Raw genomic sequence first — 115,343 nt, forward strand, 5'->3', positions numbered from 1 at the left:
TGAGCAGGTCGAACAGCCCTCGGATGGTATGCAGCAACACCGCGTTGTGGCTGGCCTCGGCAATTGCCAGGTGGAAGCTTGCATCGGCAGCGCCCTCTTCCGCACGGGTCACTTCATCAACCCGGGCATAGCAGTCCTGCAGTGCATCGAAGGCCGCCTTCAACCGCGCCCGGTCCAGCTCGGTGGCACGCTGGGCAGCGTAATAGGCGCAGGACGCCTCCAGCGTGTGGCGGAACTCAAGCAAATCACGCTGGGCCTCGGCGCTGTGCTCTAGCAACTGCAGCAACGGGTCGCTGAAGGTGGACCCCAACGACTCGGCAACAAAATTGCCCCCGCCCTGACGGCTGACCAGCAGCCCCTTGGCCACCAGTTTCTGGATTGCCTCACGCAGTGACGGGCGGGACACGCCGAACTGTTCGGCAAGGGCACGCTCGGCCGGCAGCCGCTGCCCCGAGGTCAGCGTACCTTCCAGAATCATCCCTTCCAGACGATCGACAATGTCGTCGGACAGGCGCCGTTGGCGGACCTGATCAAAAACCATCACATGCTCTCCACAAACCCCCGGCAAATTTCAGGGGGCGCCTATTCTCGCCGATCCAGTCCGCGCAAACACCCATCAAGCCGCGATTTTCCCAGCACATCAGGTGCCCGCTCATCGGCACGCGACCAAAGTTTTGCACGGGACAAATTGACACACCCACGACAGCGCTTTTAACCTAGCGTCCAGCCATTGTAAATTGGTCTTACCAATTATCCAATGCCAGTGCTGACCAACAACAATTAGGGGCCACCCCATATGCAAACCTGGCAACAACTCTATAGCCCGCTTGGTAGTCTTGGCCTGTCCGCACTGGCGGCGGTCATTCCCATCGTGTTCTTCTTCCTTGCCCTCGCCGTGTTCCGCCTTAAAGGCCACGTAGCCGGCAGCATCACCCTCGCGTTGTCGATCCTGGTGGCCATCTTCGCCTTCCAGATGCCTGTCGACATGGCTTTCGCCGCCGCGGGTTATGGTTTCCTCTATGGCCTCTGGCCAATTGCCTGGATCATCGTTGCCGCGGTGTTCCTGTACAAACTCACGGTCAAGAGCGGCCAGTTCGAAGTGATCCGCAGCTCGGTGCTGTCGATTACCGACGACCAGCGCCTGCAAGTGCTGCTGATCGGCTTCTGCTTCGGCGCCTTCCTGGAAGGTGCGGCGGGCTTTGGCGCACCGGTGGCAATCACTGCCGCGCTGCTGGTGGGCCTGGGCTTCAATCCGCTGTACGCCGCCGGCCTGTGTCTGATCGCCAACACCGCACCGGTAGCCTTTGGTGCCTTGGGTATCCCGATCATCGTGGCCGGCCAGGTCACCGGCATCGACGCCTTCCACATCGGCGCCATGACCGGCCGCCAGCTGCCGCTGCTGTCGCTGTTCGTGCCGTTCTGGCTGGTGTTCATGATGGACGGCCTGCGTGGCGTGAAAGAAACCTGGCCTGCCGCCCTGGTCGCCGGCCTGAGCTTCGCCGTCACCCAGTACTTCACATCGAACTTCATCGGCCCGGAACTGCCCGACATCACCTCGGCCCTGGCCAGCCTGATCGCCCTGACTCTGTTCCTGAAAGTCTGGCAGCCCAAGCGTTCGTTCAGCGAAGCCAAGGGCAGCGTCGGCGCAGCGGTTGTGGAGCCAAGCGGCAGCCAGCCTAGCCCGTACAGCTTTGGCGAGATCTTCAAGGCCTGGTCGCCATTCCTGATCCTCACCGTGCTGGTCACCCTCTGGACCCTGAAGCCGTTCAAGGCAGCGTTCGCCCCGGGCGGCGCGATGTACAACTTCGTGTTCAACTTCGCCATCCCGCACCTCGACCAGCTGGTGATCAAGACCGCACCGATCGTTGCCGCGCCAACCGCCATGCCAGCGGTATTCAAGCTCGACCCGATCTCCGCCACCGGCACCGCGATCTTCCTCTCGGCGCTGATTTCCATGGCGGTGCTGAAGATCAACTTCAAAACTGGTCTGACCACTTTCAAAGAGACCTTCTGGGAGCTGCGCTGGCCTATCCTGTCGATCGGCATGGTGCTGGCCTTCGCCTTCGTCACCAACTACTCGGGCATGTCTTCGACCATGGCCTTGGTACTGGCCGGCACCGGCGCCGCGTTCCCGTTCTTCTCGCCGTTCCTCGGCTGGCTGGGCGTGTTCCTGACCGGTTCCGACACGTCGTCCAACGCCCTGTTCAGCTCGCTGCAGGCCACCACCGCGCACCAGATCGGGGTCAACGACACCCTGCTGGTAGCCGCCAACACCAGCGGCGGCGTGACCGGCAAGATGATCTCGCCCCAATCGATCGCCGTGGCCTGCGCCGCCACCGGCCTGGTGGGCAAGGAGTCCGACCTGTTCCGCTTCACCGTCAAGCACAGCCTGTTCTTCGCCACCATCGTCGGCCTGATCACCCTGATCCAGGCTTACTGGCTGACCGGCATGCTGGTTCATCACTAAAGTGAAAGGGGCCGGGCGCCATCGCGCGCCCGGCACTCCCCACAAGCAACGCTGCGAGAATCCATGATCATTTCTGCCTCTACCGACTATCGCGCCGCGGCCCAACGCAAGCTGCCTCCTTTCCTGTTCCACTATGCCGACGGCGGCGCCTACGCCGAGCACACCCTGCGCCACAACGTGTCGGACCTGGCCAGCATTGCCCTGCGCCAGCGCGTGCTGAATAACATGTCCGAGCTCAGCCTTGAGACCAAGCTGTTCGACGAAACGCTGAGCATGCCCGTGGCCCTGGCCCCGGTCGGCCTCACTGGCATGTACGCCCGCCGTGGCGAGGTGCAGGCAGCCCGTGCGGCTGCGGCCCACGGCATCCCGTTTACCATGTCTACGGTGTCGGTGTGCCCGATCGAAGAAGTGGCCCCGGCCATCGACCGGCCGATGTGGTTCCAGCTGTACGTGCTGAAAGACCGCGGCTTCATGCGCAACGCGCTGGAGCGAGCCAAGGCCGCCGGGGTCAAGACCTTGGTGTTCACCGTCGACATGCCCGTACCCGGCGCCCGCTACCGCGACGCCCATTCCGGCATGAGCGGCAAGAACGGCCCGCTGCGCCGCGTGCTGCAGGCCATGACCCACCCTGAGTGGGCGTGGGACGTGGGCGTGATGGGCCGCCCGCATGACCTGGGCAACATCTCCAAGTACCGTGGCAACCCCACCGGCCTTGCCGACTACATCGGCTGGCTGGGCAACAACTTCGACCCGTCCATCTCCTGGAAAGACCTGGAGTGGATCCGCGAGTACTGGGACGGCCCGATGATCATCAAAGGCATCCTCGACGCCGATGACGCCCGCGATGCGGTCAAGTTCGGCGCCGACGGTATCGTGGTGTCCAACCACGGCGGCCGCCAGCTCGATGGCGTGCTGTCCAGTGCCCGCGCCCTGCCGGCGATTGCCGACGCGGTCAAAGGCGACCTGAAGATTCTCGCTGACTCCGGCATCCGCAGCGGCCTCGACGTGGTGCGCATGATCGCCCTGGGCGCCGACACCGTGCTGATCGGCCGCGCCTTCCTCTACGCCTTGGCCGTGCATGGCCAGGCCGGCGTGAAAAACCTGCTGGAGCTGTTCGAGAAAGAAATGCGCGTGGCCATGGTGCTGACCGGCGCCAAGTCGATCAGCGAGATCACCCGCGACTCGCTGGTACGCGAACTGGGCGCCTGACCGCCTGCAAGAACGACCGCCTGATTGACCCGGGGCATGTGGCGCACAGACGCCACGGCCCCGCGAGGAGATTGCATGAGCCTGCCCGCCGCGTTCCTGCGTGATGCCGAGCGCCTGATACCCGCCGAACGCCGCTTCGACGACCCCACTTCCACCCTGGCCTTTGGCACCGACGCCAGCTTCTACCGGCTGATCCCCAAGCTGGTGGTGCGTGTCGAGTCCGAAGACGAAGTGGTCGGCCTGATCAAACTGGCCCAGCGCGAGCGGGTGCCGGTCACCTTCCGCGCCGCCGGCACCAGCCTGTCTGGCCAGGCCATCACCGACTCGGTGCTGATCGTGCTTGGCGATAGCTGGGGGGGTAAAGAAATTCGCGGCCAGGGCGAGCAGATCCGCCTGCAACCCGGCGTCATCGGCGCCCAGGCCAACGCCTGGCTGGCCCCCTTCGGGCGCAAGATCGGCCCGGACCCTGCCTCGATCAACGCCTGCAAGATCGGCGGCATCGTCGCCAACAACGCCAGCGGCATGTGCTGCGGCACCGCGCAAAACACCTACCACACCCTGGCCGGCCTGCGCCTGGTGCTTGCCGACGGCACCCGCCTGGACAGCGAAGACCCGGCCAGCGTGGCCGCCTTTGAACGCAGCCATGCCGACCTGCTGGAGGCGCTGGCCCGCCTGGGCCGCGAAACCCGCGCCAACACGGTACTGGCTGAGCGCATTCGGCACAAATACCGGCTGAAGAACACCACCGGCCTGTCGCTGAACGCACTGGTGGACTTCGACCAGCCGCTGGACATCCTGCAACATCTGTTGGTGGGTTCCGAAGGCACGCTGGGCTTTATCAGCGCCGTCACCTACGACACCGTGCCCGACCACCCGCACAAGGCCAGTGCCCTGCTGGTGTTCCCCAGTGTCGAAAGCTGCTGCCGCGCGGTCACCGTGCTCAAGCGCCAGCCGGTTTCGGCCGTGGAGCTGCTCGACCGCCGCAGCCTGCGCTCGGTGCAGAACATGCCCGGCATGCCACTGTGGGTAAAAGGCCTGTCGGACAACGCCTGCGCCCTGCTGATCGAGTCCCGCGCCGCCAGCCAGAGCCTGCTGCACGAGCAACTGCAACAGGTGATGGCCTCCATCGCCGATTTCCCGCTGGAACAACAGGTGGACTTCAGCGAAGACCCGGCCGTGTACAACCAGCTGTGGAAAATCCGAAAGGACACCTTCCCCGCTGTCGGCGCCGTGCGCCAGACCGGCACCACGGTCATCATCGAAGACGTGACCTTCCCCATCGAGCAGCTGGCCGAAGGCGTCAACCGCCTGATCCAGCTGTTCGACAAGCACCGCTATGACGAGGCGATCATTTTCGGCCACGCGCTGGAAGGCAACCTGCACTTCGTCTTTACCCAGGGCTTCAACAGTGCCGAAGAAATCGCCCGTTACCAGGCGTTCATGGACGACGTGGCGCAACTGGTGGCCGTGGAGTTCGGCGGCTCGCTGAAGGCCGAACACGGCACAGGGCGCAACATGGCGCCGTTCGTGGAGCTGGAGTGGGGCCATGACGCCTACCAGCTGATGTGGACGCTCAAGCGCCTGCTCGACCCCAACGGCATCCTCAACCCCGACGTGGTGCTGAGCGAAGACCCCGATATCCACCTGAAGAACCTCAAACCGCTGCCTGCCGCCGACGAAATCGTCGACAAGTGCATCGAGTGCGGCTTCTGCGAACCGGTGTGCCCGTCCAAGGGACTGACCCTCAGCCCGCGCCAGCGCATCGTCATGTGGCGTGACATCAAGGCCAAGCAGCGCGCCGGCATCGACACCCGCGAACTGATGCAAACCTACCAGTACCAAGGCATCGACACCTGCGCCGCCACCGGCCTGTGCGCCCAGCGCTGCCCGGTGGGCATCAACACCGGCGAACTGGTGAAAAAACTGCGTAGCCAAGCTGCCGACCACGGCAAGACCGCCGACTGGCTGGCCGAGCACTTCCACACCGCACTGGGCGGCGCCCGCCTGACCCTGACCGCCGCCAACACCGCACGCAAGCTACTCGGCGCCCCCCGCCTGGGCCGCCTGACCGCCTCGCTAAGTAAAGCCAGCAAAGGCCGCCTGCCCCAGTGGACGCCCGCGATGCCACAGCCGCTGCGCCCGCTGGACTTCGGCCCGGCCAGCAACGACGCCCGTCCCCGCGTGGTGTACCTGGCCGCCTGTGTTTCACGGGTGATGGGCCCGGCCTATGCCGACCGCGAGCAAAGTTCACTGCTGGACAAAACCCGTGCCCTGCTGGAAAAGGCCGGCTACCAGGTGGTGTTCCCCGACAACGCCGACAGCCTGTGCTGCGGCCAGCCGTTCGCCTCCAAGGGCTACCCCGAACAGGCTGAGCACAAGCGCCAGGAACTGATCAACGCCCTGCTGCACGCCAGCCGCGGCGGCCTTGACCCGATCTACTGCGACACCAGCCCCTGCACCCTGCGCCTGGTGCAAGACCTGGGCGAAACACGGCTGGACCTATACGACCCCGTGCGCTTCATCCGCACCCACCTGCTCGACCGCCTGGAGTTCACCCCCCAGGACGAGCCAGTGGCTGTACACGTGACGTGCAGCACGCAGCACCTGGGCGAAAGCCAGGCTTTGATCGACCTGGCGCGGCGCTGCAGCAAACAGGTGGTGATCCCGGAAGGCATTCACTGCTGCGGCTTTGCCGGCGACAAAGGCTTCACCACCCCCGAACTCAATGCCCACTCCCTGCGCAGCCTGAAGGATGCGGTGCAGTATTGCAGCGAAGGCATCTCCACCAGCCGCACTTGCGAGATCGGCCTGTCGAGCCACAGCGGCATCGACTACCACGGCCTTGTCTACCTGGTAGACCGCGTCACCCGGCCGCGCAGCATTTAGGCAGGAGGGGTTCGCCGTTAGGTTGGCGGCGCCTGTTAGACCGAGCGCCGCCCGCGCGGCGCATCGCGAGCTGCGCTCGCTCCTACGTTTGTTTCGGGCCAGCAACGCCTGTGACAGGCGCGCGCGACCGCCTTGTTTGTACGACACGATATCGAGCCAAGCGCCAAGGCGTTCGGGCGCAAATGGCACAGGAATTATTGGCCCGAAACAAACGTAGGAGCGAGCACAGCTCGCGATGCGCCGCGCGGGCGGCGCTCGATCGACCAGGCGCTAAAAAACCAAAGACAAACACCCAAAACCCACCACCATCCCGATTGAACCCTCGCCAATCCCCCACAGTCCACCTTACAGGCCCACCTTCCAGAGGCCCCAGAGGAGACACCCATGAAAGGTACCGCGCTTTCGGCCCTGTTCGCGGCCGCCACCCTGCTGGCTTCGCCAGTGTTTGCCGCCGATGACCTCTGCACCGCCAACCTGCAAAAGATCGACGACAGCATGGCCACCGCCGGCGCCACCTCCGAAGGCCTGGACAAGGCCATCACCGAGCACGTCGACAAAGCCAAGGCCGCCCAGGCCTCGGGCGACACCAAGGAATGCATCGCCATCACCAGCAAAGTGCTGGAGCGCCTGGAGAAAACCGAGAAAGGCGGCGGCACCGGCAGCGGTGGTGCGTAACCCTGAAAGCGGGCGACCAGACCGGCTGTCGACGTCGCCCGCACAATGGCGTATACTCCGCCTCACGTGCCGTAAGGTGCGTTAGCGTAACGCTAGTGTGGGGCCGATTAGGATTCGACGCCGGTAGCGAAACTCTAGGTGCATGCCGAGTTGGTAACAGAACTCGTAAATCCACTGTTGCAACTTTTATAGTTGCCAATGACGATAACTACGGCATGGAGTTCGATGGCCGCATCGCGGCTTAATTGACCCATTGCTTCTGGTAGCTTCGGCTCCAGCAATCACTAGGGGATGCCTGTAAACCCGAACTGATTGTCATACAGAACAGGATCGTCGCGTAGCACGTTGTGGGCGAAGTGACTAAAACTTACACAACTCATCCAAAGCACCCTGCCCGTCGGGCGGCTGCGGATTAAATCAGTAGACACGGCTAAGCATGTAGTACCGACAGCGGAGTACTGGCGGACGGGGGTTCAAATCCCCCCGGCTCCACCAAATGATCAATCAAAGACGTCCACGGACGTCTTTTTTTGTGTCTGGAAGCCAGTAAATACGCGGCCTCCAGCGCTTTTGCGGTCTTTCGAGAGTTTTTGAGTTCCAGCCATTTGGGTATTCCAGACGGTATTCCAGCTCATCCGCTGCTAATCTTTGGAATACCGAATCAGTGCTTGAGGACAATCTCATGCCTGCTCAAAACCTCCGCCTCTCCGATCGACAGCTCAAGGGAGTCAAACCCGCGTCCAAGGATTACGTCCTCACGGACGGTGACGGTTTGCAGCTCCGCGTACGCAGCAACGGCTCGTTGCTGTGGAATTTCAACTACCGCGAACCGGTGACCAAGAAGCGCATCAACATCGGCTTCGGGACCTACCCCGAACTGTCACTGGCGAACGCACGAAAGAAGGCAGTCGAAGCCCGCGAGCTGCTCGCTCAAGGCATCGATCCGAAGGTGCAGCGCAATACGTTGAATGAAGCCAAACGCGCGGAAACCGAACACACCTTCGAGAACGTGGCCACCGCGTGGTTCGAGCTTAAGAAGGACTCGGTCACCCCGGCCTACGCCGAGGACATCTGGCGGTCTCTCACACTGCACGTATTCCCCGATTTGAAGACGACACCACTCGCGAAAATCACTGCGCCGATGGTGATCGCACTGCTTCGCCCAATCGAAGCGAAAGGCAGCCTGGAGACGGTCAAGCGTCTTAGCCAGCGGCTAAACGAGATCATGACCTACGGCGTAAACTCCGGCCTGATCTTCGCCAACCCGCTCACCGGCATTCGGGCAGTATTCAAGAAGCCCAAGAAAGAAAACATGGCTGCGCTTCCGCCCGAAGAACTCCCCGAGCTCATGCTGGAGATCGCGAACGCCAGCATCAAACGCACCACTCGCTGCCTGATCGAATGGCAGTTGCACACGATGACTCGCCCCGCCGAGGCAGCGACTACTCGCTGGGCAGACATCGACTTTGAAAGGCGCGTTTGGACTATCCCTGCGGAGCGGATGAAGAAGCGCCGCCCACATAGCATCCCGTTGAGTGATCACGCTGTCGCACTGCTGGAGTCACTGAAGACTCACAGCGGTCATCGCGAGTACGTCTTCCCGGCCGATAGAAATCCACGCACTCACGCCAATAGCCAGACCGCCAACATGGCGTTGAAACGCATGGGTTTTCAGGATCGGTTGGTTAGCCACGGCATGCGCTCGATGGCCAGCACCATCTTGAATGAACATGGGTGGGACCCCGAACTCATTGAGGTCGCACTGGCGCATGTCGACAAGGATGAGGTGCGCAGCGCCTACAACCGAGCCGACTACATTGAGCGAAGGCGCCCGATGATGGCCTGGTGGAGTGAGTACATCCAGAAAGCCGCCACCGGCAGCCTGCTCGTCTCTGCATACGGCCAAGTCAGAGACAAGAACGTGGTGCCGATCCGCTAGCGCTATGCAGGCGCAATAACGGCAGCGACAACAACTGAGCGTTCAAGATTCAGGGAAAGCAGCCTCGTTTATCCGCTTGTCAGCACGGGTCCATCCAAACAGGGCTGCAAAGCCGCCCTGTTTGGATAGACCTCACTTTGAAGAGCTAAAAGCCACAACGTTGTCCGGGATTTACCACAGAATTCCACCGATGGATAACCGCTTTTCACGTCCCCAAGAGCGCTGAATTTCGGCCCTTGACCGGGTTTATCCACAGGCGTAGAACTGGCCGTGCAAACGCTGTCGATGACAGCACCCCAGGTGACCCGAACCTTAAAGGTCACGCCGCTCCCGCGGTGGTTCTCCCCAAGTACGATTCGCATCCGGCAGCTCGTGCGGTCACTACCCCATGTGATGGATGCTCTTACACATATGGCCCTCGTGCGCCAGTTACACCGTACCTCGCTGCTCTGCAGCAACCTATCCGCTTGGCCGAATCTTGCGCCAACCTGAGCCCGTCTCTTTCTTCTGGAAAGAGACGGGCACTTCTACCACTGCTGCAGCCCTGATCGCACATGGCTTTGCGGCAATCCCCCTCGTGACAATCGGCGTGACAAACGCCGATGTCACCAGCAACAGCGCTGTAGATGATGGTGCCGCAGACCAGGGACTGGACTGCACCTGACTGACAGTCAGGCATGCCCCGGTCATCTCATTGCTGCTTGCACATGGCTCAGGATCTCGCGGCACTGGTCTCGTCAGCCAATGCAGCCTCCGCCCGCGCACCGGTAACGGCGTTCAGGAGGCCAGATCATGAGATGCCCTTGCTCCCGGACGTAAGGAGCCGCCAGTCCCGCGTTAGAGGACATCCCCACAGGCCGCAGGGGCCTTGATCCCTGATAACACTCAACATTCTTGGCGGGATGACGTGGGGCGAGGATTAGAGAGCGGAAAGTGAGGTGACCGACATGGCATTGGTAGGTAGACGCGATGGTCGTAATTTCGGTTACGGCAGGCAATTGAGCTATGCAGGACCGCAAGCGCTGAAAGACATGTTCGCCGGTGGCCACTACGGCACGGTGAAGGCACACTGTGATCGGTGGCAGGCATTCGTAAAGTGGTGTCGTTCCGAACAGGGGCCCGGTATCAATGATGCGCGGCAGATTGATCGGAAAGTGTTGGGCGATTATGCGGCGTATCTGCGCGACGTGGTTCGGCGCGGTGACCTCGCCGTCAGCACCGCACAAAACCGGCTTTCCAGCGTTAACAGGACCATGGCGGCGCTTCGCGGTGATCAGTATGTGAAATTGCCCAGTCCGAGCAAGGCATTGGGTATGCAGCGCACCGGGGTTCGACAGTCGGTACCGCAAGGCCAAGACCGCGAACAGGTTAAGCAGATCGTCGATGCACTTTGCAGCCAATATCAGCTACGGGCCGCCGCGATTGTTCTGTTGGCGCGAGCCACCGGCATGCGCTTGCGTGAGGCTATCTTGGCTGACCTGCCACGACTAAGCCGTGAGGCTAACGACCTAGGCAGGATTAACATTCAGGAGGGCACCAAAGGCGGCCGCGCGGGTGCCTCGGCACCCCGCTGGATTTCGGTCGATGAGCATGTTCGAGGCGCACTCGGGTTTGCACGACAGGTATCACCTGCGAGTAGCCGCAACCTGATTGCTCCAGACGAAAGTTACCTGACCTTTCTGCAGGAAATCGTACGCCCTGCGCGGGACACCCTCCATGCACACAACCTCAATGGCTTCCATGAGCTAAGAGCGGCGTATGCCTGTGAGCGCTATGAGCAGATCACCCAACACCCCGCGCCAATCAATGGCGTCAAATGTTGCCAGGTAGATAGTAACCTTGATCGCGAGGCCCGGAGGCGAATTAGTTACGAGCTTGGGCACGGTCGGATCGACGTGGTCGCGGCCTACATTGGAGGACGGACATGAGCAAGCCATTCGATATGGAATTGTTCTTGGCTGGCGTGCTGACCGGCTCGCACGCAACCCGACAACGACATGTGCGACAGGCAAGGATCATCCAAGCCGAAATCGCAAAACGCTGGAAGCGAGCCACACCCTGGACTTGGCAAAGCAAGCACTTGACCTGGTTTCTCGATCAGCACCTTACACCGAACAGTCAGGCAACGCGCTATTACTACGTGCTGACAGCACGATTGCTCACTCGTCGCCTAGAAAAGCCATGGATATTCAATGGCTAAAAAGAGTATTCGTGAACCTAGAAGGACTTTCTTTCTGGAATCGAGCCCAGGCCTGCCACCTTCAGAGTCTGAAGGTTCCAAAATCCCAGCGCCCCATAAACACCCCATGCCCCCATAAAACGACACGTCAACGTATGGCTCAGAGCAGGATTTCATAGGTCAAGACCTGTTTCAGGTGTCGATTAGGCAGCGAGGTGGGTAGCTCTCATCACTAGCGGCAGGGGGTGATAATTTTTCACTCCTCCTTGCTCACTGTGCCAGCTGCGTCACATGCTGAGTTACATTGCCGTCATTCGTACCGTAACTGCCGCCTCCTCAGGACACGGCCCCTAATTCAGGGCCTAGCCCCTCCTGACCTTGGAATCACCTCACGACAGAACAATAGACTCTGCGTTAGCCAGGCCATCGTCAGATTCCAGATAGCGACTTCTCAGCTCAGCCACTCTGCGTTCATCCAAGCAGACAACATCGGTCAAGTGCTCGCGCTGCTCATGATCCGGGGGCTCAACAAAACCACGATCAAAGCGCAAACCGGCACGCGGGCTGAATATATAACGTGCATGAAAGTCCTGATCCAAAGTAGCATCAGACAATAGATGAATACGTATACAAAGCCCTTGCCCAAGTAGAGCCTCAAGCATCCTTCCATAATCGGCAGCAATAAGGTCAAGGCGACGGTCATCCGTGCTTTTTGCGGTAAAGATACTCAGCTCAACTAGTCGATGCTCCTGCTGGCGACAAAGATCAACCATTGCCTTCAACACCTTGCAGCACTTGGGCATGGCCTGAAAATATGGATCGACTAGAACAATACGATCAGAACTCAGCAACACATACCGCGCAGCGTCGGCCAAAGCTTGAGCATTGCGCTTAACCTGCACATCACGACGATTTTCAAACAGCGCCTCTTCAACCTCGGCTAAACAATGAAATCTCTCTGCATCGTGGTTATCCCGCACCAAGATTGCTGACAGACGCTCGCGCACACCATCTTGTTTGGCATTGGCGATCCAATCGTCACCATCAAACGGCAGCCCCAAGCGCACCAGCCGGTCATTCTGGGCTTGGCGCAGCTTCTCGACGATACGCGCCCGCTCCACATCCCCCATGCCGCGACGCTCACAGGCCTCAATCACCAAACGGGGCCAAGGCTTAGGAAAGCGTGCAATCAACAAGCCCTTGCTGTAGCTGAACTTCTCCAGTGCGTATTTCAAGTCTTGCCAGTTATTGATAGCGTCTGGCTCAATGGCAAATATAGCGTGCATCAGAACAACTCCTCACCACGCTCAGCAAAGAAGCCATTGGGCCAACGGCTGGTGAACTCTCCATAGCGATCAATTTCTATACGCGTGGCCTTTACCCCGCCTGTTGCCGTGTCGAGGTAGATAATCGACACATCCTCAGGTTTCAGCTGCTTAAGACCATTGGGCAAATCGCCCTCACTGCTTTCGCGAATACGGCGCAAGATCCGCAGAATCAGATGTTCGCTATGGGTCTCAATCAGGAAGTTGCATTGGCGATTGGCCTGGGTGAGCAAATCACCTATGCCCACCTGAATTCGTGGATGCACATGCAGCTCTGGCTGCTCGCAGGTCACAAGCCCCTGGCGCGCCACCACAGCCGCCACAATCAGCGGAAACAACTGTGAAATCCCTACACCAACCTCGGAAAAGGCTACCTCGCAATGCCGCGCGTCATCCCACAGCGCCCATTGATTGCGCACCTGCTCAATAACGGCACCCTTAGGGGCAACGCTATCAGGCGCTAGATCATGCAGAAGCGCTTTCAGCTTCTCCATGTCTAAAGGCGCTTTCTGCTCTGACGGATTGCCTTCCTCATTAGCACTGCTGAAGCTGATTTCGAGCTTATCGCCATGTGCATCGAGCATGGCGCGCAACTCGCCCAGACTGTCGTCACCACCGGAATACACGAACTTGCTCACCACCGACTTTGCACGCAGTGAATAGCCCAGGCCGAGATGCCCCATCCACTGGTTAATCTCGGCCAGCAAGGCGGGCGCTTTGTGCTGGCGGCTGAGCGAGCTGACCACATCCCAGGCAGCCGCGCCGCTGTACCAGTCTTTCTGCTCAGGGTAAGGATTAGGCTGGCGCAAGGCATCGGCCACCATGCGCAGCGGGCCGATGCACAGACTCTGATTAAGCAGTGTCAGCAGGTTATCTAACGGAGCTACCAACACATCCGAGAGAACTTCATGCAGCCGTGTGGTGATACGCGGGTCGTCGTGTTCGACTGTGGTTTCCAATCGTTTGCCCAGCAGCGGTAAGGCGCCAGAAAAGCCTTTAAAACCCAGCTCGGCATGGGTAAAGGTCATTTCAGGCATATGCCAGGAGTCGCGGCGACTGACCAGCTGGGTGGGGCGCTGAGCGTTTAATAGCTCATGCAAGACGCTTACAAAGCCTTCGGCTTCGCGCTCCGGAGCTTCGTCCAAATCCAGTTCGGCCAGCAAAGCGGGATGCTGGTAATTGAGCCAGGCCAGCACCGGTTGCTTCATCCCCGCATCGCTGGTCAGTTCAGCGATCAGCGTATCGTCCAGCCACAGCTTGTAGCAGGCCACATAGGCGGTTTCGGCCGATTTAGACCAGCCAATATGCAGCTCCACAGCAAAGCGAGCGGCATCGGCGGTTGGGCTATCGACTGTTAGGCCAAAGTCCTCGTTGATCAGCTCATACAGCTGGTTGTAGCTGGCCCCGATGCTGCCGCACTTATCGATCTGCAGCTTGATGACAATGCGCTTATTCAGATCACCGCCATTCACCAAGCTGGCAAAGCCGCCGATGTGTTTTTCGCCCAACACATCAATGCGCTGCGGGTCGCAGTGGCCTTTGGCGAGGATTTGCTGCAGATAGAACAGCGCCTGTAGCACCGAGCTTTTGCCGACGCTATTAGGCCCAAACATCAAGGTTACAGGCGCCAGCGCGATGGCTTGGGTGGCCTGAAAGGAACGAAAGTTGGTGAGGGCGATTTCTGTAATTCGCATTTTTTATGCCCTAGCTCAGCCTAAGGCCGGCAATGTCTTATTTGTAATTTTTAGGTGGCAATAGCTCTGCCGTTGCATGCGCTCACGCAGCCTCTGCATGGCTCGGACGCAAACCAAACCGCTTTCGGCTGGTTGTCATACCGAGCAGAGATCAAGGGACCAAAGTCAGCAGGTTCTCGACTAGCTCCTTAAGCTCCGAGCGCTGCTCAGCGCCCTCTTGGTACATCGAGCGCTGGAGAATCTGTTCTGCCGTCATGTGCGGCCAGAACTTGTCGATCACATCATCCGCTTTGACACGCACCGCCTGGCCGATGATTTTCTTAGCGTCACAGGTATCGGTGAAGGTCACTCTGACACCCGTTCGAGCATCAATCATGTCAGGGCACAGGTAGTTCTCGATTTCTCGTTTGCGAGTCGAGTAGAAGGAGCGCCCGCGTGCTTCGACTTCCTGTTTGCGCTTTGCGATTGAAGCGACCTGCTCCGGGCTGCCGCCGATGTCGGAGTCCAGGAACACACACCAAGGTAGCCCGAGGTCATCGGCGAGATTGAGGGTGACCCAGTGCTTCACGCTGCCACAGCCACCAATCAGAATCGGAACAATGCCGGCATCCTCAAGACTGGACTGGAGATGTCCGCCAGCCTTCAGGGTATTGGCCGCATGGCGGAGGAAGGTGACGTCTGATTTACCTTCTACCAGCACGACGCCTTTCGCCCGCTCCATCCCTGTTTCGGGGAGCACACCCAGACTCTCGGCGGCCTCCTTGAGCACATCGTCATCGGGCATCTTGACGACAGGGATACAGTTCTCATCCTTGGTGACATAGCGGACGCCATCGATGGGCATCAGGCCGGCCAGGGCGGGGACGTGGGTGGTGACGATGATCTGCCGGTTGGGCTGGTTGGAAAGTTCCAGCAGCGCCTTCATCAGCATCATCTGGTAGTTCGGGTGCTGGGAGGTTTCCGGTTCTTCGATGGCATAGATCACGTTGCGCGGGCTACCAACAGCAGCCTTCTCGGCCTCGGCGCGGAAGAAATTCAGCAGGATCAGGCGGCGCACGCCGCTGCCGCGCTTGTTGATGGGGATGCCGTTCTCACCGTCCAGGGTGAAGCTGAAACTCCACTTGGGCTTTTCCTTGAAGCGCGGGGTTAGCTCGTTGGCCAGCTCGGGGGCCATTTCCCGCAGTTTGTCGAGGGTGCGGGTGGCGACATCCAGCACACTGGCTTCGATCTGCTGTTCCAGCGCGCTGATCTGATCCTGCAGGGCGGCCTGAGCCTCCTTGACCGCCTGCTGCAGCGGGTTCTTGGCCTCAGCGTCGCCATCACTGCTTTCACGATCCGCCTTGAACAGGGCGAAGGTGGGCAGCTGAGCCTCAATTTTTTCCCAGATGGATTTGCTGTCAGTCGAAAGCCCTTTGCTGACGTCGAGCAGCATCTCCTGACAGGCGATGGGCTGTGCTGCCGCACGGATCGCCTGCCGCCACTGCGAAGCCACGCGCTTGTCGGCCACCTGGTCGGCAATACCTTGCTGCTCGCCGAGCTTTTTCAAATCGGCCATCTTGAGGCTAAGCAGGGTTGCCAGCTCGGCATCCGCTGGGTGCTGACAGCGGATGGCGGTGCGCTCCAGCTTGCCGGTGCTCGCCTTAAAGGTTTTGACGATCTCCAGCGCCCCCCCGGCGTTGAGCAGGTACTCCTGGGCCAAGGACGTCTCGGCATCTTCATCCAGCACCAGCGCCTCAGGCAGGCCGTTGAACTCACAGGCAATCTCGAACTGCTCGGCACCCTCGGCCAGGCTAAAGCAGTTCATATCGCTTTTATCGGCCTTGACGTCGCCGCTCTCGAAGAAGATGGCCAGGGCTTCGAGGATGGTCGACTTACCATAGTCATTGCGACCGACGATGCCGGTCATGGCTTCGTCGAAGGGAATAACCGTGGTGGCGCGGTAGCCGCGAAAATGGATAAGCTTGACGGACTTGAGGCGCATGTGGATTTCCTTATCTACAGCTGACCGGTAAAGGCTTTTTGGGTAATCGCTTTAAATAAGCTTTCCTCAGATTCCGACTGCATCTTTTTGATACTCGCCAAAACGGAACCTCTAATATTTTCGTACCTCTTTTGCTCCTGAATCGGAGGAATTGGGAGCATAAGCTCCTTCAATTGCTTTGCAGTGAGCTGAGGAACAGCTGCGCCTTGCCCAATGCCTTGAAGATGATTTTTTATCGCCTTCGAGACAAGCAAATCATGCAGGAATATATTTCCGATACCTGCGCCAGGTCTAATTATCATCATCTGAGCATTGATAAAGGCTTTTTCATGCTCACAGTCAAAAACACAACAAGACCCCAATGTTCCGCGAAGCGTGATAATCAGATCGCCCTTTCTGGCCTTACCCCGAGACAAAGCTGTGTATTTGTCTTCCGTGATGTACTGGCAAGATTCAAGCCTTAAGGTATCTGAGACTATATTTTTCGTACTTAAGAACAACACTCCTTCTGAAACAAGATCGTCACCACTTGGATATGCAGATGAACGATCACCATTTTCAAAAGTTGAAATTTGCCCTAGTGGCTTAACCTCCCACCCCTTAGGGTTGGTCACCGGGTCGCCGAACATGTCCAGAAATACGGTGCGGAGGAAGTCGTCGGCGAGCTGGATGGCTTGATGGCGTTTGCGGCGGATGGCGTCGGCCTTGTCGAGGATGGCGGCGATGCGCTTTTGTTCGGGTAGGGGTGGGAGGGGGATTTCCAATCCAGCCAAGTTTCCGCGAGAAATTCTTTGTCTCGTTGTACCAGTAACATGCCGATCTATCTGGTTTCTGAAGCGCTCTGAATTTATCAGATGCATCAGCCATCTGTTATCAACCCTTTCCGAGTCAGGGCGCACGATACAAATATCAACGACCGTAACACATCTACCCATATCCTCAGGAAAGATACACGCACGGCCAATTGGGTCTGGCATTCGCGCGACTAAAATATCTCCAGCCTGGAGGTACGAGCACTTCAGCTCATCCGCCCTCTTAGAGGTCATAAATCGATTCGATTTATTAACAAACTCACCAACTCCGATGTCCGCCAGTTGGATTAGCCTTACATCACCTTCAGGGTCTTGATCTTTGCTTTCTACCCAATCGCCATCAGAAAACAAGCCCGAGCGACTGATAGCCTCACTAAACTTAATTACCGGCCAAATCACAGCATCCCCTCCAACGCATCCAGATCCGCCAGGATCTCCTGCTCCAGCCCTTTGAGCCGTTGCAGAATCACCTTCGGGTCCTCAAAGGCTTCCTGCTGGTACTCCACTTCCTTGTAACGGTTGATGGAGAGGTCGTACTTGTTGGCGGCGATATCTTCGGCGGCTACGACAAAAGCCTTTTTGCGCTTGTCGCCGAACAGAGTGTTGATGGTGCTGGCGCTGAAATTGCCTTCGACCATCTGCCGGTATTTGTGCCACTGGGCGATGGCGTCGGGCAGGTCGTTGCTGCCCTCGCCTTTCAGCTCGGTGCGCTTATCATCCAATGAGTAGCCGTCGGCCTGCAGGTCGTAGAACCACACACGCTCAGTCGTGCCACCTTTGGTGAAAATCAGGATGGCAGTACTAACGCCGGCATAAGGCTTAAATACACCACTGGGCAGGCTGACAATGCCTTCCAGCTGGTTGTTGTCGAGCAGCTCCTGGCGCAGTTGCTGATGCGCCTTGGAGGAGCCGAACAGCACGCCGTCCGGCACGATGACGGCGGCGCGGCCACCGAGCTTGAGTAAGCGGAGGATATGAGCGACGAACAGCAGCTCGGTCTTTTTGGTTTTCACCAAGCCGAGCACGTCGGGGTTGGTGTTGGTTTCATCCAGGCTGCCTTTAAACGGCGGGTTGGCCAGCACGACGTCGAAGAAGTCCTGCTCCTGACGCGGGTAGTGCTCCTTGATAGATTTGCTCAGGGAGTCCTGGTAGCGGATGTTCGCGCCGTTCACGCCATGAAGCATCATGTTCATGCTGGAGACACGCAGCATCGTGGTGTCGAAATCGAAGCCCCAGAACATCTCGCTGTTGATGTGCTGACGGCAGGGTTCGAGCAGGTCACCAGAATAGTGCAGGTTGCCGTCTTCGTCGGTGAAGGTACCTTCCGGGCTGGAATGGACGCGGTTGAGGTATTCCATGGTTCGGGCGAGGAAGCCAGCGGTGCCGCAGGACGGGTCGCAGATAACCTCAATGGGCTGCGGGGCGATAAGCTCGATCATCGCATCGATGATATGGCGCGGCGTACGGAATTGGCCGTTGATGCCGGCAGTGGTAAGTTTGCTCAGCAAGTATTCGTAGATATCGCCCTTCACGTCGCTCTGAGTCAGCGGCAGGTCGTTCACCATCTCCACGGCCGAGGTGAGTACAGACTCGTTCTTGATCTCCAGATCGGCGTCCTGCATATATTCGCTGATATGACCAAGACCTTCGCGCTCACCGCCCTCGCCCTCGGCGCTGCCAAGTTGGGCGAAGAACGGATAGACCTTTTTCTTGAGGTGGCTGTGCAGTTCCTTGCCGCTCATGTTGCGAAAGTTCTTCCAGCGCAGCAGTTGGCCTTCTGGTGTATCGGGAAACAGACGGTCGAAGGCCTTGCCGGTGCGGTTAGCCTTGCGCTCGGCCACGTCTTCCTGCATGTCGAGCATGCGGGCGAACATCAGGTAGCTGATCTGTTCGATCACTGTCAGCGGGTTGGTGATACCGCCAGTCCAGAATTTTTCCCAGAGCTTGTCGATATCGTTGCGGATTTTGCCGGTAAGCATTTCAAATACTTCTCTTGGTCATAATTCGGGGTTGTTGCTGTGCAGTCGCCTACCCTGGCGCAACGCCGCAGCGGTGTAACCCAGCAGCGCCGAGCCTAGTGCGAGCACTGCTCTGATAGCAATCATATTCTTCGTCCAATGGCTGGCTTGCATGGTCACTCCTGATTGCCAGGCGGAGAATTTGTCTCGCGAAGAAATGGTTTAAGCACCGCGACCAACTGATCAACATCTGTCGGCTTGAACACACCGTCGATTCCGTCATGGGAAATGCTGTTGAACGGTGCGTCGTACAGTGTTTCGATCACAATGCTGCCGTGTTGGGCGATGTAATTCTTCAACAGGTTCATGAAGCGCACCTGCTGAGCTGTGAGGGTTGGATGGGCGTGCAGGAAGCTTTTGAAGTGCTCTTCGATAGCTTGAGAATCCAGACCTATGATCTCGCGCACAGTCACGTGCAGTTGTGCTGCAGTGCGGCCGTAGAACTCATTCAATAAATCCAGACTTACACCCGGATGACTGGTCAGAATGGTCGAGGTCAGGGTCTTCAGGTCCGCCTCGGCAATCGGCTCACCTTTATGAATTTTCTGCAAAATGGGGTTAGCTGCGAGCATGCCGTCAAGAATGCCCTTGAGTCGGCGACGATAAAGCATGGCCTCATTGGCGCCAGTGATGTAAACCCGACGCTCTTCAGCCAGTACGTTGTCGTCCTTGGCCTTGGTAATCGCAGTTCCGTAGCTTGCAGAGCTGCCCGTCTGCCGATATTTCATAATGCCGCGCAGCTCCTTACGGGCGTGCTCCAGCTTGTCGATACTCGGCTGTTGCCAAAAATCGGCACTGCGCACCTCCGCAAGAATCGCATCCTTCTGGCGCACAGCTTGGATGTTCACAGCCAGCTTATCCAGCTCAGCCAGCAGCACAATTTTTCCGTCTTCGAAGCAACTGGCCTGCTCCACCAGACAACGCTGAATACCGGCAACAAGCTTGTCCAGCGCAGTGGCGTGCTTGTCACTCAACACCCGAGCGGCCATCAGCGGCGCAATGGTGTCACTGAGCAGGTGCTGGGTCTTAGCGTCGAAGCGCTTCAGAAGATCGGTCTGCTGCAATTGGTGAACGTTGCGCAACTCACGCCTTACCGCCACACTGGTCTCTGGCAAATCGTTGATATCCGCACGCAGCAACTCAATAGCGGTATCGAAAGCCGCAGCATGATTGAGCCTAAGCGCAACCTGAGCCAATCCAAGGCGAGCCTCGAAGGTGGTCTGCAGAAGGGACTTTCCGCCTGTGTCTTCCGGCTCCTGGTACTCCTGCTCGAAGAAGTCGAAGTTTCCGTAGTGATCGAAGATCAGGAACTCTTCCTTGTCCTTGCCACGGCCGAATAGGTTGGGTCGCAGTCGTGTGCCTCGGCCAATCATCTGCCAAAATTTCACCCAAGACTTTACCGGCTTGGCGAAAACGAGATTGACCACTTCTGGCACGTCGATACCTGTGTCCAGCATGTCTACCGAAATGGCAATGCGAAAGTCGTTGTCCGGTTTCTTGAATTCCTTGATTAGAGTGTCCACATGCGCAATTCCGTTGTGGATCACCTTGCAGACCTTAGCGCCATATTGCGGGTAGAGCTTACAGAAGAGCTTCTCCAGGTGCTCGGCGTGGTCCTGCCGCTGGGCGAAGACGATGGTCTTGCCGACCAAAGAGCCAGTTTCATCCTTGATGCCGTTGTTGATCAGGTTTTCCAGAATGATTCGATCAGTATCCGCACTGAAAATCTTGCGACCAATATCCTTACCAGCAACGGTAGTGCGCTTAGCTTCCTCTTCGCCAAGGTCCTCTTCTAGCTGGCGCTTCTGCTCGTCACTCAGATCCCTGTAATGGATGCCATCACGTAGAAAATCAGTGGTTAGATCCTTGACGCGGAACGGCACCAGATAAGGTGGATCGTTGTTGATGGCTGCGTCCAGCCCGAATTCGAAGGTAGGGTCGGTGATCTCGCAGTCGAAGATGTCAAAGGTATTACGGCTTATGAACTTCACTGGCGTAGCGGTGAGGCCAACCTGTAGAGCATCAAAGTAATCGAATAGATCACGGTACTTGTTGTAAATACTGCGGTGACTCTCGTCGGCGATGATCAGGTCGAAAAAACCTACATCGAGTTGGGAAAAGCGGTTCATCATCCCTGGATAGGTAGCGATGTAGATGCGCGCTGTCTGATCCACTTTGTTGGTTTCGCCAATGACGCAGCGCGGCTCGCTGGGCAAATTCTGCTTGAACGCGTCGTCAGCCTGGACTCGCAGTTCCTTGCGGTCACAGAGAAATAACACACGCTTAGCCCAGCTGGTACGTAGCAGCAGTTCAGCCAGGGCAATGGCAACACGAGTTTTTCCTGTACCGGTAGCTTGAATGATCAGAGCCTTGCGACGTTGCTTCTGAAAATGCGCAGCAACGGTCTTGATCGCCTCGATCTGGTAGGGGCGGTCGGCAATTTTCAATTCAGGGTTATGCTGCTCAAGCTCGGCAATACGGTACTGGCGTTGGTAGGCCAAGTATTCGAGGCTGCTCTTGCTGTAGAAACCATACACCGGGCGATAGGTGTTGTACTGCTTGTCGTCCCAGACGAAAGTCTCGTAGCCGTTGCTGTAGAAGATTACCGGGCGCCGCATGCCCATGTTCACGAATCCGTTGGCATACATGCGTGCTTGTTCACGCCCTGCCTGGAGGCTGACGTTGCCAGACCGCTTAGCTTCGATTACCGCCAACGGCTGACCGTCGTCCCCCCAAAGCACGTAATCGGCACGTCCCTTCCCGGAGGTATTACCTTGGAAGTCGACCTCCACCTCGCGGCCGACCTGTTCAGGGTTACTGATGTCCCAGCCAGCCTGAAGCAACATGGCGTCGATGAGCAAAGCCCGCGTCTTCGCCTCGTCCCATTGCAGGCTGTCGGCAACCTGCTGGCTCTGCTGCTGGCGCACGTGCAGCTCGGCATCTGCTGGGCGCTCCAGCTTGTCGATGTTACGGGTTCGCTCTTGCTCCAGCTTGTCCATCACGCGCTGGAGCTCTTCCTGCTGCTGATTCAGCTCTTTTTGATAGGTAGCGACGGTCTTTTGCAACGTGGCCAAAGTCGCCGTCGGGTCCTGCACCTCAGCAAACTCAGGAATGTCTGCCTGAGTGGTGCCCTGATATTTCATAGCCATATACATGGCCAGTTGGTACGCCGTCTTCAGGGCCTGTTGCGCATTGCGCAGGTCACCTTCCCCTCCATGCGCGGTGTCGTTCCCCTGAATACGCAGGAAATTGAGCTGGTAAACCAGCGGCTTGCTTACACAGTCGACAAAGACCGGATCCTTAACCAGCTCGTAAAAGGTGGCCTGCGGCACACGGGGCAGTGTTTCATGCTTATAGATAGCCTTGGTCATCTCTTCGGCAAAGCTACGAAGTCGCGTGAGCGCACTGCCCGGGTCGACGTGAAGTACGGCCTCCGCCAAGCCAGCGAGATTTGCCAGCAACTCGTTGCCAGGTCGGAGGAATTCGAAATTGACAGATTTCATATATGCGATCTTATCCATGTCGGTCTTATAGCGAAGACCATGCCAATGTTTATTCGACGTCGTACTTTTCCATCCAATTACTGAGTGTCTGCTGGCTTTTCAAGCCCAGCAAACTGGCGGCTCGCGTCTTGTTACGGCCCGTCAGCGCCAGCGCCTTACGCAGGTAGCCATTGGCAAGCTCTGAAATTATCCCTTGCAAATCAATACCTTGAGAAACATCGCGGGAACAAATGTCCACATAATCCTGAGGGAACTGGAACAGCGCCTGGTCGATATCCGCCCCATCAATGACATCGCCCTGACTCCACAAGGCGGCACGAAGCAGCACAGATTGAAGTTCGCGAACGTTGCCACGCCAAGGGTGGCTCAAGATAAGTTTCTTTGCTTCAGCGGAAATTTTCTTACCTGCCAACGAAAAGTCTTGCTCGGCCAAGCTGGCAAGCAGCGTGTCGGCCAACAGGAACAGATCTCCTTCCCGCTCTCTCAGCGGCGGCAAGTGAATAACCCCAACGGCTATCCGGTAGAACAGATCCTCACGGAATCGCCCATGCGCCACTTCCTGCATGAGGTTTCGATGAGTCGCCGTGATCAATCGCACATCCACCTTCTGCTCCTGGCTTGCGCCAACCGGAACAAAGGTCCCGCTCTGCAGTACCCGTAACAGCCGCACTTGCACATCTGGCATCAGCTCACCGAACTCATCCAAGAACAATGTGCCACCGTGTGCCTGCTGGAACACCCCGTCTCGGCTCTCAATCGCACCAGTGAACGCCCCTTTGCGATGACCAAACAAGGTAGCGTCGATGAGTTCCGGGACTATTGCTCCGCAGTTGACGGCGATGAAAGGGGCAGCGGAACGGGGGCCGGCATTGTGGATGGCTCTGGCAAACAACTCCTTACCCGTTCCAGTTTCACCGTAGATCAAGACAGGGACCTGCTTTTGCGCAAGTACATTCGCTTGCGCTTTGAGCATCGTCATCCGTGCACTTTGCGTGACAATGCTATCGAACGCCGCGTTGCCTGGCGCGTCGTGGTCTGCCAATCGCAGCAGCTTACTACTCGTCATGCCGCTGGCGGCAGGCAAGTACTCGGCCGCAATTTCAAACGGCACATCTACCTGCTGCACACCTTGCTCAAGCGAGGATTGGTAAAAGGTGGCGGGATAGCTGGTTTTGCCCAGCAGTATCCACACTGCCTGCATGGCAGGTGTACCTGGGCTGAGCAAAATTGACAGATCCATGCGAGCAGCAAACAAACGCTGCAAATGCTTGCTTGCGGACTGATAGATGTCTCCAAAGTGAACTGGAGAACTCAAAGTCTCATGGTAAGCTTGGACGGGAAGATCAACACGCTTGCGGAGCCATGCAAGATAGGGCTCAACACGATCCGGTGGATACGAACAAAGCAGATCAACTCGATCAAACTTTTCCGCCGTTAACGTCGACATGATCGGTCCGATCTCATCCCCGCTTACAGCTTTCAGATCGTTGCCGCCCACCCAGCATATCAAGGCACGCTGCTTACTCGACACTATCCCTGTTCCTCCGGCTAAATACCGAGGCGAATACTAGCATTTAGCCAGGCAGGCTGACATGCGCAATGCCGCGCGCTTGTTCAATGCATTCAATGTGCGCTGGGCTCTCGAGGGAGTGAGCGGCATCCTCAATCAGCCCTTGATCCACTAAGGCAGTGTAGCAATCACTAAAGCACAACCCCGCACTAGGGCGAACGACGAACGCGTTATTCCAAATGGCATTCCATGAAAATATCGAACCTCAGATTTCTGATATTCAACATAAGGATAGCCTTTCATTTCAGCTTCCCCCGGCACTTACCGCGCGCCGCTCAACCATTCTTGCCACCTTCAGCGCGAAGCCCACCCAACTGCATCACTACCCCCTCTGCATTCCCCCTGCCCGAGCCTTACCCCCCACAACCATGGCAAACCGCCATCAAAACAAGGTAAATTCGCCACATAAATGGCGTCAACAATCGCCACCCCGTTCAACAAGACAAGGACGTAGCGATGCCCAACCCCAGGTACTCCCTCCTCAGGCACCTGTCCCCAAAGCACGCGCACCACTTCTCCCCACAGGCGCTACTCGCAAAGCCGCATGACCGTGGATAAGGAGTAGTACCCATGCCCCAACCTTTTCGCTTCCAAAGCGCACGCTCTGCCGGCTCCAGCACCACAGAAGCCAACATCTTCATCCACGGCTACAGCGCCGGGCATACCGATGAAGACAAGCAGCTCCTGCTCGACAGAATTCCCGAGCAGTTAACGCACTACACCAACATCTTCGCGTTCTGGCCTTCGAATCACATCTTTCGGTTCGACAAATCCTCAGCCTGGAAGCTTGCAGCAGCAGGCCTGAATGCCGGCGCGGCCTTTACCGGTGCCTCCATGGGCTCTCTAGGTCTTGTGGGAACGCTCGCCAAGGATCGGATGGGCAACTTCACCCAGGCCCGTGCACGCGCGGAAAGCATGGGCGCGGTGTTGCTGGACCAGCTTCAGGCGTACCTGAGCAGCCACCATCCCCACATCAAGAGCATCAACCTGATCGGCCACTCGCTAGGTGGCCGGCTGGTCATCAGTACCCTCAAAAACTTCTCCAAACGGCAGCAGTTGGCCATCAACGATGTGTTGCTGATGGCAGCTGCGGTCGAGGTCACGGCCATCGAAGCACGCAAGATGCGCGGCGTGCTTCAGGGGCGATTGATCAATGCCTATTCGAAAGCAGACAAGACCCTGCTGCTGAACGTGGGTGAAACCTGCTTGGGGCGTAACGAGGTCGAGCACTTCGAAAGCATCGAGATGGAAGACTTCGGCCACACCGATTACTGGGAGCGGCTGCCCGAGGTGTTGAGCAAATCACGTTTCAAAGCAGGCCTGCCGCCTTCCCCGGCGCCCGCTCAACCATCCGCTCACGCCAATAAGCCAACCCGCGTGCTTACACAACCCGCCAAAGCAAACACGATGAAACTTGAACTGAACAGCCCACGTGACGTTTACCAGCAAATCAACGATGAACTGTCACTCATCATCGCTGAGCTGAAAAATGCCTCGGACGACGAAGCCTTGAACCAGGCACGCGAAGAGGCGCTCCAGCGTCTTGGCCAGCATCGCACCGCGCTGTATGAACGACTCGCCGAGCTGGAAAAGAACGCAGAGTGGAACACGTTCACCATCGCCTTTTACGGCGAAACCGGCGCGGGCAAATCCACCCTTATCGAAACCTTGCGCATCCTGCTTCAGGAGCCTGGCAAGCGGGCCAGCCAGCAGGCATTCCGCAAGCTGCGCGAGCAATATGGGGTGACGGAAGAAAACCTGCAGCGCCTGCAACAGGACATCGAGCAGGCCGAAGCGCGCCTTGGTGAACTGACGCAACAGCTGAATGCCACGAGGCAGCAGTTTGAACTGCCGTTCAGCGAGGCCCAAAGCGCCCTCGACCAAGCCAATGCAAAAGCCAATGAGCTGACTCAACGGCTTGGCGCTGCACTTGAACAACACGAGCAAGCGCACAAGGACGCATTATCGGCCGTCACCCGACTGCATACGCTGCTCGCCACACGCAAAAGTACCGCCTCGCTCTGGCAAACGCTCTTGGGCCTGTTCAGAAAAATGCCGGAAGAGCTCGAGCTGAATGCAGCCACCGCGTCGCTGACCGAAACCACTCAAGCACGCGATAGCGCTGCCGCGACCTTTAACGCCGAACAGCAGAAGACAAGCCAAGAGCGCCTTACGCTGGAACGGCAGTTGGTAGAGGTAACGACAGCACGTGACCAAGCCTGTGCGGCGCTTGCCACCCAGCAGACACAGGCAACACAACAGCATCAGGCACTTGTGCAGCAGCGCCTTGAAAATGAAAGCCAATTGGCGGACTTGGTGGCCCAACTGCAGCTCCATGCCGATGGTGAAATCATCGGTGACGGCCAAGCCGACTACACCCGAACGACACAGCGCTATGAGTTCGAGCTGGACGGCCAGCCATTCGCGTTGCTGGACGTACCAGGTATCGAAGGAAAGGAAGGCTTGGTACTCGACCAGATTGAGCGCGCGGTGCAAACCGCTCACGCCGTTTTCTATGTCACCAACCAGCCCGCCCCCCCTCAAACGGGCGATGGGCAGCATCAAGGCACACTGGAGAAAATCAAGCATCACCTGGGGGCACAAACCGAGGTCTGGACCATTTTCAACAAGAAAATTACCAGCCCCAAGCACTCCCTGGGTAACCGACCGTTGATCTCCGACGATGAACGCATCAGCCTTACCGGGCTTGACGAGAAGATGGGCGAACAGCTTGGCAAACACTATCAGGAGGTGTTCCCGCTAAGCGCGCTGCCAGCATTTCTTGCTTCAACCGATCACCTCGCGCCGGGGTCACAGAATGCCAAACGGCGCAGCAAAGCGCTTGAAGACTTCGGCGCTGACGAGTTGCTGGAAAAGTCACGACTGCGCGCCTTCCTGCAACTGCTCGGCGACCGGTTAATCCATAACGGCAAAGCCAAGATCGTCCGGGCGAACTTCAACAAAGCCAATGATGTGCTTAACCAGACCACCACGACGCTTTCAGGCGTGCAGCAAACCTTGGGCGCGCTGTCGAGAAAGCTCTCTCAAGAAGAGCAAAGTGCCAAAAGCCAGCTGAACAGTAGCTTCCAAGCGCTGAAAAAACGCTTGGAATCCAGTGGCGAAACCTTGATCGACACGTTCGCCAGCAACGTGCGTAACAGTGTGTATGCGCAGATCGAAGAAAATATCAGCAACGACGCTTTCAAAAGCGCCCTGGCCGAAGCACTCGAAGACCAGAAGCATCAGCTGAGCGAAAAACTGCCCGACGCCGTGAACGCTGAAGTTGGCAAGTTCCAAAAGGCGGCCGAAGATATTCTCAAACGCTTCGAAAAACATGCTCAAGAGCTGACCACAAGCTACGCAAAGCTGGGTAGCTTGCGCTTCAACGAGCATTTCAACCTCAACATAAAAATCGATAACGGCATCAAGGTCATGGGATTGCTGGCCAGCCTTGTGGGGATCGCAGCAGCACCGTTCACTGGCGGTGCCAGCCTGTGGGTCGCGGGTGGGGCAGCACTTACCTTCCTGATCGCGGTCGGCAAAGCGCTTTGGAGCGCAATCGACAAGGACTACAAGAAGTCACAGCAGCGTCAGGCCACTGATAAAAACCTGCGCAGCGCCACCGAGCAACTGAGCGACACGTTGCGCGAGAGCCTTGATAGCGCCCTGGAGGATATGCAAGGGACGATCGAGCAACTCGACCTTGCGCTGGAAGCTCCGGCCAAACAGGCTGCCAACCAGGTGAACACACTGTCTCGCTCGACCAACCGCCTGAAAATCCTCTCTCGCCAAATTGAAATCGCAGGAAATCTGTAATGGAAAACACCCTAAAGACATTCAAGGCCCAACAGACAAGTGCGCTGACACTGCTCGACAGGCTGCAAGGTTTTCTCGCACAGGGCGCACAGGCGGGTATACCGATTGACCCTGCGTTAATCAGCAAGCTGCAGAATGTCATCAACAGCATGTCCGGTGAAAAACTCAAGGTCGCGTTGATTGGCGGCTTCTCGGAAGGCAAAACCTCCATTGCGGCGGCCTGGATGGAAAAACTGGACAGGTCGAGCATGAAGATCAGCCACCAGGAGTCTTCCAATGAGGTGAAAGTCTACGAGGTCGGCGAAGACTTCGTGCTGATCGACACCCCCGGGCTGTTTGGTTTCAAGCAACAGGAGAATGCCGAAACGCACACCATCGAAAAGTACAAGGACATCACCAAAAAGTACGTGAGCGAATCGCACCTGGTGCTTTACGTGATGAACTCGACCAACCCCATCAAGGAAAGCCACAAGGATGACCTGACCTGGTTGTTCCGCACCTTGGACCTTCTGCCCCGTACCGTTTTCGTCCTCAGTCGTTTCGATGAAGTTGCCGATGTAGAGGACGAGCAGGACTACCAGTCCAACCTACAGGTAAAACGCAAGAACGTGGCAGGTCGCCTTCGCGAACAGATCGGACTGACCGATCAGGAAGAAGCCGAACTGTCCATCGTCGCAGTCGCTGCCAACCCCTTCGACATGGGCGTGGAGCACTGGCTTGCCAACCTTGAGCAGTTCAAGGAGCTGTCGCATATCGCTACCTTGCAGACGGCCACCACTGGCAAGATCCAGCAGAACGGTGGCAGCGCCGCACTGGCCAACGAGATGCGCGCCAGCGTAATCCGAGATGTGCTCAACAACCAACTGCCTGTTGCCATCGAGAACGACGAGAAGGTTGCCCAGGAAGTTGGCCGGCTTGAAGAACTCAACACGCGTCTGGTCAATCAACTGGCCGTGACCGGGCAGCAGATCGAAGAGGCGCGCATCAGCCTGCGCAACTTCGCCACGCGCTACTTCTCTGACTTGATTCTTCAAGCCAAAGGTTCCAGCCTGGAAACCTTCGGCGACTTTTTCGAGCGTGAAATCGGTACTGAAGGCATCATCGTGTCCACCCGCCTGCAAAACGAATTCAGCCGCCAGACCCAATCGATCACGCTCGAAGTTGAAAAGATGCAAGTTGGCTTCGACAGCGAGGTCAACCACTTCAATACCACGGTCAAGACACTGGGCAAACAAGGCATCAACCATGTGCTCAAAGGCAACCTTATCAGCAACACTACGGTATTGGCCGCGCGCGATGGCATCACGACAATCGCCAAGACGGTAGGCATGGATATCGGCAAATACCTGAAGTTCAAGCCGTGGGGTGCTGTGAAATTCGCCAAAGGTGCCAACGGGGCCCTGGCCTTCGTAGGCGTAGCGCTCGAAGCCTGGGATAGCTGGGAGCAATACAAGCGCGAAGAGGCATTCAAGAAGTCTGTTGCGAACATCGTCAGCAACTTCGAACAACAGCGTCAGGACTTCCTTGACCTGGTGAACTCCGAAAGCTTCAAAGAAAAGTTCTTCCCCGACTACCTGCAGCTCAATTCGCGCCGCCAGGAACTTCAGGCCAACGTAGATGAAAGCCGTGTCCGTCAGCAGCGGTTCCTGGCATGGCGCAATGAGGCAGAAGCCATCGACGCCGAATTCAAAAGGTTGAGCTAACCCGCCTCAGATGCCCGCTGCATGCAGCGGGCACACTACAAACACGGCTGGTCACCAAGCGGACGCACACCGCCGTTCCCAACGTCTTCCTTGCCCGCTATTCAGCTAGCCCCTCGCCGCGCCAAAAACTCCGCTACAGCAGCCTCCAGCCACCCCGCCGCTCGCATCTTCAAATCGGTGCTACCGCACCGCGGGCACACCATAAACCATTCACTCGGCCTCAATGCATCGCTACGCGGGGCGATAGTCTTCTTCCAGTTGCAGTCTTCACACACCAGCGTGAAGGGCTTTGGTTTTATCGGCATGAATGCCTACTCCTATAGAACGTTACCAAGCATCACTGCCCAACCGGCATCACCCCCTGCAACAACTCCACCTTGCGCCGCAACTGCGCCACATGCTCCCGCTCCGCCCGCACCGCCGCCCTCAGCTCACGGTTCTCCATCTCCCAAATCTGCAACCAGCGCAAATCCTTCTGGCAGTGCTGTACCTTCTTGCCAAGCTCCCCCAGCCTCAACCCCTGCTGAATCAGCACCAGCAGAATGATCCCCATCGCCACCAGGGCCCCCGTCGCAACCACTTCCGGCATTGTCATGCTCATATCCTTTGCAGCCCCCGATGTATTCCGAAGACGAGCCAAAGATATGTAATGCATAACTACACGTCCAGAATGTAGACTTATACAGGTAAAGTAATCGCGCACATGGAGAGGGTATGAAACGCAAGCAATCCATCGAGCAGGTACGCTGGGACCTGGCACTTCGCTATCGCCTGATCGAAACCGTTGCCTGGTGGGAAGGCCGGCTGACCACGGGCCACCTGATGCAGAGCTTTGGCATCAGCCGCCAGCAGGCGTCGAAGGACATCAATACCTACATCACCGAACATGCGCCCGAAAACTTGACGTATGACAAGCAGATCAAGGGCTATGTACCGAGCGAACAGTTCGAACCGCTGTTCATCGACAACAGCGCCAGCGCCTATCTACACCTGCTGTACCAGAACAATGAACGCGCGCCGCACATCGACGGGCTGGCGCTGGCTTATGCGCACACCCGGGTGCTGGAGGTGCCTGACCGCCCCATTCGGCCCGAGGTGCTGCGCCCCTTGCTCAAGGCCTGCCGTGAAGGCCGGCGGCTGGAAACCGAATACGTGTCCTTCAACACCCCCAACGTCGAGGTGCGCCTGATCGCCCCGCACACGCTGGTGTACACCGGCATGCGCTGGCACGTACGGGCTTACTGTGAAAAAAACGGCCAGTACCGCGACTTCGTCCTCAGCCGACTGCGCGGGCAACCAGACTTGCTCGACGCCTCGCCGAACACCCGCGAGCAGGATGAAGACTGGAATGTCGAGGTGCCAATCATCTTCGAGCCTGATTGGCGCTTGAACGCGGCGCAGAAGGCAATCATTGAAATTGACTTCGGCATGACGGATGGGCAATTGGTGGTGCCCAGCCGCAGGGCGTTGGTGAAGTACGTATTGCAGCGGTATCAGATCGACCACCGCAACATGGCGATACTGCCCGAAGCCCAGCAACTGGTGGTCAGCAACCTCCAGGCGCTGGACCCGTGGTTGATGAAGTACTAACGCCCGGATGTCGGGAGCAGGGGCAATGCTCGCCACGTTGCGGGCGCTAAGCACTGCCCCTCGGCTTACCAGCGATAACTCAACTTGGCCGTAACCTCCCGCCCCGGGTTGTAGTAGTTCGCCGTCCCCGACCCCACCACATGCTGTTCGTCAAACAGGTTGCTCACATTCAGCGCAAGGTCCGTCCCTTTGGCAATCTTGTAGTTCAGCGCCGCGTCAAACAGTGTGGTGCCGTCGCTTTTCTTGGTGTTGGCAGCATCCATGTAATAGCCACCCACGTACCGAGCCCCCAGACCAACGCTCACATCCGTGTTGGCAATGTCGTAGTAGCTCCACAGCGAAGCCGTATGCTTCGGCGCCACGGTGAATTCCTTGCCCTTGAGCGAAGTACCGTCATACAGCGCACCGCGCAGCACCTCCGTTTCCATGTAGGAATAGGCACCGATGAGGCTGAGGTTTTGCGTAACTTGCGCCTTGGCTTCCAGGTCCAGGCCACGTGCACGCGACTCACCCACCGTCTGCTGCTCGATGATGCCGCTCGGCAGCACGACGGCGATGGTGACGTTTTCCTGGGTCAGGTCATAAACGGCAGCAGAGAACAACGCGTCCATGCCCAGTGGCGAGTACTTCACGCCCACTTCGTACTGCCTGCCGGTCTGCGGCGTTACGCCAACCTGCGGAGGCGAAACCGACTCCACCATGCTCACGTAAGTGGAAACCTCATCGTTGACGATGTACGTCAGCGCGCCACGGTAGGACGTTTCAGAGAAGTTGTCGCTTTGCTTGTTCACCCCGCCGACGTACTCCGTGCTGGACAGGTCCATGGAGTCATTACGCACACCCGCTGTTGCGATCAGGCGGTCATAGAAGGACAGGTTCTGCTGCAGGAACACGGCCTTGGTGGTGGCGTCGTTTTTCTTGCGGGTGTAGGGCGTAACGCCGCCCGGCACGCCGGTGAATACCGGGTTGGCGATATCGATGGAGGGCGCCAGGCTGTAGACGGAACTCTGTCTGGTGGTCGAATCGAGGTACTCCACACCCACCAGGGTGCTGCTGTCGATGTGCTCGAACTGGGCGTCGTATTGCAGCATCAGGTTGCCGTTGAGCTGATCGGCATCGCTGTCAGTTCCGAACACATAGCGCGGGATGGTGGTACCCACCCGCGAAGCGCTGTCGCTCAGGTAGACATAGCCAAAGTCATCGCTTAATTCGCTGTAGCGCAGGTTACCGCGCAGCGTGAAGCCGTTATCGAAGTCGTGGGTGATGTTGCCACTGAGGCTGGTGCGCTCGACATCGTGGAAGTTGTAGCCGGGCTCGCCGTAGAAGTCGCTGCGATCGTATTCCTTGTCCAGAGGGTAACCACCGCTGTTTGGCGAGCTGTTGGTCTTCAGGTAATCGAGGATCACTGTGGCCGAGGTGAAGTCGGTAGGTGCCCAGGTCAGCCCGCCCATCACGAAGCGGCTGTCGTCCTGCGAATGGTCGTACTCGCGGTCGCTGTTCTGCATTTTGGCAGTGAAGCGGCCCGCTAAAGTCTGTTCGTCGTTCAGGGCATCGCCCACATCGATGCCGGTCTCGGCATGGTCATAGGAGCCGTAGGTCACGTAACCCTGGCCAAACCTTTCGAAGCGCGGCTGTTTGGTCACGAAGTTCAACGAGCCGCCCGGGTCTGCCGGGCCGAACAGGGTGGAGTTGGCGCCTCGCAGAATTTCGATGCGCTCGTAGGCGTAAGGGTCTTCGCGCACACCCCGCATCGAGCTCAAGGTCAGGCCGTCACGGTACGTGGTGGCCTGAAAGCCGCGGATCTGGAAGTAGTCGTTGCGGTCATCCGAGCCGTAGAAGTCGCTGACCACGCCAGGGGTGTATTGCAGCGCCTCTTCCGTGGTGCTCACACTGCGCTGCTGCATTTCCTTGTTGGTGACCACAGACACGGAAGCTGGTGTGTTGAGGATGCTGGTCGCTACCTTGCCACCTACCCAAAGCTCCTTGGCAACCACCGAGTTGATGTCGTCATCGGCACTGGCCTTGACCTTGGCGTTGATGATGATGGGCGCCAGGCGGTAATCCTCAGTCGCACCAAGCTCCAGCGGGCCGGCAGGTTTTGGCTGCGGCACCACCAGATAGGCACCCGGGCCTTGCTGCTCAGCCTGAAGCTCGGTCCCCTGCAACAACGACGAGAGTGCAGCCGACGTGCCCAGCGTACCCTGCACGCCCGCCGTGTTGCGGTTGGCGATGCTCTGTGCATCGTAGGACAGGCTGATATCAGCCTGGCGCGCAAAGTGGTCAAGCGCCGGCGCCAGCGGGCCGCCAGGAATGTTCCATTGCTGGACCTGGTTGTTGTGCTCAGCGTTTGCAGCTTGCGCAAGCGCAGGCAACGCAGCGCTGCTGACAACCAGGCCCAGGAAAGCAGCGTGCACAGCACGGCTCAAAGGATGGCGCTGTGAAACCGGGGTAGAACTCATTCTCTCGCTCCGTAGGGGGTCGGCGGGGCGGCCTGTAATCCGGCCTTGTTTACAGGCCGGACGAGAATGAGAAATCACCTCATTTATTTTACGACACTATCAGCACGTCCTGCCGGGTGGGCAGCGGGCGGTTCAGCAGCACGCCAACCAACACCGCAAACAACAGCGCGGCAACACCCGCAACCTGCAACACGGCCTGAAAACCACCCATGAAGGCCTGCCGCGCAACGGGAGCTACTGCTTCACGTAACCCCGGGTCGATCAACGCCAGCGCTGCCTGCAAGTCCCCTGCGGCAACCCGCGCGGCCATCGCAGCAACCTGGCCCGTTTGCGCGGGGGCTACAGCAGCCATGGATGCGTGCAGCAACTGCCCGCTGCGCGTAGCCAGGACACCGCCGAGCACGCCAATGGCCAGCACGATCGCGCCAAACCGAATGGTGGTACTCAACCCCGAGGCCATGCCGGTTCGCTCACGCGGCACACACGCCATGATGTTCTTCTGTGTATCGCCATTCAGCAGGCCGGCACCCGCGCCCAGCACCAGGCTGGCCAGGGCGAATGCGCCATAGCCGCCGTGGCGCGTGGCCCAGGCACACAGCAGGTTGCCCGTGCCCACCAGCACCAGGCCCAGTGCAAATATTTGCGCCGGGCTCATGTGGGCAGCCAGGCGCATACCCAAGCGCGGTGTCAGCAGCATGGCGATGGCGAATGGCAACATGCCTGCGCCAGCCGCCAAGGGTGACAGTTGCAAGCCGCTCTGCAAGTAAAGCGGCAGCAGGGTCATCATCACCTGGGCGCAGGCTGCGTAGGCGAACATGCCCAGCAAGGCACCAACGAAACGCCCGCTACGCATCAGCTGCAGGTCGATCATCGGCCGCGTCTGGCTGCGCTCCACCATGATGAACAGGCCGAACAGGAAGGCACTGATCACCAGTCGACCGAGGGTTTGCGCGCTGCCCCAGCCCACCTGGTTGGCATCGATCATCGCCCAGATCAGGTAGCCCAGGCTGCCGGCGAAGGTCAGGCTGCCCCAAGGGTCGAGCCGCGCGGCGGCGCTGTCGCGAGATTCCTCGACACTGCGCAAGACCATCACCGCCAGCAATGCCACCAACGGCAGGTTGATGTAGAAGATCCAGCGCCAGCCCAAGGTGCTGGCAATCACGCCACCCAGCAGCGGCGCCAGGGTGATGGTGGCGCCCATGCAGGCCCCCCAGAAGGCCCAGGCACGCATGCGTTCCTGGGGTTCATGAAAGCGGTTGCCGATCGCCGCCAGGGCCGAAGTCAGCAGCAACGCGGCACCAATCCCCTTGGCGGCCCTGGCCAGGTCGAGGAACAGCAGGTTGGGCGCCGCACCGCAGGCCAGCGAAGCGATGCCGAACAGGGCCAGGCCAAGCAGCAGCATGCGCCGCCGGCCGAAGCGGTCGGCCAGGCTGCCGGCAGGCAGCAGGCAGGCGGCGAAGGCCAGCAAGTAGGCACTGACCACCCACTCGATATCGGCGAACGAGCCGGACAGGTCACGGGCGATACTGGGCAGGCTGACGGCGACAATGTTGGTGTCGAGGATGATCAACGCACAGACCAGGGAGGCAGTGAGCAGGGTAAAGCGTGCAGAGGGGGCAGGCATGGCAGGCTCCAGATGCGGGCTGGTCGCCGCAGCGCCAGCCTTGTAGTGTTGGCCTCACCATAACGCCGCCAACCCCAGGCCTTGTTAGCCCAGGGGGCCTGCGTCATTACCCTGTAGGTAACACCCATGGAAATCCGCCATTTCCGCTATTTTCTCTGCGTTGCCCGCCACGGCCATTTCACCCGGGCCGCCGAGCAACTGGGCATCGCCCCGCCTACCCTCAGCCGGCAGATTCAGGACATGGAGCGTGAGCTGGGCGTACGCCTGTTCGAACGCAACCAGCGGGAGGTCAACCTGACCGCTGCCGGCCAAGCCTTGTTGATCGAGGCCGAGCACGCCGTGCGCCAGTTCGACGCCGCACAATTGGGCGCACAACGGGCCGCCCGTGGTGAAAGCGGGCGCATCGAACTGGGCTATGTGGCTTCAGCCGCCTACTCTGGCATGCTCCAGCAGCAAGTCGCCCGCTACAGCGAAACCTGCCCCGGCGTGCGCCTGAACATCCGCGAACTGCCCATGGCCGAATTGCCCGGCATGGTTCGCGATGGCCTGCTCGATCTGGCCTATGTGCGCTCGCCAATGGAGTTGCCGGAAGAACTTGATGCCATCGCGTTGCATCAGGAAGGCTTTGTTCTCGCCCTGCCCGCCAGCTCACGCATCAACGAAGTGCCGCACGTTCCGGCCGCACGCCTGGCCAATGAAACCTTCATCCTGCCGGAGCAGATTTCCGGCACGCTGAAGGTGGCGGCACAGGGTGGGTTCGTTCCCCGCCTTGGCCCGCAGCCCGGCAGCCTGGTGGCGGTGATTACGCTGGTATCGCTCGGGCAAGGTGTCGCAGTGGTCCCAGAATCGGTGGTGCAGCGCATCAACCTGCCACAGGTGAACTACCGCCGTATCGTCGATTGCCAGGCCAGCTCTTGGCTCAGCCTGCTTCACAGGCGTTACGAAAAAGCACCGGCGGTAAAGCGCTATGTGGAAGGCGTGAAATGCGGTGTATGACCAATGTTCCTGTATGGCCATGCGTGCTTAAAACTCACGCTCATCATGCTGCTTGCACTACCCAAGAATGATGAGGTTGTGGCTCCAGGACAACTGTGTCAGCAGTGCTGACACTTTCTCATCACCTCGATATAGATCGTAAACTGCCGCATCCTGGACAAATTCAAAAAAACAAAGGGCCCCCATCCACAGGTGCCCTTTGTTTTACAGCCAGGTGAACTCAATCACCCCATCGAACGCGCCCCCACCGGTTGCGCATGGCCGCGCGAAGTCACGATCCCCAGGAAGGAAATCACGATCGCCAGGCCCAATGTCGAACTCACTTCCGCCCGGTGCTCAGGCGTGTACATCATCACCGCCAGCGCCCCGGCGATGAAGATGATCACCGCCCAGGTCAGGTACGGGAACAGCCACATACGGAACTTCAGCTCGGTGTTCTCCCGCTCCAGGCGGCGGCGCATGCGCAGCTGCGAGATGGCGATGACCATGTACACCAGCAGGGCGATGGCGCCAGAGCTGGCCAGCAGGAACTCGAACACGCCCTTCGGCGCGAAGTAGTTGAGGATGGCGATGGCCGCGCCGATCAGGGTGCTGCCAAACACTGCAGCACGCGGTACGCCAACCGTGGAGGTCTTGTTGAGGAAGGCCGGGGCATCACCGCGCTTGGCCAGCGAGTACATCATCCGCGAAGCAATGTAGATCGACGAGTTCATGCAGCTGGTCACGGCCACCAGGACCACCAGGTCGACCATGAACGCCGCATTGGGGATGTTCATGATTTCCAGCGCACGCTGGTACGAGCCCACCACGGCCAGTTGCGGGTCGTTCCATGGCACCACCGAGATGATCACGAAGATCGACAGGATGTAGAACGTGCTGATACGCCAGATCACCGAGCGGGTAGCCTTGGCGATGTTGCGCGACGGGTCGCTGGACTCGGACGCGGCGATGGTCACAGCCTCGGTGCCGATGAAGCTGAACATCACGGTAATGAACGCGCCCACCACGGCCGACCAGCCCTTCGGCGTAAAGCCGCCGTGCTCGGCCATCAGGCTGCTCAGGCCGCTGACCTCGCGGTTAGGCAACCAGCCCATCAGCGCGGCAAAGCCCAGGCCGATGAAACCCAGAATCGCCGTTACCTTGAGAATGGCGAACCAGAACTCGAACTCACCGTACTTGGCCACGCTGAACAGGTTGGTGCCGGCCAGCAACAGTACCGAGGCCAGGGCGAAGATCCAGCTGTCCACCTGGGGGAACCAGGCGTTCAACACATGCCCGGCAGCCAGCGCTTCGATAGGGATCACCAACACCCAGAACCACCAGTACAACCAGCCGATGGTGTAGCCGGCCCAACGGCCGATGGCCTGGTCGGCATAGGTGGAAAACGACCCGGTGTCAGGGTGTGCCACGGCCATTTCGCCGAGCATGCGCATAACCAGAACCACCAGGGTCCCGGCCACGAAATAGGAAATTATGGTAGCTGGCCCGGCCGCCGCGATGGCATGGCCAGAGCCTACGAAAAGTCCGGCGCCGATGATGCCGGCGATGGACAGCATCGTTACATGACGTGGCTTGAAACCTTGTGCAAGGTTGCCATCAGATCCCACGGTGTTCATTGATGTTGTTCTCTTTTTGCTGACACAAGGATGGACGGGCAGGCGTAGGCGAAAATATCTCCTTTCAAATCAATAAGTCGACAGGTTGCTCGCGCGCTGTTGTTGATCTTTGGCACGCATCACAGAGCAAGGTGTCATTGCGGTTCGGGCTTCATTTAAGCCCCGTAAGGCTGTGGGTAATTACACGAGAACGCCCCGGAACTGTTCGATCACGACAGGGCAATTCCATTAACGCCAGATGTCGCGAATGGCATGCCCGATCGCGCCATCGGGCCGTCTGAAGCTTTTGTTTTTCATTTGAATGTGCCACTTGGTCTGGCCACGTTTGAGCACCCACAAAAAAGCCCCGGTCTCCCGGGGCCTCTGTTGCCAAGGCGTCTGCCTACGCCTGCCCGGTGCGCTCGAAGCGTCGGGCCAGCAACAGGTAAGCGAGGATCCCCAGCACGCCATGGGCGGCCACGAACCAGAGTGCGTTATGGAACGAGCCGGTGCTGGCCACCACATAACCGATCACCAGCGGGGTGACGATACCGGCAACGTTGCCGATGCCATTGAACACACCGCCGCACAGGCCAACCATCTTCTTCGGCGCCACATCCGACAGCACCGCCCAACCTACCGCTGCCAGGCCCTTGCCGAAGAAGGCCAACGTCATCAGGGCGATTACCGCCGCATTGCCGTCCACATAGTTGGCCAGCACCAGGCTGGTGGACAGCGCCATGCCGATGATGAACGGCGTCTTGCGCGCCCTGGACGGATGCACGCCACGGCGGATCAGCCAATCGGAAACGAACCCGCCAAGGATGCCGCCCGTGAAACCACAGATGGCCGGCAACGCAGCCACCCAGCCTGCCTCCATGATGGTCATGCCACGGCCCTTGATCAGGTAGATCGGGAACCAGGTGATGAAGAAGTAGGTCAGCGCCGTGATGCAGTACTGGCCCAGGTACACCGCCCACAGGTTGCGGCTGGTGAACAGTTGCATCACTTCGGCACGGGTCGGTTTGCTTTTGGTCGCTTTACGTTCCTTTTCCAGGTCGACCAGGGCGCCGCCTTCACGCATGTAATCCAGCTCTTCGCGGCTCAAGCCTGGCGCGCTGTGCGGTTCGTGGTACAGGCGGAACCACACCACGCTCAGTACCAGCCCCAACACCCCCATCCAGATGAACACCTGCTCCCAACTCAGCGTATGGGTCATCCACGCCATCAGCGGAGCAAACACCACCACAGCCATGTACTGCGCCGAGTTGAACAGCGCCGAGGCGGTTCCACGCTCACGGGTGGGGAACCAGCAACTGACGATGCGCGAGTTGGCCGGGAACGCCGGCGACTCCACCAGGCCCAGCATGAAGCGCATGGAAAACAGCGCGACCGCAGCGGACACACCGGCCAACCCCATCCAGCCGACAGTCCCTTGCAGCAGCGTGAACAGCGACCAGAGGATCAGGCTGATGCCGTACACACGGCGGGCACCGAAGCGGTCGAGCAACCAGCCCCCGGGCACCTGGCCCAGGGCGTAGGCCCAGGCGAACGCGGAAAAGATCATGCCTAGCATGACCGGGTCCAGGCCGAGGTCCTTGAGCACCTCGGTGCCGGTAATCGACAAGGTGGCGCGGTCGGCGTAGTTGATGACGGTGATGACGAAGATCAGCGCCAGGACCAGGAAGCGATGGCGACCGACCCCGGCCACGGCCTGCGGTGCGGCGACGGCGGATTTGCTGTTCATGTAAACCCTCTTGCTTCTCGATGGAAGCGATTGTTCTTGTGAAGAGAAGGTGTGGCCCTTGGGCCTTTTGTTGTCTGCACTGGCCTCTTCGCGGGCGTGCCCGCGAAGAGGCCCTTGAGCTAAACCACCCGATTCGGTGGTAACTCACCCTGAAAACAGGCTTCGAGGTTGTGCAAAACCATGCGCCCCATCTCCAACCGGGTCTGCAACGTGGCACTGCCCCGATGCGGCTGAAGGCTGACCTGGTTGAGGTCCCGCAAGGCCGGCGGCACTTGCGGCTCATCGACGAACACGTCCAGCCCGGCACCGGCGATACGCTGCTCGCGCAATGCCTCGACCAGCGCGTCTTCATCCACCAACTTGCCGCGCGCCACGTTGATCAGGTAACCATTCGGCCCCAGTGCCTCCAGCACCTCGGCCGTTACCAACACCTGCCCACCATCGGCAGCAGCGGCGACCACCAGCACGTCCACCGAACGCGCCAGCTCGACCAGGTCAGCCTCATAGCGGTAACCCGCATCCTGCTGTTCACGCCGCCCGTTGTAGGCAATGCGCATGTCGAATGCCGCCGCACGCCGGGCAATCGCCTTGCCCACCTGGCCAAGCCCGACAATGCCCAGGTCGATACCGCTGGCCCGCCGCGCCAGCGGCAGCTCGACCGTGCCCCACAAGCCATCGCGCACCAGCCGTTCGCCCTCGCCCATACGGCGCAAGGTGTTGATGATCAGGCCCATCGCCAGGTCAGCCACATCGGCGGTGAGTACACCCGGTGTTGTGGTGACATGGATGCCGCGGCTGGCAGCATGGCGAAGGTCCACGGCGTCGGTACCGATGCCGCTGATGGCGATGATCTCCAGCGCAGGCAGCTGATCCATCAGCGCATTGGACAGCCCTTTGGCACCGCCAGTTACAACACCGCGAACGCGTGGGCCAACGTCGTTGATCAGCTGTTGCGGGTCACGGTGTTGATACAGGCGATGCACCTGATAAGCGCGGACCAATTGGGCATCGATGGCCTCGGGGACGGGCTGGGTCAGCAGCACTTCGATGGCGTTTTCGTTCATGTTGAGCATCCGGCAGTTCGAAGACATGACTCGATGCTAGGCCTGCAATTGATACAGGTCTAATATAGATACTGGATCGAATAATTCAGGAATTGAATCATGGAGCTGCACCAGTTGCGCTGCTTCGTGGCCGTTGCCGAAGAGCTGCATTTCGGCCGTGCCGCCACGCGCCTGCACATGACCCAGCCACCCTTGAGCCGGCAGATACAACTGCTGGAACATTCCCTGGGGGTACTGCTGCTTGAGCGTAACAACCGCCAGGCGCGGCTGACCCTGGCGGGCCAGAGCTTTCTTGAAGACGCCCGGCGCATCCTGCAAATCGCCGACTCGGCCAGCCACTCGGCACGGCGCATCGCCCATGGCGAGGCAGGCCGGCTGACCCTGGGATTCACGGCGGTGGGGGCCTACAGCATGATCCCGCGCTTGCTCGTGCATGCCGGGCAGACGTTGCCGGACATCGAACTGGTGCTCAGCGAACGGGTTTCCAGTACCCAGGTGCACGACCTGGAAGCCGGCCTGATCGATGTCGGCCTGGTGCGCCAGGTGCTGCCCAGTGCGCGCGTGGAGTACCTGCCGATTCACCGCGAACCCTTCGTCGCCGCCCTGCCCGCCGGGCATGCGCTGGCACCGCGTGAGCGGATCAGGCCGAGCGATTTCGATGAGCAGCCGTTCGTGATGTACAGCGCCAACGAAGGGCGCTACTTCCATGACCGCATCGCCAACCTGTTTGCGCGGCATGAAGTGCAGCCGAAGTACCTGCACCAGCTGGGGCAGACGCATTCTATTCTGGGCCTGGTCAATGTGGGGTTGGGGTGTGCGGTGGTGCCTGCCTCGGCGCAGGCGCTGCGCCTGGAGCAGGTGGTCTTCAAGCCCCTGGTGGGGATGGAGCAGCAGGCGGAAATATTTTTGGCGTACTGCCGGGATAACCCTAATCCGGTGCTGGAGGCATTTGTAGAGATGGCGCGGGCCTTCTTTGAAGCAGGATAAAAGGTGATGGCCTCTTCGCAGGCAAGCCCGCGAAGAGGCCGGCAGCCTTAACGCACCAGGCAAGGCCGCTTGTTATCGAAGCTCCACCCCGGAATCAGGAACTGCATCGCCACGCTGTCATCCCGCGCGCCCAGGCCCATGTTGCGGTAGTACTCATGCGCCTTGGCCAGCTGATCCTCATCCAGCTCCACCCCCAGCCCCGGCCGTGCCGGTACCCGCACATGCCCGTCCACAATGCGCAGCGGCTCACGGGTCAGGCGCTGACCATCCTGCCAGATCCAGTGGGTGTCGATCGCGGTGATCTCACCCGGCGCCGCAGCCGCCACCTGGGTGAACATCGCCAACGAAATGTCGAAGTGGTTGTTCGAATGCGAACCCCAGGTCAGCCCCCAGTCATTGCACATCTGCGCCACCCGTACCGAACCCTGCAAGGTCCAGAAGTGCGGGTCGGCCAGCGGGATGTCCACCGACTGCAACTGGATTGCATGGCCCATCTGCCGCCAGTCGGTGGCGATCATGTTGGTGGCGGTCGGCAAGCCGGTGGCGCGGCGGAACTCGGCCATCACCTCGCGGCCCGAGTAACCGTTCTCGGCACCGCACGGGTCTTCGGCGTAAGCCAGCACGTCGTGCTTGTCGCGGCACAGGGCAATGGCTTCCTTCAACGACCAGGCACCGTTCGGGTCAAGGGTGATACGGGCTTCGGGGAAGCGCTCGGCCAGGGCCGTTACCGCCTCCATCTCTTCTTCTCCCCGCAGTACACCGCCCTTGAGCTTGAAGTCGCTGAAGCCATAACGCGCCTTGGCGGCCTCGGCCAGGCGCACCACTGCTTCCGGGGTCAGGGCCTTTTCGTGGCGCACGCGGAACCAGTCATTCTCGGCATCGGCTTCGTTGCGGTAGGCCAGGTCGGTCTGCTGGCGGTCGCCGATGTAGAACAGGTAACCCAGCATCTTCACGGCATCACGTTGCTGCCCTTCACCCAGCAATGCCGCCATCGGCACGTTGAGGTGCTGACCGAGCAGGTCGAGCAGCGCCGATTCGATGGCCGTTACCGCATGCACGGTAATGCGCAGGTCGAAGGTTTGCAGGCCGCGCCCCGCCGAGTCGCGGTTGGCGAAGGTCTGGCGCATGGCATTGAGCACGCGCTGGTAATGGCCGATCGGCTGGCCGACCACCAGGCTGCGGGCGTCTTCCAGGGTTTGCCGAATTTTTTCCCCACCCGGCACTTCACCCAGCCCGGTGTTGCCCGCGCTGTCGCGCAGCACCACTACGTTGCGGGTAAAGAACGGGCCATGGGCGCCACTGAGGTTGAGCAGCATACTGTCGTGGCCAGCCACGGGGATCACGCGCAGGTCGGTGACCACCGGGGTGCTGGTGTGGACGGCGGGATTGGTCTGCATATTCATGGTTGTTGTCTCGCAGTCATCAGTGGGTCTGGCCCAGGGCCGAACGGGCCTTGAGGTCATCGGAAGGGGCGCCCTTGGGGCGAGTGCGTACAAAGAAGATGGCGATGGCCGCCAGCACCGAGGTCACCGCCAGGCCATACAGCCCGCCCTGGATCGAGCCGGTCTGCTGCTCCAGAAAACCGAAGGTGGTAGGGGCTACGAAGCCGCCGAGGTTGCCGACCGAGTTGATCAGGGCGATCACGGCCGCGGCGATGCGGGCATCCAGATATCCCTGTGGAATCGGCCAGAACAGTGACGACGCCGACTTGAAACCGATGGCGGCGAAGCACACGGCCACGAAGGCAAACACCGGCCCGCCGGTGGTGGACATGAACATGCCGATGGCGGCGACCACCAGCGCCCCGGCCACCCACGCCTGCTGGAACTTCCAGCGCGCAGAGCCGGCCGCGAAGGCGTACATGGCCAGGATCGAGATCAGCCACGGGATCGAGTTGAAGAAGCCGACCTGCAAGTCGCTGAGGTCGCCCATGCGCTTGATGATGCTCGGCAGCCAGAAGGTGGCAGCGTAGATGGTCAGCTGGATGCAGAAGTAGATGAGGCAGAACAGCACAATCTGGCGGTCTTTCAGCAGGCTCCAGGCCGAGGGTTTGACCGCCCCCAACGCTTCGCGCTCTCGCTGCTCGCGGTCGATGGTAGCTACGAGCGCGTCTTGCTCGGCCGGGCTCAACCACTTGGCATCCTGTGGTTTGGAATCCAGCCAGAAGAACACGAAGAAGCACAGCACCACCGAGGCCATGCCTTCGATGAACAGCATCCACTGCCAACCGTGCATGCCCAGGCCCTGAATCTGCATCAGCGCACCGGCCAACGGCCCGGAAATCAGCGAGGCCAGCGCCGAGCCGCTGAGGAAGATGGCAATCGCCTTGCCGCGCTCTGCACCTGGCAGCCAGCGGGTGAAGTAGTAGATCACACCGGGGAAGAAGCCCGCTTCGGCAACACCAAGCAAAAAGCGCAGTACGTAGAACTGGGTTTCGTTCTGCACAAAGGCCATGGCCGTGGCCACCAGCCCCCAGGTGAACATGATGCGCGTCAGCCAAAGCCGCGCCCCCACCTTCTGCAGCAACATGTTCGAAGGCACTTCGAACAAGGCATAGCCAATGAAGAACAGGCCGGCACCAAAACCATAAGCTGCGGCACTGATGCCCAGGTCGCTTTCCAGGTGCGGTCGGATGAAACCGATATTGACGCGGTCGAGGTAGTTGACGATGAACATGATGACGAACAGCGGCAGGACGTGGCGCTTGACCTTGGCCACGGCACTGGCCAACGCGTCGCCTTCAGTCCGCGCAGACGGAGCGAGGGTGTCGTTCACTTGTGAATCTCCCACTAATTGTTTTTGTGCGGGTCTGGGTTGTCTGACATGGCAGTGGGACGAGCATATGCCCGACGAAGTTGTACGACAAGATCAACAAAATCGACAAATACGCAAAATACAAGCTATCAAAATGACAATTTGCTTCGATCTTGCAAAAACTGATTGGCTACGCGTGGGATTGGTAGCAGGAAAAAACGGCAAAAAATATTTTTATGGTTTAACTTGTCGTACAAGTACAGCTAGAAGTGGCTCACACCATGGAACCCGAACACACGCACAAACGCGGCCATAGCCGCGCCCATGACTTGGTCTCCAGCCTGACCCAACAAATTTTGTTGGGCACCTTCAGGCCTGGGGACAAATTGCCCTCGGAGAACACCCTGGTGCGCGAGCATGGCGTCAGCCGCACGGTGGTGCGTGAAGCCTTGTCGAAATTGCAGGCCTCGGGGCTGGTGGAGCCGCGCCACGGTATCGGTACCTTCGTGATGGAGCGCCAGCCACAGGCGGGGCTGCGCATCGGCGCGGAGAGCGCAGCCAATGTGCGCGACCTGTTGGAACTGCGCATTGGCCTGGAAGGCCAGGCCGCTGCTCTGGCCGCACTGCGTCGTGACGAGGGGCACCTGGCTCGCATGCGCCAGGCACTGGATGACTACCAGGACCTGGCGGCGGCCGGTGACAGCTGCATCGAGGCGGATCGGCGCTTCCACCTGCTGATTGCCGAGGCCACCGGTAACCTGTACTTCACCGAGATGCTGCTGCAACTGGGCAACAGCCTGATCCCACGCAACCGCATGGCGCTGGCCGAACGCGGCGGGGCGAAGCTGGCGCGGCAGGCCTACCTGGCGAACCTGGAGCATGAGGCCGTGCTCAATGCCATCCGCCGGCAAGACCCGGATGCAGCGCGGGCGGCGATCTGCCTGCACCTGTCCAACAGCCGTGACCGGTTGCTGCCGGATTAGAGGTTGTGCCCACCCGGCCGTTACATCCGGCCGGATCACCTCACCAGGTCAGGCAAATCTTGCCGAAATGCCGGTTGCTTTCCTGGTAACGGAACGCCTCGACGATCTGCTCCAACTCGAAGTGCTTGTCCACCACTGGCCGCAGCCCGTTGGCATCGATTGCCCGCACCATCGCCTGTTGCTGCGCACGGCTGCCCACCAGCACACCTTGCAGGCGGATTTGCCGCACCAGGGCCTGTACCAGCGGCAACTGCCCCGCCACGCCGGTAAGGATGCCGATCAGCGACACATGCCCGCCAATGCGAGCAGCAATCATCGACTGCTCCAACGTCGCCGGGCCGCCCACTTCAATCACATGATCGACGCCGCGATTACCGGTCAGCTCGCGCACTTTTTCACCCCAGGCCGGGGTGCTCTTGTAATTGATAAGGTGATCGGCCCCCAGGGCCTTGAGGCGCTCCAGCTTGGCATCGCTGGAAGAGGTGGCGATTACCGTGGCGCCGGCCAGCTTGGCGAACTGCAGCGCGAAGATCGACACGCCACCCGTGCCCTGTACCAGCACCGTGTCGCCCGGCTTGAGGTGGTCATCGCTCATCAACGCACGCCAGGCGGTAAGGCCGGCTGTAGTCAGCGTAGCCGCCTCGGCGTGGCTGAAGCCCTTGGGTGCCAGGGTGAACGCGGTAGCGCGGGCAGTGACCTGCTCTCGGGCATAACCATCGATGCCGTCGCCGGGCACTCTGGCAAAGCCTTCGACATTGGCCTGGCCGTCGAGCCAGTCGGGGAAAAAGGTGCTGACCACGTGGTCGCCAACCTGGAACTCGGTGACACCAGCCCCCACCGCGACCACTTCGCCGGCGCCATCGGCCATGGGGATGCGCCGCTCGCTCGGGCCCCACATGCCGCTGACCACAGCGAAGTCGTGGTAGTTGAGGGAGCTGGCGTGCAAGCGCACGGTGATTTCGCCGGCCTGGGGCGCGGCAGCCTCGCGGGTGCCGACCTCGACCTTGTCGTAGCCGCCGCCGGGTTGTACGTAGATGGCTTTGCTGGTCATGGGTGGGTCTCCGTATCAGGGGAAAGAGTGGGGTTCAGCATAGACAGGTCCGGTCCTTTCGCGGGCAAGCCCGCACCACAGTGACGCCGCAGGACCTGAAACTTGCACACTACCTGTGGGAGCGGGCATGCCCGCGAAAGGGCCCGTACAGGCGACACAACGGTCAGCCCAGCATCACCTTCAGTGCCCGGCAATCGGCAGCATGCCAATCCACCAGTTCCGGCCATGGGTTATCCGGCAAATTCACCAGCACAGTCCGCGCCCCAGCCGCGCGCCCGCAGTCCAGGTCGAACCGGTAATCCCCCACCATCACCAGTTCACTCGGCGCCACGCCCCAGGCACTGGCAATCTTCAGCAACCCATCCGGGCTCGGCTTGGGTGAGGCCTCGTCACGTCCCAGAATGTGCTCCACCGGGAAGCAGTCCGCCAGGCCGATGGCCTCCAGCGTCACATGCGCCAGCTCACGTGCATTACGGGTGAGAATACCCAGCCGGCACCCACGCTCGGCCAGCTCACGCACCAGCTCCACCGCGCCGGTAGCCGCTGTGGACGCAAGCGCCAGGTCGCGCTCATGCTCCAGCAGCCAGGCATGCTTGGCTGCCGCTTCGTCTGCCGGCAAGGCCGCCAGGTGGGTGAGGATGTCGTGCTCGGCTGGGATGTCCAACGCCACGCGAATGGCGGCAAAGTCATGCACGGCCACGGTCAGGGTGCCGTCCATGTCGAACACCCAGTTGCGGACCTCGCCCAGGCTCATGCCCAGTCCTTACGGTGGCGAATCAGGCCTTCCTGGCTCGACGATGCCACCAGTTGCCCGGCCTGGTTGAAGATGCTGCCACGGCAGAAACCACGGGAATTACCGGCCCACGGGCTGTCGGTGGCGTACAGCAGCCACTCGTCGGCACGCAGGTTGCCATGGAACCACAGCGAATGGTCGAGGCTGGCGATCTGCATGTCGCGCTGCCACACCGATTTGCCATGCGGTAACAGCGAAGTGGTCAGTAGACCAAAATCCGAGGCGTAAGCCAGCATGTATTTGTGCAGGGCAGGTACGTCGGGCAGGTTGCCGTCGGCGCGGAACCACGCGTACTTCACCGGGTCGCCAGGCTTGGGGTTGAACGGGTCGCGCTCGGTGACCGGGCGAATTTCGATCGGCTTGGCGCACAGCACCTTGTCGCGAATGCGCTCTGGCAACTGGTCGGCCATGGCGCGCGCCAGCTCCACTTCGGTGGGCAGGTTTTCCGGGCCGACTACGTCAGGCATCTGCGCCTGGTGCTCGAAGCCTTCCTCGTCGTACTGGAACGAAGCGCTGCAAGTGAAGATGGTCTGGCCCTTCTGAATCGCCGTCACCCGACGGGTGCTGAAGCTGCCGCCATCTCGCACGCGGTCCACCGAGTACACCACCGGCAGGCTGGCATCGCCCGGGCGCAGGAAGTAGCCGTGCAACGAATGCACATGGCGAGCGTCCTCGACCGTCTGGCTGGCCGCCGACAAGGACTGGCCCAGCACTTGCCCACCGTACAGCTGGCGGAAGCCCAGGTCCTGGCTACGTCCACGGAACAGGTTCTCCTCGATGGCTTCGAGGCTCAACAGGTCGACCAGGTCGTCCAACACATGACTCATTGGGGGTTCTCCTCGCAAGGCAACACGTCTCTACAGCGCTCTTTGATAAGGGCAAATGATACAGGGTTTGTCATTCGCGCCGGGCATGGCCGTGCATTCAGGCACGCAGGGTCTTTTCCCAGTGTGCGCGGTCGATGCGGTACAGCACATGCGGGCGCAGCGGGTGGCCCTCGGGCAGGCGGGGGTGTTCGAAGCTGCCGTTCAGGTCCTGCTGCATGCCAATGGCCTGCATCACCTTCTGCGACGGCAGGTTGCTCTCGCTAGTGAACGACACCACCTCTTCCAGGCGCAATTGGGCGAAAGCACAACGCAGGCAGGTCCACGCCGCCTCGCTGGCGAAACCCAGGCCCCAGTGCCGCCGTGCCAGGCGCCAGCCAATTTCCACAGCCGGCGCAAAATCGGCATCGAAGCCGACATGCAGCAACCCGGTCATGCCGATGAACGCACCGCTGTCCTTGCGCTCCAGCGCCCATAAACCAAAACCGTACTCGTTGAAGTGCCCACGCACGCGGCCAATCAGTGCAGCCGCTTCAAGGCGTGTCAGCGGCGCCGGGAAGTAGCGCATTACCTGGGGGTCGGCACACAGCGCGGCGAACTCGCGCAGGTCGTCGTCATGCCATTGGCGCAGCACCAGCCGTGCGCTTTCCAGTTCAAGAATGGGGGTCATCAGGCCTGCTCCGGTTTTGCCGTGTTGCAGTTTACAGCGTAGGCGCGGGCGCAGGTTTCACCCAGCCACCATCAACCGAATGCAATTTTCACATGCTCTTCACTGCCTCCCAACAGGGCGCTTGGCAGGATGCCGCCATCACTGCCGTGCCTGTCGCGGCCATGCCAAATGGAGCAACGCATGCTATCGAGCAATACCCTGGGGCACCCTGCCATCCACGCCCGGCGCAAGCGACGCCTCTCCCGCAAAGCCCTCGGTGCCGCCCTTGGCCTGTGCATGGTCGTGGCGGCGTTGACCACCTGGCTGGCGACGAGGACGCACATCGTGGACCTTGGCAACGAGCAACAACTGAGTGACAGCGGCCTGCTGCAGGATTGGGCCGATGGCGCAGTGATCGTGATGATCCGCCACGCCGAGCGCTGCGACAGCGCGCCCGGCCCCTGCCTGGACGACCCCACCGGCATCACCGTGGCCGGCAGCCAGGCCGCTGGCCGCGTTGGCCAGGGGCTGCACCAACTAGGCCTGAACAACACCGATATGCTCAGCAGCCCGAAACTGCGCACCCGGCAAACCGCACACTTCATCCTCGGCCAGGCGGTGGCCAGCGAGGACTGGCTGGAAAGTTGCGATAAACAGTTCGCCAGTGAAGCACTGTCACGCAAGCGCCCCGGCCACAACCTCGTGCTGGTGACCCACAACGGCTGCATCGACCACTTCGCCCGCCAGCAGAACGTTACCGGTGGCGAGCGTCAGAGTGGCTACGTCAGTGCCCTGTTCGTGTCGGTCGATGGCAACGGAAAGGCACGCATCCTGGGCCGCCTGAACGAACCCGACTGGCAGCGGGTGCTGGCCAGCGCCGCCAAATAGCTCAAGCCCCTGACGCGGTCCCTGTGGGAGCGGGCATGCCCGCGAACACGGGCGCAGCCCGTGCCAAGCACCGCGGTGCCTGCTTCGCGGGCGCGCCCGCTCCCACAAGCGCCTGCGACACCCCACAACCAAGGGCTCCCACAGCACTCACCCGTCATGGCAAGATCAGCACTGGCCCTGATTGCGACCCCACCCATGCCGCTGCCGCTGATCTACCACGAAGACTACAGCCCGGAGTTCCCCGCCGAACACCGCTTCCCGATGGACAAGTTCCGCCTGCTGCACGACCACCTGGTCGACAGCGGGCTGACCACTGATCAGGCCCTGCTGCGCCCGGACATCTGCCCCAACGAGATCCTCGCCCTGGCCCACGACCGCAGCTACATCGAACGCTACATGAACGGAGAACTGTCCCCCGAGGACCAACGCCGCCTCGGCCTGCCCTGGAGCGAAGCCCTGGCCCGGCGCACCGTACGCGCGGTAGGTGGCTCGCTGCTGACCGCCGAGATGGCGCTGCAGCACGGCATTGCCTGCCACCTCGCTGGCGGCACCCACCACGCCCATTACGACCACCCCGCCGGCTTCTGCATTTTCAACGACCTGGCCGTGATCAGCCGCTACCTGCTGGAGGCTGGCCGGGTACACCGGGTGCTGATCTTCGACTGCGATGTGCACCAAGGCGACGGCACGGCACGCATTCTGCACGACACACCCGAGGCCATCACCGTGTCGCTGCATTGCGAACAAAACTTCCCGGCACGCAAGGCACAAAGCGATTGGGACATCCCCCTGCCACGCGGCATGGGCGACGCGGCCTACCTGGAGGTGGTGGACGACGCCCTCAACTACCTGCTGCCCCTCTACCAACCCGACCTGGTGCTGTATGACGCTGGCGTCGATGTGCACAAGGACGACGCGCTGGGTTACCTGCAACTGACCGACGCTGGCGTTGCTGCCCGTGACGAAGCAGTGCTGCGCCATTGCCTGGGCCGCGATATCCCGGTGGTGGGTGTGATCGGCGGCGGCTACAGCAAAGACCGCGAGGCCTTGGCCAGGCGCCACGGCATTCTTCACCACAGCGCTGCACGGGTCATCGGTTGTTCACAATGACTGTGGAACCGCTTGTGGATAACCTGCGGGAAAGGCGCTGTAGCCCTTTGCCGGCAAGGCCTGCAGAACACTGATTAATTTTTGACCAGTGCTTCCATGGGCAGCGCTGCGCTAGAATGCGCCTCTTTTCCACAGCCTGCTGCCCACCATGCCCGAACTCAACCCCGCCCCTTCTCCCCTCGCTGTCGTCATCGGTGGCGGCCCTGCCGGCCTGATGGCCGCAGAAGCACTGGCCCACGCGGGCCTGGCGGTCGAGGTGTTCGATGCCATGCCGTCCGTGGGCCGCAAGTTCCTGCTGGCGGGTGTTGGCGGCATGAACATCACCCACTCCGAGCCCTACCCGGCCTTCGTTTCACGCTATGCCGGACGTCAGGGCGAAATCGATGCGCTGCTGCGCGACTTCGATGCCGACGCCTTGCGCCAGTGGATTCACGGTTTGGGCATCGAGACCTTCGTCGGCACCTCGGGCCGGGTATTCCCCACCGACATGAAAGCCGCGCCATTGCTGCGCGCCTGGCTCAAGCGCCTGCGCGACGCCGGGGTAGTTATCCACACCCGCCACCGCTGGCTGGGCTGGAACGCCGATGGCGCCTTGCGGATTGCTTATCCACAGGGCGAGCGTGCGGTGAAAGCTGCGGTCGTGGTGCTGGCGCTGGGCGGTGGTAGCTGGGCGCGATTGGGCTCCGACGGCAGCTGGCAACCGCTGCTGGCCGAACGAGCTGTGGATATCTCACCTTTGCAGCCAAGCAACTGCGGTTTTGAAGTTGAGGGCTGGAGCGCACTGCTCAAGGACAAGTTCGCGGGCGCACCGCTGAAGAACATCGCCCTCAGCGTTCCGGGCAGCGCACCGCGCAAGGGCGAGTTCGTCCTCACCGCACAAGGGGTGGAAGGCAGCCTGGTGTATGCCTGGTCGGCGCCGGTGCGCGAAGCCATCAACCGCAGTGGCCGAGGGGTGCTGTTGCTCGACCTGCTACCGGACAAGCCTGTGGACAAGATTGCCCAGGCACTGGTCAAACCACGCGGCTCGCGCTCCATGGCCAAACACTTGCACAGCCAGTTGGGCATTGATGGAGTGAAGGCTGCGCTGCTGCGCGAGCTGACCGATCAGGCGACCTTTGCCGACCCGCAGGCGCTGGCCCGGGCGATCAAGGCATTGCCGATCACGCTGGTGCGTACACGGCCGCTGGATGAAGCGATCAGCAGTGCGGGCGGGGTGCGCTTCGAGGGGCTGGATAAGGGGTTGATGGTCAAGGGCATGCCGGGGGTGTTCTGTGCCGGCGAGATGCTGGACTGGGAGGCGCCGACCGGGGGGTATTTGCTGACGGCGTGCTTTGCCAGCGGGCTGCGTGCAGGGCGGGCAGCGGCGGATTGGGTTACGCGGATTTCCTGAAAGATTGTCGGGGCCGCATAGCGGCCCCAAAAATCTCAAGGCTTACGCTTACGCGGCCCACCATTGAAGCTCGGCACCTTGCGCACTGCCTTCACCGCCGGCTCCGCATTACCCGCTTCAGTGCTGTCCATCCAGCGCCCCAGCCCACGCTTGGCGCTGTTCTCTTTCGGCTTCTTGGGCTTCTTCGGCTTCTTGATCACCTGGCCCGTGGCATCGGTCATCGGCACCCGGTGATCGGGGATGAAGTCCGGTTCTTCATGGCGCGGCAGCGTCTGGCGAGTCAGCACTTCGATGGCCGCCAGCAGTTGCACTTCATCCGCACACACCAGCGAAATCGCCTCGCCCTTGTTGCCGGCTCGCCCGGTACGGCCGATGCGGTGCACGTAGTCCTCGGCCACGATCGGCAGGTCCAGGTTGACCACCAGCGGCAGGTCATCGATATCCAGACCACGGGCCGCCACGTCGGTTGCCACCAGCACCTGAATCTCGCGGGCCTTGAAGCTGTCCAGCGCGCGCTGGCGGGTGGCTTGCGGCCGGTCACCGTGGATACCATCGGCATTCACACCCTCGGCCAGCAAGCGCTCTACCAGCTGGTCAACGCCGTTGCGGGTTTTGGCGAACACCAGCACCTGCTTCCAGCGCTGTTTGCGCAGCAGGTGGCAGAACAGGTCGACCTTGCGTTTTTTATCCACAGGCACCAGCCACTGCTTGACGCTGGCGGCCGTGGCATTGCGCGGGCTCACTTCGATGCTGAGCGGGTCATTCAGCGCCAGCCCCGCCAGCATGCGGATCTGGTCGGAAAAGGTGGCGGAAAACAGCAACGTCTGGCGCTTGCGTGGCAGCGCGGCGTACACCGATTGCAGTTCTTCGGCAAAGCCCAGGTCGAGCATGCGGTCGGCCTCGTCCAGTACCAGGGTTTGTACCTGGTTGAACTTCACCGCGTTCTGCCGGAACAGGTCGAGCAAGCGGCCCGGGGTGGCCACCAGCAGGTCCACGCCACGGCGCAGGCGCATCATCTGCGGGTTGATGCTGACCCCGCCGTACACGGCGTAAGTGCTCAGCGGCAGGTTCTCGGCGTATTCGCGCACGTTGTTATGCACCTGCTCGGCCAACTCGCGGGTGGGCACCAGCACGAGCGCACGGATCGAGTTGCTGGCCACTTTCTCACCCTCCAGGGCCAGGCGCTGCAGCACAGGCAAGGCAAAGCCCGCAGTCTTGCCGGTGCCGGTCTGGGCGGCGGCCATCAGGTCGCGGCCAGCCAGCACGGCAGGGATGGCCTTGGCCTGCACCGGGGTCGGGGTGGTGTAGTCCAGTTGCTGCAGCGTGCGCAGCAGCGGTTCGATCAGGCCGAGTTTGGCGAAATTCATGGCAATACCGTCAGGGGGTTCAGCGAAGGCGGCAAGTTTACCGCATCGCCCCTGCCTACTTGCAGATTTCGCCTTTCAACGGCTGAGGGGGCTGGGGCGCCTTGCGCCACTGTGGCAGGCCGATCAGCACCACCGCACCGATGATCACTGCCATGGCCACGCACTCTTCGGCACCAATCTGTTCACCGGCAAAGACAATGCCCAGCAGCACCGCCACTGCCGGGTTGACGTAGGCATAGCTGGTGGCGGCAGCCGGGCGCACATGCTTGAGCAGGTACATGTAGGCACTGAACGCCAGGATCGAGCCGAAGAACACCAGGTAGGCCAACGCCCCCCAACCGGCTGCGGTCGGCATCTGCGTCATGCGCTCACCCGACACCACGCTGCCCAGCAACAGCACCGCACCGCCCACCAGCATTTCCGCAGCACTGGCCATCTGCCCTTGGGGCAACGGCAAGGTCTTGCTCCACACCGAGCCGAATGCCCACGACGCCGCGGCAAAAATGATCAGTGCCGCACCAATCGGGCTTGCCTGCAAGTTGGAGCCCAGGTTCAGCAGGCCGATACCCACCAGCCCCAGGGCAATGCCTGCCCACTCCAGCTTCGAGTTGCGGTGCCCGAACAGCAGGCCAAACAGCAAGGTGAACAAAGGTACTGTCGCCACCGCCAGTGCCGCCACGCCCGATGCCACGCCGGCATGCTCGGCCACCGTCACGCCGCCGTTGCCACAACTGAGCAGCAGAAAACCGATCGCCCCTGCCGCTCGCCACTGCGGCCAGGTAGGCGCCGGCACACCGCGCCAGCGCAAGAACCCGTACAGCAGGCCACCGGCAATCAGAAAGCGCACCCCGGCCATGAACATCGGTGGCCAGCTCTCCACACCAATTCGAATGAACAGGTAGGTAGACCCCCAGACCAGGTACAAGGCCAGGAAAGCACCAATGAGCAACAACGGGAAACGACGGGCGGCAGGCATGGGAAAACTCGAAATCCGTTTACGGGTGAGTCAGTTTAACGGCCAGCCTGCATGGAGTTACGTTACAGAATGTGTGCAAATGAGCGGCACACTTCTGGTGCGTTCGGCTTGGGGTATGGGGCGCCTCGCCAATCGAGCGCCGCCCGCGCGGCGCATCGCGAGCTGCGCTCGCTCCTACGTTTGTTTCGGGCCAGTTTTCACCGGTATCTGGCGAGGGTTTCGCGGATCTTCGCAGCGGGCACTTTCTGCAAGCGGCACAGGAAGTCGTGTGAAAGTTGCTGGATACCATGGGCCTGACGCAGTTCACCGGCCAGGTGTTGCAACAGGTTGGCCGCCATCTCGGCATCGGCCATGGCCCGGTGCGCGGTACCGGTGTCCGGCAACCCGGCCCAGCGGGTCAGGGTGCCCAGCTTGTGGTTCGGCGCCATTGGCAGCAGGCGCCGCGACAACAGCAGGGAGCAGGCGAACGACTGGCGGCGGCTACGGCCGATGCGGCTCAGTTCGTAGTCCCAGAACTTCTGGTCGAACGCCGCGTTGTGTGCCAGCAACGGGGTATCGCCGACAAACTCGGCCACTTCGTTCATCACCCTGTCCACCGGCGGCGCGCTGCGCAGCATGGCGGTGGTGATGCCAGTCAACCCGGCAACGAAAGCTGGTACCGGTACACCGGCGTTCATCAGGCTCTGGTAGCGCTCGACGATGCGCCCGTCCTCCAGCATCACCACAGCCACTTCAGTGGCGCGGCAGCCTGCGCTGGGGGTGATGCCGGTAGTTTCAAAGTCGATGACAGCAATACGTTCCATTAAAGGGCCTCAATGTTTGAGCAACAGCTTACCTTCAATGGGCACGTAACGGGTGGCCGCGCGGATCAATGACAAGGCGGTAAGCCCAGGCACGCCATACACCACGGCCTCGGTACCGTGGCGCTGGATCACCCGCTCCAGCAGCAGGTCGAAATCACCATCGCCGGAGGCCAGCACCACCTGGTCGACCCGGCTGGCTGCATCGATCACATCCAGGGTGATACCCACATCCCAGTCACCCTTGGCCGAGCCATCGCTGCGCTGAATGAAGGGTTTGAGGCGCACATCGAAACCGAGGTTGCGCAAGATCTGCTGGAACTGCTGTTGCTTGCTGTCGCCACGGTCGATGGCATAGGCCACGGCTTCGACGATCTGGCCTTCACGGCTGACGTCAGCCCATAACGCGGTGTAGTTGAAATGGCAGCCGTGAGCCTGGCGCACGGTGTAGTAGAGGTTCTGCACATCGGCGAACAGCGCGATCTTTTTCACCTTGAACCTCATGGTCGGCCTGGAATACAGAGGGCTGCAAAGCAGCCCCCATAAATGCCAGCAGTATGCCAGACCTGTCAGACGTACGAATCGTCGTCCGAGAAGAACCCGCCATCATCGCTGCCGTAATCGGTGTCGGCATAACCGCCCTGGTCATTCCCCCAACCCCCGTTGTCAGCCACGTGCTGCTGCCCGCCCTGGTCGTTCCAGCCGCCGCTGTCACTGGCCGGTGTCGGCTCTTCCTTGATCACCTCGACCACCTCTTCCGGCTGCGAGTTGTGGTTGAACAGGCTGCTGATACCCTGCGCCAGCAACACGCCACCGGCCACACCGGCCGCCGTTTGCATGGCGCCGCCAAGGAAGCTGCTGGCACCACTGCGCGCCGGTGCCGCACCAAAGCCAGGCTGCTGCGCTTGAGGCTGGGAAAAGCCCGGCGCCGAAGGCTCACGCCAGCCACCGCCGGATGCTACGGGGGGCGCCGAAGGGCGTTGTTGTGGCTGCGCGACAGGAGCCGCATTGCGCCCACCCGAGCCAAAGATGCTGGACAGGAAGCCACCACCGCCAGTGCTCTGTGCACTGCTGCTGGCCTGTGCAGCCTCAGCCTGGGCACGGGCCTGCTTCAGTTCGGCTTCCAGCTGCTTGTTCTGCTCGTCGAGGCGCTTGATTGCCGCCTCCTGCACCAGGATGGCCTGGGCCATGTAGTACGGCGCCGCCGGCTGCTGGCGCAGGTGTTGCTCGATGCACGCCTGGGCCTGCGCGTCACGCGGCTGGCTTGGGTCTTCAGCTTGCTTGATGCGGCCGAACAGGCCGTCGATCAGGGATTGTTCTTCAGTGTTCATGGGCGACCTCGTGGGGTAGCGGGACATCGGACAGCGTCAAAGATGGGGCGTACGGCCACAGGATTCAATCACTGTCGCGGTGAAACTTTTTTCAGCAAGTGACAGCCGCACGCCCGCTTTGGGCTAAAGTTACGCCCCTGTTTTATTGCCATGCGATGTTGACTGATGAATCCGCTGAGCGTTCTGCGCGACTCCCTGTACTTCTTCCGCCGCCACCTGCCGAACATCCTCCAGCTGTGCCTGCCGCTGGTGGTACTGGAAGCCCTGCTCACCCAGCTGCTGTACCGGCAGATGGGCGACCAGGCATCACCGGCCTACGGCATGCTGGTGAGCCTGCTGTTCTACCCGCTGTACAGCGCCGCATTGATCCTTTACCTGCACACCCGCAGCAATGGTCAGGACATCGGCAAGCGCGACCTGTTCGCCCGCGCCTTGCAGCTGTGGCCCCAGTTGGCCTTGCTGATACTCATCAGCTCGCTGCTGATCATGGCCGGCCTTGCGCTGTTCATCTTCCCGGGCGTGTGGATCATGATCAACCTGGTGTTTGCCGAGTACCTGCTGGTGCTGCGCGGCCGCCCAGTGGTGCAGGCGATGCGCGAAAGCGCAGCCATGACCACCGGGCACTTCATGCGCATCATGATCTGCGTGGTGGCGGTGCTGGCCCCGATCTGGCTGATCGACGGGCTGCTGCTGATGGCCTTCCCCGAGCCATCACCCGGCATGGAGCTGGGCATGGATAGCCTCAGCGGCTTCCTGCAGCTGTTCAGCACTGTGGTGCTCTACCGCCTGTTCATGCTGCTGGAGGGGGAAGCCGGGGCGTGATGCCCCGGCCCAGCCTGATCAGGTACCCCGCGGCTTGGCCCGCGCCGTGGCTTCGGCCACCAGCGGGTCGTCCGGCCAATAGTGTTTCGGATAGCGCCCCTTCAAATCCTTTTTAACCTCGGCATAGGTCGTACGCCAGAAGTTGGCCAGGTCTTGGGTTACCTGCACCGGCCGACGCGCCGGTGACAACAGGTGAAGCTTGACCTGTTGCCGGCCATTGGCGATGCGCGGGGTGTCGGCAAGGCCGAACAACTCTTGCAGGCGCACAGCGAGAATCGGCGGGTATTCGCTGTAGTCCAGGCGGATATTCGAGCCCGATGGCACCGCCAGGTGAGCTGGGGCCTGTTCTTCCAGACGTTGCGGCAATGGCCAGGGCAACAGGTTGCGCAGTAGCGACGGCAAGTCCAGCGCGGCAAAGTGACTGAGGCGCGATACCTTGCCCAGATAGGGCTGCAACCAGTCTTCCAGGCTGGCGAGCAATGCTTCGTCACCCAGATCGGGCCATTCGCTTTGCCCGTCCTTGTCCAGGTCCAGCTGGCGTAGCAGTGCCACCCGCGCCTGCCACTGGCGCAGCTCCGGAGTCCAGGTCAGCAGGTTCAGGCCTTTGCGCCGTACCAGGCCAAGCAGTGCCTTGGCGCGCGCTTCGTCACTCAAGCCAGTCAACGGCTCTCGGCTAAGTATCAGCTCCCCGACTTTGGTCTGGCGCTCGGCACGCAGCACTTGCTCACGCTCATCCCAATCAAGCAGATCAACCCGCTCTACCTGTTCGGCCAGCACGTCATCAAGCAATGTCGGGTCGAATTCTGCCGCCAGGTAGATACGTTCTTCGCGCTGGCCTTGACGGCTGCCCAGATCGGCGATCCCCAGCCATGGGCTTTTCATTAACGCATCGACCTCGCCGAACAAGGCTGCGCGGCCATTGGCCAGGCGATACTCGGCGCCCCCTTCACGGCGCTGCTGCGCCACCCGGTCGGGATAGGCCAGCGCCAGCAAGGCGCCAAGCCAACGCGGATGATCGGGGTCGGCAACGGCGGCCCCGGCCTTGCCGCGCAACAGGCCACGGTATTGGCGTGCCAACTGTCGGGCGCGCTGCACGCCACCCTGGCCGCCACGGCTGGCCTTGCTCTCGCCGCTGACCAGGGCCAGCCGACTGTGCAGGTCGGCACCGCCGCCGCGCTGGATATCCCGCTCGCCAAGCAACGCCGCCACATCACAAGCCATGGTGGCCAAACCCAGGTACTGGCCACGCAGCAACAAATGGGCGATACGGGGGTGGGCCGGCAGTTCTGCCATGGCCTGGCCGTGGTCGCTGAGGTTGTCGCGGCTGCCCGGTTTGAATGCCCCCAGCCGCGCCAGCAGGTCCTGGGCCTGGGAAAACGCCGCATTGGGCGGTTGATCGAGCCAACTCAGCTGGTCAGGTGCAACCCCCCAGCGCGCCAGTTGCAGGGCCAGCCCAGCTAGGTCGGCCTGGAGGATCTCGGCGCTACCATATGCCGCCAGCTGGTCATGCTGGGCCTCGGACCACAGGCGGTAACACACGCCCGGCTCCAGACGGCCGGCACGGCCGGCGCGCTGGGTGGCACTGGCACGGGAGATGCGCTGGGTGTCCAGACGGGTCATGCCACTGCCGGGGTCGAAGCGTGGCACCCGGGCCAGGCCGGCGTCGATCACCACACGCACACCGTCGATGGTCAGGCTGGTCTCGGCGATGTTAGTGGCCAGCACCACCTTGCGCAGGCCTTTAGGCGCCGGGTCGATGGCGGCGCGCTGGGCGTTGAGGTCGAGTTCGCCATGTAGCGGGCACAACAAAATCTCGGGGCGCTCGCCCAGTGCCTCCTGCAAGCTCTGGTGCACACGCCGGATTTCCGCCTGGCCCGGCAGAAACACCAGCACACTGCCGGTTTGGTCGGCCAGCGCCTGCAGCACGCTGTCCACCACCCGTGGCTCGATGAACTCGCCCGGCTGGAAAGGCCGCCCCCAGCAGATATCCACTGGATGCATGCGGCCCTCACTGCTGACCACCGGGGCATCGTCTAGCAACCGCGACAGGCGCTCGCCTTCCAGGGTGGCGGACATCAGCAGAATCTTAAGCGGCGGGTCGTCACGCAGCAACTCGCGGCCATTCAGGCTCAACGCCAGGGCCAGATCGGCGTCCAGGCTGCGTTCATGAAATTCGTCAAAGATCAGCAAGCCCACGCCTTCCAGCGCCGGGTCTGCCTGTAAGCGACGGGTGAGGATACCTTCGGTTACCACTTCAATGCGGGTGTTCGGCCCAACCTTGCTGTCCAGGCGAATGCGGTAGCCCACGGTCTGGCCCACCTGCTCGCCCAGTTCGCTGGCCAGCCGCTCGGCGGCCGCACGCGCCGCCAGGCGCCGGGGCTCCAGCATGAGAATGGTTTGCCCGGCCAGCCACGGCTCGTTCAGCAACGCCAGCGGCACGCGGGTGGTCTTGCCGGCGCCGGGGGGGGCTTCGAGCACGGCTTCGTCACGTTTTCCCAAGGCTTGGCGCAAGGCGGGCAAGACGGCATCGATCGGTAATGAAATCATGGTGGTCCTCGAACAGTCTCGGGAGTATAACGGCGAACCCAGCCTGCTCTATCATGGTCTTAAGCTTCAGGCGCAGGCGCTTCGCTTGCCCTGCTGAATACCTTCTCGGAGATTTACATGCGCATCTCGACCCGCGTCATCGGTGGCGCCCTCATCGCCACCCTGCTGACCCAACTGACGGCCTGCGGCACCATTTTCTATCCAGACCGGCGCGGCCAGATCGGCGGCAAGATCGACCCTGTGGTTGCCGCAATGGACGCCATTGGCATCCTGTTCTACGTGATCCCGGGCCTGATCGCCTTCGGCATCGACTTCGCCACGGGCGCCATCTACTACCCGGGTGGCCGCACCGCCCAGGTCGACCCGGCCAAGCTGCAAGAAGCCGTCAGCCCCGACGGCAAGGTCGACAACCTGAAGCTGCAGGCCATTCTTGAAAGCGAGCTGGGCCAACGCCTGCCGCTGAACGACCCAAGGCTGATCCAGCACCGCGGCAGCGTCGAGCAACTGGCCAGCCTTGGCCTGGTGCCGGCAGCCTGAAACCCACACGGACATTGACCACGGATGATCACCCCGGCTGAACACCAGCGCCTGCTACGCCTGGCCACCCGCGCATCACTGACGGTGGCCAGCATCCTTGTACTGAGCAAGGCGCTGGCCTGGTGGCTGAGCGGCTCGGTTAGCCTGCTGGCCGGGCTGACCGACTCGGCACTGGATGCCGTTGCCTCGTTTCTCAACCTGCTGGCCGTCCATTACGCCCTGCGACCGGCCGACGACGACCACCGTTTTGGCCATGGCAAGGCCGAAGCGCTGGCAGGCATGGCGCAGGCGCTGTTCATCGCCGTCAGTGCAGTGCTGATCGGCGTGCAGGCAGCCGAACGCCTGCACACACCGCAACCCTTGGGCGGTACCGGTATCGGTATTGCCGTGATGCTGCTGTCACTGGCGCTGACCCTTGCCCTGCTGGCCTTGCAGCGCAAGGTCATTCGCCTGACCGGCTCCACCGCCGTGCGGGCCGACTCCCTGCACTACCGCTCGGACCTGCTGCTGAACGGCAGCATCCTGTTGGCCCTGTTGCTGGCGCGTTTTGGCTGGCCGCAACTGGATGCGCTGTTCGGCCTTGGCATAGCCTGCTACATCCTCTGGAGCGCGCTGCAGATTGCCCGCGAAAGTACGGCGATCCTGATGGACAAGGAACTGCCCGGCGATGTTGGTGAAGGCATGGCCGCCCTGGTACTGGCCATTCCCGGCGTGAAAGGCGTGCACGACTTGCGCACGCGGGTATCGGGCAACCAGTGGTTCGTGCAGTTGCACCTGGAGCTGCCGGGGCAGTTGCCGCTGCATGAGGCGCACGGGTTGTGCGTTGAGGCATCAAAGGTCATCCGCCAGCGTTATCCACAGGCGGATGTGATGGTGCATGCAGACCCGGTATAGCGATCAGTTGATGCTGTAGCCTCGCCCGCTGAAGCAAGCCCCCAGCGCCCGTCGGTAGTTGTCCAGCACATTGGCAGGTTGTGCATACGTCGCCGTCGCGGGGTCGAAGCCAGACTGGCTCACCGCCCAGCGATGGCACTGGTAGCGGTCCTGGTCCTGCTGTTGTTGCCCCTGCCCATACATCGGGTAAGCCACCACGTCATACCCGCCGTTTGACGGTGCTACCGGCATAGGCGCCGGTGCAGCAACGGGCGGGTTGACCACCACATACTCCTGGCTGTCCGCCAGGTACTGGTAATAGGTATCGGCCACCAGGAAGAACAGCGCCCCTCCCAGCCAGACCTCACGCGCATAGGAAGGCAGGTAACTGACCCGTACGCCGTAGGGCGGGGCCACTACGATGTAACTGCCACCGTGTGGGCGGTACCAGTAGCCACCGGAATAGAAGTAATCCGCGCCACGGTAGGGTACTTTCCAGTAACGGTCGGGGAAATGATCAATGGTGTGGCCCGGACGATACTGGGGCCCAGGCCCCCAGCCATTGCCATGGCCATCCGGGCGCCCCTGCCAGTCACCACCGGGCCGTGGGCCACCGGCTTGCCAGTGGTGGTCGTCGCCATGGCGATGGGGAATGTCCTGGTAATAACCCTGGCGCGGCGGCTGGGTCTGGCGCACTTCATCGCGCGAGTTGAGCGGGCGGCCAGGCCAGCCCTCGCCTTGCACCTGCTGGCCGCGCTCGCCATGCCCCTCGCCCGGCCCTTCGGCCAGTGCCCCGAGGCTGATGCTCAAACCCAGCAAACCAACACCTGCCGACTGCCAGATGCGCGACTTCATGGTATTCCTCTCGGTAGAAAATACTGCAACCACAGCCAGTCTACCGCGCCCGTCACGCAGGCCAATTAAATTTCCAGACATGAAAAAAGGGAGGCCGCAGGGCCTCCCTTCAGGAATTGTCGTCCGTGCTCGGCACTTGTGGCGCCGGCTCACCTCACACCGTCTTCTGGAGGGTGTGTAGCCCGGGGGCCTGCAGATCCTGTTGGATGGCTGGCCGCGACCGCCCGCCTAGGGCGCGTCGCCGTGGACTGATGTCCGGGCAGTGATTCTGGTGATAAAGATACCGGACAGGTTGCGGCAGAGGATTGCGAAGATTGCTCGGATAAATAGCACTTGCGCAATTTTTCACCCTGGATTGATAATTCGCCGCAATACGAACAGAAAAGGCAAATGCCATGAGCAAACTTGACCGCTACGACCTGAGCATCCTCGCCGAATTGCAGCGCGATGCGCGCATTTCCAACCAGGAGCTGGCCGAACGCATCGGCCTGTCGCCTTCGCCATGCTCGCGTCGGGTCAAGCAATTGGAGGACGACGGCTATATCTCCCGCCAGGTAGCCCTGCTCGACCGCAAAAAGCTGGGCCTGAGCCTGACCGCGTACGTGCTGATCGGCATGGACCGTCACACCCCGGAGCGCTTCGAGACCTTCGAGGCAGCCATCCGCAACCTGCCACAAGTGCTCGAATGCAGCCTGGTCACCGGCATGGATGCCGACTATCAGCTTAAGGTGGTGGTACCCGACATGGACCACTACCAGAAACTGCTTCTAGGCAGCCTGACACGTATCGAAGGCGTTACCAGCGTGCGTTCGAGTTTCGTGCTCAACCAGGTGCTGGCCAGTACCGAGATGCCATTGACCCACCTGCGTTAATTGCCATGGCAGCCGGCGTATAATCGGCTGCTCAGACTGCCTGGAGAACACCGATGGATCCCGCCGTATTCGAAGAATGGATGATGATCATCCTGGTCACCGTGCTGATCGGTTTCATGGGTTTCATCGTCTGGGACCTGGCCAAAAAGTCCAAGGCCGGCAAGTTCGGTACGTTGATCCTGTTCTTCGTGCTGGGGCTGGGGGTGTTGGCCTTTATCATCAAAAGCGTGGTGGTGGGGTTTCTCGAAGGCGTGTAGAAACTTCAGGGCCATTCGCGGGCACGCCCGCGAATAGGCCCTTGAACGAAACTAAAGCTTGGCGGGGACTTCGCGCCAGCAGCCCTGCTCCAGCCCATCCAGCGCCCAATCCCCGATCCGCACCCGCACCAGGCGCAAGGTCGGCAGCCCCACCGCCGCCGTCATCCGCCGCACCTGGCGGTTACGCCCTTCGCGGATCACCAGCTCCAGCCAGCTGGTCGGCACGCTCTTGCGAAACCGTACCGGCGGGTTGCGCGGCCACAGCTCGGGTTCGTCCAGCCGCCGTGCCTCGGCGGGCAAGGTAGGCCCATCGTTCAACTCCACACCATCACGCAAGCGCTGCAACTGCTCGTCGCTCGGTTCACCCTCCACCTGCACCCAGTACGTTTTGGCCAGCTTGTGCTTGGGGTCGGCAATGCGCGCCTGCAGCCCGCCATCGTTGGTGAGCAACAGCAAGCCTTCACTGTCACGGTCCAGTCGCCCGGCCGGGTACACGCCCGGGATGTCGATGAAGTCCTTGAGCGTCGCCCGCCCGTCGCCGTCGCTGAACTGGGTCAGCACGTCGAACGGTTTGTTGAACAGGATCAGACGCGGCTCGGCGGGTGGCGCCTTGGGCTGGCGACGTGGGCCGGTGGCAGGCCGCGCCTGGGGGCGGCGCGGCTTGTTACGGGGTGGCAGTGACATGGATCCTCAGCGGAACGGCGGCTCATCGAAGCTGCGCAGTTTACGCGAGTGCAGCGAGTTGAGCTCGGTGCGCAGCAAGTCGAGCGCGGCGATGCCGATCTTCAGGTGCTGGCTGACCGCCCGGTTGTAAAAGGCGTTGGCCGAACCCGGTAGCTTGATCTCGCTGTGCAGCGGCTTGTCAGACACACACAGCAGGGTGCCGTAAGGCACGCGCAAACGATAACCCTGGGCGGCGATGGTACCGCTTTCCATGTCCACGGCTACGGCACGCGACAGGTTGATGAGCGGGCGTTCCTGAGCCCAGCGCAACTCCCAGTTGCGGTCGTCGTAGGTCAGCACGGTGCCGGTGCGCAGGCGCTTCTTCAACTGCTCGCCACGCTCGCCGGTGACCTGGGCTGCGGCTTCCTGCAAGGCCAGTTGCACTTCGGCCAGGGCCGGGATCGGGATGTTCGGCGGTACCACCCGGTCGAGAATGCCGTCACGGCGCATGTAGGCGTGCGCCAGCACATAGTCGCCGATGGTTTGCGACTGCCGCAGGCCGCCGCAGTGGCCGATCATCAGCCAGCAGTGTGGGCGCAGCACGGCCAGGTGGTCGGTGATGTTCTTGGCGTTGGACGGGCCGACACCGATGTTGACCAGGGTGATGCCGTCGCCATCGGCGGCAATCAGGTGGTAGGCCGGCATCTGGTAGCGGTGCCAGATCACGCTGGCCACCAGCGCCTGGGTTTCACCGTGGTCCATGCCCTTTTCGATCACCACATTGCCCGGTAGCACCATGCGCACGAAACGCGGGTCGTCACGCAGCTGCTCCAGGCCATGGCTGATGAACTGGTCGACATAGCGGTGGTAGTTGGTCAACAGGATCCATGGCTGCACATGGCGCCAGTCGCTGCCGGTGTAGTGCACCAGGCGGCGCAGCGAGAAGTCGACGCGGGCGGCATCGAACAGCGCCAGCGGGAAAATTTCGGCACGGTCCCAATCGTACAGGCCATCGGCGATGTTGTCGGTGGCGGCCGAAAGGTCGGTGCTGGGGAACACACGCGCCAGTTGCGCGGCGGTAATACCGCTACCGGCCAGCTCGTCGCCCTGGTCGACCACGTAGGGGTAAGGGATGTTCTGCTCGCTGACGCCGACCTCTACCGTGACGGTGTAGTCGTGCATCAATGGGCGCAGTTGCTCCAGCAGGTAGCTACGGAACGCGGCTGGCTGGGTGACGGTAACGCTGTAGGTGCCGGCCACCTGGACCTTGGCGTAGGCCCGCGTGGTGGCGGCCACTTCGCCGTGGCTGTGGTAGGTCAGGCGCAGTGCCGGGTAGCGGAACAGGTCGCGCTCATCGGCGCCTGGCTCGGTACGGTCCTTCAGGTAACGCTTGAGGGCCTGGCTCAGGGCGCCGGTGGCCTGTTCATGCAAGGCCGCCAGACGGTCGACGGCCTGTTCGGGTGTATCAACGACTACAAAAGCGTGGCTCACACTGTGCTTCCTGTCTGGACATGCATGTGAACCATCTTGCCTGCCTTCTTGGGTAAATACATCCCCATTGATCGGTGTTGGCTTCTTCGCGGGCACGCCCACTCCCACACGATATTCGCAACCCTGAGATCAGCGCGGTTTCTGTGGGAGCGGGCGCGCCCGCTAAGAGGCCAACTCAGCCCTCCCAGACGGGTGTTGCTCTTGCCACCAAAGCCTCAACATCCACACCCCGCGGCAATGCCCCATACACCCGGCCACCAGCTGTCAGCCGGCTACCGATAAAGGCATCACTCACCACCGCGTTCCCCGCCTCCAGCAACAGCTTGGCCTGCAACGCCAGGGCAATGTCCTCCGTCAACTGCCGCGCCCGGTACTGCATGTCGCCCGTGTCGGCAAACGCCCCCTTGAGGTTACCGATGTGCGCTGCCAACCGGGGGTCACCCTGCCCATCGCCCAGTTCGGCAAACAACGCGTCCAGCACGCCCGGCTCCTTGGACAAGGCCCGCAGCACATCCAGACATTGCACATTGCCCGAGCCTTCCCAGGTCGAGTTGACCGGTGCTTCGCGGTACAGCCGAGGCAGGATGCTGTCCTCCACATAACCCGCACCGCCCAGGCATTCGGCTGCCTCGTTGATCATGGCCGGCGCTCGCTTGCAGATCCAGTATTTGCCCACGGCCGTGACCAGCCGGGCGAAATGCGCCTGCTGCGGGTCGTCGGGCTGTTCCAGCGCCTGCCCCATGCGCAGGCTCAGGGCCAGCGCGGCCTCGCTTTCCAGGGCCAGGTCGGCCAGCACGTTCTGCATCAGCGGTTGTTCGTTCAACACCCGGCCACCGACCTTGCGGTGCGCGCAGTGGTGAGCCGCCTGAGTCAGCGCCTGGCGCATCAAGGCGCTGGAGCCGACCATGCAGTCGAAGCGGGTCATGGCCACCATCTCGATGATGGTCGGCACGCCCCGCCCTTCCTCGCCAATCATCCACGCCAGCGCCCCCCGGAACTCTACTTCGCTGGAGGCATTGGAGCTGTTGCCGAGCTTGTTCTTCAGCCGCTGGATGTAGAACTGATTGCGGTTGTCGTCCGGGCGATGGCGCGGCAGCAGGAAGCAGCTCAGGCCTTTTTCAGTCTGGGCCAGGGTCAGGAAGGCATCACACATGGGCGCCGAGCAGAACCACTTGTGCCCCACCAGCTCGTAGGCCTGGCCCGGGCCGGGTGCCCCCACCGGATAGGCCCGCGTGGTATTGGCGCGCACATCGGTGCCGCCCTGCTTCTCGGTCATGGCCATGCCCAGGGTAACCCCCGCCTTGTGCCGGTCACCGATGTTGCGCGGGTCATATTCGCAGGCCAGGATTTTCGGCAGCCAGTATTCGGCCAGCTCGGGCTGCAGGCGCAGCGCCGGCACGGCGGCGAAGGTCATGGTCAGCGGGCAGCCGGTCCCGGCCTCGGCCTGGCTGTGCAGGTAGGTCATGGAAGCCCGCGCCACATGGGCACCAGCGCGGGGCTCGGCCCAGGGCAAAGAAGGCAGGCCGTGTTCGACGGCCGTTCGCATCAGTTCGTGGTAGGCGGGGTGGAACTCGACCAGGTCGATGCGATGACCGTAGCGGTCGTGGCTGATGAATTCCGGTTTGTGTGCGTTGGCCAGGAAACCGGCCTGCATCAGCGGGCCGCCAGCCAGGGCACCGTAGGCGTCGATCCGCGACTCGGCCCAGCCTGCACCGAAACGCCGGGACCATTCCTGCAGCGGCAGGTCGAGGCGGTAGAGGTTGGCGCCGTCGAGGGGCGGAGGCTGGTTGGTGACTTCGTGGGTTTCAGCGTACTGGTGCAGGTTCATCGGGGGCTCCTGGATCCGGGTAGGCGTGAAGCCCCCAGTGAAGCACCCCGTGCTGTTCCGTCAAAGTGACATTAATGACTAAACGTGTGGTGGGGTGCCCAAGAGGCCATCGGCGTTACAGCGAACGCCGCGCCTGCAGAATGCTCGGGCTCATCTGCACCTGCGAAATCGCCATGTTCAAGCTCAACTCGAACCGGCTCCCCAACCCGCGCGTCGACTCATGCGCCAACCGCGCCCCCAGCAACTCCCCCATCTGCCGGCAGATCGACAAGCCAATCCCCAACCCGCCATAGCGCCGGGTCATCGACCCATCCACCTGGAAGAACCGCTGGTACAGGGTCGATTGCTCAAGGTCATCAAAACCAATCCCGCTGTCACTGACCGTAAAGGTCAACGCCAGATCCCCCGGCCCTACCCGGCGCCCGCGCACCTGGATCATCACCCCGCCCTGGTGGGTGAACTTCAACCCGTTCTCCACCAGGCAGCCAAGGCAGCGGGCCAATTTCTCTCCATCGCCCTCCAGCGCATCCGGCAGGTCAGCCGGGATATCCAGGCTCAGGTACAAGCCTTTGCCCAAGGCCTGCCCGGCATAACCGGCGCGCAACCCCTGCAACAGTGTGCGCAGGCTGAACGGCGCCGGCTGCGCACGCAGGCGGCCGGCCTGCAATTCAGACAAGGTGAGAATGGCATCGACCATGTCCATCATCCCCTGCGCAGACCCCACCGCCGTGCGGTGATACTGGGCCATCTCGGCCTCCATCGGCAGGGTGTGCATCAGTTCCAGCGAGCCGATCACGCCATTCATCGGGGTGCGCAGTTCGTGGGTCACGCTGGCCAGAAACTCATCCTTCAACCGGTTGCTCCTGGCCAGTTGCAGGTTCAACTGCTCCAGCGTGCGTCCTGTTTCGCGCAAGGTTTGCGCCTGCTGCTCGCGCAGGCTGTTGATGCGGTCGGCCAGCGCCAGCGACAGCAGTGCCACCTCCAGCGCCGAACCCAGCTGGCTGGCATACATGGTGATGAACACGTTCGGCAGGTACCCCAGCACCATCAGCGTGTTGACCAGCCCGCCGAGCAGGAAGGCCGTCCAGGCGATGATGAACCAGCGCGCCACGCGCAAGCCCCGCCACCAGGCGTACAGCCCCGCACTGAAGATGCTCACAGTAAACAGCAAGGCCAGCAGCGTGGCCATGCGCAGGGCAATACCGTAGGGCGCGCTCACCGCCATCACCATGACCAGCGCACCGCCCAGCATCAGTAACTGCAGCAACCGGTCGCAACCACGGCTGATGTTGTCCAGTTGCAGGAAATGCCGGGCAAACTGGCAACCGAACAGGCCTGCCGCACCGATGAACAGCGGTGTCGAGGCATTCGCCCACCAGGGGCTGTCCGGCCAGAAATAAGCGACACCCGCACCGTTCACCGACACCTGATAGAAACCGAACGAGGCGATGTAAAGGATGTAATAGAGGTAGCTGACGTCCCGCACACTGAGGTAGATGAACAGGTTGTACACCAGCATCACCAACAACACGCCGTAGATCATCCCCAGCACATACAGGCGCGTGGGCTGCTCTTCCATATAGGCTTCAGGGGACCACAGCGCCAGCGGTGCCTGCACCGAGCCCTGGCTGTGCAGGCGCAGGTAGGCGGTGGTCACCTCGCCTGGCGGCAACTGCAGTTCGAACAGGTAGTTGTTCTGTCGGATCTGCCGGCTGTCGTACGGCAAGGCATCGCCGGTGCGCTGCGCCAGGCGGTAGCCGCCACCGCTATCAGGCAAATACAGCTCCAGGTGGTCCAGCGGCGGGTAAGCGAGCTCCAGTAGCCACTGCCGAGGGGCAGCGCCGGGCGCGGCAACCGGGCGCAGCTCGACCTTGAGCCAGAACACCGAGGTGGAGTAACCGGCATTCAGCACGTCTTTATCGTGGGGGCGGAAATGTTTGGCGAACCCGGGGGCACTGACCTGGGCGATGCTGGCACTGCCATCAAGGTCTTCATACACCTGCATGGCCTTGCCCAATGGAAGGTGCTGCGTAGCGCTGTCGAAATCGACCGCTCCAGCCAGCACGGGCAGCAAGCCCAGAAGCACAATCAGCAAATAGCGCATACAGCCCCAGCATGGTCTGTCCGGTCGCGTCGCGTTTGCCTCCCATCCGTTTGAGACGACGTGATCCTGCAGAACCCGTTTGTCGAGTTATCCGAGCACTCTAGCATAGCTTCGCAACCTGGCAATCGGCCATATCAAAAATCAAGAAAAAGGCTCTAAATCAACACTTTCAGAAGAATTAAACAAACAATTCTGACCGATTGATCAACAAAACTCGTTTGTCGGACGATCCGCCCAAACAGGTTTGGTGGTAAGCTCGCCGACCATGAATACCTACAGCTCCCGCCCCGTTGTCCTCTGTCTCTCCGGCCACGACCCAAGTGGCGGCGCCGGCTTGCAGGCAGATATCGAAGCCCTGATCGCCCAAGGCTGTCACGCCGCGCCCGCCGTGACCGCCCTGACTGTGCAGGATACCGTCAACGTTTCCGACTTCCGCGTGCTCGACCGCGAGTGGGTACTGGCCCAGGCCAATGCCGTGCTGGCCGACTCCACGGTGGCCGCCGTCAAGCTGGGCATGCTCGGCTCGATCGAGATGGTCGACACCGTGGCCGAGCTGCTGGCTGCCCATCCGCACCTGCCGCTGGTGTGCGACCCGGTGCTGCGTGCCGGTGGCGGTGGCCGCCTGGGCAAGGACGAAGTGGGCTACGCCCTGCGCGAACGCCTGCTGCCACTGGCGACCATCGCCACGCCGAACCTGCCTGAGGCGCGCATCCTCGCCGAACTGCCCGAAGGCACCGCCGACGCGTGTGCCGAGAAACTCTTGCCGTTCTGTAGACACCTGCTGATTACCGGCGGTCACGGCGACGAAGACGAAATCCACAACCGCCTGTACACCCAGGACGGCAAGCACCACACCTGGACCTGCCAGCGCCTGCCGGGCAGCTATCACGGCTCAGGCTGCACCCTGGCCAGCGCCCTGGCCGGCCGCCTGGCCCTTGGCGAGCAACTGGAAAGCGCCGTACGCAGCGCACTGGACTACACCTGGCGCACCCTGCGTGACGCCGAACAGCTGGGCAAAGGCCAGTACGTGCCGCGTCGCCTGCCCCTGGACTTCTGCTCCTGATACGAGGCCTTTCATGAAGCTACGCGGTCTGTACGCCATCACCGACAGCCAGCTGCTCGCCGGCCGTTTCCTGTCCCATGTCGAGGCGGCACTGGAAGGCGGCGTGTGCCTGCTGCAGTACCGCGACAAAAGCGACGACGCCGCGCGCCGCCTGCGCGAAGCCGAAGGGCTGATGAAGCTCTGCGAGCGCTACGGCACGCAACTGCTCATCAACGACGACGCCGAACTGGCCGCACGCCTGGGCGTCGGCGTGCACCTGGGCCAGACCGATGGCCCGCTGACCCCGGCCCGTGCCCTGCTCGGCCGCCAGGCGATCATCGGCTCCACCTGCCATGCCAGCCTCGACCTGGCCGCCCAGGCCGCCAGCGAAGGGGCCAGCTACGTGGCCTTTGGCCGCTTCTTCAATTCCGTCACCAAGCCGGGTGCGCCCGCTGCCAACGTCCAACTGCTGGAGCAGGCACGCGCCCAGGTGAAACTGCCGATCGCGGTGATCGGCGGCATCACCCTCGACAACGCCGCCCCGCTGGTCGCCCACGGCGCCGACCTGCTGGCGGTGATCCACGGCCTGTTCGGTGCCGACAGCGCGCAGGAAGTTACCCGCCGCGCCCGCGCCTTCAATGCCTTGTTCGCATCCTGATTTCGAGAGAACCTTTCATGTCCCGTTCCGAAGACCTGTTCGCCAAAGCCCAGAAGCACATCCCCGGTGGCGTCAACTCGCCAGTGCGCGCGTTCAAAAGCGTGGGCGGCACGCCGCTGTTCTTCAAGCATGCCGAAGGCGCCTACGTCGTTGACGAGGACGACAAGCGCTACGTCGATTATGTCGGTTCCTGGGGCCCGATGATCCTCGGCCACGGCCACCCGGACGTGCTGGAGTCGGTACGCAAGCAGCTGGAGCACGGCCTGTCCTATGGCGCACCGACCGCCATGGAAACCGACATGGCCGACCTGGTCTGCTCGCTGGTACCGTCCATGGAAATGGTGCGCATGGTCAGCTCGGGCACCGAGGCCACCATGAGCGCCATCCGCCTGGCCCGTGGCTACACCGGCCGTGATGCAATCATCAAGTTTGAAGGCTGCTACCACGGCCACTCCGACAGCCTGTTGGTAAAAGCCGGTTCCGGCCTGCTGACCCAGGGCGTGCCAAGCTCGGCGGGCGTACCGGCCGACTTCGCCAAGCACACCCTGACGCTGCCGTTCAACGACATCGCCGCCGTCGAGAAGACCCTGGCCGACGTCGGCCAGACCGTGGCCTGCATCATCGTCGAGCCGGTGGCAGGCAACATGAACTGCGTACCGCCGGCGCCCGGCTTCCTTGAAGGCCTGCGCGAGCAGTGCGACAAACACGGCGTGGTGCTGATCTTCGACGAAGTGATGACCGGCTTCCGCGTTTCCCTGGGCGGCGCCCAGGGCCACTACGGCATCAAGCCGGACCTGTCCACCTTCGGCAAGATCGTCGGTGGCGGCATGCCGGTCGGCTGCTTCGGCGGCAAGCGTGAAATCATGGGCTGCATCGCCCCGCTTGGCCCGGTCTACCAGGCCGGCACCCTGTCGGGCAACCCGCTGGCCATGGCCGCCGGCCTGACCACCCTGAAGCTGATCAGCCGCCCAGGCTTCCACGCTGAGCTGACCGACTACACCAGCCGCATGCTCGACGGCCTGCAACAGCGCGCCGATGCCGCTGGCATACCGTTTGTCACCACCCAGGCCGGCGCCATGTTCGGCCTGTACTTCAGCGGCGCCGACGACATCGTCACCTTCGAAGACGTGATGGCCAGCGATGCCGAGCGTTTCAAGCGCTTCTTCCACCTGATGCTGGAGGGTGGCGTGTACCTGGCACCGAGCGCGTTCGAGGCGGGCTTCACCTCCATCGCCCATGGCGACAAGGAGCTGCAGATCACCCTGGATGCGGCTGAAAAGGCCTTTGCAGCCCTGAAGTAACTGCCAGCCTGCACCGGCCTCTGTGGGAGCGGCGGTTCGGCGCCCCGACTTGCCCGCGAAGAGGCCGGTACAGGAAATAATTACCCCAGCACAATCAGCTGACTTCCCCAGCCAAGCAGAAATTCGAGTAAAACTTTGTAAGGTTGGCGCTGCTTATCCCATAATGTGCCACCAGAGACATTGGCCGCAGCTTCACAGAGGTAAGTCGATCCCCATGAACCGCACCGGCCGCGCCCTGACCCTGGGCTGCCTGTTGCTTCTTCAGCCCCTGCTGGCCCTGGCGGAGGGCGGTAACTCGTTGCTCATTCCGGCGACGGGCCGCTGCACCTTGAACGTTCAGCCTGAAGACCTGGCAAACGCCCTCAAGGCCTGCGAGCAGACGGCAACCGCAGGGGATGCCCAGGCACAGTTCGAACTGGGCGAGTACTTCTACACGCAAACGCCAAAAAACCTCGACAAAGCCCTGGACTGGTTCCAGAAGGCTTCGCTGCAAGGCCACGCCGACGCGCAGTACCGCCTGGGGGCCATGTTCTTCCATGGCGAAGGGGTCAAGGCCAACAACGTGCAGGCCTACATCCTGCTGAAGATGGCCGCCGTCAACGGCGCAGAAGATGCGCTGGACATGGCCGACGAAGTGACCGAGCAAATGCCCCGCGACGAGCTTGAGCACGCCACTCAGGTGCTCGGCCAGATCTTCCGCAAGTACCTGCTGGAACTGCAGAACGCCGAAGGGCGTACGCCGTTCTCGCCGCTCCCCTGAGGCTTACTTTTCCGGCATCGGCATCGGGAATGGCATGACATTGCCGCCGCCCTTGGCTTCGCTGATCTTGGCCGTGCCCAGGCGCTCCACCTCATCGATGCGCACGATCGAGTGCATCGGCACAAAACTGCGGACTACCCCCTCGAACTGGCTCTTGAGCTTTTCCTCGCTCGGGTCCACCACCAGTTGCGAGCGCTCGCCGAACACGAACTCCTCGATTTCCAGAAAGCCCCACAGGTCGCTCTGGTAGATCTGCTTGGCATACATCTCGAAGACCTGCCCCTGGTTGAGGAAGATCACTTTATAGATGGCAGGTTCGCGTTTGCTCATGTTCGGCGGGATAACACATGCGTAAGAAAAGGCGGGCATCATAGCAGACAGGTTTGCTGATCTGTGTCGGCTGTACCGGCCCTACATACCGTTGAACGTTTCAGTGCTTTCGCCACTGCCATTCAAGGGTTATTCTTGAGTTCACATCCATTGCCGTCGAGCGGCTAAAAACGACCTTGAACGCACCCATAGAACCCCATCGTTTCATCCTCGAGCCCTTCGAGGCCCACCGTTTCGCCAACCTGTGCGGCCAGTTCGACGAGCACCTGCGCCTGATCGAACAGCGCCTGGCCATCGAAATCCGCAACCGCGGCAATCAGTTCGAACTGATCGGCGAACCCAAGACCACTTCCGCTGCCGAACAGCTGCTGCGCCGTCTCTACCGCGAGACCAAGGCCACCGACCTGTCGCCGGAAACCGTACACCTGTACCTGCAGGAGTCGGCCGTCGAGAACATCGACAACCCGGCCGTCAACGAGGTCAGCGTGTCGTTGCGTACGCGCAAGGGCAACATTCGCCCGCGCGGGCTCAACCAGCAGCGCTACGTGAAGGAAATCCTGGCCAACGACATCAACTTCGGCATCGGCCCGGCCGGTACCGGCAAGACCTACCTGGCCGTGGCCTGTGCCGTTGACGCACTGGAGCGTGAGCAGGTACGCCGTATCCTGCTGGTACGCCCGGCGGTCGAGGCGGGCGAAAAGCTCGGCTTCCTGCCCGGCGACCTGGCGCAGAAGATCGACCCGTACCTGCGCCCGCTGTACGACGCCCTGTACGAAATGCTCGGCTTCGAACACGTGGCCAAGCTGATCGAGCGCCAGGTGATCGAAATCGCCCCGCTGGCCTACATGCGTGGCCGCACCCTGAACAACAGCTTCATCATCCTCGACGAAAGCCAGAACACCACGCTGGAACAGATGAAAATGTTCCTCACCCGCATCGGTTTCGGCTCCACGGCGGTGATCACCGGCGACATCACCCAGGTCGACCTGCCGCGTGGCACCAAATCGGGCCTGGCGCACGTCATCGAGGTGCTGAAAGACGTTCCGGGTATCAGCTTTACCCACTTCCAACCCAAGGATGTGGTTCGTCACCCACTGGTGCAGCGCATTGTCGAAGCCTACGACCGCTTCGAAGCCCACCAGGCCAAGCCCGAGGCGCCCGGCAAAGATGCTTGAACTTGATATTCAACGGGCCACGGACGCTGCCGCCCCGGATGACGCCGCCTTCCGCCGCTGGTGCGAACTGGCCCTGCGCCAGCGCAGTGCCGACTCGGAAATGACCATTCGCCTGGTCGACGAAGCCGAAGGCCGCGAGCTGAACCACACCTACCGGCACAAGGACTACGCGACCAACGTGCTGTCGTTCCCGGCCGACGTGCCTGACGACCTGCTCGATATCCCGTTGCTGGGCGACCTGGTCATCTGCGTGGCGGTGGTCGAGCGCGAAGCGGCCGAACAAGGCAAATCGCTCGAAGCGCACTGGGCACACCTGGTCATGCACGGTTGCCTGCACCTGCTCGGCTACGACCACATCGAGGATGAGGAAGCCGAGGAAATGGAAAGCCTGGAACGGGAATTGCTGGCAGAACTGGGTCACCCCGACCCGTACGCCGACGATGAAACCGACACTCTCACACACTGAAACACGAAGGATCACGAGAACCGCCATGAGCGAAGATCGATCGAGCAACGGGCAGAAGTCCTGGCTGGGTAAACTGACCCAGGCTTTTGCCCATGAGCCGAAAAACCGCCAGGAGCTGCTTGAGCTGCTGCGCGAAGCGCACCAGAACAAGCTGCTGGACAGCGAAGCACTGACCATCGTCGAAGGCGCCATCCAGGTCGCCGACCTGCAGGTTCGCGACATCATGGTCCCGCGTTCGCAGATGATCAGCATCAAGGCCAGCCAGTCGCCGCGTGAATTCCTGCCGGCGGTGATCGACGCCGCGCACTCGCGCTACCCGGTAATCGGCGAAAGCCACGACGACGTACTCGGGATCCTGCTCGCCAAAGACCTGCTGCCGCTGATCCTCAAGGAAAACGGCGACAGCTTCAACATCAAGGATTTGCTGCGCCCGGCCACTTTCGTGCCCGAGTCCAAGCGCCTGAACGTGTTGCTGCGCGAGTTCCGTGCCAACCATAACCACATGGCCATCGTCATCGACGAATACGGCGGTGTGGCGGGCCTGGTGACCATCGAGGACGTGCTGGAGCAGATCGTTGGCGACATCGAGGACGAGCATGACGTCGAGGAAGACAGCTACATCAAGCCGCTGCCCAGCGGTGACTTTTTGGTGAAGGCGCTTACCCCGATCGACAACTTCAACGAGTTCTTCGACAGCGAGTTCTCCGATGACGAGTTCGACACGGTCGGCGGCCTGGTGATGAGCGCCTTCGGCCATCTGCCCAAGCGCAACGAAACTACCGAGATCGGGTCTTACAAGTTCCGTATTCTCAACGCCGACAGCCGGCGGATACACTTGCTGCGCCTGACCCCGATCACCCGTTAAGGACTAACATGCGTTGGATCACCCGCCCCGGCTGGCCCGGTAACCTGCTGGCCCTGGCGGCCGGTGCCTCTACCCTCCTGGCCCTGGCGCCGTTCGACATCTGGCCGCTGGCCGTGTTGTCCATCGCCATGCTCTACCTTGGCCTGCGCGAGCTCAGCCCGCGCCAGGCCATGTGGCGTGGCTGGTGGTTCGGTTTTGGCCTGTATGGCGCCGGCACCTGGTGGATTTACGTCAGCATGAACACCTACGGCGGCGCCTCGCCGCTGCTAGCGATTCTGCTGCTGCTGGCGTTCTTCGCCGCGCTGGCCTGGTTCTTTGCCTTGCCGACCTGGCTGTGGGCACGCTGGCTACGGCGCAACGAAGCGCCGCTGGCCGATGCCCTGTGCTTCGCGGCGCTGTGGCTGCTGCAAGAGGCCTTCCGCGGCTGGTTCCTGACCGGTTTCCCCTGGCTTTACGCCGGCTACAGCCAGCTGGACGGCCCGCTGGCGGGCCTGGCTCCGCTGGGCGGCGTGTGGCTGATTTCCTTCACGCTGGCGCTCACTGCTGCCCTGCTGTGCAACCTGCATCGCCTGCGTGCCCGCCCCTCGTTCCTGGCCGTGGGCTGCCTGCTGTTGTTGGCCCCATGGGCACTGGGCCTGGCGCTCAAGGGCCACGCCTGGACCAAACCGGTAGGTGACCCGTTGAAAGTGGCGGCCATTCAGGGCAACGTCGAGCAAGACCTGAAATGGGACCCAGCGCACATCGACGCGCAACTGGCGCTGTACCGCGACCTGAGCTTCAGCTCAAAACCCGTGGATTTGCTGGTGTGGCCAGAAACGGCGGTGCCGGTGCTCAAGGACCAGGCCCAAGGCTACATCGACGTGATGGGCCGTTTTGCTGCCGAGCGGCATTCGGCGCTGATCACCGGCGTGCCAGTGCGGGAAGTGGTGCACCATCAGCACCGCTACTACAACGGCATCACTGTGACCGGTGAAGGTGACGGCACCTACCTCAAGCAGAAGCTGGTGCCGTTTGGCGAGTACGTACCGCTGCAGGACATGCTGCGTGGCGCCATCGAGTTCTTCAACCTGCCCATGTCGGACTTCGCCCGTGGGCCGGAAGACCAGCCACTGCTGCAGGCCAAGGGTTACCAGATTGCGCCGTACATCTGCTACGAAGTGGTCTACCCCGAGTTTGCCGCTGGCCTGGCGGCACGCAGTGACCTGCTGCTGACCATCAGCAACGATACCTGGTTCGGCACCTCGATCGGCCCGTTGCAGCACCTGCAGATGGCACAGATGCGCGCGCTGGAAGCCGGACGATGGATGATCCGCGCCACCAACAACGGCGTGACCGCGCTGATCGACCCGTTTGGCCGTATTACCACGCAGATTCCGCAGTTCCAGCAGGCTGTGCTGTATGGTGAGGTGGTGCCGATGCAGCAACTGACGCCTTACCTGCAATGGCGTTCGTGGCCGCTGGCGATTGTCTGCGCATTGCTGCTGGGCTGGGCGTTGCTGGCAGGCCGCATCGCCAAAACCGTCTGAGTTTGCCTGTACTGGCCTCTTCGCGGGCAAGCCCGCTCCCACAGGATTTTCAAAGCCTGGAAGGCATGTGCAGTACCTGTGGGAGCGGGCTTGCCCGCGAAGAGGCCTGCACAGGCGATGCAAGGCTCAATAGAAAACCCGATACCCCACCAACCCCACCACCTCATTAAGCAACTGCCCGCTCTGCCACATCGCCCGGCTCTCCGGCAGCAATCCGCCAAACGGCCGCGCATGATCCTGCCCCAGGAACCCCACCGGCGCCGGCACCACCTCGAACCCCGCTTGCTCGAAGCTCCAGCGCGAGCGCTGCATGTGCCAGGCCTGTGTCACCACCACCACACGGCGAATCCCCAACGGCTGCAGCACCTTGGCCGTGAACTGGGCATTTTCCCAGGTCGTGCGGCTGGCCTCTTCGCGCCACTTCACGTCAACAGCAAAGTCGTCGTGGAGGCGATCCGCCATCAACCGCGCCTCACTCGGCGGCGTGCCATAGTGCAGCCCGCCACTGGTCAGCACCGGCAAGCCCGAGGCCTTGGCTAACTGCGCAGCAAAACGCATGCGTTCCAAAGCCGTGGCCGTGGGCTGGTCGCTACCGCCCCAGGCCGGGTCGCCGCGCTCACGCCCTGCGCCCAGCACCACGATGGCATCCGCCCGCCGCGCAAGACCGGCCCAGTCGTTTACAGCCAACGGAGGCTCGCTTTCCAGCCTATGGGCGGTTTCCTGCACCACCAGCGGCAAACTCATCAGCCACAGGCCACCAAGCCCCACGGCAAAGCACAGCGCCGCCAACCGTGGCCGCCGGGCACGCAGCCACCACGCCGCAAGCAGCAGCAGAAACAGGATGCCCGGCGGCATCAGCCATTGTTTGATGAAGAATCGGATCGGCATCGGCCACACCTCCTTGGCAGGCGTGCAGCCTAGAAGGATCGGCGCCGGTCAACAAGGGTGCGGCCGGCGCCGATCGTGAGTTGTGTGATAGTGAAGAACCGGCGCGCGATAGCCCGCGCCTGGCGTCCTGAACGGCTAGCGATGTGGCAGCGTCCTGGATCTCGCCGTATTGGCGGGGCGTTTCTTGTCCTTGAGCCAGATGATCTTGGCCGATGTCGGCTCCGCTTGCGGGTAACTGCCGACAGAGGCATTGTGGCGCTCCGGGAGGGATTCCAGGTAAGCCTTGATCACTTCGAACTCTGCGTGGCTCAGGCCGCGCAACTCCAGCTCGGCTGGCATCTCGTCGCGCAATCGTACCGAGGTCCTTGCCACTTCCAGTGCCAGGCCAAGCCGGTCGATCAGGCGCTCGTAAAGCTCCGGTTTCATTGCGGGTAGCTGCGTCTCTCCCATCCGTTCACCTCAATTGAAGATAAAGAATATCTCCCCCCACACCTGAGCTTAGCGGCGCCATGAAAAGCAGCCGGGTGCTGCGACCAGCGGCCATTCGCAACGAAGGTTTCCCACGATGCGCAGCGCTGCTGTATGCTACGGCGTTCACTCTAAACGACACCGGAGTGCCGGACGCAGCGAGGTTCCGCTGCCTGGAACAAGGTCTCTCCTCTCTCAGCCAAAAGTAGCCATGCACGAACAATACACGCCCCGTGATATCGAAGCCGCCGCCCAGAAGTTCTGGGACGAGCAACAATCGTTCGCTGTTACCGAACAGCCAGGCAAAGACACCTACTATTGCCTATCGATGTTCCCGTACCCGAGCGGCAAGCTACACATGGGCCACGTTCGCAACTACACCATCGGCGACGTGATTGCCCGTTACCAGCGCATGCTGGGCAAGAACGTCCTGCAGCCGATGGGCTGGGACGCATTCGGCATGCCCGCGGAAAACGCGGCGATGAAAAACAACGTCGCCCCGGCCAAGTGGACATACGAAAACATCGATTACATGAAGACCCAGCTCAAGAGCCTGGGCCTGGCCATCGACTGGGCACGTGAAGTCACCACCTGCAAACCCGACTACTACCGTTGGGAGCAGTGGCTGTTCACCCGCCTGTTCGAGAAAGGCATCATCTACCGCAAGAACGGTACCGTGAACTGGGACCCGGCAGACCAGACCGTACTGGCCAACGAGCAGGTCATCGACGGCCGTGGCTGGCGTTCGGGCGCGCTGATCGAAAAGCGCGAAATCCCGATGTACTACTTCCGCATCACCGACTACGCCGACGAGCTGCTGGAAAGCCTCGACGAGCTGCCGGGCTGGCCTGAGCAGGTCAAGACCATGCAGCGCAACTGGATCGGCAAGTCGCGCGGCATGGAAGTACAGTTCCCGTACGACCAGGCCAGCATCGGCCACGAAGGCACCCTGAAGGTCTTCACCACCCGTCCCGACACGCTGATGGGCGCCACCTACGTCGCCGTCGCCGCCGAGCACCCGCTGGCCACCCAGGCGGCCCAGGGCAACCCGGCGCTGCAAGCGTTCATCGACGAGTGCAAGAGCGGCAGCGTTGCCGAGGCCGACATGGCCACCCAGGAGAAGAAAGGCATGGCCACTTCCCTGCTGGTAGAGCACCCGCTGACCGGCGAGAAGCTGCCGGTATGGGTCGCCAACTACGTGCTGATGCACTACGGCGATGGCGCCGTGATGGCCGTGCCGGCCCACGACGAGCGCGACTTCGAGTTCGCCCACAAGTACAACCTGCCGGTCAAGGCCGTGGTACGCACCAGCGCGGGCGATGAAGTGGGCAGCGAGTGGCAGGCCGCCTATGGCGAGCACGGCCAGCTGATCAACTCCGCCGAGTTCGATGGCCTGGACTTCGCCGGCGCCTTCGACGCCATCGAAGCCGCCCTGATCCGCAAGGAACTGGGCAAGTCGCGCACCCAGTTCCGCCTGCGTGACTGGGGTATCAGCCGCCAGCGCTACTGGGGCTGTCCGATCCCGATCATCCACTGCCCGTCCTGCGGCGACGTGCCGGTGCCGGAAGACCAGCTGCCGGTCACCCTGCCCGAGAACGTGGTGCCGGATGGCGCCGGCTCGCCGCTGGCGCGCATGCCGGAATTCTATGAGTGCACCTGCCCGAAATGCGGCACTGCGGCCAAGCGCGAAACCGACACCATGGACACCTTCGTCGAGTCGTCCTGGTACTTCGCCCGCTACGCCTCGCCGAACTACGACAAGGGCCTGGTAGACCCAAAAGCCGCCAACCACTGGCTGCCGGTCGACCAGTACATCGGCGGTATCGAGCACGCGATCCTGCACCTGCTGTACGCGCGCTTCTTCCACAAGCTGATGCGTGACGAAGGCCTGGTTACCTCGAACGAGCCGTTCAAGAACCTGCTGACCCAGGGCATGGTCGTCGCCGAAACCTACTACCGTGTGGCCAGCAACGGCGGCAAGGACTGGTTCAACCCGGCCGATGTCGAGATCGAGCGCGATGCCAAGGCCAAGGTCATTGGTGCTCGCCTGAAGACCGACGGCCTGCCGGTGGAAATCGGCGGCACCGAGAAGATGTCGAAGTCGAAGAACAACGGCGTCGACCCGCAGTCGATGATCGAAGCCTACGGTGCCGACACCTGCCGCCTGTTCATGATGTTCGCCTCGCCGCCCGACATGAGCCTGGAATGGTCCGACTCCGGCGTCGAAGGTGCCAGCCGCTTCCTGCGCCGCGTCTGGCGCCTGGCTCAGGCGCACGTCAGCCAGGGCCTGCCGGGCAAGCTGGATGTCACCGCACTGGACGACGCGCAGAAGGTCATCCGCCGCGCCATCCACGCGGCCATCAAGCAGGCCAGCACCGACGTGGGCCAGTACCACAAGTTCAACACCGCCATCGCCCAGGTGATGACCGTGATGAACGTGCTGGAGAAGGCCCCGCAGGCCAGCGAACAGGACCGCGCACTGCTGCAGGAAGGCCTTGAAGCCGTCACCCTGCTGCTGGCCCCGATCACCCCGCACATCTCCCACGAGCTGTGGCAGCAACTGGGCCACCCAGGCTCGGTAATCGATGCCGCCTGGCCGAGTGTCGACGAACAAGCGCTGGTGCAGGACACCATCACCCTGGTGGTGCAGGTCAACGGCAAGCTGCGTGGCCAGGTCGAAATGCCGGCTGCTGCCAGCCGCGAAGAAGTCGAAGCCGCTGCCCGCAGCAACGAGAACGTCCTGCGCTTCATCGATGGCCTGACCATCCGCAAGGTCATCGTGGTACCGGGCAAACTGGTAAACATCGTCGCCAACTGATGGCAGCGCCCGCTCGCAGTCACTGCGGGCGGGCGTAACAGGCCCACAAGGGAGCAACAACATGATCAAACGCAATTTGCTGGTAATCGGCCTGGCGGTCATGCTCAGCGCCTGCGGTTTCCAGCTGCGCGGCACCGGCTCTACCGAGCTGAGCGTGAAGGAAATGGACGTCAGCGCGCGCAACGCCTATGGACCGACCGTGGTCCAGCTGCGTGAAGTACTGGAGCGCAGCGGTGTCAACGTACACGCCGGTGCGCCCTACCGTCTGGTGCTGACCAACGAGCAGGAAAACGAGCGTTCGGCCACCTACAGCAGCGGCAACCGTACTGCCGAATACGAGCTGACCACAGTGCTGAACTACAGCATCCAGGGCCTGAACAACCTGGAACTGATGAGCGACAAGCTGGAAGTACGCAAAATCTACGTGCGTGACGGCTCGAACATCACCGGTTCCGAGCAGGAAGCCAACCGCGCCCGTGAAGAAATGCGCCGCGATCTGGTCAACGCCATGGTCGTGCGTCTGCAGATGCTGAGCCCGTCTCAGCTGGACGAACTGCAGCGCAAAGCCGACGAACGCGCACAGGCCGAAGCCGCCGCGCTGGAAGCTGCCCGCCGTCAGCAGGCCGAAACGCCTCAGCAGTCGCCGCTGGAAGTACCGGGCAACTAAGCCCGTGCGGGGCACCTTCGGGTGCCCCACCTGTTTCCCATGAAACTTGCCCCCGCCCAACTCAACAAGCACCTGCAAGGCGCCCTGGCACCGGTCTACGTGGTCAGCGGCGACGACCCGTTGCTGTGCCAGGAAGCTGCCGACGCCATCCGTAAGACCGCGCGTCAACAAGGTTTCGACGAGCGCCAGGTGTTCAGTGCCGACGCCAACTTCGACTGGGGCACCCTGCTCCAGGCTGGCGCCAGCCTGTCGCTGTTCGCGCAACGCCGCCTGCTGGAACTGCGCCTACCTTCGGGCAAGCCCGGTGACAAGGGTGCCGCCGCACTGATGGAATACTGCGCCAACCCCGCCGAAGACACCCTGCTGCTGGTCAGCCTGCCCAAGCTCGACGGTAGTGCGCAAAAGACCAAGTGGGGCAAGGCGTTGATCGAAGGCGCGCATTGCCAGTTCATCCAGATCTGGCCGGTGGACGTGCATCAGCTTCCGCAGTGGATCAACCAGCGCCTGCAACAGGCCGGCCTGTCGGCACAGCGTGACGCTGTCGACCTGATTGCCGCGCGCGTGGAAGGCAACTTGCTGGCAGCCGCACAGGAAATCGAAAAGCTCAAGCTACTGGCCGACGGCAACCAAATCACCGTGGAAACGGTGCAGGCCGCGGTTGCTGATAGCGCTCGCTTCGATGTCTTCGGCCTGGTGGACGCCATTCTCAACGGAGAAGCTGCGCATGCCCTGCGTATGCTCGAGGGGTTGCGTGGCGAGGGGGTAGAACCGCCAGTCATCCTCTGGGCCCTGGCCCGTGAGCTGCGCCAGCTGGCTGGGCTAGCCCAACAATTCAGCCAGGGTGTACCGCTGGACAAGGCCTTCAGCCAGGCCCGCCCGCCGATCTGGGACAAACGCCGACCGTTGGTCAGCAAGGCCCTGCAACGTTTGTCAGCACAGCGCTGGGCTCAGTTGTTGCAGGATGCCCAGCGTATCGATGCGCAAATCAAGGGGCAGGCCGAGGGCTCTCCTTGGACGGGTTTGGCTCGCCTGTCGCTGCTGATGGCTGGCCAGCGTCTGGCGCTACCCCCGGAATAACGGGGGTAGCTGTGGGAGCGGGCATGCCCGCGAATCAGGCGACGCGGTCGATGGCACCGGCTTCGCCGGTGTTCGCGGGCACGCCCGCTCCCACAGGACTGCGATCGACCATAAACATTATCAATTGGCCCCTACCCGCACCAAGCCCTACAGTGCGCCCCGAAACCCACCCAACCCGGGAACCCCGCTATGAGCAAAAAGCCGAAAAAGCACGGCCCCAACAAGGCCAAGTCGATCATCGCCCAGCCCCTGTTCCGCTGCCGCCAGGAACAACCGGTCAAGGGCAAAGGCAGCTACCGCCGCGAAGCCTTCCAATCGAGAGATTGGGAGGCTTCCTACTTTTTGGCTGCATGAAAGCATCGCAAGCGCAGGCATGGTATGGTCGTCACCTGACCTGCAATTCTGGATCTGTGCATGCTCTTCCGTCTTATCCCCCGTTGGGAAACCCGCCAGCTGATCGCGGCCTCCAGCTTCATCCTGCTTGTGGCATGCGCGGAAAAACCCACCGCCGCCGACGCACTGCCGCTGGCCCCTGCGCAACCCGCTCCCGTGGTAACCGTGCCCGGCGCGACGCCTGACGTCAGCACTGAAATCCAGCCTCTGCAAACCTTCGCCCAGTGGCAGGCCGGCTTCCGCCAACAGGCCCTGCAAGCCGGGATTTCACCCAGCACCTTCGACCGCGCGTTCCTCGGCGTCACCCCTGACATGGACGTGATCAAGGCCGACCGCAGCCAGCCAGAGTTCACCCGCCCGGTGTGGGAATACCTCGAAGGCGCCCTATCGCCCCTGCGCGTGCGCAACGGCAAGAAGCTGCTGGAGCAGAATGCCGAGTTGCTGACACGCATCGAACAACGCTATGGCGTGGACCGCCAGGTGCTGGTCGCGGTGTGGGGCATGGAAAGTAATTTCGGCCAGTTCCAGGGCAGCAAGTCGGTGATCCGCTCGCTGGCCACCCTGGCCTACGAAGGCCGCCGCCCACAGTTCGCCCAGGACCAGCTGATCGCTGCGCTGCAGATCATCCAGCATGGTGATATCCAGCCTGAAGCCATGCGCGGCTCATGGGCCGGCGCCATGGGCCAGACCCAGTTCATCCCGACCACCTACAACACCCACGCCGTTGACTTTGACGGCGATGGCCGCCGCGATATCTGGAACAGCACACCCGATGCCCTGGCTTCGACCGCCCACTACCTGCAGAGCTCGGGCTGGAAGCGTGGCCAACCGTGGGGCTTCGAGGTACAGGTGCCGGCTGGTTTCGACTTCTGGCAAGCCGATGGCGCGCTGCGCAAACCGGTGAGCGAGTGGCTGGCGATGGGTGTGAAACTGCCTGCAGGCACGCAACTGCCCGCCAACAGCAACCAACTGTCTGCCGCCCTGCTGCTGCCGGCGGGGGCGCGTGGGCCGGCGTTCCTGGTGCTGGACAACTTCCGCGCCATCCTCAAGTACAACAACTCGTCGTCCTACGCGCTGGCGGTGAGCTTGCTGGGGGATCGTTTCAGCGGCTGGGGCTTCATTGCCGGCAGCTGGCCGAAAGAAGACCTGCCGCTGAGCCGCAGCGAGCGCATGGAGTTGCAGAACCTGCTGAACAGCCGCGGGCATGAGGCCGGGAATGCCGATGGCATCATCGGCGCCAATACCCGCAAGGCCATTCGCAATGCCCAGCAAGGGCTGGGGTGGCCGGCGGATGGCTACCCGACCCACAGGCTGCTTGAGAGCCTGCGTCAGCAGTGAGATTGCTGGGGGCGCGTTGCGCCCCTTCGCGGGCACGCCCGCTCCCACAGATATCGCACCAAACCCTGTGGGAGCGGGCGTGCCCGCGAAGGGCTGCAAAGCAGCCCCGACAATCTCAAACCTCGAACAGATCCTGCTCCAGCACCAACTCCTGCCGATCACTGTCCAACCTCACCCGCGCCCCTAACGGCAAGCACACATTCGGGTCACAGTGCCCGCTGCGCCACCCCGCCAGCACCGGCACACCCAGCGGGGCAAAGGTTTCCTCCAGCAACGGTGCAAGCGCCGCCGTTGTAATCCCGGCAAAATCCCCAACCAGCACGCCCTTCAGCCCTTCCAGCTTGCCCGCCAGACGCAACTGCGTCAGCAGCCGGTCCACCCGGTACAACGGCTCGTTGACGTCCTCGATAAACAAAATGCAGCCCTGGGTATCAAGCTCGGCCAGCGTCCCCATCGTCGCCCCCAGCATCGACAGGTTACCGCCCAGCAGCGGACCACTGGCCACACCCGCCAATACACTGCTCAAGGCATAGTCCGTCGGGTGCACGATCTGGTCGCCTGCCCGCACATGCCCGCCCAACTGCGCCAACAACGACGACTCGGTCGGCGGCAACTTCGCCCCCAGCAAGTCGGCATTGAGCATTCCTCCATGGAAGGTGATCAGCCCGGCATGCCGATAGATGGCCGTGTGCAGCGCGGTTATGTCGCTGTAGCCGATCAACGGCTTGGGGTTGCGCCGAATCAGGTCAAAGTCGAGCCGATCAAGCAGGCGCATGCTGCCGTAACCACCGCGCATGCACAGGATGGCGTCGATGGTCGGATCGGCAAAGGCATCGTGCAAGTCTTGCAAGCGCTGCTGGTCAGAGCCTGCCAGGTAGCCCTGGGCCTGGTTGACAGCGGGGTACAGGCGGCAGCCGTAGCCACGGTCGGCAAACCACTGGCTGACCTTGTGCGTATCCAGCCTCGCCGCGCCTGCCGGGGCGACAATGGCAAAGCAGGCGTTAGTCGGCAACGCGGCTGGCAGGCTCGGTAGTAACGTTTCGGCACAGTTCATTGCGGCTCCTTGCAGCGCTTGGTACACAAACAAAAATGCCGATGCCGCCCTTCGGCGTGCATCGGCATGCGTGCCTCAGACCAGGCTCAGAGCTTGATCTTGGCTTCGTGGGCCTGCTGGTCAGCGTGGTACGAAGAACGCACCAGCGGGCCAGAGGCGACGTTCTTGAAGCCCATCTTGTAACCTTCCTCGGCGAACCAGGCGAAGGTGTCCGGGTGCACGAAACGCTGCACCGGCAGGTGGCTGCGCGACGGCTGCAGGTACTGGCCGAGGGTGAGCATGTCGATGTCATGCTCGCGCATGCGGTGCATCACTTCGATCACTTCCTCGTCGGTCTCGCCCAGGCCGAGCATCAAGCCCGACTTGGTAGGTACATGCGGGACCATCTGCTTGAACTTCTGCAGCAGGTCCAGCGACCAGTCGTAGTCCGAGCCCGGACGCGCAGCCTTGTACAGGCGCGGTACGGTTTCCAGGTTGTGGTTGAACACATCTGGCGGCTCTTGCGCGGTGATTTCCAGCGCGACGTCCATACGGCCACGGTAGTCCGGCACCAGGGTTTCCAGCTGCACGCCCGGCGACAGCGCGCGGATTTCGCGGATGCAGTCGGCGAAGTGCTGGGCACCACCGTCACGCAGGTCGTCGCGGTCCACCGAGGTGATCACAACGTACTTCAGGCGCAAGTCGGCAATGGCGACCGCCAGGTTTTTCGGCTCGTCCAGGTCCAGCGGCTTCGGCCGGCCGTGGCCCACGTCACAGAACGGGCAACGACGGGTGCAGATGTCACCCATGATCATGAAGGTGGCGGTACCACCGGAGAAGCACTCGCCCAGGTTCGGGCAGGAAGCCTCTTCACACACGCTGTGCAGCTTGTGCTTGCGCAGCAGTTGCTTGATGCGGTCTACCTCGGGCGATACCGGAATACGCACGCGAATCCAGTCAGGCTTTTTCGGCAGCTCTTCGGTGGGGATGATCTTCACCGGGATGCGCGCCACCTTTTCGGCGCCACGCAGTTTTACCCCAGCTTCCACCTTCTTCGGCGCTGGGCGCGGGGTGACATCCTGGTTGGGTATCAGGTTCGGCACGGCTTCTTGCACAGTTGTCATATTCAGTCGATTCCGCCCGTGAGGGTCGTCTGCTCAGCGTAGTCGAGGTGCTTGACCAGCTGTCCGCGCAGCCTTGTCCTGACCTCGTCGAGTTCGATCGGACCTGCCAGGTCGCGCAGCTGGGTCATCGCCAGCCCCGCATAGCCGCAGGGGTTGATTCGGCGGAATGGCGCAAGGTCCATGTCCACGTTCAGGGCAAGGCCGTGGAACGAACGGCCGTTGCGAATTCGCAGGCCGAGGGAGGCGATTTTCGCTCCATCGACGTAGACGCCCGGGGCGTCGGGCTTGGCAGAAGCCTGCACGTCGTAACTGGCCAGCAGGTCGACCAGCGTCTGCTCGATACGGCTGACCAGTTCGCGCACGCCAAAGCCCAGCCGGCGCACATCCAGCAGCAGGTAGGCCACCAACTGCCCGGGGCCATGGTAGGTCACCTGGCCGCCGCGGTCGGTCTGCACCACCGGGATATCACCCGGCACCAGCAGGTGCTCGGCCTTGCCAGCCTGGCCCTGGGTGAAGACCGCAGGATGCTCGACCAGCCAGATTTCATCCTGGCTGTCCGGGGTGCGCTGCTCGGTGAAGCGACGCATGGCCTCCAGCACCGGTTCGTAGGGCTGCAGGCCAAGCTCGCGAAAACCGAGGCAGGCGGACATCAAAGCACCATTTTCACGATGCCGGTAGCGCGCAGGGCGCTGTTGATATCGTGCAGCTGGTTCTCGCTTTCGGCAACGATGTGCAATTGCACGGTGGTGTACTTACCTTCCTTGCTCTGGCGCTCGGCCAGGGTGGAAAGGTCGACTTTCGCGTGCTTGCTGAGGATTTCGATCACGGTGTCCTTGAAGCCGACAACGGTATCGCCGATTACCTTGATCGGGTAATCGTCGCAAGGGAATTCGATTTTATGCGACTTGACGTCTGGTTCGCTCATGGCGGAAACGGCCTCGTAAGCCGTGGCAACAACAACGCCCCCGCGAGATACGCGGGGGCATGCAGGTCACGTATCAGTTGAACAACCCGTAGAAGAATAGACGGATGCTATCCCACATACGGCGGAAGAAACCACCTTCCTCGACGCCATCGAGGGCGATCAGGTCGGCACTGTGAACCACTTTCTCGTCCAGTTTGACTTCCACTTTGCCGATCACGTCACCTTTGGCGATGGGTGCGGTGAGCTGCGGGTTCATGGTCATCGAAGCCTGCAGGCGCTTCAATTGGCCTTTAGGCATAGTCATGGTCAGGTCGTCGGCCAGGCCAGCCTTGATCTGGCCGGTGGCGCCCTTCCAGACAGGAGCCTGGGTCAGCTCGGTGCCCTTCTGGTAGAAGGTCTGGGTTTCGAAGAAGCGGAAGCCATAGGTCAGCAGCTTCTGGGTTTCGGCAGCACGCGATTGCTCGCTGTTGGTACCGAACACCACGGCGATCAGGCGCTGGCCGTCGCGAACGGCCGAAGCCACCATGCAGTAGCCAGCTTCGTCGGTGTGGCCGGTTTTCAGGCCATCGACGGTCTTGTCACGCCACAGCAGCAGGTTGCGGTTCGGCTGCTTGATGTTGTTCCAGAAGAATTCCTTCTGCGAATAGATGGCGTAGTGGGCCGGGTCGACGGTGATGATCGCACGGGCCAGGGTGGCCATGTCGTGCGCAGACGAATAGTGGTCCGGGTGCGGCAGGCCGGTCGGGTTCATGAAGTGGCTGTTGGTCATGCCCAGGTCGGCAGCCGTCTTGTTCATCATGTCGGCGAAGGCATCTTCGCTGCCGGCGATGTGCTCGGCCAGGGCGACCGAAGCGTCGTTGCCGGACTGGATGATGATGCCGTGCAGCAGGTCGCTGACGGTCACCTGGCTGCCCACCTTGATGAACATGCGCGAACCGCCAGTACGCCAGGCGTTTTCGCTGACGGTGACCGGGTCGTTTTCACCGATCTGGCCACGGCGGATGTCCAGGGTGGCGATGTAGGCGGTCATCAGCTTGGTCAGGCTGGCCGGCGGCAGGCGCTCGTCACCGTTGTTCTCGACCAGCACGTTGCCGCTGGACGCGTCCATGAGTACGTAGGACTTGGCTGCCAATTGAGGTGGTGCCGGCGTCATCTGCTCAGCCGCGAAGGCGGCAGGCGTGATCATCAGCAGTACAGGCAGGCAAAGTCGTTTGGCAAGGTTGGTGATGTTCATCCGTCTCTCGAAAATCGCTAATGGTCTGAGATGTTCCCTGGGCAAGATCGTGTGCCCAGCGCCAGTCAGTCTAGTTTTTTGGCCGTCGGCCTGGCCCACGAACGTGCGGCTTTATGTCGCTGCGGGCAAAAGCCGTCATTGTACATGGGCGCGCCCGGCAATTCATGACAAAACCGACAGTTTGGTTGCGGCCACGCTGATGGCCGCCCCATATAAACGGTCAGTCTGCTGTGACCAGCTTGGCCTGCCCCAAGTTCGCCAGGCGGATGCTGTCTTGTGCCTGCTGGATCTCGCCCTGGCTGCCAATCGGCCCCAGGCGTACGCGGTGCAGGGTCTGCTGGTTACGCACGATCGAGCTGATGAACACCGGCGCATTGACCATGGTGCTGAGCTTGGAGCGCAGCAGCTCGGCTGCGTCCGGGTTGGCAAAGGCGCCTACCTGCAGGAAGCTGCCGCCGTTGCCCGCCGGCACGTTGTTGCCCCCCACCTGCACCGGCACCACCGGCGCTGCGTGCTGCTGAGGCGGCGGGGTCCATTGCTCGACACGCCCGGTGTTGGCCGGGATCGCCTGGGTCTGGGCTACCTGCGGTTCTTTGAGCACCATCGGCGGCGTCTGGCCACGCTGGGCCCACCACTGCTGCGGGTCGATACCCTCGACGCGCACATGCGCGGTGCCGATCTCGGCGTAACCCAGCTTTTTCGCAGCCGCATAGGACAGGTCGATAATACGGTCGGAATAGAACGGGCCACGGTCGTTCACACGCAGGATTACGCTGCGACCGTTGGCCAGGTTGGTCACCCGCACATAGGCCGGCAGCGGCAGCGTCTTGTGCGCTGCGCTCATGCCGTACAGGTCATACAGCTCGCCGTTGGCGGTGTTCTGCCCATGGAACTTGGTGCCATACCACGACGCGGTGCCCTCGGCGCGGTAGTTGCGCGAGTCCTGCATCGGGTAATAGGTCTTGCCCAGTACCGTGTACGGGTTGGCCTTGTAGTTGCCGGTGTGCACGGTCGGCGTGGCATCGGGGATCTTGTTCACATCCACGTCCCACCACGGTGCACCGTCCTTGTGTGCCCGGTTGATGTCCAGGCCTGGCTGGCTGCGCACGACGTTGCCACTGCTCTGCTGGGCCGGGCGGTTGGAGGAGCAACTGGCCAGCACCACGCCAACGGCGAGGCAGGTGAGCAGCTTGAAAGAGTTGCCAGAGATGATTGCGCGCATTACTTGACGCCCCGTACTTGAACCAGCTGTTCCGCAAGCTGATGCACCGCCATGGCATACATCACGCTGCGGTTGTAACGCGTGATCGCGTAGAAGTTCTTCAGGCCCACCCAATACTCGGGGCCATTGTCACCCTCAAGGCGGAAAGCGGTAACCGGCAGATCATCGCGCAGCGAATCATGAACCGACCAGCCGAGCGTGCGCAACTCCCCGACGGTTTTCACAGGCTCGATGCCTGTGGTCAGGCCTTCGTCGGCGCGCGCGCCATCCACCCAGGCGCGGCTGACCACGCCCCCACCGGCCACCCAGCCATGGCGCTTGAAGTAGCTGGCGACGCTGCCAATGGCATCGTCCGGGTTGTTCCAGATGTTGATGTGGCCATCGCCGTCGAAGTCCACCGCAAAGTTGCGGAAGCTGCTCGGCATGAACTGCGGCAGGCCCATGGCGCCGGCGTAGGAGCCTTTGAGCGTGAGCGGGTCGAGCTGTTCATCGCGGGCCAGCAACAGGAATTCGCGCAGTTCCTTGCGGAAGAATTCAGCCCGAGGCGGGTAGTCGAAGCCCAGGGTCGACAGGGCATCGATCACCCGGTAGTTGCCGGTGTTGCGGCCGAAGAACGTTTCCACACCGATGATGGCGACGATGTACTGTGCCGGCACGCCGTATTCCTGCTCGGCACGGGCCAATACCGCCTCGTGCTGGCGCCAGAAGTCCACACCACGGGCGATGCGCGCGTCGGTGAGGAACATCGGCCGGTAGTCCTTCCACGGCTTGACCCGTTCGGCCGGGCGCGAGATAGCGTCGAGGATCGACTGCTTTCGCTGCACGTCAGCGAACACGCCCATCAGCTGCTCAGGGGCAAAGCCATAGTCGCGGCTCATTTCGCCGACAAACTGGGCCACCTGCGGCGAGCCTTGGTAATCACCGGCGTGGGCCAGCTGTACAGCGCCGAACAGGCCCACCGCGCCGATCCACGGCGCACAACGGGCAGCCCAGTTACGCACTGCTTGCATGAAATTCTTCACCTTATTCAAACCTGTGCGATCCATTTGCGGTGCGTGTGGATCGACATCAGAACGCCAAACGCTGACAGCAGCGTCACCAACGATGTTCCGCCATAGCTGATAAACGGCAGCGGCACGCCCACCACGGGGAGAAGGCCGCTGACCATTCCGATATTGACGAACACGTATACAAAAAAGGTCATGGTCAGGCTGCCCGCGAGCAGCTTGCCGAACAGGGTCTGCGCCTGGGCTGTGATCATCAGGCCACGGCCGATCAGCAACAGATAGACAATCAGCAACAGGCAGATGCCGACCAGGCCGAATTCCTCGCCCAGTACGGCGATGATGAAGTCGGTGTGGCTTTCGGGCAAAAAGTCCAGGTGCGATTGGGTACCGAGCAGCCAGCCCTTGCCGAACACTCCGCCCGAACCGATTGCGGCCTTGGATTGGATGATGTTCCAGCCCGTGCCCAACGGGTCGCTCTCCGGGTCGAGGAAGGTCAGTACCCGCTGCTTCTGGTAGTCGTGCATCACGAAGAACCACATCGCCACCGCCACCGGCACTGCCGCTGCCAGCACGCTGAGGATCCAGCGCCAGCGCAGGCCACCCATGAACAGCACGAAGGCACCGGAGGCAAGGATGAGCAGCGCGGTGCCCAGGTCGGGCTGGCGTACGATCAATATGAACGGCACGCCAATCAGCACAAGGCTGATGGCCACGTGCTTCAAATGCGGAGGCAAGGTGCGCTTGGACAGGTACCAGGCGATGGTCGCCGGCATGATGATCTTCATGAACTCCGAGGGCTGGAAGCGGATCACCCCGGGGATGTTGATCCAGCGCGTGGCGCCCATGGCGTTGTGGCCCATCACGTCCACCACCACCAGCAGCAGCACTCCGGTCAGGTACGCCAAGGGTACCCAGCGGGCCATGAATCGCGGCTCCAGCTGGGCGATGACGAACATGGACACCAGGCCTATGCCAAACGAGGTAGCCTGTTTGAGCAGCAGGTCCCAGTTCTTGCCACTGGCCGAATAGAGCACGAACAGGCTGCCGGCCGCGAGGGTCAGCAGGATGATCAGCAAGGGGCCGTCGATGTGGATGCGCTGCAGGAAGCTGGCGCGCCGACGCATCACATCCTCGCTGGAGAGCATGCGATCGAAATTGTTCATCACAGGGCCGATTCCTGGGTCACGGTGGCAGGCGCGAACTCGGGCTTGAGCCGGCCGTTTTCGTCGAGCAGCCAGGCGTCCATGATCTGGCGTACCACGGGGGCAGCAACACCAGAGCCGGACTCACCGTTCTCGACCATCACCGAGACCACGATTTTCGGGTCATCGGCCGGGGCAAAGGCGACGAACAGGGCGTGGTCGCGGTGGCGCTCCTGGAGCTTGTTGCGGTCGTACTTCTCACCCTGCTTGATCGCCACCACCTGGGCGGTACCGCTCTTGCCGGCAATGCGGTACTGGGCGCCAGCAGCCGCCTTGCGTGCGGTACCACGGGCGTTGTGCATCACCTGCTCCATGCCGTGGGTGACCTTGGCCCAGTCGGACTTGTCACGCAGCACGATGTTGTCCATGGGGTTTTCATCCACCGGCGGCTGGCCTTCGATGGTCTTGGCCAGGTGTGGGCGGTTCCACACGCCCTTGTTGGCGATCAATGCCGTGGCCTGGGCCAGTTGCAATGGTGTGGCCTGCATGTAGCCCTGGCCAATGCCGAGAATCAGGGTTTCACCCGGGAACCAGGCCTGGCGGCGCGTGGCACGCTTCCATTCACGCGATGGCATCAACCCGGCGGACTCCTCGAACATGTCGAGGGAAACCCGCTGGCCGATGCCGAACTTGTTCATGTAGCTGGACAGCCGATCGATGCCCATCTTGTGCGCAAGGTCATAGAAGTAGGTGTCGTTGGAACGCATGATCGCGGTGTCCAGATCGACCCAGCCATCGCCGGAACGGTTCCAGTTACGGTATTTGTGGTCGTAGTTGGGCAGTTGGTAATAGCCCGGGTCGAACACCCGGCTGCTGGCGTTGACCACGCCACTGTCCAGGCCGGCAATCGCTACGGCCGGTTTGATGGTCGAACCCGGCGGGTACAGGCCACGCAGCACGCGGTTGAACAGCGGCCGGTCTATCGAGTCGCGCAGTTCGGCATAGGCCTTGAAGCTGATGCCCGTCACGAACAGGTTGGGGTCGAAACTTGGCTGGCTGACCATCGCCAGCACCTCGCCAGTACGCGGGTCGAGCGCCACCACTGCGCCACGCCGGCCGCCTAGCGCGGCTTCGGCGGCTTCCTGCAGCTTGATGTCCAGGCTCAGTACGATGTCCTTGCCAGGTTGCGGGTCGGTGCGTTTGAGCACGCGCAGCACACGGCCACGGGCGTTGGTCTCGACTTCCTCGTAGCCGACCTGGCCGTGCAAGGCGTCCTCGTAGAAGCGCTCGATGCCGGTCTTGCCGATATGGTGGGTGCCGCTGTAGTTCACCGGGTCGAGGGTTTTCAGCTCTTTCTCGTTGATGCGCCCCACATAACCCACCGAATGGGCGAAATGCGCACCCTGCGGATAATGCCGCACCAGCTGGGCAACCACTTCCACACCTGGCAGGCGGAACTGGTTTACCGCCACCCGGGCGATCTGCTCTTCATTCAGCTCGAACAGGATCGGCACGGGTTCGAAAGGCCTACGGCCCTGACGCATGCGCTTTTCGAACAACGCGCGGTCGTCGGCCGTCAGCTCCAGCACTTCGACGATGGTATCCAGCACTTCTTGCCAGTTACCCGCACGTTCGCGGGTCATCGACAGGCTGAAGCTGGGCCGGTTGTCGGCAACGATCACCCCGTTGCGGTCGAAAATCAGCCCGCGAGTCGGCGGAATCGGCTGCACATGCACCCGGTTGTTTTCCGACAGCGTCGAGTGGTAGTCGTACTGGATGATCTGCAGGTAATACAGCCGCGCGATCAGCACACAAATAAGCAGCATGATCGCCACCGCGCCGACCACGACGCGGTTGCGCACCAGGCGGGCGTCTTTCTCGTGGTCCTTGAGACGGATCGGCTGCGACATCGGACTGCTTACAGGCTCATTTGTGGTAAGGGTGCCCGGACAACACGGTCCAGGCGCGGTAGATCTGCTCGCCGATGAGTATCCTTACCAACGGGTGCGGCAGGGTCAGCGGCGACAGCGACCAGCGTTGCTCGGCGCGCGCACAGACCTCAGGCGCAAGGCCTTCCGGGCCCCCCACCATCAAATTCACCGTGCGCGCATCCAGGCGCCAGCGGTCCAGCTCGGTCGCCAGCTGCTCGGTACTCCAGGGCTTGCCATGGACCTCGAGGGTGACAATGCGTTCCCCAGGCTGCACCTTGCTCAGCATGGCTTCGCCCTCCTGACGGATCAGGCGGGCGACGTCGGCATTCTTGCCACGGGTGTTCAGCGGGATTTCCACCAGCTCCAGCGACAGCTCGGCAGGCAGGCGCTTGGCATATTCATGCCAGCCTTCCTCGACCCACCTCGGCATGCGCGAGCCGACCGCAATCAGGCGCAAACGCACAGCGCTGCCCTTATTCGCGGTCTTTGAGCTTGTCGGAGTACTCGTGAGCGTGGTCCGGGCTGTGGTGCTTGCCATCGGCAGCACGGCTTTGCTCGGCACCCTGCCACAGACGCTCCAGGTCGTAGAACTGGCGGGCAGCGGCAGTCATCATGTGCACGATGACGTCGTTCAGGTCCAGCAGCACCCAGTCGCTGTCGCCCTTGCCTTCTTCACCCAGTGGTTGGGCGCCCTTGGCCTTCACGGCTTCGCGGACCTTTTCCAGCATCGCGTTGATCTGGCGGTTGGAGGTACCGGTGGCAATGATCATGTAGTCGGTCAGGCTGTGCTTTTCGCGCACGTCGATGACCTGAATGTCCTGGGCCTTGACGTCTTCCAGCGCTGCCTTGGTCAGGGCGACCAGTTCTTCGCCGTAAATTTTCTGCTTGGTCATATAAAACTCGTTCAACTCGTTGGATGAGGCGCCAGAGGCACCGTCAGTTGGGCGCACGATACAGTTCGTGCGCCTCGATGTAGGCCAGTACGGCGTCCGGCACCAGGAACCTCACCGATTTGCCGCTGGCCAGCAGCTGTCGGATCTGTGTAGCCGACACCGCAAGCGGCGTCTGCCAGACGAACGAAATATTTCCCGCCGGGCCGGACATGGCGGCAGGATCGCTCTCCGAGCGCGCAGCCAGCAGGTTGCGCAGCTCGTCAGGGGGGTCGACGTCGGCATCCGGGCGTTGCAGCACCAGGATGTGACAGTGTTGCAGCAGTTCGTCCCAGCGGTGCCAGGTAGGGAGGCCACAGAAGGCATCCCAGCCCAGCACCAGGAACAGCTGGTCGTTGTCGGCCAGTTCGGCGCGGATCGACTCCAGCGTATCGATGGTGTACGACGGTTTGTCACGCGCAAGCTCGCGGGCATCGACGCTCAGGCAGGCAACGCCTTGCACCGCTTCACGCACCATGGCCAGGCGGTCCTCGGCGGCCACCTGCGGGGTATCGCGGTGCGGCGGCCGGGCGTTGGGCAACAGGCGCAACTCGTCCAGCCCCATGAACTCGGCCACTTCCAGCGCGCTGCGCAGGTGGCCGATGTGCACGGGGTCGAAGGTGCCGCCTAGAATGCCGATGCGCCGGACTGCCTGGGCCTTGCTCAACTCAGCACGACCCCTGGCCGCGCAGCTGGCCATCGCCGATGACCACGTACTTCTCGCAGGTCAGGCCTTCCAGGCCGACCGGGCCACGGGCATGCAGCTTGTCGGTGGAAATGCCGATTTCCGCACCCAGGCCGTACTCGAAGCCGTCGGCGAAGCACGTCGGGGTGTTGAGCATGACCGACGCCGAGTCGACTTCAGCCATGAACTGGCGGGCTTCGCCCTGGTGTTCGCTGATGATCGAGTCGGTGTGGTGCGAGCCATAGTGGTTGATGTGCTCGATGGCCTGGTCCAGGCCGTCCACGACGCGGATCGACAGGATCGCGTCCAGGTACTCGGTGTGCCAGTCGTCTTCGCTGGCCGGTTTGGCTTCAATCAGCGCGCGGGTACGCTCGCAGCCACGCAGCTCCACGCCCTTCTCCTGGAAGCGGCGGGCCATTTCCGGCAGGAAGCGCTCGGCCACCTGCTGGTCGACCAGCAGGGTTTCCATGGCGCCACAGATGCCATAGCGGTAGGTCTTGGCGTTGAAGGCCACGTTCCAGGCCTTGTCCAGGTCGGCATGCTGGCTGACGTAGACGTGGCAGATACCGTCCAGGTGCTTGATGACCGGCACCCGGGCATCGCGGCTGATGCGTTCGATCAGGCCACGGCCGCCGCGCGGCACGATGACGTCGACGAACTGCGGCATGCTGATCAGCGCACCCACGGCTTCGCGGTCAGTGGTCTCGACCACTTGAACCACGGCTGCCGGCAGGCCGGCTTCAGCAAGGCCACGCTGGATGCAGGTGGCGATGGCGCGGTTGGAATGGATCGCTTCGGAGCCGCCGCGCAGGATGGTCGCGTTGCCCGACTTCAGACACAGGCTGGCAGCATCGATGGTCACGTTCGGGCGCGATTCGTAGATGATCCCGATCACCCCCAGCGGTGTGCGCATCTTGCCGACCTGAATGCCCGACGGGCGGTAGCTCATGTCGCGAATCGCACCGACCGGGTCCGGCAGGCTGGCCACCTGGCGCAGGCCGGTGATCATGCCGTCGATGCGTGCTGGGGTCAGCGCCAGGCGGTCCAGCAGCGCCGGCTCCAGGCCATTGGCGCGGCCGGCGGCCAGGTCCTGTTCGTTGGCGGCTGTCAGCTCGGCACGGGCAGCATCCAGCGCATCGGCGGCTGCTTGCAGGGCGCGGTTCTTCTGCGCGGTGCTGGCACGGCCGATCACCCGGGAAGCCTCACGGGCAGCGCGACCCAAGCGGGTCATATAGTCAAGAACGGACTCAGTCATGGGTTCGGTGTCTTGGCGAAGGGGAAATCGGCTGATTATAACTGCCGCGCAGGTGTACGCCCAGCGGCGGGTGGCGGATGGTAGAAAATGGTAGTTCGTCTCACGATTATCTGCGCCTGTGAAATCGAGCGCCGCCCGCGCGGCGCATCGCGAGCTGCGCTCGCTCCTACGTTTGTTTCGGGCCAATCAATCCTGTGGGATTTGCGCGCGAACGCCTTGGCGCAAGGCTCGATATCGTGTCGTACGAACAGGGCGGTCGCGCGCGTTGGCGCAGGTGTTACTGGCCCGAAACAAACGTAGGAGCGAGCGCAGCTCGCGATGCGCCGCGCGGGCGGCGCTCGATTTCAACAACAACGAATACACCACGGCGAGCACACCGAAACCCCACCAATGAAACATACAGATACCATTCAATCGCGCCCCTGGTTCAGCCTCGATTAAGCCATTCATTGCTATCATCCCGCCTCCCCAGCCATGAACCGCCCGCATGCCAGCCCTGCCCGACAGCTTTTTCGACCGCGACGCCCAGACCCTGGCCAAAGCCCTGCTCGGCAAGGTTATCCGCCATCGCCACGGCGACCTGTGGCTTGCCGCGCGCATCATCGAGACCGAGGCTTACTACCTCGCCGACAAAGGCAGCCACGCCTCGCTCGGCTACACCGAAAAGCGCAAAGCGCTGTTCCTCGATGGCGGGCACATCTACATGTATTACGCCCGCGGCGGCGACTCGCTGAACTTCAGCGCTCACGGGCCGGGCAACGCGGTGCTGATCAAGTCCGCCTATCCTTGGCAGGATGCCCTTTCAGGCCCCAACAGCCTGGCGCAGATGCAACTGAACAACCCCGATGCCAGCGGCCAGCTGCGCCCGGATGAGCGCCTGTGCGCGGGCCAGACCCTGCTATGCCGGGCCCTGGGCCTGAAAGTGCCGCACTGGGACGCCCAACGCTTCGACGCCGAGCGGCTGTACGTGGACGATTGCGGCAACGCCGTACCACGGGTCATCCAGGCCGCGCGCCTGGGCATCCCGCACGGGCGTGACGAACACCTGCCCTACCGTTTCGTCGATGCCGAATACGCCCGCTTCTGCACGCGGAACCCGTTACGCCGCGGCCAAGTCGAAGGCCGGGACTTCTTCATTCACGAACAAGGAAGCTGAACATGGGCCAATGGCTCGACAGCCTGACCGGCTGGCTAAGCGCCAACCCACAGTGGCTTGGCCTCGCGATTTTCCTGGTGGCCTGCATCGAATGCCTGGCCATCGCCGGCATCATCGTGCCGGGTACCGTGCTGCTGTTCGCCGTCGCGGTACTGGCCGGCAGTGGCGCCTTCAGCCTGGGGGAAACCTTGCTGCTGGGCTTCCTTGGCGGCCTTTTGGGTGATGCGCTGTCGTATACGGTGGGCAAGTACTTCCACCAGAACATCCGCCGCCTGCCCTTACTGCGCCACCACCCGGAATGGATTGGCAGCGCAGAGACCTACTTCCAGCGTTATGGCATTGCCAGCCTGCTGGTAGGCCGGTTTATCGGCCCTCTGCGGCCAATGCTGCCGATGGTGGCCGGCATGTTCGACATGCCACTGCCGCGCTTCATCGCCGTCAGCCTGGTGGCCGGCGCCGGCTGGTCGGTCGCCTACCTGCTGCCCGGCTGGGCCACTGGTGCGGCCATGCGCCTGCCGCTGCCGGAAGGCTTCTGGCTGGATGCGGGCATCATCGCCGGCACCCTGGCCGTGCTGATCGGCCTTAGCCTCAACAGCAGCCTGCGTGACCAGCGCCACGGCACCCGGCTGGTAGCGGGCCTCAGTTTCATCGCCCTGGCCGGGATATTTATCGGCTGGCCTTACCTACATGAGTTCGATCAAGGCGTTATGACACTGGTTCAGGAACACCGCAGCCAGGCCATCGATGGCACCGTGGTCCTGGTGACGCGGCTGGGTGACTTCCGGACCCAGTTCTTCCTTGGCGGGCTGCTGACAGGCCTGTTGCTGCTTGCCCGGCAGTGGCGACACGCCCTGTTCGCTGTCGGCGCCCTGATGGGCACGGCGATTGCCAACGGCACACTCAAATGGCTGTTCGCCCGGGCACGGCCGGAAGTGCTGACCGACCCGTTGACCAGCTACAGCATGCCCAGCGGGCACAGCTCGGCGTCGTTTGCATTCTTTCTGGTGATGGCCGTGCTGGCGGGGCGTGGGCAGCCACCGCGGATGCGCCTGACCTGGGTGATGCTGGGTTGCATTCCGGCCCTGGCGATTGCCCTGTCGCGGGTTTACCTGGGGGCTCACTGGCCGACAGACATCCTGGCCGGGGCGCTGCTGGCGTGCTGTGTGTGTGCGCTTAGCCTGACCCTGGTGCAACGGCGCCAGACACTGCCAGCCTTGCCGCAGCGGGTGTGGTGGCTGGTGTTGCCGGCGTGTATTGCGCTGCTGGCGTTCTTTGCCATGCATGCGCTGCCACAGGCGTTGCTCAGATATCAGTATTGATGTTGCCTGTACCGGCCCTTTCGCGGGTAAACCCGCGAAAGGGCCGGTACAGGCACTACAGAACCATCATGCAAACAACTCACCCTGAATCCGCTCCAGCAGCTTCTGGATCTCCCCCAACCGCTGCTGCGGTGAGTCCAGGGTCAACAAATCCAACTTGTCCTCTTCCATGAACGGCAGCAGGTACGCCAGCTGATTGGACAGCGCCTGCCGCCCGTCCACTGGCCTCGGCATGTCCAGCGCTTCGACCATCGGGTGCTCACCCAGCGCCACCAGCAGCGCCAACAGGTCGTCGTCCGCCTCCAGCAACGGGCTGTCCGCCTGCTCCGGCAACCATTGCACCTGCCCTACCAGCAACTGGTCCTTCTGCACTTCGGTGCTGTCGAGGTTGAAGCGCCGCACACCTTCGACGCGAATACCCAGCAACCCGTTGTCTTGCTGGACGAAGTCGCGGATGACCGCCTCACAGCCAATCGAGGCGACCATAGGTGGCGCTTTGCCAACCTGCTCGCCCTCAAGGATGCACACCACACCAAAACCTTCGCCCTGCTTCATGCAGCGGCTTATCATGTCCAGGTAGCGCGCCTCGAAAATCTGCAAATCGAGAAAGCAGCCAGGAAACAGCACGGTATTGAGCGGAAACAGCGGTAGCGTCATCACAAGTCCTCAAGCCACCAGGCTGACCGCCAGCGGCAGGAACACCGCCGTGGCCACGCCCATCAGGCTCATCGCCAGCGCGGCAAAGGCGCCGCATTCGTCACTTTCCTGCAGGGCCACCGAAGTGCCCACCGCGTGCGCGGTCACGCCCAGCGACATGCCTCGCGCCTCAGGGCTGTGCACCCCGAAGCGGCTCAGCAGGGCCGGACCGAAGATGGCCCCGATCACCCCGGTAATCAACACGAACACCGCAGCCAAGGCCGCCACGCCCCCCATCTGTTCGGCCACCAGCATGGCGATCGGCGAAGTAACGGACTTCGGCGCCATGGTCATCAGGATCATGTGTTCGGCACCGAACCACCAGCCCAGCAACAGGCAGCACAGGGTGGCGAACAGGCCTCCGACTACCAGCGTAGTAAATGTGGGCCAGAACAGCTGGCGGATACGCCGCAGGTTGAGATAGAGCGGCACAGCCAGGGCGACGGTGGCAGGCCCCAGCAGGATGTTCATGATTTCGGTGCTTTTGCGGTACTCGCTGTAGTCAATACCGCACAGCAGCAATACGCCGATGACCAGCAACATCGACACCAGCACCGGCTGCAGGAAGATCCAGCGGGTCTTTTCGTAGGCCGCCAGCACAACCTGGTAGGCACCGAGCGTAATGCCGATACCGAACAACGGGTGATGGACGACTGCGTCAAGCGCGCCTTGCCAGTCGAGCATCATGGCTGCTCCTCACGTTTGCCCTGGCGCTGGATGAGCTTTTGCATCAGCACCCCGACAAACACCAGCGTCACCAGGCAGGAAATCAGCAAGGCTCCGGCAATGGCCCAGAAATCAGCGGCAATGTCCTTGGCATACACCATTACCCCTACCGCCGGCGGCACCAGCAACAGCGGCAGGTAGCGCAGCAGGCTACTGGCGGCCTCGTTCAACGGCTTGCCCACCTCACCGCGAGCCATGAGAAAGAACAACAGCAGCAACAGGCCAATAATCGGCCCCGGCAAAACCGGCACCAACAGGTGATTGATCGCCGTCCCCAGCAGCTGGAACAGCACCAGCCAGGTCAAACCACGCAACAGCATAAGCATCTCCCTCGGGCATGGTGGCCATTATAAGCACGCCCGGCTATAGACCGATATTCGCCGAAAAGCGGGCAACTTGACTGAAACGGTTAGCCGTGCTGATCTTGCACTTTCGTACCAACTGACAACCTGGAGAGTCCGCGATGCCCTATGTACCGGTTACAGAGCTTTCGCAGTACGTTGGTAAGGAACTGGGCCGCTCTGCCTGGCTCAAGATCGACCAGCAGCGCATCAACCTGTTCGCCGAGGCAACCGGCGATTTCCAGTTCATTCATGTCGACCCTGAGAAGGCGGCAAAAACACCGTTTGGCGGCACGATTGCCCACGGTTTCCTGACCTTGTCGCTGATTCCCAAGCTGATCGAGGACATCCTGATCCTGCCGCAAGGGCTGAAGATGGTGGTGAACTATGGGCTGGACAGCGTCAGGTTCATTCAGCCGGTCAAGGTCGACAGCCAGGTGCGTTTGAAGGTGGACCTGGCCGAGGTGACCGAGAAAAAGCCGGGGCAATGGCTGCTGAAGGCGATTGCCACGTTGGAAATAGAAGGTGAAGAGAAGCCTGCTTACATAGCTGAGTCGCTGTCGCTCTGCTTTGTCTGATGGTTTTTGGGGGCGCTGCGCGCCCCCTTCCCAAGCCGATCCACAAATCCCCCGCACTCGCGTAAACTGCCAGCCTTCGCGCAGCCTAGGGCTGCCCCTGTCGATTTACCAAAGGTGCCCGCCATGCCCTGGCTGCAAGTACGCCTGGCCATCAGCCCGGAACAAGCCGAAACCTACGAAGACGCCCTGCTTGAAGTCGGCGCCGTCTCGGTCACGTTCATGGACGCCGAAGATCAACCGATCTTCGAGCCAGACCTCAACACCACCCCGCTGTGGTCGCACACCCACTTGCTGGCATTGTTCGAGGCCGATGCCGACCCTGAGCAGGTGTTCGCCCACCTGCGCCTGCTGACCGGCGCAGATCTGCCCGAGCACCAGGCCGAAGTGATCGAGGACCAGGACTGGGAACGCAGCTGGATGGACAACTTCCAGCCGATGCGTTTCGGCCAACGCCTGTGGATCGTGCCGAGCTGGCACGATGCCCCGGAAAAGGACGCCGTCAACCTGCTGCTCGACCCGGGCCTGGCCTTCGGCACCGGCACCCATCCCACCACTGCCCTGTGCCTGGAATGGCTCGACGGCCAGCAACTCGAAGGCACCCAGGTGCTGGACTTCGGCTGCGGCTCGGGCATCCTGGCCATTGCCGCGCTGCTGCTGGGCGCCCGTGAAGCCGTCGGCACCGACATCGACGTGCAGGCCATCGAGGCTTCGCGCGACAACGCCCAGCGCAACGGCATTGCCGATGAAAAGCTGGCGCTGTACCTGCCCGAGCATATGCCGGCCATGCAGGCCGACGTGCTGGTCGCCAACATCCTGGCCGGCCCGCTGGTATCGCTGGCGCCGCAATTGTCCCGCCTGGTCCGCCCAGGTGGCCTGCTGGCCCTGTCGGGCATCCTCGCCGAGCAGGGCGAAGAAGTGGCTGCCGCCTACGCTGCCGACTTCGAACTGGACCCGATCGTCGTACGCGACGGCTGGGTGCGCATCAGTGGTCGCCGCCGTTAAGCGGGCCTAGAATAGTCTTCTGCACAGCTCCCGGATTGCCGCATGACCGACAGTTTCGTCACCCAGTGCCCGCATTGCCAGACCAGCTTTCGCGTCACCCACCACCAGCTGAGCGTGGCTCGCGGTGTGGTGCGCTGCGGTCACTGCTTGCAGGTGTTCAATGCCGCCAAGCAGTTGCTGGAGCAGAACCGCGCCAATGCCCCAGCGGTGGCTGCGCCAGTACCCGCTGTGCCGGCCGAACCGCTGATCGAGCAGGCGCCCCCCCCTGAGCCCGCCGTCGAAGTACGCAACGATAGGCCTGACGATGCCTGGGCGCTTACCGCCCAGGCCCTGGATGAGCTTGACCTCGACAAGGAACTGGAGCGCCTGGAACGTCGTGGCCAACCGGCCCCCACACGCCCGACCAACCTGGATGGCGGGCTGCAGGCACGGCGCGACGAACTGCACCCGGACGAGCACGCAGACGACCTGTTCGGCACAGCCACCGACGAGCCCTTTGAACCCCAACAGCCGGCAGAAGCCGCCCCGGTGCTGTTGGAGCCAGAGCCCCTGGCACTGGACCTGAAACCGGCACCCGGCGAGCGCACCGAACCGACCCTGGGCAGCAACCTTGACCTGGAGATCGATGACGAGCCACCCGTCCACCGCGCCCCCGAAATCGATGAGCAGCCCGCCTTCAGCGAGCCACTGGGCGCCAGCGATGACGAAATACCGGAAAAAGGCCTGAGCGCCCGCGACGATGAGCCGCTGGCGCTGCACCTGTCGGCCCGCGACGACGAACCTGACGAGCCCCTACCCGGCGGCCGCCTTGAACCAGGCCTTGCCAGTAAACCCGAGCGCCCGGTACGCAAGGAACCGCTGGTCGACGTGGTCGACGACCCGCTGCAGCTGGGCTGGGAAAAACCCGCCCCCAACTGGGGCAAGCGTTTGTTGTGGGGCTTTCTGACCTTGCTGGCTGCTGGCCTGCTGGCCTTCCAGTACGTGTGGTTCCACTTCGACGAAATGGCCCGCCAGGACCAGTACCGGCCAATCTTCCAGCAGATCTGCCCGATGGTCGGTTGCCAGGTGCCCACCCGGGTCGATATTGCACGCATCAAGAGCAGCAACCTGGTAGTGCGCAGCCACCCCGACTTCAAGGGTGCACTGATTGTCGATGCGATCATCTACAACCGCGCCCCCTTCTCCCAGCCGTTCCCGCTGCTGGAGCTGCGCTTTGCCGACCTCAATGGCCAGCTGATCGCCAGCCGTCGCTTCAAGCCCAGCGAGTACCTGTCGGGCGAGTTGGCCGGGCGTGGCGACATGCCCAGCCAGACGCCGATCCATATCGCCCTGGACATCCTCGACCCGGGGCCGAAGGCCGTGAACTATAGCCTGAGCTTCCGTTCGCCGGAATAAGCGACAAGCGGCAAGCTTCAAGCCACAAGACAAGCGAGCCGATAGCCGGCCTGCTCCCTCTTGCAGCTTGAAGCTTGCTGCTTGTCGCTCGCCCTGATTGTTCAGATTTTATCCAAATCCATCTTTATCCGGTCACCGAGAGCGGGTATCATGCCAACCCTTTTTCGAACTCCAAGATTCGGCCCCACAACAGGGATCACCTATGTCGGCGGTACGCATCGGCCAATACACACTACGTAACAACCTGATCCTCGCGCCCATGGCCGGGGTCACGGACCAGCCTTTCCGTACACTTTGCCAGCGCCTGGGCGCGGGCATGGTGGTGTCGGAAATGGTCAGCAGCGATATGAGCCTGTGGAACAGCCGCAAATCGAGCCTGCGCCGCATCCATGAAGGTGATCCCGAGCCACGCTCGGTGCAGATCGCCGGCGGTGATGCGCAAATGATGGCAGCGGCGGCAAAGGCCAACGTCGAAGCGGGCGCCCAGATCATCGATATCAACATGGGCTGCCCGGCAAAAAAAGTCTGCAACAAAGCTGCAGGCTCTGCTTTATTGAGAGATGAAGCCTTGGTCCACGAAATCCTCCACGCCGTTGTCGGCGCCGTGGATGTTCCGGTGACCCTGAAGATCCGCACCGGTTGGGACCGGGCGAACAAGAACGGCCTGAACGTGGCGAAGATCGCCGAACAGGCCGGCATCCAGGCGCTGGCGGTGCATGGCCGCACACGCGCAGACCTGTACACCGGCGAAGCCGAATACGACACCATCGCTGCCATCAAACAGGCGGTGTCTATCCCGGTTTTTGCCAACGGCGATATCACTTCGCCAGAAAAGGCCCGGGCGGTGCTGGATGCCACCGGGGTCGACGGCCTGTTGATCGGCCGCGCCGCCCAGGGGCGGCCGTGGATCTTTCGCGAGATCGAGCATTACCTGCGCACTGGCGAACACCTGCCAGCGCCGCAGCTGGACGAAGTGGAAGGCATCCTGCTGGAGCACCTGGCCGCGCTGCATGCCTTCTATGGCGATGTGATGGGCGTACGTATCGCCCGCAAGCACGTTGGCTGGTACCTGGCAACACGACCCGGCGGCAAGGAGTTTCGCTCCCGGTTCAACGCTTTGGAAGACACACAAGCGCAGTGCGCCAACGTTCACGCGTTTTTCAGTGAACGTCGACAGAGCCTTGAGACAGAGGACGGACAAGGGGTGGCCGCATGACGATGATGACCGAGACATTTGTGAGTGGAACAACGCCCGTGAGCGACAACGCCAACCTGAAACAGCACCTCAACACGCCGAGCGAAGAGGGCCAGACCCTTCGCGACAGCGTCGAGAAGGCGCTGCACAACTACTTCGCCCACCTGGAAGGCGCGACCGTCACGGACGTGTACAACCTGGTGCTCTCCGAAGTCGAGGCGCCCCTGCTCGAATGCGTGATGAACTACGTGAAGGGCAACCAGACCAAAGCCAGTGAGATGCTCGGGCTGAACCGAGGCACACTGCGCAAGAAGCTCAAGCAGTACGACTTGCTGTAAGCCAGAATCCCAACCAGAAAAGGCGGCTCCCTGAACAGAGGCGCCTTTTTTGCTGACTCCACCGCGTTATTGGAACCCGAAATGACCGACCAGACTACCCGCCTGCCAGTCCGCCGCGCCCTGATCAGCGTCTCCGACAAGACCGGTATCCTCGAATTCGCCCGTGAGCTGCAACAGCTCGGTGTCGAGATCCTGTCTACCGGCGGCACCTACAAGCTGCTCAAGGACAACGGCGTGAACGCGGTGGAAGTGGCCGACTACACCGGCTTCGCCGAAATGATGGATGGCCGGGTCAAGACCCTGCACCCGAAGATCCACGGCGGCATCCTCGGCCGTCGCGGCACCGACGACGCCATCATGAACGAGCACGGCATCAAGCCGATCGACCTGGTCGCGGTCAACCTGTACCCGTTCGAAGCCACCATTTCCAAGCCTGGCTGTGACCTGCCGACCGCTATCGAGAACATCGACATCGGCGGCCCGACCATGGTCCGTTCGGCTGCCAAAAACCACAAAGACGTGGCCATCGTGGTCAACGCCAGCGATTACGCCGGTATCGTAGAAGGCCTCAAGGCCGGTGGCCTGACTTACGCCCAGCGCTTCGACCTGATGCTCAAGGCGTTCGAGCACACCGCTGCCTACGACGGCATGATCGCCAACTACATGGGCACCATCAACCAGGCCAAGGACACCCTTTCGACTTCCGACCGCAGCGAATTCCCGCGCACCTTCAACAGCCAGTTCGTCAAGGCCCAGGAAATGCGCTACGGCGAGAACCCGCACCAGAGCGCGGCGTTCTACGTAGAAGCCAAGAAAGGCGAAGCCAGCATTTCCACCGCCATCCAGCTGCAAGGCAAGGAGCTGTCGTTCAACAACGTGGCCGACACCGACGCCGCGCTGGAGTGCGTGAAGAGCTTCGTCAAGCCGGCTTGCGTCATCGTCAAGCACGCCAACCCGTGCGGCGTGGCCGTTGTGCCTGAAGACGAAGGCGGCATCCGCAAGGCCTACGACCTGGCCTATGCCACCGACACCGAGTCGGCATTCGGCGGCATCATTGCCTTCAACCGCGAGCTGGACGGCGAAACCGCCAAGGCCATCGTCGACCGCCAGTTCGTCGAAGTGATCATCGCGCCGAAAATTTCCCAGGCTGCCCGTGAAGTGGTTGCCGCCAAGCAGAACGTACGCCTGCTTGAGTGCGGCGAATGGCCTGCCGAGCGCGCTGCCGGTTGGGACTTCAAGCGCGTCAACGGTGGCCTACTGGTACAGAGCCGCGATATCGGCATGATCACCGCCGATGACCTGAAAATCGTCACCAAGCGTGCCCCGACCGAGCAAGAAATCCACGATCTGGTATTCGCCTGGAAAGTGGCCAAGTTCGTCAAGTCCAACGCCATCGTCTACGCCAAGCAGCGCCAGACCATCGGCGTAGGCGCTGGCCAGATGAGCCGGGTCAACTCCGCCCGCATTGCTGCAATCAAAGCTGAGCATGCTGGCCTGCAGGTGCAGGGCGCGGTCATGGCCTCGGACGCGTTCTTCCCGTTCCGTGATGGCATCGACAATGCGGCTAAAGTGGGTATCAGCGCCGTGATCCAGCCGGGTGGTTCGATGCGTGATGCTGAAGTCATTGCTGCAGCCGACGAAGCCGGCATTGCAATGGTCTTCACCGGCATGCGCCACTTCCGCCACTGATTTACGGCAATCGGCCGCACTGAAGCAGGCATCTGCTGCGTTGGGGCCAGTTCCGCTGATGCTCATTGCCAGAAGGCAACTCCGCTCATCGGAACCGGCCCCGCCTTGCATCTACCTGCTTCATTGCGACCTCGTACAGTGTGAGGCCTTGCCTCCCGTCCGAAAGAATTCGAGGTTTTGACATGAAAGTTTTGATCATCGGCAGTGGCGGCCGTGAACACGCCCTGGCCTGGAAAGTTGCCCAGGACCCACGCGTCGAGAAAGTCTTCGTTGCCCCGGGCAACGCCGGCACCGCCATTGAAGCCAAGTGCGAAAACGTCGCTATCGACGTCTGCGCCCTGGAGCAACTGGCCGACTTCGCCGAAAAGAACGTCGACCTGACCATCGTCGGCCCTGAAGCACCGCTGGTCATCGGCGTGGTGGACCTGTTCCGCAGCCGTGGCCTGGACTGCTTCGGCCCAACCAAGGGCGCGGCCCAGCTGGAAGGTTCCAAGGCCTTCACCAAGGACTTCCTGGCACGCCACAAGATCCCGACCGCCGACTACCAGAACTTCACCGAAATCGAGCCTGCACTTGCCTACCTGCAAGAGAAAGGCGCACCGATCGTGATCAAGGCCGACGGCCTGGCTGCGGGCAAAGGCGTGATCGTCGCCATGACCCTCGAAGAAGCCGAAGCCGCCGTGCGTGACATGCTGGCCGGTAACGCCTTTGGTGAAGCCGGTTCGCGTGTGGTGATCGAAGAGTTCCTCGACGGCGAGGAAGCCAGCTTCATCGTCATGGTCGACGGCCACAACGTGCTGCCCATGGCCACCAGCCAGGACCACAAGCGCGTCGGCGACCAGGACACCGGCCCGAACACCGGCGGTATGGGTGCCTACTCCCCTGCCCCGGTGGTCACCGCCGACGTGCACCAGCGTGTGATGGACCAGGTCATCTGGCCGACCGTGCGCGGCATGGCCGAGGAAGGCAACGTCTACACCGGCTTCCTCTACGCAGGCCTGATGATCGACAAGGCGGGCAACCCCAAAGTCATCGAGTTCAACTGCCGCTTCGGCGACCCTGAAACCCAGCCGGTCATGCTGCGCCTGGAGTCGAGCCTGGTGCTGCTGATCGAAGCCGCCTTCGCCAAGGCGCTGGACAAGGTCGAAGCCCAATGGGACCCGCGCCCAAGCCTGGGCGTGGTGCTGGCAGCTGGCGGTTACCCGGGCGACTACGCCAAGGGCGACGCCATCAGCGGCCTGGACGCTGCGGCCAAGATCGAAGGCAAGGTGTTCCATGCCGGTACTTCGCTCAAGGATGGCCAAGTGGTCACCAACGGCGGTCGCGTTTTGTGTGCCACTGCCATGGGCAGCACCGTCGCTGACGCGCAGCAGCAGGCTTACCGTCTGGCCAAGGAAGTAAGCTGGAACGGCAGCTTCTACCGTACCGACATCGGTTATCGGGCCATCGCCCGCGAGCGCGGTGAGCACCAGCAGTAAGTACAACCGGAACGCCGTAGCGCTTTCAGCGCACGGCATCCGGCTCGTCGACAAGGCCCGGCACGGGCCTTGCCTTCGACTTGGCGCGCCGCGCATAGTTAGTACCCGGCACATCGGCTAAGAAGGGATTTCGTAGTGCGTCGGCTTCGGATTGCCTCAGCTCTGATCGTCAGCTTGCTGACCTTGCTCTGCATGTTCCCGGCAGCTGCCGAACATGACGGAGGCTGGACCGTTCTGCTCGACGAACAGGCCAACCTGCAACTGAGCGATGTGCGCTCCGAGCGCTACCGCAACCAGTTCAGCCCCCTGATTCTCGCCGAGCTGGATGCAGCGCCTGCGGAACAAGCCTTATGGCTGCACTACCGCCTGCAACCCGGCGACCAGGAACAACTGTTGCGGGTATTTGCCCCAGACCTTTCCGGCCTGGACCTCTACGCCCTCGAGGGCGACCAACTTCTGCGTCAGCTGCACCACGGACGCCTGGCCGGCAACGCCAGCCCCACCCTGCGTGGCAGCGACCATGTATTACCCCTGCCCAACAGCAAACAACCGCTGGACATCTACCTGCGCCTCGTTTCCGAACACCAGCTGCGCCCGGCCATCAGCCTGGAGCCGGCAGCCGTAGCGGCCTCAGACCAAAGCCAGCCCCTGCTGTTCGGCATGCTGTTCGGCGGCCTGGTGATGCTGATCATGCACAACCTGATCCGCTTCCTCTACAGCCGCTCCACCACCACCCTGATCCTGGCGCTGTACCACGGCCTGATGCTGCTCAGCGGCCTGATCCTGCTGAACCTCAGCGGCCCTTGGTGGCATGTGTGGCACAACGCGCAAACACCGGCCGCCTACCTGACGCTGGTGCTGGCAGGCCTGGCCGGGCTGTATTTCACCCAACACTTCTTCACACCGTGCAATTCGCCACGGCTTAACCGCCTGCTGCAAGGTGAAATGCTGGTGGTCGGGATCAGCGGCCTGGTGCTGCTGTTTGTCGACACCCTGCCCCTCAACCTGATGACCTACGCCCTGCTGGCCTTGGGCAGCGTGAGCATGCTGCTGGTCAGCAGCTACCACTGGTACCGTGGCTATGCACCCGGACGCCTGTTTAGCCTGGCCATGGTGGTGTTCAACCTGGGTGGTCTGGTACTGCTGCCGGCCTTGCTGGGCTTGACCCGCACCTCGACGCCCTGGTTGCTGTGCATCCTGTTGGGCCTGACCGTGGTCAGCGGCCTGCTGCTGAACCTGGCCGTCAGCGAACGCCTGCGGCGCATGAGCGAGGAGCGCTTCAGCGCCAGCCGTGCATTGGCCGCCAGCGATGCCGAAATCAACGCCAAGGCTGAGTTCCTGGCCAAGATCAGCCACGAAATCCGCACCCCCATGAATGGTGTACTGGGCATGACCGAGCTGTTGCTCGGCACACCGCTGTCGGTCAAGCAACGCGACTACGTGCAGACCATCCACAGTGCCGGCAACGAGCTGCTCACGCTGATCAACGAAATTCTCGACATTTCCAAGCTGGAGTCCCGGCAGATCGAGCTGGATGATGTGCAATTCGACCTTAACGCGCTGATCGAGGACTGCCTGAACATCTTCCGCGCCAAGGCCGAGCAACAGAACATCGAGCTGATCAGCTTCACCCAGCCACAGGTGCCGCGCGTGATCAGTGGCGACCCGACACGCCTGCGCCAGGCCTTGTCGAGCCTGCTGGAGAATGCGCTGAAAAACACCGACCAGGGCGAGATCCTGCTGGTGGTGGCGCTGGACCAGCGTGGCGATGTGCCCCGTTTGCGCATTGCCGTGCAGGACAGCGGCGAGCCGTTGCCCGCCGCCGACCGCGAAGCCTTGCTGCAGGCCGAGTTGCACAGCCACCATTTCCTGTCCAGCAACAAGCTGGGCGGGCACCTTGGCCTGGTCATTGCCAAGCAGCTGATCGGCCTGATGCAGGGCGAGTTCGGCATCAAGAGCAGCACGGGCATGGGCAACACCCTGTGGCTGACCCTGCCGCTGGACCCTTCACGCCTGGAGCAACCACCGGCCGACCTCGACGGCCCCCTACGCGATGCCCGTGTGCTGGTGGTGGACGACAACGACACCTGCCGCAAGGTGCTGGTACAGCAGTGCAGCGCCTGGGGCATGAACGTCAGCGCGGTGCCATCGGGCAAGGAAGCCCTGGCGCTGCTGCGTACCAAAGCGCACCTGCGTGACTACTTCGACGCCGTGCTGCTGGACCAGAACATGCCCGGCATGACCGGTATGCAGTTGGCCGCCAAAATCAAGGAAGACCCGAGCCTGAACCACGACATCCTGGTGGTGATGCTCACCGGCATCAGCAATGCGCCGAGCAAGGTCATTGCGCGCAATGCCGGGGTCAAGCGGATACTGGCCAAGCCGGTGGCCGGCTACACGCTGAAAACCACCCTGGCCGAAGAGCTGGCCCAGCGCGGCCGCGAGCAGGCGGTGCCTGCCAGCCTGCCAGGCATCCCTCAAGCGCTGGACCTGCCCGGCAACTTCCGCGTGCTGGTCGCCGAGGACAACAGCATTTCGACCAAGGTGATCCGCGGCATGCTCGGCAAGCTCAACCTCGAGCCCGACACGGCCTGCAATGGCGAAGAAGCCCTGCAGGCGATGAAAGCGCAGCACTATGACCTGGTGTTGATGGACTGCGAGATGCCGATACTGGACGGCTTCTCCGCTACCCAGCAACTGCGCGCCTGGGAAGCGGCCAACCAGCGCCAGCGCACGCCGGTGGTGGCGCTGACGGCGCACATTCTGGCCGAACACAAGGAACGCGCACGGCTGGCGGGCATGGACGGGCACATGGCCAAGCCGGTGGAATTGTCACAGTTGCGGGAGCTGATCCAGTACTGGGCCAACCAGCGGGAAACCAAGGCAGATCCGGCGCATACTTCCTAGCTGACACAAGCATCTGCATTGCTGAGGACTACGCCCCATGCTCCATGAGTTGTTCAGCGTCTACCTGAAAATGCTCGTGCTCTACAGCCCGTTCTTCGTGCTGTCGTGCTTCATCAGCCTGACCCGTGGCCACTCCAGCAAGGAGCGCAAGCAACTGGCCTGGAAGGTGGCCTTCGCGGCGCTGGTCGCCAGCGTGCTGCTGTACCTGTTCGGGCGGGTGATTTTCGGTATTTTTGGCATCACCGCCGATGCCTTCCGCATCGGTGCCGGCAGCGTGCTGTTCATCTCGGCCCTGGGCATGGCCCAGGGCAAACCGGCCGTGCAGGCCGACAACGTGCAGCAAGATGTGACCATCGTACCGCTGACCATCCCACTGACCGTCGGCCCCGGTACCATTGGTGCCCTACTGGTGATGGGCGTCGGCCAGCCGCACTGGGATGACAAGTTGCTGGCCATCATCAGCATTGCCCTGGCTAGCTTCACCGTAGGCCTGGTGCTGTACCTGTCACACGGTATCGAACGCATTCTTGGCGAGCAGGGCCTGCAGATCGTCAGCCGCTTGATGGGCCTGTTTGTCTGCGCATTGGCAGCGCAGATCATCTTTACCGGTATTAAAGGTTACCTGATGCCCTAAACCTCCATTTCATGGATTTCCTTCAAGGCAATCTTTACCAGTGCCCGCTCGACACTGCGGCGACGTTCCTGATTGAACAGGCGTGTATTGAAACGCACCAGCTCTGCGGCCACCCACATGTTGCGGCGCTCGCGAAACAGAAAGCCATTGGTGAATACCGCCGTGTTGCCAGCCTCGTGGTACACCACAATGTCCACGTAGTTGCCGCTGACTGGCGCACAGGACAACAGTTGAAACTGCGCTCGGTCCCTGCTGCGAGACTCGAAATGCAGCAAGGGTTTGCCGTTTCTCTTCAGCGCCTCGAACGCCAGCGCCATGCTGCTGGAATGCTGAGCCCCTGCCACGGCGTCGATCTTGCTCAACGCTTGATCGACAATTCTGGGCCGCTGCGGGTCCGGCCAATGGACTTCTTCAGCAGACGTCGCGTCCCACCCCAGGTACATCAACTTCTTGCGGTAGTAATCGTATTGTTCCTGCTGCGGTTCTTTAGCCATGTCTTGCAACGTCACGGTCTCGGCCCATAACGAAGCAAGCTTCACGGCCTGGCGCTGCTCAAGGCTGACGCCGGGAGTGAAAGACACCAAGCTTGTGCCTACGACTACGGCTTCATGCTGTTGCATCGCCACCCTCCGGCTTCAACACGCCCAGATCAATGATTTTTCCGACATGCTGTGTTCGCTCAAGCAGATCGTGCAGGCCTTGGCGATCAGCGACAGTCAGGTATTCGCTCAATGTTCCGGCACTGGCCCGCAGGTCTATCCCCTCGGCAGGTGTAGGCTGCAAACGGGTATCGGGACGAATCTGTGATGCAGGCAAGGCACTCTTGAACGCCAACCCACACATATCCAGAGACGCATCAGGCAACATCACGCCCAGCTCGTAGGCGCACTGTGTGGTCTTGTCCTGCTCCGCCAGCGTGAAGGGCTGTAGGTGCTTCTGAATCACCACCTGCGAGAGCAGGGTAACGGCAGCCCGCAGATGGCCCGACAGGCTGGGATGACGGGCCTGCAAATCGTCGCTGAGCCGCTGAACCGGCACCAGTGATTGCCCAACCTGCGCCTGCTGGTGATCACTGCGACTGCGCACGATCACCCAGCCTCGCTCCTCCAGGGCCGTACGGTATCCGCTGTACCAGCGCCCGTAGTGGGTAAACCGTGAGCCGTTCAATTTGTCCGAACGCAGTTGGGCAAACAGAATCGAGTCCAGCGCATACTGCCTCAAAGGCTGCGCCGCGTCCGCGACCAGCAGCGCGGTGCCGCCAACGAGCCACAAGGAGTAGTCTTCCTTACTCATTGCAATACCTCGAATCTCAAACGTGCAGAATGAAGAACGGGGCCCGCAGGCCCCGTTTGCTGTCAAATCTCGTATTCGTCGGCGGCCTTGACGGCCTTGTCCGCGAGTTTCTGTTCGATCGTTGCACGAACCTGATCGGTGTACACCACTTCGTTCAAGGCAAGTACAGCCGAACCGCAGTAACGGTCCTTGCTCGAACTCTTCCATTCGAACACCGTGGTATTCAGGTCGTTTTCGCTTGGCGAAGCGCTGAATGCGTTGACCAGCATGAACAATTCGCCCTCGGGCGTTTCGATGCACGTCCCCAATCCCGTGGTCGAGACGGGGTTGCCTTTGACGTTCTGTTTGTAGATTTTCTGTGCGTCTTCGATGTTGCCGAGTGCAGTGATGGCATCGCCGGCCAGCTTGGCCATGGCCTCGCCTACCGGCCCGCCGAGCAGGGCTTTACCTGCGGCACTGGCGACCTTGAACGCGATCGGGCCCATGGTCAGCGATGCGCTCTTGTCATAGTCACGTTCGTAAGAACGTCGGCCCGCCACCCAGCCCAGGGTACGCATCACTTCCAGAAACTTGTTGAACCAGGCTTCGGACTCTCCGTCACGGTCATGCAGCCTGGACGCCACGCGAGAAGCAAACTGGAAGGTGGTCTTGGCATCGCGCCGGCTTTGCGCCGACATACCTGCGCTCAGCGCCAGAAGAGATTGTTCGACAACAGCGATGCTATCGCCACTGG

At 61.8% G+C, this 115,343-nt stretch carries 98 protein-coding genes and 1 other RNA gene (2 of these 99 cut by a window edge); 46 read left to right on the forward strand and 53 right to left on the reverse strand.

The window, feature by feature from the left end:
• On the reverse strand, positions 1-541 hold the 5' portion of the coding sequence (locus tag ACF8R4_RS21225) for a GntR family transcriptional regulator (RefSeq protein ID WP_060498455.1). 227 nt of this gene lie to the left of the window's left edge; 541 of the gene's 768 nt are visible here — the first part of the coding sequence; the start codon lies at positions 539-541; its stop codon lies beyond the left edge, outside the window.
• Positions 542-796: 255 nt separating this feature from the next.
• Between ACF8R4_RS21225 and ACF8R4_RS21230 the strand changes: the two genes are divergently transcribed.
• The 8 genes from ACF8R4_RS21230 to ACF8R4_RS21265 all read left to right on the forward strand — a co-directional run bounded on the left by ACF8R4_RS21230 (position 797) and on the right by ACF8R4_RS21265 (position 11,376).
• Positions 797-2,467, forward strand: coding sequence for a lactate permease LctP family transporter (locus ACF8R4_RS21230; protein WP_060498456.1), 1,671 nt, complete (start codon positions 797-799; stop codon positions 2,465-2,467).
• Positions 2,468-2,530: 63 nt separating this feature from the next.
• Positions 2,531-3,676, forward strand: coding sequence for an FMN-dependent L-lactate dehydrogenase LldD (gene lldD / locus ACF8R4_RS21235; protein WP_016712100.1), 1,146 nt, complete (start codon positions 2,531-2,533; stop codon positions 3,674-3,676).
• Positions 3,677-3,751: 75 nt separating this feature from the next.
• On the forward strand, positions 3,752-6,562 hold the full coding sequence (locus ACF8R4_RS21240; protein WP_392493392.1) for an FAD-binding and (Fe-S)-binding domain-containing protein: 2,811 nt from the start codon (positions 3,752-3,754) through the stop codon (positions 6,560-6,562).
• A 384-nt stretch (positions 6,563-6,946) separates the two neighbouring features.
• Entirely contained in the window at positions 6,947-7,237 is a 291-nt protein-coding gene (locus ACF8R4_RS21245) for a hypothetical protein (protein ID WP_060498458.1), read from the forward strand.
• A 99-nt stretch (positions 7,238-7,336) separates the two neighbouring features.
• Positions 7,337-7,732: a transfer-messenger RNA gene (gene ssrA, locus ACF8R4_RS21250) on the forward strand.
• A 187-nt stretch (positions 7,733-7,919) separates the two neighbouring features.
• Positions 7,920-9,176, forward strand: coding sequence for an integrase domain-containing protein (locus ACF8R4_RS21255; RefSeq protein ID WP_392493394.1), 1,257 nt, complete (start codon positions 7,920-7,922; stop codon positions 9,174-9,176).
• A gap of 947 nt (positions 9,177-10,123) precedes the next feature.
• Complete coding sequence (locus tag ACF8R4_RS21260; protein WP_392493396.1) at positions 10,124-11,104, forward strand: integrase domain-containing protein; 981 nt, start codon at positions 10,124-10,126, stop codon at positions 11,102-11,104.
• Positions 11,101-11,376, forward strand: coding sequence for a hypothetical protein (locus ACF8R4_RS21265; protein WP_253132548.1), 276 nt, complete (start codon positions 11,101-11,103; stop codon positions 11,374-11,376). The genes ACF8R4_RS21260 and ACF8R4_RS21265 overlap by 4 nt, the downstream gene beginning before the upstream one ends.
• 368 nt (positions 11,377-11,744) lie before the next feature.
• Here ACF8R4_RS21265 and ACF8R4_RS21270 read toward each other — a convergent pair whose 3' ends face one another.
• The 7 genes from ACF8R4_RS21270 to ACF8R4_RS21300 all read right to left on the reverse strand — a co-directional run bounded on the left by ACF8R4_RS21270 (position 11,745) and on the right by ACF8R4_RS21300 (position 24,219).
• Complete coding sequence (locus ACF8R4_RS21270) at positions 11,745-12,641, reverse strand: hypothetical protein (protein ID WP_253132547.1); 897 nt, start codon at positions 12,639-12,641, stop codon at positions 11,745-11,747.
• The gene (locus ACF8R4_RS21275; protein ID WP_392493397.1) at positions 12,641-14,374 is read right to left on the reverse strand and encodes an AAA family ATPase; all 1,734 of its coding nucleotides are present in this window, start codon (positions 14,372-14,374) and stop codon (positions 12,641-12,643) included. Before ACF8R4_RS21275 ends, ACF8R4_RS21270 begins: the two co-directional genes overlap by 1 nt.
• Before the next feature lie 151 nt (positions 14,375-14,525).
• Entirely contained in the window at positions 14,526-16,355 is a 1,830-nt protein-coding gene (locus ACF8R4_RS21280; protein ID WP_392493399.1) for an AAA family ATPase, read from the reverse strand.
• Between the two features lie 14 nt (positions 16,356-16,369).
• A complete protein-coding gene (locus tag ACF8R4_RS21285) occupies positions 16,370-17,566 on the reverse strand; it encodes a restriction endonuclease subunit S (protein ID WP_392493401.1) in 1,197 nt (398 codons plus the stop codon).
• Positions 17,563-19,146 carry a class I SAM-dependent DNA methyltransferase gene (locus ACF8R4_RS21290; RefSeq protein ID WP_253132540.1) on the reverse strand — a complete coding sequence of 528 codons (1,584 nt, stop codon included), beginning with the start codon at positions 19,144-19,146 and terminating at the stop codon, positions 17,563-17,565. Before ACF8R4_RS21290 ends, ACF8R4_RS21285 begins: the two co-directional genes overlap by 4 nt.
• 155 nt (positions 19,147-19,301) lie before the next feature.
• Positions 19,302-22,688 (reverse strand): DEAD/DEAH box helicase family protein, encoded by a 3,387-nt coding sequence (locus ACF8R4_RS21295; RefSeq protein WP_392493476.1) that lies wholly within the window; start codon positions 22,686-22,688, stop codon positions 19,302-19,304.
• A gap of 49 nt (positions 22,689-22,737) precedes the next feature.
• Positions 22,738-24,219, reverse strand: a complete 1,482-nt coding sequence (locus ACF8R4_RS21300) for a sigma-54 interaction domain-containing protein (protein WP_392493403.1) — start codon at positions 24,217-24,219, stop codon at positions 22,738-22,740.
• Between the two features lie 609 nt (positions 24,220-24,828).
• On the opposite strand from ACF8R4_RS21300, the gene ACF8R4_RS21305 reads away from it, so the two are divergent.
• Together ACF8R4_RS21305 and ACF8R4_RS21310 are read left to right on the forward strand one after the other, a co-directional pair.
• A complete protein-coding gene (locus ACF8R4_RS21305) occupies positions 24,829-28,074 on the forward strand; it encodes a DUF726 domain-containing protein (RefSeq protein WP_186722952.1) in 3,246 nt (1,081 codons plus the stop codon).
• Complete coding sequence (locus ACF8R4_RS21310; protein WP_392493404.1) at positions 28,074-29,777, forward strand: LeoA/HP0731 family dynamin-like GTPase; 1,704 nt, start codon at positions 28,074-28,076, stop codon at positions 29,775-29,777. The genes ACF8R4_RS21305 and ACF8R4_RS21310 overlap by 1 nt, the downstream gene beginning before the upstream one ends.
• Before the next feature lie 337 nt (positions 29,778-30,114).
• On the opposite strand, the gene ACF8R4_RS21315 is transcribed toward ACF8R4_RS21310, so the two are convergent.
• Positions 30,115-30,372 (reverse strand): hypothetical protein, encoded by a 258-nt coding sequence (locus ACF8R4_RS21315; protein WP_104833914.1) that lies wholly within the window; start codon positions 30,370-30,372, stop codon positions 30,115-30,117.
• A 119-nt stretch (positions 30,373-30,491) separates the two neighbouring features.
• On the opposite strand from ACF8R4_RS21315, the gene ACF8R4_RS21320 reads away from it, so the two are divergent.
• Positions 30,492-31,367 (forward strand): WYL domain-containing protein, encoded by an 876-nt coding sequence (locus tag ACF8R4_RS21320; RefSeq protein WP_060498471.1) that lies wholly within the window; start codon positions 30,492-30,494, stop codon positions 31,365-31,367.
• A 65-nt stretch (positions 31,368-31,432) separates the two neighbouring features.
• Here ACF8R4_RS21320 and ACF8R4_RS21325 read toward each other — a convergent pair whose 3' ends face one another.
• Complete coding sequence (locus ACF8R4_RS21325) at positions 31,433-33,826, reverse strand: TonB-dependent siderophore receptor (protein ID WP_060498472.1); 2,394 nt, start codon at positions 33,824-33,826, stop codon at positions 31,433-31,435.
• A gap of 88 nt (positions 33,827-33,914) precedes the next feature.
• Complete coding sequence (locus ACF8R4_RS21330) at positions 33,915-35,450, reverse strand: MFS transporter (RefSeq protein WP_082426363.1); 1,536 nt, start codon at positions 35,448-35,450, stop codon at positions 33,915-33,917.
• Positions 35,451-35,576: 126 nt separating this feature from the next.
• On the opposite strand from ACF8R4_RS21330, the gene ACF8R4_RS21335 reads away from it, so the two are divergent.
• Positions 35,577-36,446 (forward strand): LysR family transcriptional regulator, encoded by an 870-nt coding sequence (locus ACF8R4_RS21335; RefSeq protein WP_392493405.1) that lies wholly within the window; start codon positions 35,577-35,579, stop codon positions 36,444-36,446.
• A 224-nt stretch (positions 36,447-36,670) separates the two neighbouring features.
• Here the strand turns inward: ACF8R4_RS21335 and gabP are convergent, their stop codons facing one another.
• From gabP to ACF8R4_RS21350, 3 genes are all read right to left on the reverse strand, one after another.
• Complete coding sequence (gabP, locus tag ACF8R4_RS21340; RefSeq protein ID WP_060498477.1) at positions 36,671-38,062, reverse strand: GABA permease; 1,392 nt, start codon at positions 38,060-38,062, stop codon at positions 36,671-36,673.
• A gap of 382 nt (positions 38,063-38,444) precedes the next feature.
• Positions 38,445-39,788 (reverse strand): MFS transporter, encoded by a 1,344-nt coding sequence (locus tag ACF8R4_RS21345; RefSeq protein ID WP_156867658.1) that lies wholly within the window; start codon positions 39,786-39,788, stop codon positions 38,445-38,447.
• A 119-nt stretch (positions 39,789-39,907) separates the two neighbouring features.
• Positions 39,908-40,852 (reverse strand): 2-hydroxyacid dehydrogenase, encoded by a 945-nt coding sequence (locus ACF8R4_RS21350; protein WP_392493407.1) that lies wholly within the window; start codon positions 40,850-40,852, stop codon positions 39,908-39,910.
• A gap of 99 nt (positions 40,853-40,951) precedes the next feature.
• On the opposite strand from ACF8R4_RS21350, the gene ACF8R4_RS21355 reads away from it, so the two are divergent.
• Positions 40,952-41,839: a LysR substrate-binding domain-containing protein gene (locus ACF8R4_RS21355; protein WP_060498480.1), complete on the forward strand. Its 888-nt coding sequence runs from the start codon at positions 40,952-40,954 to the stop codon at positions 41,837-41,839.
• A gap of 47 nt (positions 41,840-41,886) precedes the next feature.
• Here ACF8R4_RS21355 and gudD read toward each other — a convergent pair whose 3' ends face one another.
• Both gudD and ACF8R4_RS21365 read right to left on the reverse strand, forming a co-directional pair.
• On the reverse strand, positions 41,887-43,242 hold the full coding sequence (gene gudD, locus ACF8R4_RS21360) for a glucarate dehydratase (RefSeq protein ID WP_392493409.1): 1,356 nt from the start codon (positions 43,240-43,242) through the stop codon (positions 41,887-41,889).
• 19 nt (positions 43,243-43,261) lie between these two features.
• Positions 43,262-44,614, reverse strand: coding sequence for an MFS transporter (locus tag ACF8R4_RS21365; RefSeq protein WP_223623441.1), 1,353 nt, complete (start codon positions 44,612-44,614; stop codon positions 43,262-43,264).
• Positions 44,615-44,874: 260 nt separating this feature from the next.
• Here ACF8R4_RS21365 and ACF8R4_RS21370 point away from each other — a divergent pair, with 260 nt between their 5' ends.
• On the forward strand, positions 44,875-45,576 hold the full coding sequence (locus ACF8R4_RS21370) for a FadR/GntR family transcriptional regulator (RefSeq protein WP_019097491.1): 702 nt from the start codon (positions 44,875-44,877) through the stop codon (positions 45,574-45,576).
• Between the two features lie 40 nt (positions 45,577-45,616).
• Here the strand turns inward: ACF8R4_RS21370 and ACF8R4_RS21375 are convergent, their stop codons facing one another.
• From ACF8R4_RS21375 to ACF8R4_RS21390, 4 genes are all read right to left on the reverse strand, one after another.
• Positions 45,617-46,627 carry an NAD(P)-dependent alcohol dehydrogenase gene (locus ACF8R4_RS21375; RefSeq protein WP_060498483.1) on the reverse strand — a complete coding sequence of 337 codons (1,011 nt, stop codon included), beginning with the start codon at positions 46,625-46,627 and terminating at the stop codon, positions 45,617-45,619.
• Positions 46,628-46,790: 163 nt separating this feature from the next.
• Positions 46,791-47,381 (reverse strand): HAD family hydrolase, encoded by a 591-nt coding sequence (locus tag ACF8R4_RS21380; RefSeq protein ID WP_156867661.1) that lies wholly within the window; start codon positions 47,379-47,381, stop codon positions 46,791-46,793.
• Positions 47,378-48,247 carry an acyl-CoA thioesterase II gene (gene tesB / locus ACF8R4_RS21385; protein WP_016712127.1) on the reverse strand — a complete coding sequence of 290 codons (870 nt, stop codon included), beginning with the start codon at positions 48,245-48,247 and terminating at the stop codon, positions 47,378-47,380. The genes ACF8R4_RS21380 and tesB overlap by 4 nt, the downstream gene beginning before the upstream one ends.
• Positions 48,248-48,344: 97 nt before the next feature.
• Complete coding sequence (locus ACF8R4_RS21390) at positions 48,345-48,914, reverse strand: GNAT family N-acetyltransferase (protein WP_019097494.1); 570 nt, start codon at positions 48,912-48,914, stop codon at positions 48,345-48,347.
• A gap of 180 nt (positions 48,915-49,094) precedes the next feature.
• Between ACF8R4_RS21390 and ACF8R4_RS21395 the strand changes: the two genes are divergently transcribed.
• From ACF8R4_RS21395 to ACF8R4_RS21405, 3 genes are all read left to right on the forward strand, one after another.
• Entirely contained in the window at positions 49,095-49,781 is a 687-nt protein-coding gene (locus ACF8R4_RS21395) for a histidine phosphatase family protein (RefSeq protein WP_060498486.1), read from the forward strand.
• A gap of 195 nt (positions 49,782-49,976) precedes the next feature.
• Entirely contained in the window at positions 49,977-50,891 is a 915-nt protein-coding gene (locus ACF8R4_RS21400) for a histone deacetylase (RefSeq protein WP_060498487.1), read from the forward strand.
• Between the two features lie 148 nt (positions 50,892-51,039).
• Positions 51,040-52,281, forward strand: coding sequence for a TIGR03862 family flavoprotein (locus ACF8R4_RS21405; protein ID WP_392493412.1), 1,242 nt, complete (start codon positions 51,040-51,042; stop codon positions 52,279-52,281).
• A gap of 35 nt (positions 52,282-52,316) precedes the next feature.
• Here the strand turns inward: ACF8R4_RS21405 and ACF8R4_RS21410 are convergent, their stop codons facing one another.
• From ACF8R4_RS21410 to ACF8R4_RS21430, 5 genes are all read right to left on the reverse strand, one after another.
• A complete protein-coding gene (locus ACF8R4_RS21410) occupies positions 52,317-53,648 on the reverse strand; it encodes a DEAD/DEAH box helicase (protein WP_060498489.1) in 1,332 nt (443 codons plus the stop codon).
• Positions 53,649-53,703: 55 nt separating this feature from the next.
• On the reverse strand, positions 53,704-54,624 hold the full coding sequence (gene yedA, locus ACF8R4_RS21415) for a drug/metabolite exporter YedA (protein ID WP_392493413.1): 921 nt from the start codon (positions 54,622-54,624) through the stop codon (positions 53,704-53,706).
• A 197-nt stretch (positions 54,625-54,821) separates the two neighbouring features.
• Positions 54,822-55,427 (reverse strand): PolC-type DNA polymerase III, encoded by a 606-nt coding sequence (locus ACF8R4_RS21420; protein ID WP_060498491.1) that lies wholly within the window; start codon positions 55,425-55,427, stop codon positions 54,822-54,824.
• A 9-nt stretch (positions 55,428-55,436) separates the two neighbouring features.
• Positions 55,437-55,928, reverse strand: a complete 492-nt coding sequence (locus tag ACF8R4_RS21425; protein ID WP_156867665.1) for an NYN domain-containing protein — start codon at positions 55,926-55,928, stop codon at positions 55,437-55,439.
• Positions 55,929-55,993: 65 nt separating this feature from the next.
• The gene (locus tag ACF8R4_RS21430) at positions 55,994-56,755 is read right to left on the reverse strand and encodes a DUF2076 domain-containing protein (RefSeq protein ID WP_060498492.1); all 762 of its coding nucleotides are present in this window, start codon (positions 56,753-56,755) and stop codon (positions 55,994-55,996) included.
• A 165-nt stretch (positions 56,756-56,920) separates the two neighbouring features.
• On the opposite strand from ACF8R4_RS21430, the gene ACF8R4_RS21435 reads away from it, so the two are divergent.
• Positions 56,921-57,577, forward strand: coding sequence for a YciC family protein (locus tag ACF8R4_RS21435; protein ID WP_156867666.1), 657 nt, complete (start codon positions 56,921-56,923; stop codon positions 57,575-57,577).
• An 18-nt stretch (positions 57,578-57,595) separates the two neighbouring features.
• Here the strand turns inward: ACF8R4_RS21435 and hrpB are convergent, their stop codons facing one another.
• Positions 57,596-60,124 (reverse strand): ATP-dependent helicase HrpB, encoded by a 2,529-nt coding sequence (gene hrpB / locus ACF8R4_RS21440; RefSeq protein ID WP_392493415.1) that lies wholly within the window; start codon positions 60,122-60,124, stop codon positions 57,596-57,598.
• A gap of 117 nt (positions 60,125-60,241) precedes the next feature.
• Here hrpB and ACF8R4_RS21445 point away from each other — a divergent pair, with 117 nt between their 5' ends.
• Positions 60,242-60,661 (forward strand): hypothetical protein, encoded by a 420-nt coding sequence (locus ACF8R4_RS21445; RefSeq protein ID WP_016712156.1) that lies wholly within the window; start codon positions 60,242-60,244, stop codon positions 60,659-60,661.
• 24 nt (positions 60,662-60,685) lie between these two features.
• A complete protein-coding gene (locus tag ACF8R4_RS21450; RefSeq protein ID WP_060498496.1) occupies positions 60,686-61,555 on the forward strand; it encodes a cation diffusion facilitator family transporter in 870 nt (289 codons plus the stop codon).
• A gap of 3 nt (positions 61,556-61,558) precedes the next feature.
• Here ACF8R4_RS21450 and ACF8R4_RS21455 read toward each other — a convergent pair whose 3' ends face one another.
• On the reverse strand, positions 61,559-62,389 hold the full coding sequence (locus ACF8R4_RS21455; RefSeq protein ID WP_060498497.1) for a DUF6515 family protein: 831 nt from the start codon (positions 62,387-62,389) through the stop codon (positions 61,559-61,561).
• A 395-nt stretch (positions 62,390-62,784) separates the two neighbouring features.
• Between ACF8R4_RS21455 and ACF8R4_RS21460 the strand changes: the two genes are divergently transcribed.
• The gene (locus ACF8R4_RS21460; RefSeq protein ID WP_016712159.1) at positions 62,785-63,261 is read left to right on the forward strand and encodes an Lrp/AsnC family transcriptional regulator; all 477 of its coding nucleotides are present in this window, start codon (positions 62,785-62,787) and stop codon (positions 63,259-63,261) included.
• Positions 63,262-63,314: 53 nt separating this feature from the next.
• Complete coding sequence (locus ACF8R4_RS21465; protein WP_003249787.1) at positions 63,315-63,518, forward strand: DUF2788 domain-containing protein; 204 nt, start codon at positions 63,315-63,317, stop codon at positions 63,516-63,518.
• Between the two features lie 51 nt (positions 63,519-63,569).
• Here the strand turns inward: ACF8R4_RS21465 and ACF8R4_RS21470 are convergent, their stop codons facing one another.
• The 4 genes from ACF8R4_RS21470 to ACF8R4_RS21485 all read right to left on the reverse strand — a co-directional run bounded on the left by ACF8R4_RS21470 (position 63,570) and on the right by ACF8R4_RS21485 (position 69,604).
• Positions 63,570-64,202 (reverse strand): pseudouridine synthase, encoded by a 633-nt coding sequence (locus ACF8R4_RS21470; RefSeq protein WP_060498499.1) that lies wholly within the window; start codon positions 64,200-64,202, stop codon positions 63,570-63,572.
• Positions 64,203-64,208: 6 nt separating this feature from the next.
• Entirely contained in the window at positions 64,209-65,672 is a 1,464-nt protein-coding gene (amn, locus tag ACF8R4_RS21475) for an AMP nucleosidase (RefSeq protein WP_060498500.1), read from the reverse strand.
• A 175-nt stretch (positions 65,673-65,847) separates the two neighbouring features.
• A complete protein-coding gene (locus ACF8R4_RS21480; protein ID WP_060498501.1) occupies positions 65,848-67,500 on the reverse strand; it encodes an acyl-CoA dehydrogenase family protein in 1,653 nt (550 codons plus the stop codon).
• Between the two features lie 115 nt (positions 67,501-67,615).
• Complete coding sequence (locus ACF8R4_RS21485) at positions 67,616-69,604, reverse strand: hybrid sensor histidine kinase/response regulator (protein WP_104833894.1); 1,989 nt, start codon at positions 69,602-69,604, stop codon at positions 67,616-67,618.
• A 265-nt stretch (positions 69,605-69,869) separates the two neighbouring features.
• On the opposite strand from ACF8R4_RS21485, the gene ACF8R4_RS21490 reads away from it, so the two are divergent.
• The 4 genes from ACF8R4_RS21490 (at position 69,870) to ACF8R4_RS21505 (ending at position 73,365) form a co-directional block, all read left to right on the forward strand.
• Positions 69,870-70,667, forward strand: coding sequence for a hydroxymethylpyrimidine/phosphomethylpyrimidine kinase (locus ACF8R4_RS21490; protein WP_104833893.1), 798 nt, complete (start codon positions 69,870-69,872; stop codon positions 70,665-70,667).
• Between the two features lie 13 nt (positions 70,668-70,680).
• Complete coding sequence (gene thiE, locus ACF8R4_RS21495; protein WP_016712165.1) at positions 70,681-71,304, forward strand: thiamine phosphate synthase; 624 nt, start codon at positions 70,681-70,683, stop codon at positions 71,302-71,304.
• A 17-nt stretch (positions 71,305-71,321) separates the two neighbouring features.
• A complete protein-coding gene (hemL, locus tag ACF8R4_RS21500) occupies positions 71,322-72,605 on the forward strand; it encodes a glutamate-1-semialdehyde 2,1-aminomutase (RefSeq protein WP_104833891.1) in 1,284 nt (427 codons plus the stop codon).
• Between the two features lie 214 nt (positions 72,606-72,819).
• Complete coding sequence (locus tag ACF8R4_RS21505) at positions 72,820-73,365, forward strand: tetratricopeptide repeat protein (protein WP_016712168.1); 546 nt, start codon at positions 72,820-72,822, stop codon at positions 73,363-73,365.
• Between the two features lie 3 nt (positions 73,366-73,368).
• Here the strand turns inward: ACF8R4_RS21505 and ACF8R4_RS21510 are convergent, their stop codons facing one another.
• Positions 73,369-73,695, reverse strand: a complete 327-nt coding sequence (locus ACF8R4_RS21510) for a DUF1820 family protein (RefSeq protein ID WP_060498505.1) — start codon at positions 73,693-73,695, stop codon at positions 73,369-73,371.
• A gap of 176 nt (positions 73,696-73,871) precedes the next feature.
• Here ACF8R4_RS21510 and ACF8R4_RS21515 point away from each other — a divergent pair, with 176 nt between their 5' ends.
• Genes ACF8R4_RS21515 through lnt form a run of 4 tightly spaced genes read left to right on the forward strand, consistent with a single transcriptional unit; the run spans position 73,872 to position 77,727 of the window.
• A complete protein-coding gene (locus tag ACF8R4_RS21515) occupies positions 73,872-74,870 on the forward strand; it encodes a PhoH family protein (protein WP_060498506.1) in 999 nt (332 codons plus the stop codon).
• Complete coding sequence (gene ybeY, locus ACF8R4_RS21520) at positions 74,863-75,336, forward strand: rRNA maturation RNase YbeY (protein WP_060498507.1); 474 nt, start codon at positions 74,863-74,865, stop codon at positions 75,334-75,336. The genes ACF8R4_RS21515 and ybeY overlap by 8 nt, the downstream gene beginning before the upstream one ends.
• Before the next feature lie 25 nt (positions 75,337-75,361).
• A complete protein-coding gene (locus ACF8R4_RS21525) occupies positions 75,362-76,201 on the forward strand; it encodes an HlyC/CorC family transporter (RefSeq protein WP_016712172.1) in 840 nt (279 codons plus the stop codon).
• An 8-nt stretch (positions 76,202-76,209) separates the two neighbouring features.
• Positions 76,210-77,727 carry an apolipoprotein N-acyltransferase gene (gene lnt / locus ACF8R4_RS21530; RefSeq protein ID WP_060498508.1) on the forward strand — a complete coding sequence of 506 codons (1,518 nt, stop codon included), beginning with the start codon at positions 76,210-76,212 and terminating at the stop codon, positions 77,725-77,727.
• Between the two features lie 126 nt (positions 77,728-77,853).
• On the opposite strand, the gene ACF8R4_RS21535 is transcribed toward lnt, so the two are convergent.
• Together ACF8R4_RS21535 and ACF8R4_RS21540 are read right to left on the reverse strand one after the other, a co-directional pair.
• Entirely contained in the window at positions 77,854-78,615 is a 762-nt protein-coding gene (locus ACF8R4_RS21535) for a YdcF family protein (RefSeq protein WP_104833890.1), read from the reverse strand.
• 135 nt (positions 78,616-78,750) lie between these two features.
• Positions 78,751-79,065, reverse strand: a complete 315-nt coding sequence (locus tag ACF8R4_RS21540; protein ID WP_019098017.1) for a hypothetical protein — start codon at positions 79,063-79,065, stop codon at positions 78,751-78,753.
• A 229-nt stretch (positions 79,066-79,294) separates the two neighbouring features.
• On the opposite strand from ACF8R4_RS21540, the gene leuS reads away from it, so the two are divergent.
• From leuS to ACF8R4_RS21565, 5 genes are all read left to right on the forward strand, one after another.
• Complete coding sequence (leuS, locus tag ACF8R4_RS21545; RefSeq protein ID WP_164525119.1) at positions 79,295-81,901, forward strand: leucine--tRNA ligase; 2,607 nt, start codon at positions 79,295-79,297, stop codon at positions 81,899-81,901.
• Between the two features lie 61 nt (positions 81,902-81,962).
• Positions 81,963-82,568: an LPS assembly lipoprotein LptE gene (gene lptE, locus ACF8R4_RS21550; protein ID WP_060498510.1), complete on the forward strand. Its 606-nt coding sequence runs from the start codon at positions 81,963-81,965 to the stop codon at positions 82,566-82,568.
• Between the two features lie 39 nt (positions 82,569-82,607).
• Positions 82,608-83,645, forward strand: a complete 1,038-nt coding sequence (gene holA, locus ACF8R4_RS21555; protein WP_060498511.1) for a DNA polymerase III subunit delta — start codon at positions 82,608-82,610, stop codon at positions 83,643-83,645.
• Between the two features lie 189 nt (positions 83,646-83,834).
• Positions 83,835-83,999, forward strand: coding sequence for an alternative ribosome rescue factor ArfA (arfA, locus tag ACF8R4_RS21560; RefSeq protein WP_104833888.1), 165 nt, complete (start codon positions 83,835-83,837; stop codon positions 83,997-83,999).
• A 60-nt stretch (positions 84,000-84,059) separates the two neighbouring features.
• Entirely contained in the window at positions 84,060-85,376 is a 1,317-nt protein-coding gene (locus ACF8R4_RS21565; protein ID WP_060498513.1) for a lytic murein transglycosylase, read from the forward strand.
• Positions 85,377-85,491: 115 nt separating this feature from the next.
• On the opposite strand, the gene ACF8R4_RS21570 is transcribed toward ACF8R4_RS21565, so the two are convergent.
• The 13 genes from ACF8R4_RS21570 to ACF8R4_RS21630 form a co-directional block, all read right to left on the reverse strand.
• Complete coding sequence (locus tag ACF8R4_RS21570) at positions 85,492-86,430, reverse strand: LD-carboxypeptidase (protein ID WP_060498514.1); 939 nt, start codon at positions 86,428-86,430, stop codon at positions 85,492-85,494.
• A gap of 86 nt (positions 86,431-86,516) precedes the next feature.
• A complete protein-coding gene (gene lipA, locus ACF8R4_RS21575) occupies positions 86,517-87,533 on the reverse strand; it encodes a lipoyl synthase (RefSeq protein ID WP_223623450.1) in 1,017 nt (338 codons plus the stop codon).
• A 2-nt stretch (positions 87,534-87,535) separates the two neighbouring features.
• Positions 87,536-88,183, reverse strand: coding sequence for a lipoyl(octanoyl) transferase LipB (lipB, locus tag ACF8R4_RS21580; RefSeq protein WP_019098023.1), 648 nt, complete (start codon positions 88,181-88,183; stop codon positions 87,536-87,538).
• Positions 88,183-88,458 carry a DUF493 domain-containing protein gene (locus ACF8R4_RS21585; protein WP_003249736.1) on the reverse strand — a complete coding sequence of 92 codons (276 nt, stop codon included), beginning with the start codon at positions 88,456-88,458 and terminating at the stop codon, positions 88,183-88,185. The genes lipB and ACF8R4_RS21585 overlap by 1 nt, the downstream gene beginning before the upstream one ends.
• Before the next feature lie 73 nt (positions 88,459-88,531).
• Positions 88,532-89,692, reverse strand: a complete 1,161-nt coding sequence (locus ACF8R4_RS21590; RefSeq protein ID WP_016712184.1) for a D-alanyl-D-alanine carboxypeptidase family protein — start codon at positions 89,690-89,692, stop codon at positions 88,532-88,534.
• 220 nt (positions 89,693-89,912) lie between these two features.
• The gene (locus ACF8R4_RS21595) at positions 89,913-90,914 is read right to left on the reverse strand and encodes a septal ring lytic transglycosylase RlpA family protein (protein WP_060498515.1); all 1,002 of its coding nucleotides are present in this window, start codon (positions 90,912-90,914) and stop codon (positions 89,913-89,915) included.
• Positions 90,914-91,924 (reverse strand): lytic murein transglycosylase B, encoded by a 1,011-nt coding sequence (gene mltB / locus ACF8R4_RS21600; RefSeq protein WP_025754323.1) that lies wholly within the window; start codon positions 91,922-91,924, stop codon positions 90,914-90,916. The genes ACF8R4_RS21595 and mltB overlap by 1 nt, the downstream gene beginning before the upstream one ends.
• A gap of 17 nt (positions 91,925-91,941) precedes the next feature.
• Complete coding sequence (gene rodA, locus ACF8R4_RS21605; RefSeq protein ID WP_060498521.1) at positions 91,942-93,045, reverse strand: rod shape-determining protein RodA; 1,104 nt, start codon at positions 93,043-93,045, stop codon at positions 91,942-91,944.
• A gap of 38 nt (positions 93,046-93,083) precedes the next feature.
• The gene (mrdA, locus tag ACF8R4_RS21610) at positions 93,084-94,973 is read right to left on the reverse strand and encodes a penicillin-binding protein 2 (protein ID WP_060498517.1); all 1,890 of its coding nucleotides are present in this window, start codon (positions 94,971-94,973) and stop codon (positions 93,084-93,086) included.
• 16 nt (positions 94,974-94,989) lie between these two features.
• Positions 94,990-95,457: a 23S rRNA (pseudouridine(1915)-N(3))-methyltransferase RlmH gene (gene rlmH / locus ACF8R4_RS21615; protein WP_060498518.1), complete on the reverse strand. Its 468-nt coding sequence runs from the start codon at positions 95,455-95,457 to the stop codon at positions 94,990-94,992.
• A gap of 10 nt (positions 95,458-95,467) precedes the next feature.
• The gene (gene rsfS, locus ACF8R4_RS21620; RefSeq protein ID WP_016712189.1) at positions 95,468-95,887 is read right to left on the reverse strand and encodes a ribosome silencing factor; all 420 of its coding nucleotides are present in this window, start codon (positions 95,885-95,887) and stop codon (positions 95,468-95,470) included.
• Positions 95,888-95,930: 43 nt separating this feature from the next.
• Entirely contained in the window at positions 95,931-96,623 is a 693-nt protein-coding gene (gene nadD / locus ACF8R4_RS21625) for a nicotinate-nucleotide adenylyltransferase (protein WP_392493426.1), read from the reverse strand.
• The gene (locus ACF8R4_RS21630; protein ID WP_060498520.1) at positions 96,592-97,863 is read right to left on the reverse strand and encodes a glutamate-5-semialdehyde dehydrogenase; all 1,272 of its coding nucleotides are present in this window, start codon (positions 97,861-97,863) and stop codon (positions 96,592-96,594) included. The genes nadD and ACF8R4_RS21630 overlap by 32 nt, the downstream gene beginning before the upstream one ends.
• Positions 97,864-98,350: 487 nt before the next feature.
• On the opposite strand from ACF8R4_RS21630, the gene ACF8R4_RS21635 reads away from it, so the two are divergent.
• Positions 98,351-99,019 carry a DNA-3-methyladenine glycosylase gene (locus ACF8R4_RS21635; protein ID WP_104833882.1) on the forward strand — a complete coding sequence of 223 codons (669 nt, stop codon included), beginning with the start codon at positions 98,351-98,353 and terminating at the stop codon, positions 99,017-99,019.
• Between the two features lie 2 nt (positions 99,020-99,021).
• The gene (locus ACF8R4_RS21640) at positions 99,022-100,338 is read left to right on the forward strand and encodes a bifunctional DedA family/phosphatase PAP2 family protein (protein ID WP_060498527.1); all 1,317 of its coding nucleotides are present in this window, start codon (positions 99,022-99,024) and stop codon (positions 100,336-100,338) included.
• Between the two features lie 66 nt (positions 100,339-100,404).
• On the opposite strand, the gene ACF8R4_RS21645 is transcribed toward ACF8R4_RS21640, so the two are convergent.
• Genes ACF8R4_RS21645 through ACF8R4_RS21655 form a run of 3 tightly spaced genes read right to left on the reverse strand, consistent with a single transcriptional unit; the run spans position 100,405 to position 102,080 of the window.
• Positions 100,405-100,995, reverse strand: coding sequence for an LON peptidase substrate-binding domain-containing protein (locus ACF8R4_RS21645; protein ID WP_016712194.1), 591 nt, complete (start codon positions 100,993-100,995; stop codon positions 100,405-100,407).
• A gap of 9 nt (positions 100,996-101,004) precedes the next feature.
• Positions 101,005-101,721 carry an LrgB family protein gene (locus ACF8R4_RS21650; protein WP_060498528.1) on the reverse strand — a complete coding sequence of 239 codons (717 nt, stop codon included), beginning with the start codon at positions 101,719-101,721 and terminating at the stop codon, positions 101,005-101,007.
• A complete protein-coding gene (locus ACF8R4_RS21655; protein ID WP_060498529.1) occupies positions 101,718-102,080 on the reverse strand; it encodes a CidA/LrgA family protein in 363 nt (120 codons plus the stop codon). Before ACF8R4_RS21655 ends, ACF8R4_RS21650 begins: the two co-directional genes overlap by 4 nt.
• Before the next feature lie 143 nt (positions 102,081-102,223).
• Here ACF8R4_RS21655 and ACF8R4_RS21660 point away from each other — a divergent pair, with 143 nt between their 5' ends.
• The 9 genes from ACF8R4_RS21660 (at position 102,224) to ACF8R4_RS21700 (ending at position 113,317) form a co-directional block, all read left to right on the forward strand.
• A complete protein-coding gene (locus ACF8R4_RS21660; protein WP_060498530.1) occupies positions 102,224-102,679 on the forward strand; it encodes a MaoC family dehydratase in 456 nt (151 codons plus the stop codon).
• A gap of 123 nt (positions 102,680-102,802) precedes the next feature.
• The gene (gene prmA / locus ACF8R4_RS21665) at positions 102,803-103,681 is read left to right on the forward strand and encodes a 50S ribosomal protein L11 methyltransferase (RefSeq protein ID WP_060498531.1); all 879 of its coding nucleotides are present in this window, start codon (positions 102,803-102,805) and stop codon (positions 103,679-103,681) included.
• Positions 103,682-103,723: 42 nt separating this feature from the next.
• Positions 103,724-105,076 (forward strand): DUF3426 domain-containing protein, encoded by a 1,353-nt coding sequence (locus tag ACF8R4_RS21670; protein ID WP_200928834.1) that lies wholly within the window; start codon positions 103,724-103,726, stop codon positions 105,074-105,076.
• Positions 105,077-105,278: 202 nt separating this feature from the next.
• The gene (gene dusB / locus ACF8R4_RS21675; RefSeq protein WP_392493430.1) at positions 105,279-106,292 is read left to right on the forward strand and encodes a tRNA dihydrouridine synthase DusB; all 1,014 of its coding nucleotides are present in this window, start codon (positions 105,279-105,281) and stop codon (positions 106,290-106,292) included.
• Positions 106,289-106,609, forward strand: a complete 321-nt coding sequence (gene fis / locus ACF8R4_RS21680; RefSeq protein WP_019099786.1) for a DNA-binding transcriptional regulator Fis — start codon at positions 106,289-106,291, stop codon at positions 106,607-106,609. Before dusB ends, fis begins: the two co-directional genes overlap by 4 nt.
• Before the next feature lie 81 nt (positions 106,610-106,690).
• Positions 106,691-108,298 carry a bifunctional phosphoribosylaminoimidazolecarboxamide formyltransferase/IMP cyclohydrolase gene (purH, locus tag ACF8R4_RS21685; RefSeq protein ID WP_060498534.1) on the forward strand — a complete coding sequence of 536 codons (1,608 nt, stop codon included), beginning with the start codon at positions 106,691-106,693 and terminating at the stop codon, positions 108,296-108,298.
• 182 nt (positions 108,299-108,480) lie between these two features.
• Positions 108,481-109,776 carry a phosphoribosylamine--glycine ligase gene (purD, locus tag ACF8R4_RS21690; protein WP_016712203.1) on the forward strand — a complete coding sequence of 432 codons (1,296 nt, stop codon included), beginning with the start codon at positions 108,481-108,483 and terminating at the stop codon, positions 109,774-109,776.
• A 135-nt stretch (positions 109,777-109,911) separates the two neighbouring features.
• Positions 109,912-112,683, forward strand: a complete 2,772-nt coding sequence (locus ACF8R4_RS21695) for a hybrid sensor histidine kinase/response regulator (protein WP_104833880.1) — start codon at positions 109,912-109,914, stop codon at positions 112,681-112,683.
• 37 nt (positions 112,684-112,720) lie between these two features.
• Positions 112,721-113,317 (forward strand): MarC family protein, encoded by a 597-nt coding sequence (locus ACF8R4_RS21700; protein ID WP_016712205.1) that lies wholly within the window; start codon positions 112,721-112,723, stop codon positions 113,315-113,317.
• On the opposite strand, the gene ACF8R4_RS21705 is transcribed toward ACF8R4_RS21700, so the two are convergent.
• The 3 genes from ACF8R4_RS21705 to ACF8R4_RS21715 form a co-directional block, all read right to left on the reverse strand.
• Positions 113,314-113,898 (reverse strand): hypothetical protein, encoded by a 585-nt coding sequence (locus ACF8R4_RS21705; RefSeq protein WP_200928835.1) that lies wholly within the window; start codon positions 113,896-113,898, stop codon positions 113,314-113,316. The genes ACF8R4_RS21700 and ACF8R4_RS21705 overlap by 4 nt on opposite strands.
• Before the next feature lie 25 nt (positions 113,899-113,923).
• Positions 113,924-114,610 (reverse strand): hypothetical protein, encoded by a 687-nt coding sequence (locus ACF8R4_RS21710; RefSeq protein WP_164525122.1) that lies wholly within the window; start codon positions 114,608-114,610, stop codon positions 113,924-113,926.
• Between the two features lie 62 nt (positions 114,611-114,672).
• On the reverse strand, positions 114,673-115,343 hold the 3' portion of the coding sequence (locus tag ACF8R4_RS21715; RefSeq protein ID WP_060498538.1) for a hypothetical protein. 19 nt of this gene lie beyond the right edge of the window; the window shows 671 of its 690 coding nt (coding positions 20-690); its start codon lies off the right edge, out of view — the gene reads right to left on this strand; its stop codon occupies positions 114,673-114,675.

Origin of the sequence: Pseudomonas sp. FYR_2 (assembly GCF_043106425.1) — a bacterium.
GTDB lineage: Bacteria > Pseudomonadota > Gammaproteobacteria > Pseudomonadales > Pseudomonadaceae > Aquipseudomonas > Aquipseudomonas monteilii.

Excerpts from the sequence above, each read along its gene's own strand:
- ACF8R4_RS21325 (WP_060498472.1), bottom strand. The coding sequence starts at position 33,826 with ATGAGTTCTACCCCGGTTTCACAGCGCCATCCTTTGAGCCGTGCTGTG.
- gudD (WP_392493409.1), bottom strand. The coding sequence starts at position 43,242 with ATGAATATGCAGACCAATCCCGCCGTCCACACCAGCACCCCGGTGGTC.
- ACF8R4_RS21255 (WP_392493394.1), top strand. The coding sequence starts at position 7,920 with ATGCCTGCTCAAAACCTCCGCCTCTCCGATCGACAGCTCAAGGGAGTC.
- rodA (WP_060498521.1), bottom strand. The coding sequence starts at position 93,045 with ATGCGTCGGCGCGCCAGCTTCCTGCAGCGCATCCACATCGACGGCCCC.
- ACF8R4_RS21535 (WP_104833890.1), bottom strand. The coding sequence starts at position 78,615 with ATGCCGATCCGATTCTTCATCAAACAATGGCTGATGCCGCCGGGCATC.
- ACF8R4_RS21405 (WP_392493412.1), top strand. The coding sequence starts at position 51,040 with ATGCCCGAACTCAACCCCGCCCCTTCTCCCCTCGCTGTCGTCATCGGT.
- lptE (WP_060498510.1), top strand. The coding sequence starts at position 81,963 with ATGATCAAACGCAATTTGCTGGTAATCGGCCTGGCGGTCATGCTCAGC.
- ACF8R4_RS21410 (WP_060498489.1), bottom strand. The coding sequence starts at position 53,648 with ATGAATTTCGCCAAACTCGGCCTGATCGAACCGCTGCTGCGCACGCTG.
- ACF8R4_RS21655 (WP_060498529.1), bottom strand. The coding sequence starts at position 102,080 with ATGCTGTTGCGTGGTTTGACCTGGCTGGTGCTGTTCCAGCTGCTGGGG.
- lldD (WP_016712100.1), top strand. The coding sequence starts at position 2,531 with ATGATCATTTCTGCCTCTACCGACTATCGCGCCGCGGCCCAACGCAAG.
- ACF8R4_RS21240 (WP_392493392.1), top strand. The coding sequence starts at position 3,752 with ATGAGCCTGCCCGCCGCGTTCCTGCGTGATGCCGAGCGCCTGATACCC.
- ACF8R4_RS21650 (WP_060498528.1), bottom strand. The coding sequence starts at position 101,721 with ATGATGCTCGACTGGCAAGGCGCGCTTGACGCAGTCGTCCATCACCCG.
- ACF8R4_RS21480 (WP_060498501.1), bottom strand. The coding sequence starts at position 67,500 with ATGAACCTGCACCAGTACGCTGAAACCCACGAAGTCACCAACCAGCCT.
- hemL (WP_104833891.1), top strand. The coding sequence starts at position 71,322 with ATGTCCCGTTCCGAAGACCTGTTCGCCAAAGCCCAGAAGCACATCCCC.
- ACF8R4_RS21315 (WP_104833914.1), bottom strand. The coding sequence starts at position 30,372 with ATGACAATGCCGGAAGTGGTTGCGACGGGGGCCCTGGTGGCGATGGGG.
- purH (WP_060498534.1), top strand. The coding sequence starts at position 106,691 with ATGACCGACCAGACTACCCGCCTGCCAGTCCGCCGCGCCCTGATCAGC.
- ACF8R4_RS21390 (WP_019097494.1), bottom strand. The coding sequence starts at position 48,914 with ATGACCCCCATTCTTGAACTGGAAAGCGCACGGCTGGTGCTGCGCCAA.
- ACF8R4_RS21485 (WP_104833894.1), bottom strand. The coding sequence starts at position 69,604 with ATGCGCTATTTGCTGATTGTGCTTCTGGGCTTGCTGCCCGTGCTGGCT.
- ACF8R4_RS21525 (WP_016712172.1), top strand. The coding sequence starts at position 75,362 with ATGAGCGAAGATCGATCGAGCAACGGGCAGAAGTCCTGGCTGGGTAAA.
- ACF8R4_RS21245 (WP_060498458.1), top strand. The coding sequence starts at position 6,947 with ATGAAAGGTACCGCGCTTTCGGCCCTGTTCGCGGCCGCCACCCTGCTG.
- ACF8R4_RS21290 (WP_253132540.1), bottom strand. The coding sequence starts at position 19,146 with ATGCTTACCGGCAAAATCCGCAACGATATCGACAAGCTCTGGGAAAAA.
- ACF8R4_RS21305 (WP_186722952.1), top strand. The coding sequence starts at position 24,829 with ATGCCCCAACCTTTTCGCTTCCAAAGCGCACGCTCTGCCGGCTCCAGC.
- dusB (WP_392493430.1), top strand. The coding sequence starts at position 105,279 with ATGTCGGCGGTACGCATCGGCCAATACACACTACGTAACAACCTGATC.
- nadD (WP_392493426.1), bottom strand. The coding sequence starts at position 96,623 with ATGGCCAGCTGCGCGGCCAGGGGTCGTGCTGAGTTGAGCAAGGCCCAG.
- ACF8R4_RS21490 (WP_104833893.1), top strand. The coding sequence starts at position 69,870 with ATGAATACCTACAGCTCCCGCCCCGTTGTCCTCTGTCTCTCCGGCCAC.
- ACF8R4_RS21350 (WP_392493407.1), bottom strand. The coding sequence starts at position 40,852 with ATGAACGAAAACGCCATCGAAGTGCTGCTGACCCAGCCCGTCCCCGAG.
- purD (WP_016712203.1), top strand. The coding sequence starts at position 108,481 with ATGAAAGTTTTGATCATCGGCAGTGGCGGCCGTGAACACGCCCTGGCC.
- ACF8R4_RS21335 (WP_392493405.1), top strand. The coding sequence starts at position 35,577 with ATGGAAATCCGCCATTTCCGCTATTTTCTCTGCGTTGCCCGCCACGGC.
- ACF8R4_RS21355 (WP_060498480.1), top strand. The coding sequence starts at position 40,952 with ATGGAGCTGCACCAGTTGCGCTGCTTCGTGGCCGTTGCCGAAGAGCTG.
- ACF8R4_RS21460 (WP_016712159.1), top strand. The coding sequence starts at position 62,785 with ATGAGCAAACTTGACCGCTACGACCTGAGCATCCTCGCCGAATTGCAG.
- ACF8R4_RS21455 (WP_060498497.1), bottom strand. The coding sequence starts at position 62,389 with ATGAAGTCGCGCATCTGGCAGTCGGCAGGTGTTGGTTTGCTGGGTTTG.
- ACF8R4_RS21345 (WP_156867658.1), bottom strand. The coding sequence starts at position 39,788 with ATGAACAGCAAATCCGCCGTCGCCGCACCGCAGGCCGTGGCCGGGGTC.
- ACF8R4_RS21640 (WP_060498527.1), top strand. The coding sequence starts at position 99,022 with ATGGGCCAATGGCTCGACAGCCTGACCGGCTGGCTAAGCGCCAACCCA.
- ACF8R4_RS21505 (WP_016712168.1), top strand. The coding sequence starts at position 72,820 with ATGAACCGCACCGGCCGCGCCCTGACCCTGGGCTGCCTGTTGCTTCTT.
- ybeY (WP_060498507.1), top strand. The coding sequence starts at position 74,863 with ATGCTTGAACTTGATATTCAACGGGCCACGGACGCTGCCGCCCCGGAT.
- ACF8R4_RS21660 (WP_060498530.1), top strand. The coding sequence starts at position 102,224 with ATGCCCTATGTACCGGTTACAGAGCTTTCGCAGTACGTTGGTAAGGAA.
- ACF8R4_RS21430 (WP_060498492.1), bottom strand. The coding sequence starts at position 56,755 with ATGAACACTGAAGAACAATCCCTGATCGACGGCCTGTTCGGCCGCATC.
- ACF8R4_RS21595 (WP_060498515.1), bottom strand. The coding sequence starts at position 90,914 with ATGCGCGCAATCATCTCTGGCAACTCTTTCAAGCTGCTCACCTGCCTC.
- ACF8R4_RS21510 (WP_060498505.1), bottom strand. The coding sequence starts at position 73,695 with ATGAGCAAACGCGAACCTGCCATCTATAAAGTGATCTTCCTCAACCAG.
- ACF8R4_RS21445 (WP_016712156.1), top strand. The coding sequence starts at position 60,242 with ATGCGCATCTCGACCCGCGTCATCGGTGGCGCCCTCATCGCCACCCTG.
- ACF8R4_RS21280 (WP_392493399.1), bottom strand. The coding sequence starts at position 16,355 with ATGCGCCTCAAGTCCGTCAAGCTTATCCATTTTCGCGGCTACCGCGCC.
- ACF8R4_RS21230 (WP_060498456.1), top strand. The coding sequence starts at position 797 with ATGCAAACCTGGCAACAACTCTATAGCCCGCTTGGTAGTCTTGGCCTG.
- ACF8R4_RS21310 (WP_392493404.1), top strand. The coding sequence starts at position 28,074 with ATGGAAAACACCCTAAAGACATTCAAGGCCCAACAGACAAGTGCGCTG.
- ACF8R4_RS21540 (WP_019098017.1), bottom strand. The coding sequence starts at position 79,065 with ATGGGAGAGACGCAGCTACCCGCAATGAAACCGGAGCTTTACGAGCGC.
- ACF8R4_RS21450 (WP_060498496.1), top strand. The coding sequence starts at position 60,686 with ATGATCACCCCGGCTGAACACCAGCGCCTGCTACGCCTGGCCACCCGC.
- ACF8R4_RS21670 (WP_200928834.1), top strand. The coding sequence starts at position 103,724 with ATGACCGACAGTTTCGTCACCCAGTGCCCGCATTGCCAGACCAGCTTT.
- ACF8R4_RS21330 (WP_082426363.1), bottom strand. The coding sequence starts at position 35,450 with ATGCCTGCCCCCTCTGCACGCTTTACCCTGCTCACTGCCTCCCTGGTC.
- gabP (WP_060498477.1), bottom strand. The coding sequence starts at position 38,062 with ATGAACACCGTGGGATCTGATGGCAACCTTGCACAAGGTTTCAAGCCA.
- lipA (WP_223623450.1), bottom strand. The coding sequence starts at position 87,533 with ATGACAACTGTGCAAGAAGCCGTGCCGAACCTGATACCCAACCAGGAT.
- ACF8R4_RS21565 (WP_060498513.1), top strand. The coding sequence starts at position 84,060 with ATGCTCTTCCGTCTTATCCCCCGTTGGGAAACCCGCCAGCTGATCGCG.
- ACF8R4_RS21700 (WP_016712205.1), top strand. The coding sequence starts at position 112,721 with ATGCTCCATGAGTTGTTCAGCGTCTACCTGAAAATGCTCGTGCTCTAC.
- ACF8R4_RS21265 (WP_253132548.1), top strand. The coding sequence starts at position 11,101 with ATGAGCAAGCCATTCGATATGGAATTGTTCTTGGCTGGCGTGCTGACC.
- ACF8R4_RS21710 (WP_164525122.1), bottom strand. The coding sequence starts at position 114,610 with ATGAGTAAGGAAGACTACTCCTTGTGGCTCGTTGGCGGCACCGCGCTG.
- ACF8R4_RS21425 (WP_156867665.1), bottom strand. The coding sequence starts at position 55,928 with ATGAGGTTCAAGGTGAAAAAGATCGCGCTGTTCGCCGATGTGCAGAAC.
- ACF8R4_RS21465 (WP_003249787.1), top strand. The coding sequence starts at position 63,315 with ATGGATCCCGCCGTATTCGAAGAATGGATGATGATCATCCTGGTCACC.
- ACF8R4_RS21375 (WP_060498483.1), bottom strand. The coding sequence starts at position 46,627 with ATGACCAGCAAAGCCATCTACGTACAACCCGGCGGCGGCTACGACAAG.
- fis (WP_019099786.1), top strand. The coding sequence starts at position 106,289 with ATGACGATGATGACCGAGACATTTGTGAGTGGAACAACGCCCGTGAGC.
- ACF8R4_RS21275 (WP_392493397.1), bottom strand. The coding sequence starts at position 14,374 with ATGCGAATTACAGAAATCGCCCTCACCAACTTTCGTTCCTTTCAGGCC.
- hrpB (WP_392493415.1), bottom strand. The coding sequence starts at position 60,124 with ATGATTTCATTACCGATCGATGCCGTCTTGCCCGCCTTGCGCCAAGCC.
- ACF8R4_RS21270 (WP_253132547.1), bottom strand. The coding sequence starts at position 12,641 with ATGCACGCTATATTTGCCATTGAGCCAGACGCTATCAATAACTGGCAA.
- tesB (WP_016712127.1), bottom strand. The coding sequence starts at position 48,247 with ATGAGTCATGTGTTGGACGACCTGGTCGACCTGTTGAGCCTCGAAGCC.
- ACF8R4_RS21420 (WP_060498491.1), bottom strand. The coding sequence starts at position 55,427 with ATGGAACGTATTGCTGTCATCGACTTTGAAACTACCGGCATCACCCCC.
- ACF8R4_RS21635 (WP_104833882.1), top strand. The coding sequence starts at position 98,351 with ATGCCAGCCCTGCCCGACAGCTTTTTCGACCGCGACGCCCAGACCCTG.
- ACF8R4_RS21370 (WP_019097491.1), top strand. The coding sequence starts at position 44,875 with ATGGAACCCGAACACACGCACAAACGCGGCCATAGCCGCGCCCATGAC.
- lipB (WP_019098023.1), bottom strand. The coding sequence starts at position 88,183 with ATGTCCGCCTGCCTCGGTTTTCGCGAGCTTGGCCTGCAGCCCTACGAA.
- mrdA (WP_060498517.1), bottom strand. The coding sequence starts at position 94,973 with ATGTCGCAGCCGATCCGTCTCAAGGACCACGAGAAAGACGCCCGCCTG.
- leuS (WP_164525119.1), top strand. The coding sequence starts at position 79,295 with ATGCACGAACAATACACGCCCCGTGATATCGAAGCCGCCGCCCAGAAG.
- rsfS (WP_016712189.1), bottom strand. The coding sequence starts at position 95,887 with ATGACCAAGCAGAAAATTTACGGCGAAGAACTGGTCGCCCTGACCAAG.
- arfA (WP_104833888.1), top strand. The coding sequence starts at position 83,835 with ATGAGCAAAAAGCCGAAAAAGCACGGCCCCAACAAGGCCAAGTCGATC.
- holA (WP_060498511.1), top strand. The coding sequence starts at position 82,608 with ATGAAACTTGCCCCCGCCCAACTCAACAAGCACCTGCAAGGCGCCCTG.
- ACF8R4_RS21585 (WP_003249736.1), bottom strand. The coding sequence starts at position 88,458 with ATGAGCGAACCAGACGTCAAGTCGCATAAAATCGAATTCCCTTGCGAC.
- ACF8R4_RS21645 (WP_016712194.1), bottom strand. The coding sequence starts at position 100,995 with ATGACGCTACCGCTGTTTCCGCTCAATACCGTGCTGTTTCCTGGCTGC.
- ACF8R4_RS21395 (WP_060498486.1), top strand. The coding sequence starts at position 49,095 with ATGCTATCGAGCAATACCCTGGGGCACCCTGCCATCCACGCCCGGCGC.
- thiE (WP_016712165.1), top strand. The coding sequence starts at position 70,681 with ATGAAGCTACGCGGTCTGTACGCCATCACCGACAGCCAGCTGCTCGCC.
- ACF8R4_RS21590 (WP_016712184.1), bottom strand. The coding sequence starts at position 89,692 with ATGAACATCACCAACCTTGCCAAACGACTTTGCCTGCCTGTACTGCTG.
- ACF8R4_RS21630 (WP_060498520.1), bottom strand. The coding sequence starts at position 97,863 with ATGACTGAGTCCGTTCTTGACTATATGACCCGCTTGGGTCGCGCTGCC.
- ACF8R4_RS21570 (WP_060498514.1), bottom strand. The coding sequence starts at position 86,430 with ATGAACTGTGCCGAAACGTTACTACCGAGCCTGCCAGCCGCGTTGCCG.
- ACF8R4_RS21380 (WP_156867661.1), bottom strand. The coding sequence starts at position 47,381 with ATGAGCCTGGGCGAGGTCCGCAACTGGGTGTTCGACATGGACGGCACC.
- lnt (WP_060498508.1), top strand. The coding sequence starts at position 76,210 with ATGCGTTGGATCACCCGCCCCGGCTGGCCCGGTAACCTGCTGGCCCTG.
- yedA (WP_392493413.1), bottom strand. The coding sequence starts at position 54,624 with ATGCCTGCCGCCCGTCGTTTCCCGTTGTTGCTCATTGGTGCTTTCCTG.
- ACF8R4_RS21320 (WP_060498471.1), top strand. The coding sequence starts at position 30,492 with ATGAAACGCAAGCAATCCATCGAGCAGGTACGCTGGGACCTGGCACTT.
- ACF8R4_RS21295 (WP_392493476.1), bottom strand. The coding sequence starts at position 22,688 with ATGAAATCTGTCAATTTCGAATTCCTCCGACCTGGCAACGAGTTGCTG.
- ACF8R4_RS21470 (WP_060498499.1), bottom strand. The coding sequence starts at position 64,202 with ATGTCACTGCCACCCCGTAACAAGCCGCGCCGCCCCCAGGCGCGGCCT.
- ACF8R4_RS21435 (WP_156867666.1), top strand. The coding sequence starts at position 56,921 with ATGAATCCGCTGAGCGTTCTGCGCGACTCCCTGTACTTCTTCCGCCGC.
- ACF8R4_RS21260 (WP_392493396.1), top strand. The coding sequence starts at position 10,124 with ATGGCATTGGTAGGTAGACGCGATGGTCGTAATTTCGGTTACGGCAGG.
- ACF8R4_RS21400 (WP_060498487.1), top strand. The coding sequence starts at position 49,977 with ATGCCGCTGCCGCTGATCTACCACGAAGACTACAGCCCGGAGTTCCCC.
- mltB (WP_025754323.1), bottom strand. The coding sequence starts at position 91,924 with ATGCAAGCAGTGCGTAACTGGGCTGCCCGTTGTGCGCCGTGGATCGGC.
- prmA (WP_060498531.1), top strand. The coding sequence starts at position 102,803 with ATGCCCTGGCTGCAAGTACGCCTGGCCATCAGCCCGGAACAAGCCGAA.